This window comes from Nocardioides silvaticus, from assembly GCF_003160695.1.
Taxonomy (GTDB): Bacteria; Actinomycetota; Actinomycetes; order Propionibacteriales; family Nocardioidaceae; genus Nocardioides; species Nocardioides silvaticus.
The window spans coordinates 1-111,689 of the sequence record NZ_QGDD01000003.1 but is presented as its reverse complement, the minus strand read 5'-3'; the positions used below and the strand labels follow the sequence as shown (position 1 = coordinate 111,689).

Below are 111,689 nucleotides of genomic sequence, written 5' to 3'. Positions count from 1 at the left end.
GCAGCGCCAGCTCGCGGCACGGATCCCCGGCGCCGTCGTACGCGAGACGCCGGGAGGTCACGCCTCCCTGGTCTTCGACCTCGCCCACTGGAAGCCGGCCTTCCTCGAGCTCGTCGACGAGATCGTCGCTCGGAGCGGCCTGAACAAAAACTTCAACAACTCGTCCAATCTTTCCGGCTGAGTGCGCCGAACTCCCTTTCAAGGAACCCGCTCGACCCCCTGAAAGGAACGATCATGCGCACCTCCACCACCTCGCGTCGTCGTCGCACCGCCGGTCTCGTCGCGGCCGCGGTCGTCGGTCTCGCCTCCGTCGGGACGGCCGCCCCCGCGTCGGCGGACGCGGACCGGCAGGCGCCGAAGAACCGCAGCCTGGCGAAGGTCCTCGCGGCCGACGGCACCAAGTTCGACAAGAACGCGCGCGACTTCGACATCGTCGAGGCCGCCGTCCTCGCTGTGCTCGACGCGAAGCCGGAGAGCCCGGTCGGCCTGCTGACCCAGGGCGGACAGCGGCTGACCGCGTTCATCCCGACCGACGGCGCGTTCCGCGCGCTGGCCGCCGACCTCACCGGCAAGACGTTCAAGGGCGAGGGCCGGGTCTTCGGTGCGCTCGCGGAGGCCGCCGGCATCGACGTGATCGAGGCCGTGCTGCTCTACCACGTCGTCCCGGGCAAGACCCTCGGCTCCGGCAAGGTCGTGGCGGCCGCCAAGGAGAAGGCCGAGCTCGGCATGGCCTCCGGCGGCACCGTCACCGTCAAGCTCAACAAGGGCAAGGTCGTCCTCGTCGACGCCGACCCCGACGCCCGCAACCCGCGCGCGGTCGCGAAGCTGCTCGACATCAACAAGGGCAACAAGCAGATCGCCCACGGCATCGACCGCGTGCTGCGCCCGATCGACCTCTGAGTGGTCTCCGGTCGGCGGACGCGTCCTCCCCGTCGCGTCCGCCGGCCGGTCCGCCCCTCGTGGGGCATGATGCGCCGGTGGCGATCTTCGGGTGGACGGTGCTGGTGCTGGTGTTTTTCGACGAGCTGCTGGCCATGGCGGCCTTCGGCATCTGGGGCTGGCAGCACGACCCCCGCTGGCTGCTCGTCTGGCTGCTCCCGCTCGCCGGGATGCTCGTCTGGTACTTGTTCGCCTCCCCGAAGGCGCCTGCCGGCGGCACCGTCGTCCGCCCCGCCGCCAAGGTGGTCGTCTTCTCCCTCGCCACCCTCGCCCTCTGGGACGCCGGCCACGACACCTGGGCGATCGTCTTCCTCGTCTTCTCCGTCGCCGTCAACGCCCTCGCCCTCCTCCCCAGCATCCGCGTGCTGGTCGAGCAGGAGTAGGCCGACCCGCCGCAAACTCACGCCCGGGAGGCGCCGAGCCGTCGCAAACTCACGCCTGTCGGCAGCCGGACAGTGCGAGTTTGTGGCGGGTTGACGCTGAGTCGTGCGAGTTTGCGACGGATCGGCACCTGAGTCGTGCGAGTTTGCGACGGATCGGCACCTGAGTCGTGCGAGTTTGCGACGGGTCGGCGCTAGACGTTGCGGCGGTACTGGCCGCCGACCTCGAAGAAGGCTTCGGTGATCTGGCCGAGGGAGCAGACCCGCGCGGCGTCCATGAGTACGGCGAACACGTTGTCGCCGTTCGTGGCGGCGGCCTTGAGGCGGGCGATCACCTGCTCGGCCTCGGTGGCGTGGGCGGTGCGGAACGAGTCGACGCGCTCCAGCTGCGAGCGCTTCTCGTCCTCGGTGGCGCGGGCCAGCTCGACGTGGTCGGGGGTGCCGCCGTCGGAGTCGGGCATGCGGAACGTGTTGACGCCGATGATCGGCAGCGAGCCGTCGTGCTTGCGGTGCTCGTAGAGCATCGACTCGTCCTGGATCCGGCCACGCTGGTAGCCGGTCTCCATCGCGCCGAGGACGCCGCCGCGCTCGGAGATCCGGTCGAACTCGGCGAGCACGGCCTCCTCCACGAGGTCGGTGAGCTCGTCGACGATGTAGGAGCCCTGGAGCGGGTTCTCGTTGGTGGCCAGGCCCCACTCGCGGTTGATGATCATCTGGATCGCGAGCGCGCGTCGTACGGACTCGTCGGTGGGGGTGGTCACCGCCTCGTCGTAGGCGTTGGTGTGCAGCGAGTTGGCGTTGTCGTAGATCGCGCACAGCGCCTGCAGCGTGGTGCGGATGTCGTTGAACGCCATCTCCTGCGCGTGCAGGGACCGCCCGGACGTCTGGATGTGGTACTTCAGCTTCTGCGAGCGCTCGTTGGCGCCGTACCGCTCCTTCATCGCGACCGCCCAGATCCGGCGGGCGACGCGGCCGAGGACGGTGTACTCCGGGTCCATGCCGTTGGAGAAGAAGAAGGACAGGTTCGGCGCGAAGTCGTCGATGTCCATGCCGCGGGCGAGGTACGACTCGACGTAGGTGAACCCGTTGGCGAGCGTGAACGCGAGCTGGCTGATGGGGTTCGCCCCGGCCTCGGCGATGTGGTAGCCGGAGATGGAGACCGAGTAGAAGTTCCGGACCCCGTGCTCGATGAACCACTCCTGGATGTCGGCCATGCACCGCAGTGAGAACTCCGTGGAGAACAGGCAGGTGTTCTGGCCCTGGTCCTCCTTGAGGATGTCGGCCTGCACGGTGCCGCGGACGGTGCGCAGCGCCTCGGCCGGGTCCATGCCCTTCTCGCGGGCCTGGTCGATCACGGTGTTGAGGAAGAACGCCAGCACCGTCGGCGCGGGGCCGTTGATCGTCATCGACACCGACGTCGTCGGCGAGGTGAGGTCGAAGCCGTCGTAGAGCGCCTTCATGTCCTCGAGCGTCGCGACGCTGACGCCGGACGTGCCGATCTTGCCGTAGATGTCGGGTCGCTCCGCCGGGTCGCGACCGTAGAGGGTGACCGAGTCGAACGCGGTCGACAGCCGGGTCGCCGGCTGGTCCTCCGACAGCAGCTTGAACCGGCGGTTGGTGCGGAACGGGTCGCCCTCGCCGGCGAACATCCGGGCCGGGTCCTCGTTGTCGCGCTTGAACGGGAAGACGCCGGCGGTGAACGGGAACCGGCCGGGCAGGTTCTCGCGGCGCCAGAAGCGCACCAGCTCGCCGTCGTCCTCGTAACGGGGTACGGCGACACGCGGCACCATCGTGCCCGCGAGCGACTCGCGCCCGGGCTGCTTCTCGTACTCCGCGACGAGCGCCTCCCACCCGGCGAGCTGCTCGAGCACCTCGTCGGGCAGCGCGTCGCGCGCCTGGTCGAAGAGCTCGCTCAGCTCGGCGCGGGCCTCCTCACCCTTGACCTCGTCGACGACGAAGGACAGCCGCTGGGCGCGGCGGGCGGCCTGCACCAGCTCGTCGGTGCGGGCGTGGTAGTCGCGAACAGTGCCGGAGATGTCGGACAGGTAGCGCACCCGGTCGGCCGGAAGCACCTCCTGGATCCGGGTCGAGGTCTTGCCCTCGACGGGCGCGAGCGTCCCGTCCTCCACGGCCAGGCCGTGCTCGGTCAGCTGGTCGCGGAGGAACTGGTAGAGCGCGGTCACACCGTCGTCGGCGAAGGTCGCGGCCGAGGTGCCGAACACCGGCATGTCGTCGGGCCGCTGGCCGAACGCCTCGCGGTTGCGCACCAGCTGGCGGGCCACCTCGCGCTGCGCGTCGGCCGCGCCGCGGCGCTCGAACTTGTTGATCGCCACGGCGTCGGCGAAGTCGAGCATGTCGATCTTCTCGAGCTGCGAGGCGGCGCCGTACTCCGGCGTCATGACGTAGAGGCTGGTGTCGACGAACGGCACGACCGCCGCGTCGCCCTGGCCGATGCCGGGGGTCTCGACGACGACCAGGTCGAAGCCTGCGGCCTTGGCCGCGGCGATGACGTCGGCGAGGTGCTCGGGCAGCTCGTGCGCACCGCGGGTGGCGAGGCTGCGGAAGTAGACGCTGTCCCGGTCGAGGCCGGGGCCGTCGAGGTCGAGGCTGTTCATCCGGATCCGGTCGCCGAGCAGGGCACCGCCACCGCGGCGCCGGGTCGGGTCGACGGCCAGCACGGCGACCCGCACGTGGTCGCGCTGGTCCATCCGCAGCCGGCGCACCAGCTCGTCGGTGAGCGAGCTCTTGCCGCTGCCGCCGGTGCCGGTGATGCCGAGCACGGGCACCTGGCGCCGGGCCGCGGTCTCGCGGATCCGGGCCAGCGCGTCGCCGTCGACGGCGCCGGTCTCGATGCCGGTGATCATCCGGGCCAGCGCGGTGCGGTCGCCCGCCAGCACCCGGTCGGCGTCGGCGTGAGCGAGGCTCCACAGGTCGTGGTCGCAGTCGCTGACGACGGAGTTGATCATGCCGGGGAGGCCCATCCGCTGGCCGTCCTCGGGGGAGAAGATCGTGACGCCGGACCGTCGTAGCCGCTCGATCTCGTCGTGGACGATGACGCCACCACCGCCGCCGACGACCTTGACGTGGCCGGCGCCGCGCTCGCGCAGCTGCTCGACGAGGTACTCGAAGTACTCCACGTGGCCGCCCTGGTACGACGACACGGCGACCCCCTGGACGTCCTCCTCGATCGCGGCCTCGACGATCTCGGCGACCGACCGGTTGTGACCGAGGTGGATGACCTCGCACCCCTGGCTCTGGAAGATCCGCCGCATGATGTTGATGGCCGCGTCGTGGCCGTCGAACAGGCTCGAAGCCGTCACCAGGCGGATCGGGTGCTTCGGCTTGTGCAGGGGGGTGCGAACCATCGATCCACCTCAACTAGTTGGACGTCCTAGCAAAATAGTAGGACTTCCAAGTAGTTACCCCAAATCGAGGTCCCCCAGTGCGTCCACGAGGACGCCCGAGGTCCGCTCGACCATGGCCAGCACGGTCCCGAAGCCGTCGTCGCCGCCGTAGTAGGGGTCGGGCACGTCGGCTCCGGGCTCGGCGGGGTCGAACTCACCGTAGAGGCGGACCCGGTCGGGCTCGAGCTCCGCGCCGGCGAGCTCGCGCAGGTCGGCCAGGTTCGTGCTGTCCATCGCCAGCAGCACGTCGCACTCGGCGAACCAGGTGGCGCGGACCTGCTGCGCACGATGGGCCGACGGGTCGTACCCCTCGCTGCTCAGGAGCGCCGCCGCCCGACGGTCCATCGGGTTCCCGATGTGCCAGTCCCCGGTGCCGGAGCTGACCACCGTCACCCGGTCGTCCAGTCCCGCGGCGGCCACCCGGTCGGCGAGCACGACGTGGGCCATGGGGGAGCGGCAGATGTTGCCGAGGCAGACCAGGGCGATCCGGTAGGCGCCCGGGGTGCGGGGCGCCGGGAGGCTCGGCACGGTTAGTCGTCCTCGACCCCGACCAGGGCGTCGAGCACCCAGGTCGTGATGCTGATGATGATCGAGCCGCCGACCGCCGGCCAGAAGCCGTCGACGTGGAACCCGACGCCGATCGCGTCGGCGAGCCACGCGGTGAGCAGCAGCATCAGCGCGTTGATCACCAGCAGGAACAGGCCGAGCGTCAGCAGGATGAAGGGGATCGAGAGGATCGTCAGCACCGGCTTCACGAACGCGGTGACGATCGTCGCGATCAGCGCGACCCCGATCAGCGGGAGGAGCTTCTCCTCGAGCTCGGCCTGGCCGTTGGCCGGGCCCTCGAACCAGATCCCGTCCATGACCTGGGCCGCGAGCGCGAGGGCGACGCTGGTGATGAGCCAGCGGGCGAGGAACGCGAACATGCCGCCAGTGTGCCAGCGGTGTGATCGGCGTCAGGTCAGCGCCAGCGCCTCGACGATCTCGTCGGCCGCGTCGTCGATGTGGCGGCGCAGGAACTCGTAGGCCCCGTCGAGGTCGTCGTCCTCGAGCAGCCGCACCAGCGGCTCGTGGGACTCGGCCTGGTCGTGGGCGTTGCGGCGGACCCGGTCGACCTGCGCCAGCGCCAGCTTCAGCTCGTCCATCAGGCTCTCGGCCATCTGCACCAGGCGCGGGCTGCCGGCGAGCTCGACGAGGGAGACGTGGAACGCGAGGTGTCGCTCGTTGAGCTCCTCGTACGACGCCTGCCCGCTCCGGACCGCGGTCGTGTAGGCCTCGAGCGTCTGGCGTACCCGCTTGCGGGCGTCGTCGGTGGCGCCCGGCCAGGCACGCACGCCGGCGCCCTCGAGCACCCAGCGGGCCGCGCACACGTCGCGCACCGACTCCGCGCGCGGGGTCGCGACACTGACCCCGCGGTTGGGCTCGCGGGTGGCGAGACCCTCGGCTACCAGCGCCATCAAGGCTTCCCGCACCGTGGGGCGGGACACCCCGAGCGACTCGGCGAGCGCGAGCTCGCGCAACGGCGTACCGCTCTCCACCTCACCCTCGAAGACCGCCCGCCGCAGCTCCGCGGTCACCCGCTCCACGGTCGAGGCGTGCTCGACGCTGAGGGAGTCGAACTCGTGGTGAGCGGTCGGCATCTCCCTATTGTCGCGCACCGGTCGCATCCCTGTATGCTGTCTCATTGTCAGATTGTCTGACAATCTCGGGCAACGCGAAGGGAGTGGGAATGACGCTGGAGTGGGGCCGTCACTACGCGATGGTCGAGCCGTCGCAGTTCCGGGTGGACTACGCGATCAACCCGTTCATGGACCCTGCCGTCCAGCCCGATCCCCAGCTCGCCACGGCCCAGTGGCAGCACCTGGTCGAGACGCTCCGCTCGCTCGGCTCGACCGTCGACGTCGTCCCGGGCCGGGCCGACAGCCCCGACATGGTCTACGCGATGAACCTCGGTCTCGCGATCCTCCGCCCCGAGTGGGAGGGCGCCGGTCGCCGGTCGATGGTGATGTCGCACATGCGCTTCCCGCAGCGGCGCAACGAGACCCCGAGCGCGCAGCGCTGGTTCGAGACCCACGGGTTCGCGACGTCGTACGTCGGGCGCGAGGGCGTGGGTGCCCACTTCGAGGCCGGCGACGCGTTCCCGTTCGGGGGCGACCTGGTCGTCGGCGTCGGTCCGCGCACCGACGAGCTCGCGCTCAAGCACCTCGCCGCCGACCTCGGCGTCACCGTCCGCGGCGTGAAGATCACGCACCCCGGCATGTACCACCTCGACCTCGCGTTCTGCCCGCTCGACGAGCGCCGCGCGATCGTCTGCCCCGACGCGCTCGAGCCCACCTCCGCCGCGGCGCTGCTGGCACTCGTGCCCGAGCCGCTGGTCATCACCGAGGAGGAGGCGATCGGCACGCTGTGCGCCAACTCGGTGGTCGTCGGCCGCACCGTGGTGATGCCCGCCTGTCCGCCGCGCGTCCGCGAGCAGCTCGAGGCCTGGGGCTTCGAGGTCGTGCTCGTCGACGTCTCCGAGTTCCACCTCGGTGGCGGCTCGATCCGCTGCCTCACCAACCCGCTCGACATCACCCTCGGCCGCGAGCTCGAGGCGGTGCCCGGTGGTCGGGTGGTCGCGCCCCCGGCCGAGGAGGGCTTCGCCGCGTAGGGTCTCGATACGCCCTCGCCCTAGCGGCTCGGGCTACTCGACCACCGGGAGGTCTCATGGTTCAGCCGCTGCCGCACGTCCGCGAGATCCCTCCCTACGTGCCCGGCCGCCCGCCGGAGGCGCGACCGGGCCTGACGACCTACAAGCTCTCGTCGAACGAGAACCCCTACCCGCCGCTGCCGGGCGTGCTGGGCACGGCGACGCAGGCCGCGGAGGCGATGAACCGCTACCCCGACATGGGGTGCACGGCGTTGTACGACGCGCTCTCGACGAAGCTCGACGTGTCGACCGACCGGCTCGCCGCCGCCACCGGGTCGGTCGCGCTCATCTACCACCTGCTGGCCGCCTACTGCGGGCCCGGCGACGAGGTGGTGCACGCGTGGCGGTCGTTCGAGGCCTACCCGATCGCGATCACCGCGGCGGGCGCGACCGGCGTCCAGGTGCCGGTGACCGCCGACGGCCGCCACGACCTGGCGGCAATGGCCGCCGCCGTCACCGAGCGCACCCGCGTCGTCCTGCTCTGCACGCCCAACAACCCGACCGGTCCGGCGCTCTCGCACGCCGAGACCGCCGGCTTCGTCGCGGGCGTCCGGGACGACGTGCTGGTCGTCGTCGACGAGGCCTACCTCGAGTTCGTCCGGATGGCCGACCCGGTCGACGGCCTGGCGCTGCTGCGCGACCACCCCAACGTGGTGCTGCTGCGCACCTTCTCCAAGGCCTACGGCCTGGCCGGGCTCCGGGTCGGGTACGCCGTCGCGGCGGCCGACGTCGCGAGCGCGCTGCGGGCGGTGGCGCTGCCGTTCGGCGTCTCCTCGATCGCCCAGGCGGCGGCCGTCGCCTCGCTGGCCCACGAGGTGGAGCTGCTCGCCCGGGTCGACGCGCTGGTCGGCGAGCGGGACCGGCTCGTCGCGGGCATCACCGCGGCCGGGTGGACGGTGCCCGAGCCGCAGGGCAACTTCGTCTGGTTCGACCTCGGCGACGCCGCCGCCGACTTCGCCGCGAGGGCGGCCGATGCCGGGCTCGCCGTACGTCCGTTCGCGGGGGAGGGAGTGCGGGTCAGCGTGGGCGAGCCGGAGGCCACCGACCGGCTCGTCGAGATGCTCGAGAAGGAACCGCCCCCCGCCTGATCGACCGCGGTGCTCGAGATGGCTACGGTTTAGCCAACCCTGACCGATCCTCGAGGAGTCCCGGTGTCCGGAGAGACCCCCAGCCAGCCCGGCTGGTACCCCGACCAGAACGGCACGATGCGCTGGTTCGACGGCGCGTCCTGGACCGATCACGTCCAGCCCGGTGCCGGTGGGTCCGAGGCCACCGTGGTGCAGGCCGGTCCCGAGCCGACCGCGCGCTTCGAGCAGCAGCCGGCTTGGCAGGGCGGCCTCCCGCCGGCGAGCCCGCCGCCGCCCTCCGGTCCTCCGTCGGGACCGCCGCCTCCCGCCGGACCGCCCGCCGGACCGCCACCCGGTTCGCCGTACGGCGCCGTGCCCCAGCCCTCGTTCCCCGGCGGTCCTGGTGGCCCCGGCGGCCCCGGCTACGGGAGCCCCGGCTACCCGCCGCCCTCCTCCGGTGGCAACAGGAAGCTGCTCATCATCCTGGCGATCGTGGGCGCGATCGTCCTGGTCGCCGTGCTGGCGGTCGGCTCGTGGGCGATCTTCGTGCGCGACAGCGATGACGACGACAACGGCCGCGACAGCAGCGGCGAGAACGGCTCGTTGCCCGACGAGGGCCCCGAGGAGGTCGTCGAGGCCTACGTGCAGGCGATCAAGGACAATGACTGCCAGGCGGCCCTCGACCTGCTCAGCGAGAGCTTCATCGCCGAGGAGGACGCGAACTGCGACGACGAGACCGACTTCATGACCGACGAGGAGTTCGACTACGAGGTCGGCGAGACGACGATCGACGAGGACGCTGAGACGGCCACCGTCCAGTTCCGCGTGATCGCCGACGGCTTCGAGGAGGAGGTCCCGATCGGCCTGGTCGTCGAGGACGACGAGTGGAAGATCGATTCCTTCGAGGTCGCCGACACCACGACCGACGGCCCGACGGACGCGCCGTCGACGGACCTGCCGACGGACCTTCCGACCGACATCCCGACCGACCTGTCGGACTTCCCGTCGGACTTCACCGACTTCCCGACCGACTACTCCGACTACCTGTCGGACCTCCCCACGGACTTCCCGACGGACCCCTCGGAGCTGGAGTCCTACCTGTCCGACTACTTCTCCGAGTTCCTCACCTTCACCGGCTGAACGGAGAAGGCGGTCGGACGTGCCGGTCCTCCAGGAGTACGTCGCTGCGCTGACCCAGCCGATGCTGGGCGGCGGCGCGACCCGGTACGACGAGGTGGTCGGACCGGACGGGCTGCTGCGCCCGCCCTGGAAGCGGCTGGCCGCGGTCGTCGCCGGCATCGGCGCCGAGGAGCTGCAGCGGATCGACGACCAGATCGTCCGGTTCCTGTCCGACGACGGCGTCACCTACTCGCGGCCCGGCGAGCGGCCGACCGCGTGGCGGCTCGACCCCGTGCCGCTCGTCGTCGACGCGGTCTCCTGGCGCGAGGTCGAGGTCGGCCTCGCCCAGCGCGCCGAGCTCCTCAACGCCGTCCTCGTCGACCTGTACGGAGAACGCACGCTCCTCCGCGACGGGGTGGTCCCGGCCGCAGCGGTCCTGTCGCACCCCGGCTTCGTGCGGGTCATGGCCTACGGCTCGCGCGACGACCCGCGCCCGCTGGTGGTCAGCGCGACCGACCTCGGCCGCGACGCCGAGGGCACGTGGCGGGTGCTGGGCGACCGGGCCCAGGCGCCGTCCGGGCTGGGCTACGCGCTGGAGAACCGCAAGGTGCTCAGCCGGGTGCTGCCCGAGCTCTACCGCGAGGCCGACCTGCACCGGGTGTCGCCGTACCTCTGGGCGTTCCGGTCCGCGCTGCTCCAGTCCGCGCACGGCGAGCTGCCCGACCCACGGGTGGTCGTGCTGACGCCGGGCACCCACTCCGAGACCGCCTACGACCAGGCAGCGCTCGCCACCAACCTCGGCTTCCCACTGGTGCAGGGCAGCGACCTGACCGTGCGCGACGGCTGGGTGCTGCTCAAGTCGCTGGGCCGGCTCGAGCGGGTGGACGTGATCCTGCGCCGCGTCGACGCGGCCTGGTGCGACCCGCTGGAGCTGCGCGGTGACTCGCAGCTGGGCGTGGCCGGCCTGGCCGAGGCGGTACGACGCAACCGGGTCCGGGTCGTCAACGGGCTCGGGGCCGGCGTGCTCGAGAATCCGGCCCTGCTCGCCTACGCGCCGGCGATCTGCGAGCACCTGCTGGGGGAGTCGCTGCGGCTGCCGACCGTCCCCACCTGGTGGTGCGGCGACCCGGACGCCCTCGCCCACGTGCTCGACCACCTGGACGAGCTCTCGGTGCGCGCCCTCGACAGCGTGCCGTCGCCGGTCCTCGACACCCGTCCCGAGGTCCTCACCCGGCGGATCCTCGCCGCGCCCCATCTCTACGTGGCGCAGGAGCGGCTTCCTCTGTCGCAGGCCCCGACCTGGAGCGACGGCCGGACCGCCGGCCTCGCCACCCCGCGACCGGTGAGCGTGCGGGCGTTCACGGTGCGCTACGGCTCGTCGTACCGCACCCTGCTCGGCGGCCTCGGCAACGTGCTCGACGTCGCCGGTAGCAACCGGGTCGTGGCCAGCAAGGACGTCTGGGTGCTGAAGTCCGGCGCAGGTGAGCCGGACCAGGGGCTGGCCGAGGTGCTGCCGGTCAGCAGCGGCCGGTCGCTGCCGGCGACGGTGCCGCGGGTGCTGGAGGACATGTTCTGGGTCGGCCGGTACGCCGAGCGCGCCGAGGACCTGCTGCGGCTGGTGCTGGCCGCGCACGTGGTGGTCGAGGACTACCGCAGCCGGCCGCGCACCGGCGGCGGCCTCAGCCTGCAGATCGTGATGGGTCTGCTCGCCCGGATCGCCGGCCGCCATCCGCAGGCCGGCGACGGTGATCACGACTACGACGCCGAGTTCCGCTCGCTGCTGCTCGACGTGGACCGGACCGGGTCGGTGGCCCAGTCGGTGGAGGCGCTGCGGGATGCGCTCTCCGGGGTCCGCGACCAGTGGTCGGCCGACGTGTGGCGGATCTTCGGCGTGGTCGACCGTGCCCGCGCGACGATGGCCGAGGACCCCGGCAGCCACCAGGCCGCCGAGTCGGCGGGCCGGATGCTCACCGGGGTGCTGTCGCTGGCCGGCGTCACCGCCAACATGATCCGCGACCCGGGCTGGCACATGATCAGCGTCGGCCGCTACGTCGAGCGGGGCCAGCAGCTGCGGCACCTGCTCACGGCCCTCACCGAACGGCACGGACTCGACGTCGACCGCGAGGTGCTCGCTGCCGTGCTGGCTGCGGCCGAGAGCTCGGTGACCCACCGCCGCCGCTACCGCGACCACGTGCGCCCCGCCGGCGTCCTCGACCTCCTGCTGAAGGACCCGGACAACCCGCGGTCGCTGGCGTTCAGCCTCGCCCGTGCCGCCGAGCACCTCGCCGCCGTCCCGGCCTCGACCGGGTCGACCCGCCCGGAGCGGTTGCTCGCCGCGCTGGTCACCGAGCTCGAGGAGACCGACGTCGCCAGGCTGGTCGCCATCGGCGGCGTCGACCGCCCCCACCTCGTCACGTTCCTCGACTCCCTCGGCGCCCGGCTGGACCGGCTCGCCGAGGCGGTCGCCGACCTCCACTTCGCGACCGGACCGGCGCCGCGGCGGTTCGGGTCACTGCCGATCCTGGAGGAGGTGCCTTGAACACCCCACGACGTTCTTCGCCTCCCCCGCTCCGCTCCTCCGACGAACAACGCCGCGGCGACCCCAGATGAGGTACCGGATCGAGCACCGCACGACCTACACCTACGACGACGACGTCACCGACAGCCTCGGCATCGCCTACCTGGTGCCGCGCCGGCTGCCGTGGCAACAGGTCGGCCACTACCGCGTCGAGGTCACGCCCGCCCCGGCCGACACCGCGCGCGACGAGGACTACTACGGCAACGAGCTCACCTACTTCCAGGTGGTCGAGCCGCACCGGGAGCTGGTCGTCGTCGGCACCGGCGACGTCGAGGTCGCGACGCCGACCGTCGACCGCGGGCTGCTCGACCGGCCGTGGGACGGGCTGCTCCCGTTGGCCCGGCCGGACCTGCCGGGTGCCTGGCGCGCGACCGACCTCGCACTGCCGAGCGCGTCGGTGCCGTCCCACCCCGGCGCGACGGAGTACGCCGCGGAGTCCCTGCTCCCCGGCCGCCCCGTCGGCGAGGCGGTGGGCGAGCTGATGCACCGGATCCACGCCGACTTCGAGTACGACGGCACCGCGACCACCGTGACGTCGACGGTGCCCGAGATCCTGGCCAAGCGCGCGGGCGTCTGCCAGGACTTCGCCCACTTCACGCTGTCGTGCCTGCGCTCCCACGGCCTCGCCGCGCGCTACGTCAGCGGCTACCTCGCCACCGAGCCGGCACCCGGCAAGGAGCGGGTCGTCGGTGCGGACGCGTCGCACGCCTGGGCCGCGGTCTGGCTCGGCGACGACGACTGGCTGGCGCTCGACCCGACCAACGACCAGTGGCAGAACGACCGCTACGTGACCGTCGCCTGGGGCCGCGACTACGGCGACGTGCCGCCGGTCAAGGGCGTCATCTTCACCGAGGCCCGGCACTCCCGGCTCGAGGTGTCGGTCGACGTCGCTCCGGCCTGACGCGGGTTCCGCGTCCGTCCTCGGGGTAACGGTCGGTCGCAAGGAGGATTTCTGATGATTCGGTGGACAGATGCGACTCGGCTGAACAGGCTGGTGCCATGAGCCAGCCTCCGTACGGCGCACCCCCGCCCCAGCCCGGTCAGCCCCAGGGCTACCCGCAGCAGCCTGGCTACCCGGCGGCCCCGCCGCAGGGCTACCCGCCCCAGCCCGGAGCGGCCGCGCCTCCGCCGTACCTCCAGGGCGGGGCGCCGGCCGCGGCGCCGGTGGGTGCCCCGGTCGGCGCGCCCGGCGGCTACGGCTACGGACCCGCCCTCCCGCCCCCGCCGCCCAGCCAGAAGCGCACCATCGGCTTCCTCATGGGCCTGGTCACGGCGATCGTGCTGATCGGCTTCCTCGTCCTCGCGCTCGTCATCAGCAAGGTCAACTGACGCCGCGTGAGGTCCTTCCGCTGCCGGGTCTGCGACAGCGAGCTGTTCTTCGAGAACTCCGCATGCGTGACGTGCGGGTCCGCGTTGGGCTTCTCGCGTGAGGAGCGGGCGATCGTGCCCGTCGACGCCGAGGGGAGGTACGTCGACGCGAGCGGTCTGGTCTGGCACCGCTGTCGCAACCGGCTCCTCAACGGCTGCACCTGGCTGGCGCGCTTCGAGGGGGGCCAGTGCTCGGCCTGTGACCTGACCCGGACCCGTCCCAACGACGCCGACACCCAAGGGCTGGCGCAGCTGGCGCGGGCCGAGGCGGCGAAGCGCCACCTGGTCGTCGAGCTCGACGCGCGCGGCTTCTCCACCGAGGGCCTGGCCTTCGACATGCTCTCGAGCACGAGCCTGTGGAGCGAGGGCGTGGTGATCGGGCACGCCGACGGGGTGGTCACCATCGACGTCGCCGAGACCGACGACGCCCGGCGCGAGCGGATCCGCGCGGAGCTCGGCGAGCCCTACCGCACGATGCTCGGCCACCTGCGGCACGAGGTCGGCCACTTCGTGCAGTACCGGCTGGTGACCGGCGGCGACCTGCTCGAGCGCTACCGGGAGCTGTTCGGCGACGAGAGCGCCGACTACCAGGCGGAGATCGACCGGCACTACGCCGAGGGACCGCCGGAGGGGTGGGAGGCGTCGTACCTCTCGGCCTACGCGACCATGCACCCCTTCGAGGACTTCGCCGAGACCTTCGCCCACTACCTGCACATCTCGGACACCTGCGAGACCGCGGCGGAGCAGGGGCTGGTCACGGTGGCGCCGGCCGCGTTCGGGAGCTTCCGCGACCTGGTGCGCGGGGTGTGGATCCCGTTGGCGATCGCGCTCAACCAGATCAACCGCAGCATGGGCAAGGACGACGTCTACCCGTTCGTGATCCCGGAGCCGGTGCTCGACAAGCTCGACTTCGTCGCCCGCCTGGCGTTTGCGGGCTCCGGCGACATGCAATGATCACCGGCACTGCCGCTCGGTGACTCCACGGGGCGGATCCCCGACCTCCAGGAGCGTTCGCGATGTCCGACCCGAACCAGCCCTCGACCCCTCCGGGGTGGTACCCCGACGGCCAGGGCGGCCAGCGGTGGTGGGACGGCAACCAGTGGACCGAGCACACCCAGCAGGGCGGTTCTGACGCTCCGGCCGCGCCGTCGGCCCCGTCAGCCCCGGCCGGTCCGGGCGGCGACCTGCCGACCCAGATCGCGCCGAACCGCGCGGCCAACTACCCGCAGCAGCCGGGCCAGCCCGGCCAGCCCGGTCAGCCGCAGCAGCCCCAGCAGCCGTCGTACGGCGCCCCAAGCGGTCAGCCGGGTCAGCCGGGCCAGCCGGGTCAGCCGGGCTTCGGTCAGCCGCCGTACGGCGGCGGTCAGCCTCCGTTCGGCGGCAGCGGGCCGGGAGGCGGCAGCGGCTCGGGCGGCGGCAAGGGCAAGCTCTTCGCGATCATCGGCGGCGCCGTGGGTGCGCTGCTGCTCGTCGTGATCCTGGTCATCGTGCTGTTCAACGTCATCGGTGGCGGCAGCCCCGAGGACGTGGCGGGCGACTACCTCGACGCCACCGCCGACGGTGACCTCGAGGAGGCGTGCGAGCTGTCGTCGGAGGACTACCAGAAGGCCAAGCTCGACGAGCTCTCCGCCGACGGCTGCGGCGACGTCGAGGACGCGGTCGCGCAGCAGTTCGAGGACCAGGGCGTCCCCGGCTACGAGGACTACGACGACTTCCTCGACGACATCGACTACGAGTACGAGATCGGCGACGTCTCCGAGAAGGAGGAGACGGCGACGGTCGAGTACACCTACACCGTCACCTACACCGGCGACGACGAGGAGTTCGGCGACTTCTTCAACGAGGAGGACCAGGACGCCGAGCTGAAGCTGGTCAAGGAGGACGGCGACTGGAAGGTCGACGCCGACAGCGGCAGCTGACCCTCCCATGAGGCACGCGTTCGTCGCCTTCGCGGTGGTGCTGTCGACGCTGGTGGTGCCGATCGCCGTCACGGCGACCTGGCTCTCGCTGCGCGTCGACGACACCGACGCCTACGTCGACGCCGTCGCGCCGCTCGCCGACGAGCCGGAGCTGCGTGCGGCGCTGTCCCGCGAGCTCGCGCAGGCAGCCTCGGCATCGGTCGCGGAGCGGGTGCCGGGCGCGGGCGCCTTCGACGGCGTGATCCGCCGGATGACGCAGGACGTGGTCGCGAACGACGCGTTCCCGGAGTTCTGGCGGGAGGCGAATGCCAAGGCGCACCGCGAGTTCCTGGCGATCGTCCACGAGCGCGACGCCGACGTGGTGGCCGACGGCTGGGTGTACCTCGACATCGGCCCGCTCCTCGACGAGGTCCTGGCCGACCTGGTCGGGGTGCTGCCGGTGGCGGTCGAGCTGCCGTCCCGGCCGGTGCTGGTGCCGGTGGTGCCGGAGAGCGAGCTCGAGCGGGGCCGCGGCGCCTACCAGGTGCTGGACTTCCTGGCGGTGTGGGCACCGCTGCTGTGGCTGGCGCTGGTCGCGCTCGCCGTCCTGGTCGCGCCGGGGGTTCGGGGCCGGCTGCGCACCGCCGCGCTGTGCGCGTTCGGTGCGGCGCTGGGCGGCGCGATCGCCCTGCTGCTCGAGGCGCCGGTGACCGACCTGGTCGCCGACCGCGCCGAGCCGGAGAATCAGGACCTGGTGCGGCTCATCGTCGAGGTCGTGACCGCGAGCCTCGGTGACACCGCGCTCGTGGTGGTCGTCGCAGGCCTGGTGGTGGGGAGTGGTCTGCTGGTCGCCTCGTTGCTGCCGGGACTGCGCGGGCGGGCCGATCGTCGTACTGCTCATCCCTGAGGACGGTTCGTGGGCAAATGAGCCACGAAGGGGTGCCGCTGCCCCTTAGCCTTCACCCCGTGAGCAACCAGTACCCCGGCCCTCCGGGCCAGCCCGGCCAGCCCGGTCAGCCCGGCGGCGTCCCCCCGGTCCCCCCGACCCAGGTCGCCCCCGGCGCCGTGCCGCCGCAGCAACCCGGACCGCCGCAGGGCTACCCCCAGCAGCCCCAGGCCCCGTACGGCGCGCCGCCGCCGGGACCCGGAGGCGGCTACCCGCCGGCCGGTCCGCCGCCCTTCGGCGCGCCGCCGACCGGCGGCGGTGGCGGCAAGAAGACCGGCCTGATCCTCGCGATCGTCGGCATCGTCGTGCTGCTCATCGTCGGGGCCGTGGTGCTGTTCGTCGTCGTGCTCGGCGGCGACGACGATGACGACGAGCCGAAGAAGAAGGTCACCCAGACCATCACCGCGGACACCTCGTCGCCCACCGACGGCACGAGCACCGACGTCCCCACGGACGTCGTCACCGACCCCTCGACCGACATCTCGACCCCGACGACCACCGACACCGGCGACGCGCCGACCGAGGACCCGGAGATCACCGCGCGGGCCTACCTCGACTCGCTCGTCGAGGGCAACTGCCTCGCGGTCGAGGGCCTGTCGACCCCGGAGTGGTGGCAGGCGACCTTCGGCACCCAACGGGCGTGCGAGCGCGAGTCGCGCAACTCGGCCGAGATGTCGACCGCGGTGTACAACTCCTTCGAGGCGCCGGTCGACAACGGTGACGGCACGGTCACCCTGGTGGCCGACGTGACCGACTCGAGCGACAACACCGACTACACGGTGACCTGGATCCTGACGCCCGACGGCGACACCTGGCTGGTCAGCGCGTTCAACCTGGTCTGACGCCTGGGACAATCGCCCGCATGGGCGCAGGTCACGGGCACGGCCACGGGCACGCCGCCTCCCGGGCAGCGGACCGCAGGCGACTGCGGTGGGTGCTGCTCGTCACCGGCAGCGTGCTCGTGGTCGAGCTCGTCGGCGCCTGGCTCACCGGCTCCCTCGCGCTCCTGGCCGACGCGGGCCACATGGCCACGGACGCGGGAGCGGTCGTGCTCGCGCTGGGAGCGTCGTACGTCGCCGCGCGGCCCGGTGGCGCGCGCTCGACCTTCGGCTACCACCGGGTCGAGGTGGTCGCAGCGCTCGTCAACGCGGTGGTGCTGCTCGGCGTCTGCGGCTACCTGGCGTGGACCGGCATCGGCCGGCTGAGCGACCCGCCCGAGGTCGACGGCGTCGGCCTGGTCGGGTTCGCGGTCGTCGGCCTGCTCGCCAACGCGGTGGCGCTCACCGTGCTCGCCGGCGGTGACCGCGACTCGCTCAACCTGCGGGGCGCTCTCAACGAGGTGTTCGCCGACCTGCTCGGGTCGGTGCTGGCGGTCGCGGCCGGTGTCGCCATCCTGGTCGCGGACTGGCAGCAGGCCGACCCGGTCGCCTCCCTCCTGATCGCGGTCATGATCCTGCCGCGGGCGGTGCTCCTGATCCGCGACTCCGGCCGGGTGCTGCTCGAGATCGCGCCCGCCGACCTCGACCTCGACGACGTCGTGCACCACCTCGCCCACGCGCCCGGGGTGGTCGACGTGCACGACCTCCATGCCTGGACGATCACCAGCGGGATGACCAGCCTGTCGGCGCACGTGACCGTGCGCGACGACGTCCTCGACCAGCGGGGCGTCGGCGCCGTCCTCGACGCCCTCGACGAGTGCGTGGCCACCCACTTCGGCGTCCAGCACACGACCTTCCAGGTCGAGCCGGAGTCGCACCGCGAGCACGAGGACCTGGGCGAGATGCACTGACCGAGCAGCAGGCTCGCGAGTAGTTGGACACCCGATAGTCGGACTTCCGAATATCGGGCTTCCTAGCTGATTGGTCGGCGTCGAATCGAGAAGCTAGCGTGAGCGCCGCTACGATTGTGGCCCCGCTCACATGGCCGCACCACCCCCGTGGCCAGTGCTCGGGACAGACCGGCCACCGGACGGCGGAGACCCCGCGGTCCGGCGACACGAAGGAGTGCTGTGACTCATCAAGACACTGGCTTCGGGCCCGACCTCGTGGAGGTCTTCGGTCCCAAGCACGAAGACGGCGGTCCCGAGCTCATCCAGCTGCTGACGCCCGAGGGCGAGCGGGTCCACCACCCCGAGTTCGACATCGACTTCTCCGCCGAGGAGCTGCGCGGCCTCTACCGCGACATGGTGCTGGTCCGGCGGATCGACGTCGAGGCGACTGCCCTCCAGCGACACGGTGAGCTCGGCATCTGGGCGCAGCTGCTCGGCCAGGAGGCGGCGCAGATCGGCGCCGGCCGCGCCCTCCGCAAGCAGGACTTCGTGTTCCCGACCTACCGCGAGCACGGCGTGGCCTGGTGCCAGGGCCTCGACCCGCTGAAGCTGCTCGGCCTGTTCCGCGGCGTCGACCACGGCGACTGGGACCCGGCCGACTACAACTTCAACCTCTACACGATCGTGATCGGCGCGCAGACGCTGCACGCGACCGGCTACGCGATGGGCATGCAGCGCGACGGCGTGGTCGGCACCGGCGACCCCGAGCGCGACGCCGCCGTACTGGCGCACTTCGGTGACGGCGCCAGCTCGCAGGGCGACGTCAACGAGTCGTTCATCTTCGCCGCGTCCTACAACGCCCCGGTCGTGTTCTTCTGCCAGAACAACCAGTGGGCGATCTCCGAGCCGATCGAGCGGCAGAGCCGGATCCCGCTCTACCAGCGCGCGCTCGGCTTCGGCTTCCCCGGCGTCCGCGTCGACGGCAACGACGTGCTCGCGACGTACGCCGTCACCAAGGCCGCGCTCCAGCGGGCCCGCGACGGGCAGGGCCCTTCGCTGATCGAGGCGTTCACCTACCGAATGGGCGCCCACACCACGACCGACGACCCGACCCGCTACCGGCTCTCCGACGACGTCGAGCGCTGGAAGCTCAAGGACCCGATCGCGCGGCTCGCGGTCTACCTGCGCCGCAACGCGCTGGCCGACGAGGCCTTCTTCGCCGACCTCGAGGCCGAGGCCGACACGCTGGGCCACACCCTCCGCGAGGGCTGCAAGTCGATGCCCGACCCGAAGCCGCTCGACATCTTCGACCGGGTCTACAGCGAGATCCCACCGGAGCTGGCCGCGCAGCGGGACGGCTTCGCCGACTACCTGGCGACGTTCGAGGGGGCGCACTGATGGTCTCGACAGGCTCGACCAGCAACCAGGGCTCGACCACCCATCAGAAGGTGACGCTCGCCAAGGGCCTCAACATGGGGCTCCGCAAGGCGATGGAGGCCGACGACAAGGTCCTGCTGATGGGCGAGGACGTCGGCAAGCTCGGCGGTGTCTTCCGCATCACCGACGGCCTGCAGAAGGACTTCGGCGAGGACCGCGTGATCGACTCGCCGCTGGCGGAGTCCGGCATCGTCGGCACCGCGGTCGGCATGGCGATGCGCGGCTACCGGCCGGTGGTGGAGATCCAGTTCGACGGGTTCGTCTACCCGGCGTACGACCAGATCGTCTGCCAGGTCGCCAAGCTGCACTTCCGCAGCCAGGGTCGGATCAAGATGCCGATGGTCATCCGGATCCCGTTCGGGGGCGGCATCGGCGCGGTCGAGCACCACTCCGAGTCGCCCGAGGCGCAGTTCGCGCACACGCCCGGCCTCAAGGTCGTCGCGTGCTCCAACCCGGCCGACGGCTACTGGATGATCCAGCAGGCGATCGCCCACGACGACCCGGTGATCTTCCTCGAGCCGAAGCGGCAGTACCACGCCGACAAGGCCGAGCTCGACGAGAGCGCGGAGCCCGCACCGCTCTTCACCTCGAGGGTCGTGCGGTCCGGCAGCGATGCCACGCTGCTCGCCTACGGCCCGACCGTGAAGACCGCGATGAAGGCGGCCGAGGCGGCCGCCGGTGAGGGCACGTCGCTCGAGGTCATCGACCTGCGCACGCTCTCGCCGCTCGACATGGGTCCGGTCTACGACTCCGTACGACGCACCGGCCGCGCCGTCGTCGTGCACGAGGCCCACGTCAACCTCGGGATGGGCGCCGAGCTGGCTGCTCGCATCACCGAGGAGTGCTTCTACTCGCTGGAGGCACCGGTGCTCCGGGTGGGCGGTTTCGACACCCCCTACCCGGCGTCGCGGTTGGAGGAGGAGTGGCTCCCCGACCTCGACCGGGTGCTGGACGCCGTCGACCGCAGTCTGGAGATGTGACCCGTGCCCGAGTACCTGCTTCCCGACGTCGGTGAGGGCCTGACCGAGGCCGAGATCGTCACCTGGAAGGTGAAGGTCGGCGACGTGGTCGCGGTCAACGACGTGGTCGTCGAGATCGAGACCGCCAAGTCGCTGGTCGAGCTGCCCTCGCCGTACGCCGGCGCCGTCACCGCGATCCTCGTCGCCGAGGGCGAGACCGTTCCCGTCGGCACGCCGATCATCGCCATCGGGGTCTCGACAGGCTCGACCACCGGAGGGGAGGCTCCAGCCGGCTCCGGTGGCGCCGACGGACCGATGGACATCGACCTGTCCAACCCCGCCGCCAGCGGTGGCGGCGAGGGCGAGTCGCTGGTCGGCCGCACCAAGGCCGAGCGTGGCGCGACCCGCCGGGCCCGGCGTCCGCTCGCGGAGGCCGCCGGCGTCCGCACCGCGCTCGCCGACGTGCACGACGTCTTCAACCAGAACGCCACCGACCAGCACGCCAAGGTGGCGGGCCTGGTCTCGACCGTCGCCGAGGACGCGCAGGTGCAGGCCCGGGCCGCGGGCGAGCCGGTCCCGGACAACGGGTCCGCAGTCCCGGCCGACCCTGCCGCCCCCGCCGGCGCGACCGGGGACGTCCGGACTCTTGCCAAGCCGCCGGTGCGCAAGCTGGCGAAGGACCTGGGCATCGACCTGCGCTCGCTCACCCCGAGCGGGCCCGGTGGGGTGGTGACCCGCGCCGACGTCGAGTCGGCGGCCGGCTCCCCGGTGGCCGAACCCCCCGCCGCTGCGCCTGCACCGAGCCACGTGTCCGCGCGATCCGGCGAGCGGGAGACCCGCGAGCCGATCAAGGGTGTGCGCAAGATGATGGCCTCGGCGATGACGGAGTCGGCGTTCACCGCGCCCCACGTCACCGAGTGGGTCACCGTCGACGCGACCGCGACGATCGAGCTGGTCGCCCGGCTCAAGGAGCGCCGCGAGTTCAAGGGCGTCAAGGTCTCGCCGCTGCTGGTGTTCGCCCGCGCGGTGCTGCTCGCGATGCGTCGTACGCCGATGATCAACTCCTACTGGGACGAGGCGGCCGGCGAGGTCGTGGTCAAGAACTACGTCAACCTCGGCATCGCGGCCGCCACGCCGCGTGGCCTCGTCGTGCCCAACGTCAAGGACGCCGACGGCCTCGGGCTCGTCGACCTGGCGCGGGAGCTCGAGGCGCTCACCGCGACCGCCCGCGAGGGGAAGACGCAGCCGGCGGACATGGCCGGCGGCACCTTCGCCATCACGAACGTGGGTGTCTTCGGGGTCGACGCGGGCACGCCGATCATCAACCCCGGCGAGTCCGCGATCCTCTGCATGGGCGCCATCAAGCCCAAGCCGTGGGTGGTCGGCGACGAGATCGTGGTGCGGCAGGTGACGACGCTCGCGCTGTCGTTCGACCACCGGCACATCGACGGAGCCACCGGGTCGCAGTTCCTCGCGGACGTCGCCGGCATCGTCGAGGACCCGGCGACGGCTCTCCTCTTCTGAGACCACCACTCTGAGACCCGCTGCCCGCGGGGCTTTGTGGACGGGCAGTGGCTACGAGCCTGCCCGGAGCGGTAGGAACGAGGCGTGTCCACGCCGACGGCAGGTTTCCCCGAGCCGGGCCGGCGGATCGGCCCCTACGAGGTCGTCCGCCGGCTCGGCCAGGGCGGCATGGGCGTGGTCTACGAGGCCGTGGACACGGTGCTCGGCCGCAGGGTCGCTCTGAAGGTCATCACCCCGCACCTCGCGAGCGACCCGGCGTTCCGGGTGCGGTTCACCCAGGAGGCGCAGGCCCAGGCCTCGCTCGACTCACCGCACGTGGTGCAGGTGTTCGCGCACGGCGAGGCCGACCCTTCGGCAGGCTCAGGAGGGACCGGCGCGCTGTACATCGCCTCGCAGCTGATCCCCGACGGCGATCTCGGCGCGATGGTCAAGGCGTCCGGACCGCCGCCGCCCGGCGTTGCGCTCGACGTCATCGCGCAGGTGGCGGCCGGCCTCGCGGACGCGCACGCGGCCGGGCTGGTGCACCGCGACATCAAGCCGGCCAACGTGCTCCTCCGGATCCGGGGCGAGGAGGTCTCGGCGTACCTTGCGGACTTCGGCATCGCTCGCCGGACGGACATCGACCCCCAGCACAGCCAGACCCTGTCGACCCAGGGCTTCGTCGTCGGCACGCCGAGCTACATGGCGCCCGAGCTGCACACGGGCGGTCGGCACGGCACCGCCTCCGACGTCTACTCACTCGGATGCCTGCTCTGGGCGGCACTGGTCGGTAGTGCGCCGTACACGGGCACGACCGACTACCAGCTCGTCAACGCGCACGTCTCGTCCCCGGTCCCGCAGCTCGCTGCCGGTGGGGCCTTCGAGTCCGAGGTGAACCGGATCCTCCGCACCGCCATGGCCAAACAGCCCGGAGAGCGCTACCCGTCGGCCGCCGGCATGCGGGACGACCTCCGCCGCGTCCTGCGCAGCCACCCCGCACCCGCCTCGGTCCAGGTCGGCGGTGGCGCCGTCGGTGGCGCCGTCGGTGGCGCCGGCGGTGACCCGGGTCCGTCGTACGCGCCCTACACGCCGGCGCCTCATCTCTTCGCCGGCAGCGAGCCCGGCGGCCGCGGTACCGGCCTGCTCGTCGGCCTCGGCCTGGCCCTGGTCCTGCTCGTCGTCATCGGCGTGGTCGTCGCCGTCGCCGTCGTCAGCAGCGACGGCGACGACACCAGCGCCGACGCCTCCGCCCGCCCTGCGACCGAGAGCACCGACGGCTCGACCGACGTCCCCACCGGCGGGGACGACCGCACGTCCGACGAGCGCACGGCGGCCGACAGCATCGCCCGCGCCCTTCGCGCCGACGCCAACTTCGCCGGCCTCGACGCCGAGTGCACCGCCCGCCGTCTGGTGGAGGACAAGGGGGTCGACGAACTTCAGCAGCTCGGCGTCCTCAACGACGACCTCGAGTTCGTCGGCGACATCGACCCGGCCAGCAATCCGCAGGTCTTCGCCGACATCATCAGCATCAGCGTCACCTGCGTGTTCGAGTCGATCAGCATCCCGACCGGCTGACGCCCGAATGTCGACCAGCCCGCGCTTCGGTCGTCGAGGAGCCCGCGCTCGGCGCTACTCGACGACCGAGGGGTCGCCCACGGCGCTCGGTGCTACTCGACGACCGGGGCGCGCAGGGCGCGCGGCGCTACTCGACGGGCGATGACCCGTGCGCATGCCGATGGCCCCGCCAGTGGCGGGGTTCGGGGCGGGGCAGCTATCGCTCGGGCGGGCTGGTGCCGGTGAGCTGGTGGGTGCCGGTCGGATCGACGAGGTAGGTTCCGGAGTCGAGGGTCCAGTGGTAGGTCCCGGGGTGCAGCATCCGGTACGACGCTCGGTCGGCGGTCTTCATCCGGTGATGGCCTCGACACAACGGGGCGAGGTTGCACGGACAGGTCGATCCACCCTCACCATGCGGGTCGACGTGGTCGAGGTCGCAGGATGCTGCTGGTTTCGTGCAGTGGGGGAAGACGCAGTGGTGGTCGCGTTCGGTCACCTGGCGGCGGAGACGGTCGGGGATCTCGTAGGAGTCGACGGGCTGGCAGCCGGCCAGGTCGACGACCGGCCTGACGAGGACGGTGGTGCCCGGGAGGTTGAGCCAGGTCTTGATCTGCTCGGGGCTGATCGGGGTCTGGGTGTTCCCGAGGCGGCCGACGGCCTGGTCGTTCGCACTCAGGTGGAGGACGAGCTCGGTCTTGCGGCCGGGGACGGTCCTGGTGATCTCCCCGGTGTCGGGGTCGACGACGTGCAGGTCGAGCATCAGGTCCTCGCGGGCGATCTCACCGAGTGCCTTGGCGCGGCGGACGTCGAGAGAGTCCTCATCACCCATCTGGCCGAGGAACGTGGCCCGGCGGGAGAGGGCGTTCTCCAGGTCGATCGCATCGGCGATGTCGAGGGTCGCGGAGACGTTCGCGGTGCCGTCGACCCCGACGTGGTCGAGGCCGGTGTCGACGTGGCGGTGATCCAGAGCCTGCCGGCGCTTCTCTTCGGCGGTCTCGGGGGCGAACCGGACGAGGGCTTCTTCGATGAGTCGGTCGAGCTGGGTCCAGGTGCAGCCCTGTGCGCTGAGGGCGAGCTGGCGGTCCACGAACCCAGCAGCTTCCTGGCACAGGGACCGGGTGTGGTCGGCGATCCGGAGCGCTTTCCAGACCGGCACGGCACCCTCGAGCACTCGGGTCCAGGTCTTCGGGAGACGGTGGGCAAGCTCGACGACCTGGCCGACGTAGGAACGGCCCGAATCGATGGAGCGGCCGAGGAGCGCGGAGAGCTCCATGACCGCGAAGTCGCTGACCAGGGGTGCGCCGGGGCCGGCGACCGGGAGACCGGTGTCCAGGCCACGCTCGGTCAGCGTGGCGGCATCGGCCTCGTCGTCGACCACGTGCTCGAGCGCCCATTCGGCGATGTGGCGGATCTTGGCGATCTCACGGTCGCGGATGACCTGCTCGTCGCGACGGATCTCGGACAGCAGCTCCTGGGACCGCGTCAGCACGACCGGCGCCAGCGCCTCCTCGGCCTCTGCGCCCAGCGGGGCGGGGAGGTCGAAGAGCGGTGCGGTCCCGAGATCCATGACACCTATTCAACATGGGACCACCGACACTACGAAGTGCGCAGGACCCGCCTGTGGACAGGGATTCTCCACGGACTGTTTGTGGACGAATGGTGGTGCCAGGTCTCTGCCGCAACCACAGGGAGCACCTCAGGCCTCCCGTCACCGGCGCAGGGCTAGGGGGCACAGCCCCGCAACCAACGACGGCGCCCAGCCATGCAATTCGTCTGTAGCGCTACCACCCATGGCCCCAAGGCCGCAGGCAGCTTGCGGCGTCTCGATACGTCCTCGCCTAGCGGCTCGGACTACTCGACGACCGGTGGTGGCGAGGGCGTACCGAGACGCGTCTCGCCGGGTAGCGGTCGGCCGGCGGCGTCTCGATACGCGCCTCGCGCAGAGCGCTCGGGGCTACTCGACGACCAATGACCGCGGGGCGAGGGCTATGCGACGACCGACCCCTCACCCGTCGGCGAGGCGGATCAGGCCGGCGACGGTGGCGACGTACAACGCGCCGTCGGGGCCGAGGTAGATCGAGGCGTAGTGGTTGTTCCACTGGATGCCGGTGCCGGTGAGGCGGCTCCAGGCGACCTCGCCGGTGCGGATGTCGATGGCGGTCACGTACCAGGCGTCGATGAGGTCCTTGCGGGCCGGTTTCGTGTAGGCGTAGAGGAGGCCGTTGCCGAGGGAGGCCTTGGCGACGGAGGACGGGGCGATGACGTCGTCGTTGGTCCAGGCGACGTGGCAGCCGTCGGGGTCGATCATCACCCGCGCCAGACCGGGCGTCGTCGACCTGCCGAGCAGGGTCGCCTGCACCCCGCTGTAGCCGTAGTTGTTCTCGATGATCAGCGACTCCCCGGCAGCGACCAGGCTGTTCTCGGTGGTGCTGGCCCCCGCGGTGAGCACGGGGACCTGGCAGTGGAGGCGGTCGGGGACGCCGAGGCGGCGGTCGTAGACGATCACGTTGCTGCGCGGTTCGGCGTTGTCGGCGATCGCGATCCACCGGTCGCCGATGAGGGTCGGGGAGGTGCCGGAGCCCTGCGAGAGCATGCCCGGCTTGGTGGTGGTGCCGCGGTCGTAGGGGATCCGCCAGCTCACCTCGGGCGCACCGGCGGGCGTGGCGTCCATCCGGTACGTCGCATGGGTGGTTACGAGGTACATGCCTCCGGTCTCGTCGGCGGAGATCGAGTTGAAGATGCCCTCGCCGTCGGGCAGCTGCACGGTCTGTACGGCGCCGGTGGCGCGGTCGAGCGTGCCGACGACCCCCTGCTGGCTGAACCACCACAGCCGACCGGACCAGTCGACGCCGGTGGCGACGAGGCAGTCGCCGTCGGGGAGGTACGACGCCATCGACCAGTCGCGCAGCCGCTCCAGCCTGCCGGTCGCACCGACCTCGACCTCGGCGATGCCGAGGTCGGTGGTGGTCGCGAACGCGTGGTCGTTCGGGTCGAGGAAGAAGTAGGTGCCACCGCAGATGTCGGTCAGCGGGTTCGCGCCGGTGGTGACGTCACGCGCGGAGATGCGCTCCTCGTCGATCACGTTGAGGGTGACCGGGTCGATCACCATCATCGTGAAGCCCTCGAGACCGCCGCACAGACCGACGATCCGGTCCTGGGAGTCGAACGCGATGGTGGCGCACTCGCGGACGCCGTAGCTGCGCGAACGGACGGTCAGCTTGTGACCGACCGGCCCGCTGACGTCGTACGCGTCGGTGCTGTAGGCGTCGTTGTGCATGCTGCTCGTGCCGTTGGCCGACAGGAACGGGTGCTGCGGCACCGGCGGCGCGGCCAGCGGCTGCGGGGTCGCCTCGGAGCCGATGAACTTCGGCACCAGCAGGTCGGTCGGCAGCGAGGGGATCGGCAGCAGCGGGACGGCCGGGATCGGCGGGAGCGGCGGCAGCACGGCGTCCGCCTCGGCCGCGGGCGTCAGCGGGCCGACCAGGAGCGCGAAGGCCGCCACCACGCCGGCGACCCGCGCAGGGAGCATGCGCATCCGCGGAGTGTAGAACCTGTTCTACCGCTGCGTCACTGGTCAGATCGGGTCATTCGCGCGGCGGCGTCCGCTCGCCCAGCAGCCAGTCGTCGAAGAACGCCGTGAGCTCCTCGCCGGTCTCCCGCTCGATGAACGCCTCGTACTCCGCGCGGTCCGCGTTGCCGTTCTCCTGGTCGGCCGGCCAGTCCTCCAGCAGCGCGAAGAACACGTCGTCGCCGACCCGCTCGCGCAGCTCGTGCCACATCAGCGCCGGGCCGAAGTAGATGTTGCCGGAGCCGAAGTTGGTCGGGTCGTAGTCGGCCGGCGGGCCGGCGTACGCACGCTCCTCGTCCTCGAACTCCGCCCAGCTGTCCATCTTCTCCTCGACGGTGATGCCCTCGTCCTCGGCCTCCCACATGCCTTGGAGGTACATCGCCATGCCCTCGTTCATCCACACGTCGATCCAGTCGGAGGGGGTGACGGTGTCGCCGTACCAGTGGTGCGCGAGCTCGTGGACCACGACCTCCCGGGAGGTGGAGTACTCCGTCGCTCCCAACGTCACCATCGTCTGCGTCTCCATGCCGCTGCTGCCGTCGTAGACGAGGATCCCGAAGGTGTCGAAGGGGTAGGGGCCGAGGTATTGCTCGAGCCAGTCCATCGCCTCCGGGGCGTACTCGGTCTCGCCGATCGCGGCGGGGTCGTCGGTCGGTCCCCAGATCGTGATCGGCACGCCGGAGGAGGACTCCAGCTCGATGGGGGTGTAGTCGGCGAACGCCACCGTCACCAGGTACGACGCCGCCGGCTCGGCCAGGTGCCAGGTCGTGGTGCGCAGGCCGTCGGTCTCGGTGGTGTCGGTCAGCTCCCCGTTGGCGATGCCGGTCCACGGCGCGGGGACGGTCAGCGTGAAGTCGTAGTAGGCCTTGTCGGCGGGCTGGTCGTTGGTGGCGTACCACGTGAAGGCGCCGTAGGGCTCCTGGATCGTCCAGACCTCGTGCTCGTCGGTGATGTTCCAGCCGACACCCTCGGCGAAGTCGGACCGCTGGGTCGGCGCGTCGTAGGACTCGGGCGTGCCGCTGTAGGCCAGCTCGAGGACGTACTGCTGGTCGGCCGCGACCGCGTGGTCGACGAGCAGGTCCTTCTCGGTGCGCTCGTAGGTCGCGTCCTCGCCGTCGATCGTGAGCGAGTCGATCGCCAGCGCGTCGTCGAAGTCGAGCTGCACGCGCTCGGCGTCCGCGGTGGCCCGGAACGTCAGCCGCTCGGTGGCGACGAGGGTGTCGGCCTCCGGGGTCCAGGCCAGCGAGAGGTCGTAGTGGAGGGCGTCGACCAGCGGGTCGCCGAAGTCGGGGTAGACGGAGTCCTCCCGCGTCTCGCTGACCGCTCCGGACAGGTCGTCGGGCGCGTCCGGACCGTCCTCGTCCGGGGTCTCCGGGGTGGCCGAGCCGGCGGGCGTCGTACGACGATCGGCGTCGTCCTCGCTCTCGTCGGGGTCGGCGCCGCCGCAGGCCGCGAGCAGGAGCAGGACGAGGACAGCCGCCACCAGAGCGCGGACCGGACGAAACTTCACCAAGAAATCATGCCCGGAGGCCGTTTCCCGACACGCCATTCCACGTTATCTATTTTCGTAACAGGCCACTGGTCCAGACGTTACGATCCTCCTACCTTTCGCGGCCCTCAGAGGGAGCGGGCGCCGCACACTCTGTCTTGAAGGAGTACTCAGTCATGCGACGACTTGCCCTGCGGGGAGCCCTGCTGGCCATGGTCAGCACCGCGATCCTGCTTCCGGGCGGCCCCGCCCACGCCGCACCGGTGGTGCCGACCAAGGCCGCCGCTGCGGCACCGGTCGCGACCAAGTTCGGCCTGCACGCGATGGGTTACGGCACGGCGATCAAGGGCGGCCAGATCCCGCTCGCGTCCGGGGCCACCGGCTTCGCCCACATCACGTGCACGACGCTCGCCAACCTCGACCGCAACAACGGTGTCGCCCAGGTCGAGCTGCCCGGTCTCGGTGAGATCGACGCGCTGACCACCAAGGTCCAGACCGTCAAGAAGGGCAAGACCGTCTCGGCGATCTCCGAGCACAAGCTCGCGGGCATCACCCTCCTCGAGACCGCACTCGGCAGCCTCTCGCTCGGCGCCGTCACCTCGCGGGCCAAGGTCTGGCACAACGCCACGGGCTTCCACTCCGAGGTCGACACCAAGGTCGCCGGCCTGGTGCTGACGCTGCCCGGCCAGGAGCCGCTCGTCCTCGACATCCCCACCCTGGGCAAGCCGATCGAGATCCCGGGCATCCTCCGGATCACCCTCGGTGAGACCAAGGTGACCAAGAAGCCGGGCATGATCTTCGCCCGCGCCCAGGCCCTGCTCGTCGAGATCCTGGCGACCGACACCAAGGTCAAGATCGCGCTCTCGCGCGCTCGGATGACCAACGAGGTCGTCAACTCGATCATGAGCGGCTTCGCCGCCGGCCTTCGCGGCAAGGTGCTCGACCCGATCCTGACCATCGGCCGCACGCCGAGCAAGGACCTGCCCTGCGAGGGCACCGGAGGCGAGGAGAAGGGCCTGAGCACGGTCGGTCTCGACATCCCCGGCCTGCTGACGGTCGGCGCTTTGAACGCGAAGGTCTTCGGCGTGCAGGCAGGTCGCCGGCGCGCTCGTGCCTACGCCGAGGCCTCGATCGCCGAGATCAGCCTGCTCGGCGGTGCCGTCACCATCGAGGGCATCAAGGCTCGTGCCAACGTCTCGCGTCGACCCGGCAAGCTGGTGACGAACTCCAACGGCACCGAGACCTTGAAGATCGTCGTCAACGGCGAGGAGATCACGCTACCGCCGCTGGGCGAGATCCTGGACATCCCGGGTCTGCTGAGCATCGAGCAGGGTGTGACGAGCAAGGTCCGTGGCGGCCTCGAGGTGGTCGCGCTGCGGGTCAAGCTGCTCGACGGCACCGGCGCGGTCATCGACCTCGGCATCGCCCGCGCGCAGGTCAAGAAGGCGATCCGCTGACCTAGCGATCCAGCAACGCACGAAGGCCGCTCCCGGTGGGGGCGGCCTTCGTCGTGTCCGGGGGTCCGGGATTTATCTGGGTCGCTTGACCCACTAGCCGTCGCCTCGGAGGATGTGCGTCGTTGAGGGTGTGTCGGTGGTCACGCGACCGCCGACGGCGCTTATGCGGCTGAGCGGATGACAGGGGTCGGCGTTGGAACGCAAGCACTCGGTGCGAGTCGGACTGGCCATCGTCGGAGCGGCCGTGGTCGTGGCCACCGCGATCACGGTGCCGAACGGCGGCAGCGGCCGGGCGGTCGACCTGGCAGCGGCCTCGGAGCTCGACAAGGGCGCGCTCGGCGTCCCCCACACCGACCCGCCGGGCACGCCGCCGCACCGCCACGACGACCCGGCCACGAAGAACCTCGTCTCGCGCGCCGGCTTCGAGGAGGGCGCGGTCGACCCGACCACCGCGGCCGAACGGCGCGCTTCGGTGTCGTACGTCGCGCGGGAGCGGGCGCTGCCCGACCCCAGGCTGGTCCGGGTGCGCGCCTACCCGGAGCGCACCGCGGTGCCGCGGACCCGCTACGCGATGGCCGGAGGGTGCTACACGCTGCAGGCGCCGTCGGGTGAGTACGTCGTGCTCGACGGCTCCCGCGCCGCGCTGGCCGACGTCGCCGCCTCCCGGGCGGCGCGCCTCTACTTCAAGGCGACCCGCCTCGGCGGCTACCTGCTGCACACCAGCGGCGGCGTGCTGGCCGGGGGCCGCGGCTCGGTGACGGTCGCGGCGGAGCCCAGCAAGGACGCCGACTGGACGGTCCGGCGGGACGCGAGCAGCCGGTTCACGTTCCAGTCGCTCGGCGGCGACCGGTTCGCCCTGTCCGGTGCGACCGCGTTCGCGCTGCGGCACGCGACCGGCGGCTGCACGCCGTACCCGGAGGCGGGCGTCGACATCGTCGGCAATCCGCACGGTGGCGTGACGTCGTACCAGGAGGTGCGCGGCTACGTCGACGCGCACACCCACGGCATGGCTTTCGAGTTCCTCGGCGGCAAGGTGCACTGCGGTCGCCCGTGGCACGAGTACGGCGCGCCGTACGCGCTCGTCGACTGCCCGGACCACGAGCTGACCCAGGGCAAGGGCGCGATCCTGGAGTCGTTCCTGTCCGGCAGCTTCTCCCACGACCCCGTCGGCTGGCCCACGTTCAAGGACTGGCCGGCGCCGAACTCGCTGACGCACGAGGGCACCTACTACCGCTGGCTCGAACGGGCCTGGCGCGGTGGGCAGCGGCTGTTCGTGAACCTGCTCGTCGAGAACAACAAGCTGTGCCAGATCTATCCGTTGAAGCGGAACTCCTGCGACGACATGGACTCGATCCGCCTGCAGGCACGGGACATGTACGAGTTCCAGGACTACGTCGACGCCCAGTTCGGCGGGCCGGGCAAGGGCTTCTACCGGATCGTGCGCACGCCGTTCGAGGCGCGGAAGGTCATCAACGCCGGGAAGATGGCGGTGGTGATGGGCATCGAGACCAGCATCCCGTTCGGGTGCACGGTCAAGGTGGTGCTCGGCAAGGACGTGCCCGCCTGCACCACTGCCGAGATCGACGCGAACCTCGACGAGATGCACGAGCTCGGCGTCCGGCAGATGGAGCTGGTCAACAAGTTCGACAACGCGCTGGCCGGGGTCGCGGGCGACCCCGGTGAGGTCGGCCTGCTCGTCAACACCGCGAACTTCCTGGAGACCCTGTCCTTCTGGCAGATGGAGCACTGCGAGCCGGAGGACGGCCTCAGCCACGACAACAACCAGACGGTGCTGCCGACGTTGCCCGAGCAGGACGCGATCTTCGGCGCGATCCTCAAGCTGTTCGGCGGGAACCTGCCGGCGCTGCCGATCTATCCGGAGCCGGACCACTGCAACAAGCGTGGCCTGACCGACCTCGGCAAGCACCTGATCCGGGCGCTGGCGGAGCGGCAGATGATCTTCGACCCCGACCACATGAGCGTGAAGGCGCGGAAGGCCTCGATGGACCTCATCGAGAAGCTCGGCTACCCAGGCGTGATCTCGAGCCACTCGTGGTCGACGCCCGACACCTACCCCCGGATCTACGAGGCCGGCGGGTTCATCACGCCGTACGCCGGCGACTCGACCGGATTCGTGGACAAGTGGCGCAAGCACGTGGAGTGGGCGGACCCCCGCTACTACTGGGGGATCGGCTTCGGCGCCGACATCAACGGCCTCGGAGCCCAGGGCAACCCGCGCGGGGTCGACGTCCCCAACCCGGTGACCTACCCGTTCCGCGGCATCAACGGCGTAAAGATCAAGAGGCAGACGGCCGGCAAGCGGGTCTGGGACATCAACCGCGACGGGGTGGCGCAGTACGGCCTCTACCCCGACTGGGTGCAGGACCTCGGCAAGGTCGCCGACGCGCAGCGGCGCGGCCAGGGTCGGCAGATCCGTGACGACATGACGCGCGGCGCCGAGGCCTACCTGCAGATGTGGGAGCGGGCCGTCGGCATCGCGCCCGACTCGTGCCGTAACCCGCGCCTGCGCAAGTCGGTCGCCGCGGTGAACCGGCTCGTGGACCCCGGCATGACGACGGTCCAGGTGATGCGGAAGGTGGGCCAGCCGTTCCGGCGGCTCGGCGACAGCTACGGCATCTGCGCGCGGACGGAGGGCGACCCGCGGGTGATGGTGACGATCGAGCTCGACCCGGCCGGCAAGGTCGTGCGGGTGAGGTGATCCTCACGCAGAAGCCGAGGTTACCAGCGGGTAAGATCCAGCACCTGGGCGCCCAGCCCCGGTTCTGACCTCGGGCCTCGAAGTTCCGTAGTCTGAGCCCGATTCCCCGGACATTGGAGTGACGACGTTGGACGCGACGACCGTAACGCTGATCATCGGCCTGCTGCTCAACGCGATCATCCTGCCGCTGGCCGCGAAGCGGGTCCTGTTCCTCTACCGGCTGATCACGCACGGCCAGCCGGCACCCGACCGGATCCAGAACGTCACCAAGCGCACCGCGGCCGCCATCGGCACGCAGCTGCGTGAGGTGCTCGGCCAGCGGCGTCTGCTGAAGTGGTCGGTGCCCGGTGTCGCGCACGCGTTCGTCATGTACGCGTTCCTGATCCTCGCGAGCGTCTACCTCGAGGCCTACGGCGTCCTGCTGTCGAGGAACCCTGAGTGGGCGATCCCCCTCGTCGGGCACTGGGACGTCATCGGCTTCGGCCAGGACCTCATCGGCGTGCTGTGCCTGGTCGGCCTCGCGACCTTCGCCATCATCCGGCTGAAGAACGACCCCGAGAAGATCGGCCGCAAGTCGCGGTTCAAGGGCTCGCACCTCGGCGGCGCCTGGCTGACGCTTTTCATGATCTTCAACGTCATCTGGACGATGTTCCTGTTCCGCGGGGCGGCGTCGGCCGCGGGCAACTTCCCCTACGGCAAGGGCGCGTTCGCGTCGTACGGCCTGGGGACGGTGTTCGACGGGCTGAGCCACGACGCCCTCGAGGTGCTGGAGAGCGTCGGCCTGCTGCTCCACATCGGCGTCATGCTCGCGTTCCTGCTGCTGGTGCTGCACTCCAAGCACCTCCACATCTTCGTGGCGCCGCTGAACGTCATGTTCAAGCGGCCCGACGCCGCCGAGCCGGGCGGGCCGTCGGTCGCGCTGGGCGCGGTGAAGCCGATGATGAACGACGGCAAGCCGGTCACCCTCGACGACGTCGACGACCTCGACGAGGACGCCACCCTCGGCATCGGCTCCATCAACGACTTCTCCTGGAAGGGCGTGCTCGACTTCGCGTCCTGCACCGAGTGCGGTCGCTGCCAGTCGCAGTGCCCGGCCTGGAACACCGAGAAGCCGCTGTCTCCGAAGATGCTGATCATGAACCTGCGGGACCACGCGTTCTCCGCGGCGCCGTACAACCTGGCGCCCGAGGACAAGCGCGCCGGACTCCCGGAGAGCGTGGTCGCCGAGGCGGAGCGGCCGCTGGTCGGCGAGACCGAGGGCATCGCGTGGGAGCCCGATGGCGGCGCGATCATCGACACCGACGTGCTGTGGTCGTGCACCAACTGCGGTGCCTGCGTCAACCAGTGCCCGGTCGACATCGAGCACGTCGACCACATCACCGACATGCGCCGCTACCAGGTGCTCGTCGAGTCGAGCTTCCCCTCCGAGCTCAACGGCCTCTTCCGCGGCCTCGAGAACAACGGCAACCCGTGGAACATGTCGCCGCGCGGCCGGATGGACTGGGCGAAGGACCTGCCGTTCGAGGTCAAGGTCGTCGGCGAGACGATCGAGTCGCTCGACGAGGTCGACTGGCTGTTCTGGGTCGGCTGCGCCGGCGCCTACGAGGACCGCGCGAAGAAGACGACCCGTGCGGTCGCCGAGCTGCTCGACATCGCCGGCGTCTCGTTCGGCGTGCTCGGCAACGGCGAGACCTGCAGCGGTGACTCCGCACGCCGGGCCGGCAACGAGTTCGTGTTCCAGGGCCTGGCCCAGCAGAACATCGAGACGCTGACCGAGGCGAAGGCCAAGCAGGTCGTCTCGACGTGCCCGCACTGCATGAACACGCTCAAGAACGAGTACCGCCAGCTCGGGCTCGAGCTCGACGTCATCCACCACACCCAGCTGCTCAACCGCCTGGTGCGCGAGGGCAAGCTGACCCCGGTCGCCGAGGGTGAGGGCGCCCACCAGCGCAAGATCACCTACCACGACCCGTGCTTCCTGGGCCGCCACAACCAGGTCTACACCCCGCCGCGGGACCTGCTGCAGATCATGCCGGGCGCCGAGCTCAAGGAGATGGAGCGCAGCGGCGAGCGGTCGTTCTGCTGCGGCGCCGGTGGTGCGCGCATGTGGATGGAAGAGACCATCGGCGAGCGGATCAACGTCAACCGCACCAACGAGGCCGTCGAGACCGGCGCCGACCAGATCGCCGTCGGTTGCCCGTTCTGCCGCGTGATGCTGGCCGACGGTCTGACCGAGGCGCAGGACTCGGGCAAGGCCCGCGCCGAGGTCGAGGTCCTCGACGTCGCGCAGATGCTGCTCGCGTCGGTGAAGGGCGAGGTCGCGACCAAGCTCAAGCCGGGCGAGGGCGCCAAGCCGGGTGCCGCCGCGGCCAAGAAGGCCGAGGAGAAGGAGCTCGACGACCCCTCCGCCGTGGGCGCGGGCGCCAAGGCCTCCGAGCCGGGCACCTCGCTCTTCGAGGACGCCCCGATCGAGCAGACCGCCCAGGCCGAGAAGGGCAAGGAGGACTCCGGCGGCTCGCTCTTCGACAGCGCTCCCGCGGCTCCGGACAAGGCCGAGGAGAAGCCGGCCGAGAAGCCTGCCGAGAAGAAGGAGTCGGGCGGCTCGCTCTTCGACGCGGCCGACGACAAGCCGGCCGAGAAGGCGGAGGAGAAGCCTGCCGAGAAGCCGGCGGCGAAGCAGGAGTCCACCGGCTCGCTGTTCGACGCCGTCTCCGACGAGCCGGCGGCGAAGACCGAGCCCACGGACGCGCCCAAGGCCGAGGCGACCGAGGCCAAGACCGAGCCGGAGGCTAAGGCTGCTCCGGCCCCTGCCCAGGCCGACCTCAGCGGCTCGCTCTTCGACGTCGCCGACAGCGCGTCGGCTGAGGAGCCCAAGGCCGCCGCGCCCGCTCCCGCCGAGGACGAGGTCGAGGAGAAGGTCGAGGAGAAGGTCGAGGAGAAGGCGCCCGAGCCGGAGGCCAAGTCGGAGCCCACCCCGGCCCCTGCCCAGGCCGACCTCAGCGGGTCGCTCTTCGACGTCGTCGAGGCCAACCCGGCCCCCGACCACGAGAAGCCGATGTGGGACCCCTCCGCCGAGGAGGCGGCCAAGGACGACGCTCCGGCGAAGACCGAGGAGTCCGCTGCGGACGAGCCGGCCGCCGAGGACGAGCCCGCTGCCGAGGAGCCGGCGGAGGACGAGCCCGCTGCCGAGGAGGAGAAGCCCGCCGAGAAGCCGAAGCCCGCCCCCACCTCCTCCGGCGAGACCAACGAGCCGCGCACCGACGTGGACATCTCCGACTCGGGCTCGCTCTTCGACCTCTGAGCACCGACGCACCGGGGAAACTTCGTAGCGGTCTCGCGGAGATCGCGACGATTTTCCCCGGTGCGTCGCGACTACCGCGACCCGCCCGGCTGCACGAGCCCGTGGTCGAACGCGAACACCACGGCGGCGGAGCGGTCGCGCAGGTCGAGCTTGGCGAAGATGTGGCCGACGTGGGTCTTGATGGTGCCCTCGCCGAGGGTCAGCCGCTCGGCGATCTCGGTGTTGCTGAGGCCTTGACCGATGAGGGCGAGCACCTCCCGCTCGCGCGGGGTGAGCACGTCGGCCTCCGGGCCGGGGAGGGTGGGCGTCGGCCCTTCGCGGTACGCCGAGAGCACCCGGCCGGTGACGGCCGGGTCGAGCCAGGAGTCGCCGGCGGCAACGGCGCGGACGGCGCGCTGCAGGTCCTCGGCCGGCACCCCCTTCAGCAGGAAGCCGGCGGCGCCGGCGCGGAGCGCGCCCGCGAGGATCTCCTCGTCCTCGAACGTCGTGAGCACCAGCACCGGCGGTGCGTCCGGCAGGTCGCGCAGCAGGCGGGTCGCCTGGACGCCGTCGACGAGCGGCATCCGCACGTCCATGATCACGACGTCCGGCGCGAGCTGGGTGACCGCGTCGACGATGCCGGCGCCGGAGTCGAGCTCGCCGACGATCTCGAAGCCGAACCGGGAGCGGAGGATGCCGCGCAGCCCGGTGCGCACCAGCTCCTGGTCGTCGACCAGCAGCACCTTGACCGCGGGCGCGGCGTCGGTCGCCGTCATGCCGGGAGCACCGCCTCCACCAGCCAGCCGCGCGGGTCGGCGCCCGCCTTCAGCCGGCCGCCGACGCCCTCGGCGCGGTCCCGCATGCCGAGCAGGCCGTTGCCGACGGGGGCGGCCGGGTCGGCCGCCCCGCCATTGCGTACGACGACCGTGGCCGTCCCGCCCTCGACGGTCACCAGCACGGTGACCGGCTCGCCCGGCGCGTGGCGGGTCGCGTTGGTCAGTGCCTCCTGCACGATCCGGTAGGCGGCCAGGCCGCGGCTCGGGCCGAGCGAGGAGAGGTCGCCGACGACGGTGAGCCCGATGTCGGCACCCGCGCCGCGGAACGACTCGACGAGGCCGCTGATGTCGTGGGCGTCGGGCATCGGCACGACCTCCCCGGTCGCGTCGGTGCGCATCAGCCCCACGGTGGCACGGACCTCCTCGAGGCTGGCGCGCGCGAGCCGTTCCGCCTCCTCGAGGGCGTGCCGCGCCTCGTCGGGGTCCTCGTCGAGGGCCAGCCGCGCGCTGCTGATGTGGAGCAGCGACACCGTGAGCGCGTGGCCGATGACGTCGTGCACTTCGCCGGCGATCCGGCTGCGCTCCTCGGCGCGGCTGCGCTCGGCCAGCTGGTGCTGCGCCTTCTGCAGCTCGACGACGGTCGCCCGCAGCCGGCGGGCGAACGCGCAGGCGACGAGCGTGAACGCCGTACCGACGACCCAGGCGAACCAGCCGGGCTCCTCGGTCTGCTGCGCCCACTCACCGAGGAGGGCCGCGCCGAGCAGGGCGCCGCCCGTGAGGGCGACGGGCAGGGCGGAGGCCAACGCCACCCACCCTGCCGCGACGCAGAAGCCCATCCAGACCAGGTTCGCCGAGCCGCCGTGACCGAGCACCAGGAGGCCCGCGGCGACTGCGACCATCGCCGCGAGGAGCGGCCAGCCGATCAGGGGGCGCCAGGCGGCGAAGCCGGCGACCGCCGCGACCGCGGTGGCGACCGCGACGGCGAGCAGCACCGGCCGGTCGCCCATCACGACGCCGAGCACGGCGAACAGCGCGAGCATCGCCGGAGCGATGACCCGCGCTGGTCGATCCGTCATGGGCACGAGCCTAGGAGAGGGCGGTGCGCCGCGCAGCCAGGGCGGTGGCCACGACCGCGACCACCGAGATGGCGATGAGCGGTCCGGTGCCGTCGCCGATCCCCAGCCAGGGCTCGCGGATCGCGTCGGTCGCCAGCGCCAGCGGCAGCCGCTCGGCCACCTCGCGCAGCGGCTCCGACATGACCGCCGGCGGCGGGCCGCCGACGCCGAGCAGGAACGACGGGAAGAACAGCATCAGCCCGACCGACTGGGCCGCCCGGGCGGACGGCAGCACCGACCCGAGCAGCACGCCGATGCTGATGAACGCGACCGACCCGGCGACCACCCCGGCCACGACGCGGAGCGGGTCCTCGATGTCGGGGATGCCGTAGACCGGTGCCGCGATCGCGAGCAGCAGCGGCCCGGCGACCGCGATCGCGCCCAGCCCGATCGCAAGCTCCGCGAGGGCGAACGACCACCGCGGGAAGCCCGACGCCGCGAACCTGCGCAGCACCCCGCGCTCGCGGTAGGACGCCATGTGCACCGGCAGCATGATCAGGCCGGTCGAGCCGATGACGACGGTGAAGTACGACGCGACGTACCAGTGCGACGGGTTCACCGGGAACGCCTCGTCCGGCTCGGTGCCGAAGACGCCACCGATGATGAGCATCGAGATCACCGGGAACGCCAGCACGAAGGTGAACGTGATCGTGTCCCGGGTGAGCAGCCGCAGCTCGGTGCCGAGCAGGCGCCGGGTCGTCGAGGGGTGGCGCCCCGGCCGCGTGGCCGCGGCCCGGTCGCTGTCGGTGGTCGGCGGGACGAGGGTGTCGGTGGCGGTCATCAGGCCGCTCCCTTCTGGTCAGAGGCGTCGGAGCCGTCGGAGTCGAGGAGGGTGAGCAGGGCCGACTCGAGGTCGGGCACGTCGACGCGCAGGTCGGCCGGGACCGGCCGGCCGGTGCCGAGCAGCCAAGCGCCGACGTGGGCGATCGCGGCGCGGTCGCCCCGGACCGCCACCTGGCCGCGCTCGCGGGTGACGCCGGTGACGCCCGGCAGGCGGTTGAGCGACTGCAGCGCGTCCGCGGTCGTCGTGAGGTCGGTCTCGGTCAGCCCGAAGCGCACGGTCACCTCGCCGGCGTGTCGGGCGACCAGCTCGGCGGGCGTGCCCTGGTCCATCACCCGGCCGTCGCGCATCGCGACGACCCGCTCGCACAGGGCTTCCGCTTCGTCGAGCTCGTGGGTGACCAGCAGCACCGTCGTACCTGCGTCGCGCAGCTGCGCCACCGCCGACCAGACCTCGCGTCGGGCCGCCGGGTCGAGCCCCTGCGTCAGCTCGTCGAGGATCACCAGCCGGGGCTGGTTGAGCAGCGCCAGCACGAGGAACAGCCGTTGCCGCTCGCCACCGCTCAGCCCGGCGTACGGCGACCGCCGCTTGCCCGCGAGCCCGAACTGCTCGAGCAGCGCGCCGCCGTCGGAGGCGTGCGGTCCGGCGAACAGCGCGACCGCCTCGCCGACGCGCAGCCGGTCGGGGAGGCCGGAGCTCTGGAGCTGGCTGCCGATCTGCGGCCGGAGCCGGTCGGCGTCGTGGTGCGGGTCGAGACGGAGCACGCGGACCTCGCCGGCGTCCTGCCGGCGCAGGCCCTGGAGGATCTCGACGGTGGTGGTCTTCCCGGCGCCGTTCGCGCCGATCAGGCCGAGCACCTCGCCGGCGTGGACGTCGAGGTCGAGCCGGTCGACGACGGTGCGCCCGCCGTAGGCCTTGGTCAGTCCGCGGACCCGGACAACGGGCTCGGGGTGGGGAGGGAGGTCGTTGGGGTTCATGCGTCCCATCCCACCGTCGCGGCGCCTCTCCGCACATCGACCTGCAGTCAGAACCTCACCTCTGCCCGCGGGAAGAGTCGACCCGGCTCGAACTCGCACACAGAACCCCTCGACCCGGCTCGAACTCACATCAGGACCGCGCCGACCCGGCTCGAACTCACACGTGGCGTTGCGAGTTTGCGACGGGTCGGCGGGCCTTGCGCGCGAGTTTGCGACGGGTCGGCGAGCGGGATCCGGTCAATCCCCTTGATCGGATCCCCGCCGATCTATAGGAATGCGGGGTGCCCGACAACAGCGACGCGATTGCAGCCCTTGCCGAGGAGTACCAGCAGTTCCGCTACCGCCAGAGCCCGATGTGGGCGCACATGTCGGGGGAGTACGCCCACGCCGGCGCGTTCACCGACGTGAGCGCAGCGGGTGAGGCCGAGACCGTGCGTCAGGCCGGGGAGTTCGCGGCCCGGGCGCGGGCGATCAGCGAGGACGACCTCGGCGAGCAGGACCGGCTGTCGCGGGAGATGCTGATCTGGGACGCGACGTCGACGGCGGAGACGGCAGCGCTGGGCGACGCCGAGCTCGGCGCCGACCCGATCTTCGGGGCCCAAGCGTCGGTGGGGATGTACCTGCCGAAGCTCGGGATCCCCACGCCCGAGGTCGCGGAAGCGATGGTCGACAAGCTGCGCGGCATCGCGACGTACTTCACCGACCTCGCCGACCGTCACCGCGACGGCATCGCCGCCGGCCGGACCCCCGCGGCATTCGCCGCCGCGGACACCATCCAGCAGCTCGACGAGTGGCTGACCTCGCCGCTGGCCGAGGACCGGCTGCTCAACATCGCCCCGACGCCCGAGGGCGTCGACCGCGCAGCACTGCTCGCGCGCATGCAGGACGTGGTGGCCGACCACGTCCGACCCGCGGTAGCGACCTACCGGGCCGTGCTCTGCGACGAGGTGATGCCGGTGGCGCGGGAGGACGAGCAGGTGGGGCTCCTGCACGTGCCGGGCGGGGAGGAGGCCTACGCGACGCTGACCCGCTTCTACACGACCACCGACCTGACGCCGCAGGAGATCCACGAGATCGGGCTGGAGCAGGTGGCCGACCTCGAGCGGCAGTACGCCGAGCTCGGGCCGGCCGCCGTCGGCACGGACGACGTGCCGACGATCCTGGCTGCGCTGCGCGACGACCCGAAGCTCCACCACACCGACGGCGACGAGATCGTCGAGGCGTCGAAGAGGGCGATGGAGAAGGCGCGCGGGGTGATGGGCGACTGGTTCGGGCGACTGCCGCAGTCGGACTGCGAGGTCGAGCCGACGACGAGCGGCGCGATCGCCTACTACTTCCGACCCGCGCTGGACGGCAGTCGCGGCGGGGTCTTCTTCATGAACGTCTCCGAGCCCGAGGGCTGGGGGCGCTACGAGATCGAGTCGACGTCGTACCACGAAGGCATCCCGGGCCATCACCTCCAGATCGCCATCGCCCAGGAGCTGGAAGGACTGCCGGACTTCCGCAAGACGGCGTTCGTGACGGCCTACAGCGAGGGCTGGGGCCTCTACACCGAACGGCTGGCCGACGAGATGGGCCTCTACGGCTCACCGCTCGACCGGATGGGCATGCTCGCCGCCGACTCGATGCGCGCGTGCCGGCTGGTCGTCGACACCGGCATGCACGCCCTGGGCTGGAGCCGGCAGCAGGCGATCGACTACCTGCTCGCCAACAGCGAGAAGTCCGTGGGACACGCGACGGCCGAGATCGACAGGTACGCCGTCACGCCCGGTCAGGCGCTGTCCTACATGATCGGCCGGCTGGAGATCCTGCGGATCCGCGAGGCCGCCCAGCAGCGGCAGGGTGAGCGTTTCGACATCAAGGCGTTCCACGACGTCGTGCTGGGCTCCGGCGCGCTGCCGCTGTCCGTGCTCGCGGCCCACGTCGCGCGACGGCTGACCTGAGGTCAGTCCCCCGGCCACTCCCCGGTCACCCGCTGGAACGCCTTGGCGCCGCTGCGCTGGATGATCGCCTTGGTGAGGGAGAAGACGACGCCCTGGGCGGCGGCAGCGGCGAGCATCTGGCCCCAGGAGTACTCCGACTGGAGCGGGGACGGTGGGTCGTCGGTGTGGGTGGGCGTCGCGCGCTTCCAGACCTGCTTGAAGACCTGGCCGGCGATGATGCCGCCGCCGATGCTGCTGACGAGGCCGACCGGGACGTAGAGAATCCGCGCGGACTTGCTGGCGGGCTGCTCAGCCATGGCGCCTCCACAACCAGAGGCCGAGGCCGACCGCGAGGGCGGCCGCGATGCCGGCCGGGACGTACGACGGGACCGCCTGCACCTTCTCCTTGGCCCGGCTCTTCACGTCGAGCCGGTAGGTCAGCGCCTCGACCGTCTCGCCGACCGACTGCCGGAGCTCGCTGATCTCGGCCTCGAGCTCGGCCTTGGTCGCGGGCGGGGGTGCCGAGCCGTTCTGGCTCTGGGTGGGCGTGTGGTCAGTGGTCACGATGACGGGCCTCCTGGACCTCGGCGATGTCGTCCTTGACGCTCTGGATCGCGGTCTCCGGGATCGGCGGCGAGCCCTCCGACACGTTCTTCTTGCCGATGAGCGCGGCGACGCCGGCCGCCGCGAAGAGCAGCACCGCGACGATCAAGGCCGCGGCCCAGGCGTCGACGACGAGTGCGAGCGCGAGGACCCCGGCCGCGATGAGCGTGCCGAAGCCGAACCACGCCAGCACGCCGGCCGCGCCGAACAGGCCCGCGCCGACGCCGACGTGCTTCGCGCGCTCGGCGACCTCGACCTTGGCCAGCGCGATCTCGTCGCGGACCAGGCGGGAGCTGTCGGCCGTGAGCTGGGAGACCAGCTGCGCGGTCGACTCGGTCGGTTGGGCCATGGTGCACCTCCAGCAGTGGGTTGGAGGAGCGGTACCCACTCGACTCGGGGCAAACCTGCGACCCCGCGCAGCGCGCCGTACGCGCCGCGGCGTCAGATGTTGGTGGGGATGTGCATGACGGTGCCGCCGTCGACGACGAACTCCGAGCCCGTCGTGAACGACGACTCGTCGCTGGCGAGGAACACGACGAACGCCGCGACCTCCTCCGGCCTGCCCGGCCGGCCGAGCGGGATCGGGATCAGGTCCTCGGGCATCTGGTCGGTGGCGGGCGTGCTGATCCGGCCGGGGTGGATCGAGTTCACCCGGATGCCGTGCGGGGCGAGCTCCATCGCGACCGACTTGGTGAGGCCGGTGAGGCCCCACTTGGAGGCGACGTAGCCGTGGGCCCACGGCGTCCCGCGCAGCCCCTCGATCGAGGAGGTGTTGATGATCGAGCCGCCACCGGCGGCGATGAGCGCATCCGCAGCGGCGCGGATACCGAGGAAGGCGCCGGTCAGGTTGACGTCGAGCATCTGCTGCCACTGCTCGGTCTTGTAGCGCTGGAGCTGACCGCCGTTGAAGATGCCCGCGTTGTTGAAGAGGACGTCGAGCCTGCCGAACTCGGCCGTCGTGAACGCGACCGCGCTCGCCCAGTCCTCCTCGGAGGTGACGTCGAGGTGGACGTAGCGCGCGGCGTCGCCCAGCTCGTCGGCCAGTGCCTTGCCCTCCTCGTCGAGCAGGTCACCGATCACCACCTGGGCGCCCTCGGCGACCAGCATCCGCGCGCTGGCGCCACCGATGTTGCGGGCGCCGCCGCTGATGAGCACGACCTTTCCCTCTACACGTCCCATGGCGGGGAGGGTAGCCTGCTTTCGGCCGAAGTAGAACACGTTCCAGTTTCCTCCAGGAGGGGCGTCGCATGACGATCCGAGTCGCCCAGGTCGCCACCGGCAACGCCGGGATGCTGACCCTGCGTCAGCTGATCAGCGACGACCGCTTCGAGCTGGTCGCGGTCGGCACGTCCACCCCGGACAAGGTCGGCACGGACGCGGGCGAGCTGGCCGGGCTCGACGTACGCACCGGCGTGCAGGCGGTCGGCGACCTCGACGCCGTCATCGCCGCCGGGCCCGAGTGCGTCGTCTACTGCGCGATGGGCGACACCCGCCCGGTCGAGGCCACCAACGACGTCCGCAAGCTGCTCGAGGCCGGCATCGACGTCGTCGGCTCGGCGCCGGGCTCACTGCAGTTCCCGTGGGGGACGATGCCGGAGAAGGTGATCGACAAGGTCGAGGCGTCCGCCCAGGCCGGCGGTGCGTCGCTCTACATCACCGGTGTCGACCCCGGCTTCGCCAGCGACCTGGTCCCGCTCGCCCTGGCCAGCACCTGCCAGCGGGTGGAGCAGGTCAAGTGCTACGAGCTCGCCGACTACGCGACGTACGACGGCGCCGAGGTCATGTTCGACCTGATGGGCTTCGGGCACCCCGTGGACTCGACCCCGCTGCTGTTCCTGCCGGGCGTGCTCGCGATGGCGTGGGGCACGGCGATCCGGATGATGGCCGCCGGGCTGGGGATCGAGGTCGACGAGATCACGGAGTTCTGGGAGGCCGAGCCGGCGCCGGAGTCCTACGACATCGCGGCGGGCCGGATCGAGAAGGGCACCATCGCCGCCCTGCACTTCTCCATCAGCGGCCTGGTCGACGGCCACCCCGCCATCGTCGTCGAGCACGTCACCCGCACCCGCGACGACCTCCGCCCCGACTGGGCCCGCCCACCCTCCGGCGGCGGCGCCTACCGGGTCGAGATCACCGGCGAGCCCAACTACGTCGTCGACATCGTCCCCAGCAGCGAGCACGGCGACCACAACCACGCCGCGATCGTCGCCGCCTGCGGCCGGATCGTGAACGCCATCCCCGACGTCCTCGCCGCCCCGCCCGGCATCCGCACCACCCTCGACCTCCCCCTCCCGACCGGCCGCGGAACGTTCGTGCCCCCGGTCGTCGAGTAGGCCGAGCGCTCTGCGCGAGGCCGTATCGAGACGGACCCCCGTCACCCGGGATCGCGGAGGATCGCATCAACCTGCTTGATCGGATCCTCCGCGATGTGCTGCGGGTGGGCAGTGAGGGCACGGCCGGAGCTCGCCGCGCCAGCCGCGCAGCCGGAGCAGGGCAGCGATCCGGGCCGCCGTCTCGCACGGCCGCTCGAAGACCTGTCCGTAGCCGAGCCGGACGGTGTGGTCGCCCGCCAATGCGGCATCGAGGTCGCGCTCGAGGTCGCGATCGCGGGCCCGGGCCGAGCTGTGGAACAGCCGGCCGTCGAGCTCGACGATCTGACGCCAGCGTGGCCGCGACCCGCCGTAGACGACGTCACGGAACATGGGTCTCCCGGCTCGTCCGGTGGCCGCCACCTGGCGCAGGCCGCGGGGCAGTCCGTGCGGGCGCTCCACCCTCGCCAGGTACCGGTGCTCGAGGACCGAGCACGTCCCGTCGGCGACGTCGTCCAGCACGGCCTCCAGCCACGCGCGCCGACGGAGTCGTTTGAGCCGGTCCAGCCGACCGCGCAGGCGGGCGGCCGTCGTACGGCGCCCGCCGCACGCGTCGGCGAGCACGGCGATCGCGGCGAGCTCGTCGCCGGCCCGGTCGGCGAGGTCGATGACCGCGTCGTCGTACCGCAGGCGCGGTGGGTTGAGGTGCGCCTGGACGGCGTCGTGGTAGCGCCGTGAGCGGCGTAGTCGGATGCCGGGCGGAGGGGCGACCCGCCTGGTCTCGTCGACGACGACCTCGATCGGGCCGTCGTCCGACCAGCGGTAGCCCGGCCCTTCGTGGGCCCGAAGAGCAGAGCGGCCGTCCAGCGCTGCCGGCCAGCAGGCAAGGACGGCTGCCCACGCCCGCTGACGCCAGGTCAGCGGCCCAGTGTGGTTGACGTAGACGCCGGGATGCACCTGCACCCACGTCCGGCGCCGGACCAGCCGCGCGACGACGGTCGGTGTCAGTCCGGCCGCCAGCGCCTGGCTGCGCGTGATCACGCCGTCCTGGCGCTCCAACAGCTCCGCGATCTCGTCCATGGCAGCGGTCTGCCCGCCAGGCTCGTCCGCCGACACCCGGCCGCCCGCGGCCTGTGGACGACCGCCTGGAACCGATCGCGGAGGATCGCATCAACCTGCTTGACCGGATCCTCCGCGATCTCGACTGATCGGGAACCGAACCAGCAGGCTCGCCGGTCTCTAGGGTGACCCGGAGACCAGGAGCCCGCCTTCACCATGGACTTCACCACGTACGTCGCAGCGCGCCGTGCCCGCCTCGTGCGGACGGCCGTGCTGCTCGGCTGTCCACGGGCGGACGCGGAGGACCTCGTCCAGACCGCGCTGCTGAAGTGCTACCGCTCCTGGCGCCGGGTCGCCCGCGCCGACCACCCCGACGCCTACGTGCACCGGGTGCTGGTCACCACGCTCGCTGACGCCCGCGCCCGGCGCTGGCACGGCGAGCTGCCGACCGAGAACCTCCCGGAGAAGAGCGAGGAGAGCGATCCCACCGGCGGCATCGCCGTACGACGAGCGCTCGCCGGTCTGTCTCCCGAGCACCGCGAGGTGCTGGTGCTGCGGTTCTACGCCGACCTCTCCGAGCACGACGCCGCCGCCGCGCTCGGGGTGGCTCCCGGCACGGTCAAGTCGCGTACGTCCCGCGCCCTCGCGGCGCTCGCCCCGCTCGTGGAGGCCCCCGATGCCCACTGACCGCTCCGACCGCACCGACCACCCCACCGAGGACGACGCCCGTGCCCTCCTCGCGAGGGCCGCGGCCACGATCGACGTCGACGACTCGGCGCCGATGATGCTCACCGGTCTCCCGGAGCCCCGCCATCGACGCTGGCCGGTCCTCGCGGCCGCAGCTGCCGTGGTGCTCGCCATCGGCGGCGGGTTGCTGGTGGCGCAGCAGCTCGGGGGTGACGACACCGTCCCGGCGCCGACTGCGGAGTCGGACGGACCCAGCGACGTCGCGGGTCCGCCGACTGACGACGTGCTCCCGAGCCTGCTCGGCTACACGGAGGAGGAGGCGATCGAGCTGCTCCAGGATCGAGGCAACCCGATCTCGGTCCACGTCGCGCCCGATGGCTGCAACGCGGCCGGGATCGTGACGGGCACCCGGCCTGCCGGCGGGGCCCTGGCCCCGCCCGGTGAACCCGTGACCATCACGGTCGTCGGTGAGCAGCAGGTCGTCGACTGCGTGGGCGAACCGCCGTGGGACCGGATCTGGGGGGTGGTCCGGTCCGCGCAGGGGCTGGACGTGGCGCCCGCGGAGCTCGACGGCATCGAGGTCGGAAGCGACGTACGTGATGCCCTGGTCCAGATGCTCGCCGAGGAGCAGTCGGGGCGACCGCGGGTGATGGCCCGTTGGACCTACGACGACGCTCGTTGCGGAGGCCACGTGCCCGGGTTCGACCGACTCGAGATCTGGGTCGGAGATTCTGCCCAGGAGTGCCCTTCGACGTCGGTCTTCCTCCACTTCGGCGACGACGGCAGGCTCATCGCTGTCGAGACCGGGGAGATCACCGAGCGCCAGCTCGGCGCAGGACTCAACCGGCTTTCGTCGGCGACCCAGTTCATCGCCTGGGCGCGCGGAGACGGGCCGGCGCCGGACTTCGCGGACCGGGTCCGGGTGATGTTCCTCGGTGGCGGCGCTTTCGGGCACACCGGGTGGACGGACCGGCCGGAGGACCGGACGTCGTACGCGGGTTGCTCCGGCCTCGGCTTCCCCGACTGCGCTCTCGACCCGGTCGCGCTGCTCGTCCGCCACGTCGTGCCCGTCGCTCCCGCCGCGGGTCGCTCGCAGTGCGCCGATGGCGGCCAGGTGCCCCAGCGGTTCGCGGACGCTTCGGCTGACGTCGTCCGGCTCGAGAGCTCGAGCTCCGCCCACTGTCAGCAGTGGGCCGTCGAGCTCTGGATCGACGAGGAAGGTGAGATCTACGGCGTGAACCAGGCCGGCTCGCACTGACCCGTGCGAGCATCGCCCATGCGCAGGATCGTTGTCGGGGCACTCGTGCTGGTCGTCGTGACCGGGCTCGCCGTCGTCCTCGTCGTCCTCGACCCCTGGTCCGACGGCGGCCGGAAGGGCGATCCGGCCGGGGGGAGCGGGAAGGACCAGAATCCGGCGCAGGCGGAGCGACGCCAGGGCGTCTACCGGATCCGCGACGCCCGGCCGATGGTCGAGGGCGAGGACTTCCGCGTCCTGCACGAGATCCCCGGGCCGATCGGGCACAAGACCGAGACCGTGCTGCCCGACGGCGACCTGGTGCTGGTGCACCGCTACCGCTACAGCAAGTACGGCGATCGGCTGCCCGACCTCGTCCAGGTCTGGGACCCCGCGACCGACGAGCGCACCACCGTGCCGACGGTGTGGCGCGGCGGGATCCGGGACGCCACGGCGACGAGCGCGTCCGACCTCTGGCTGACGTTCGGACTTCCTCGCACCGGGCAGGGCAGCAAGCGCGGCCTCGCGCACTACGACCGCGACACCGGGGAGACCCGGCTGATCACCATCCCCCACCCCGCCGCTGCGAAGAGCCGTCGTCACCTCGAGTTCCCCCAGGTCGGCGGGGACGGGCGGATCTACTTCATCATCGGCAGCAGCTTCTGCTTCCGGACGCGCTGCTCGACGCCCGACGACAGAGAACTGTGGTCCTTCGACCCGGACCGGCCGGATGAGGTGCGCAGGGAGGCGGGCAACGTCGGGTACTTCGCGGCATCGAAGCGACTGCTGGCCTGGGTCGAGCCGACGGAGAACATCGAGGACGATGCCGTCGACCTGCACATCCGCCCGGCCGGGAGGGCCGCGCGCACCGTGGAACTGCGGGACTGCTCGGACTGGTACGCGGGCCACCCGGTCCAGGCCACCGACGACCTGGTCCTGCTGAGCGGCTGCGGACGCGTCTACGACGCCCGGTCCCGGCTGCTCACCGAGCTCTCCATCTACGGTCACGACCTCACGGGCATGACGGATCGCTGGATCGCCTGGGGCTGGACGATCTGGAACCCGCGGACCGGACGGCTGCTGCGCACCGCCGACGACCGCATCGTCTGGCACCAGCGGCCCGTGGCCATGAGCGCCGACATCGTCGTGCTCCCCTCGCTCGACGGCCCTCGCAACACCCGGAGCGGCACGTGGAGGGTCGTCCGGCTCCAGCAGTGACACCACCCGGACGTCATCTGACGTCATCAAGGTGTTGACATGACGTCACCATGACGTCATAGTGGTGCGCATGGACATCACTCCGTACGTCGACCACCTGCGGCGCGACCTGCTCGCCGCAGCGGAGAGCGCGGGGGAGGAGGCGCGGCAGACCGCCGAGCGCCTCGGCTACGCGCTCGACCCGTCCGCGCGTCTCGCAATGATGGAGGCGATCAGCCAGGCCGCGGCCGAGATCACTGCGGCGATGCCGGCGGGCAGCGTCGACGTACGACTCGACGGCCGCGACCTCGACTTCGTGGTCCAAGCCCCGGCAGCGCCGACCCCGCCGACGCCCCCGGCTCCGCCGACACCCCCCAGCCCGCCCGCCCCGGGGGACGAGGAGGGCCTGGCGCGGATCACCGTGCGGATGCCTGAGTCGATCAAGAACAAGGCAGACGAGGCCGCCGCGGCGGCCGGTCAGTCCCTCAACACCTGGCTGGTCAACCTGGTGCGGTCCGCCACCAGCGACACCGCCATCCACGTCGACGTCGACCTCTCCAACCTGCCCTTCGGTGGCGACTTCCCCTTCGGCGGGAAGCGCGGCAACCGCAAGGTCACCGGCTGGCTCTGACCCTCACCCGTCTGTCCGCATCTCTCGAGGAGCATCCCCATGCCCGAATACACCTTCGAAACCCCTGAACCCGTCCAGCTGTACGTCGAGAACGGCAGCGGCACCATCGACGTGTCCGCCGGCGACGTCACCCGCACCGAGGTGCGGGTGGAGGGCCGGAACGCCGGCCAGGTCGAGGTCTTCCACGACCGGGGCCAGGTCAGCGTGCTCGCCCCGAAGGCGCGCGGGATCTTCGGCGACCAGCAGATCGACATGGACATCGTGGTGCCCGCCGGCAGCGCGCTGGTGGTGCGGAGCGGCAGCGCCGACCTCCGGGTCACGGGCGAGGTGGCGGCGACCAAGATCAAGTCCGGTTCGGGCGAGGTCAGCCTGGAGCGGGTCACCGGCATCGCCTCGATCGACACCGGCTCCGGCGACATCACGCTCACCGAGGCCGGCGACCAGCTCAAGGTCCGGAGCGGGTCGGGTGACTTCGCCGCCGACCGCCTCGACGGGATGACCACCATCTCCACCGGTTCGGGCGACATCCGGGTCGAGTGCGCCGCCGCGCCGGTCGTGGTCAAGACCGGTTCCGGCGATCTCGACATCGCCCAGGCCGACGCCGACGTCAGCATGACGACCGGCTCCGGCGACACCGTCGTCCGCCGCTTCGCTCGCGGCAAGATCACGAGCAAGGGAGCCTCCGGTGACGTCCGGATCGGGGTGCCGCCCGGCACTCCGGTGTGGACCGACATCAGCTCGGTCTCCGGTCGGGTCCACTCCGGCCTGGAGGGCGTCGGTGAGCCCGAGCCGGGTGCCGACTACGTCGAGGTGCGCGCCACCACTGTCTCCGGCGACGTGCACCTGATGCCCGCCTGAGACGGCGGTCCCGAGCAGGCACCACTGTCGGTGGCGACTGCTTGAGTAGCCCTACTGAAACCACCAGTGCCGCGGAAGGAGGACAGCGATCATGATCGAGAAGACCAACGAGCTCCGTGCCCGCCAGGAGATCGCAGACCGCATCGCGCGCGCCAAGACCAACCGGCTCGCCGCGCGGACCAAGAGCACCCGCCGCGCCCGGCGCGCCGGACTCGAGTTCCTCTGACGCCCATCCTGCGAACGACCTGGCCACGAGCCCCCCGCTCGTGGTTGGGTCGTTCCCGGATCACCGTGTCCAGGTAACCCGGAGCATCGGCACGTCGTTGAACCGGGCGTCACCACGAGGGAGCTCCGATGAACAACGCCCTGCCCCGCCGACCCCGGCGCGTGCTGATCGCGATGGCCGCCGCCTCCGCCGTCGGCGCCACCGTGCTCGCCTCGCCGACAAGCGGCGCCAGCGCCGCCCCCGGCCGTACGACGACCGCGGCGCCGTCGCTCACGCAGACGGTGCCCGCGACCACCGCAGCCCCGGCCGCGCAACGGCCGAGCAAGTGGCGCCCGCGACCCCAGCAGTACCCCGGCACGGTGAAGAAGACCGACCTCAAGATCCGGATGGACGACGGCGTCGTGCTGCGCGGCGACCTGGTGCGGCCGGCCAACGCCCAGGGCGAGCCCGTCAGGAAGAAGCTCCCGGTGATCGTGATGATCACCGCCTACAACAAGGCCGTGATCGGCTCGGGCGCCGCCGGCCTCGGCGGGCCCGGTCCGACGTACCTCGTCAAGCGGGGCTACAACTACCTCTTCGTCGACGCCCGCGGCACCGGCAGCTCGGAGGGCACCTGGGAGGCGTTCAGCGCCAGGGAGAACAAGGACGCCGGCAAGATCGTCGCCTGGGCGCACCGCCAGCCGTGGAGCAACGGCAAGGTCGGCATGGCGGGCGCGTCCTACATGGGCATCAGCCAGCTGATGGCGGCCGGCCACAAGCCGCCGGGTCTCGAGGCGATCTTCCCGCAGGTGCCGGGCGCCGACGTCTACCGCGACATCGTCGCCTCCGGCGGACAGCTCGACGTCGGTTTCATGCCGCTGTGGCTCGGGCTGGTCAACGGCACGGCGCTGATCCCGCCGGCCTACCTCAGCAGCGACCCGGCGTCCGCGATCGGCGTGCTCCTGGAGCACCTCATCGGCAACGGCACGTTCACGATGACACTGGCGCTGCAGGCGTTGCTCGGGGGCAACCCCATGTACGACGGGCCGTTCTACCGCGAGCGGTCCGCGATCGAGTACATCGACAAGGTGAAGGTCCCGACGTTCCTCGTCGGTGGCGAGTACGACCTGTTCCAGCGCGGCACCCCGATGATCTTCGACGAGCTGAAGAGCAACGGCGCACCGGTGAAGATGATCCTCGGCCCGTGGGACCACCTCGAGGGCTCGTCGGGCCTGGAGGTCCACAAGGCTGGCTACGGCACCCTCGGCGAGCTGCAGCTGCGCTGGTTCGACCACTGGATCAAGGGCCGCAACGGCCACCTCGGCGAGATCGCGCCGGTCACCGCCTACGAGCAGGGGTCCGGCCGTTGGCTGCGCAGCCGCAGCTGGGTCGGCCGGCACCAGGACGCGCGCCAGCAGCTGCTGTCCGGCACCTCGATGCAGGGCGGCAGGATCGGCGGACTCGGACCGAAGCGCGGCAAGACCGGCAAGTCGGTCCTCCTGCCGCTGCCCGTGCAGGGGCTGTGCTCACGGTCGACGAACCAGTGGACCGCCGGCATCCTCAACCAGGTCTGGCCCGAGATGCCCTGCTTCAAGAACAACAACATCGACGACTACACGGGCCTGGCGTTCCAGACCCGCAAGCTGCAGAAGCCGTTCACCTTCCGCGGCCCGATCAACGCCCGCCTCTTCGTCTCCTCGATCGGCGGTGACGGGATGCTGTCGGTGACCGTCTCCGACGTCGCGCCCGACGGCACCGTCTCGCGGCTCACCGGCGGCTGGCAGGTCATCTCCCACCGCAAGCTGGTGAGGTCGAAGTCGCGCTACCTCGACGGCAAGCTGATCCAGCCGTTCCACCCGTTCACCAAGGCGACCCGCCAGAAGCTGAAGCCCGGCCAGGTCGCCCCCGTCGACGTCGAGATCTTCCCGACCACCGCGGTCGTCAACAAGGGCCACCGGCTCCGCTTCACGATCGCCGGCTTCGACGTACCCCACCTGCTGGCGCCGGTCCCCGACCTCCCCGGCCAGGCGCTGCCGATCACGGTCTACACCGGCCCGAAGCACCCATCCCGGATCACGTTCCCGGGCCGCTGAGGGGCGACGCAACGGGGCAATTCGTCGCGATCCACGCGAACTCGCGACAAATCTCCCCGTGGCGTCGAGCTCAGGAGCGCATCGCCACGCCCTCGCGCCAGTAGCCCATGAAGGCGACCTGCGCGCGGTCGATGCCGAGCTCGTTGACGAGGCGGCGGCGGAGGCCGGTGACGACCTTGGACTCGCCGGCGATCCAGGCGTAGAGACCGGCGTACGGCGCGTCGTCGATCGGCACGTGGGTGGCCTCGGCGACCTCCTCGCCGGAGGAGGAGTAGACCGGCGTCTCCCAGAGGTCGGTCTCGACCTCGTCGTCGCTCAGCTGCGGCGCGGGCTCTGCGGTGCCGGTCAGCCACGCGATGACGGCGGCGTGCAGGCTGGCGCCGCGCGGCGCGTCGCCGCGGGGGAGCCAGGTCACCTCGACGCCGTCGGGGGAGACCAGGTCGCGCTGGATGTCACCGGCGTCGGGCACCTCGAGGAAGGCGGCGCCGACGGCGTCGGCGGGGAGGTCGCGGAGGATGCCGCGGATAGCAGGTACGGCGGTCTCGTCGCCCACGAGCAGCAGACGGGTCGCGTCGCCGGGAGACCACTCGATCCCGCCGAACTCGTGACCGAGCCGCGGCGCCAGGATCACCAACCGGTCCCCCGGCTGCGCCCGGAGCGCCCAGTCGTTGCCCGGTCCGGAGTGCTCGCCCGGCTCGTGGACGACGATGTCCACCACCAGGCGGGTCTCGGCGCCCGAGCCGACCAGGTCCCGGATCGTGTAGGTGCGCATCGACCCGCGCTCCTCCTCCGGGATCTGCGTCCAGGTCTCCCACCAGGAGTCGTCCATCTCGGCGAACGAGGGCAGCGCTCCGGCCGCGTTGGGGAAGACGATCTTCATCCGCTGGTCGTGGAGCGGGCCGGACGTGCCGCACTCGGCCAGTCCCGCCCCGCTGAGCTCGATGCGCACGAACGACGGGGAGACCCGCTCCACGCTGGTCACCTCGACCTCGTCGAGGATCATGGGCAGGTTGGCGACGTACTCGTTCTTGGTGGCGGTCACCAGGCAATACTAAGGCAAGGCTTGCCTACGGGGCTCGACGAGAGTGGTCGGCCAGGCTCAGCCGATGAACTCCCCGTGGGCGTCGCTCGGCAAGAAGAAGTAGGAGTGGCCGGAGGGCCAGGTGTAGGCGAAGCCGTCGAAGTGCGCGTCGTACCCGCCGCCACGGATCACCGCCAGAGCCGCGCGCGGCTTGTCACAGCTGGCGAGTCCGCCGTACACGTACGACGTGCAGATCACCTTGCCGTTCACCGAGAAGACGACCTCTCGTCCCGGATCGCCCGGTGAGACATAGACCGAGAGTGGCTCGCCGGTCGCTGTGATCGTCAACCTCGCGCGGGGGAACAGGCGTAGGGACCCGAACGGTCCGAGGGACGCGCTGACCGGCTCCGCGGTCAGTGTCGTCGGCACCACCACTGGCTCGGCGTTGCTCGCGAACGCGGGACCACTCGCCACGCTGGTCGTTTCAGGCGAGGCGACGGCGGTCTGGACCGTGGCCAGTAGGAGCGCCGTGACAGCGGTGAGCAGGGCCAGCGATCGTCGAGCGCTCATGCCTCGACAAACGCCCCAGCGACGGCGCTGTTACGTGACCGGTCAGATCGAGGTGCGGTGGAAGTTCAGGTAGGACCGCGACGGCGTCGGGCCGCGTTGGCCCTGGTAACGCGAGCCGTACTTCTCCGAGCCGTACGGGTGCTCCGACGGCGAGGTCAGCTTGAAGAAGCAGAACTGGCCGATCTTCATGCCGGGGTAGAGCTTGATCGGCAGCGTCGCGACGTTCGCCAGCTCGAGCGTCACGTGGCCGGAGAACCCGGGGTCGACGAACCCGGCGGTCGCGTGGGTGAGCAGGCCGAGCCGGCCCAGCGACGACTTGCCCTCGACCCGCGCGGCGATGTCGTCGGGCAGCGAGACGACCTCGTACGTCGAGCCCAGGACGAACTCTCCCGGGTGCAGGATGAACGGGTTGTCGCCGTCGGGCTCGACCATCCGCGTCAGGTCCGACTGGTCGGCGGCGGGGTCGATGTGCGGGTACTTGTGGTTGTCGAAGACCCGGAAGAACCGGTCGAGCCGGACGTCGATCGACGACGGCTGCAGCATCGCCGGCTCCCACGGATCCATGGCGATCCGCCCGGCGTCGATCTCGGCAACGATGTCGCGGTCGCTCAGCAGCACTCGGGCACCCTACCGACCGCAGCCGTCGCGGGCGATGCACAATCGAGGCATGACCTATCTGCGCTACGTGGCGGTGGGGGACTCGTTCACCGAGGGCGTCGGCGACGTCGACCCCACCCGGCCCAACGGGTGCCGCGGCTGGGCCGACCGGGTCGCCGAGGTGCTGGCGACCGGATCTCCCGAGTTCGGCTATGCCAACCTCGCGATCCGCGGCCGCAAGCTCCCCGCGATCATCGAGGAGCAGGTCGGGCCCGCGATCGAGCTCGGTCCGGACCTGGTCACCATCCACGGCGGCGGCAACGACGTGTTGCGTCCCAAGGTCGACCTCGACGGGCTCGCGGCGTCGTACGACGAAGCGGTCGGCCGGCTCGCGGCCAGCGGCGCCCACGTCGTGATGTTCACGATCGCCGACCCCGGTCTGAACCCGGTCATCAAGATGATCCGCGGCCGCACCGCCATCTTCAACGAGTGGGTCCGCGAGATCGCCGACAAGCACGGCGCCACCGTCGTCGACATGTGGCGGATGCGCGGCTGGAAGGTCGCCGAGGTGATGGACGTCGACCGGCTCCACCTCAACCCCGTCGGCCACCAGGCGGTCGCCATCGCCGTCCTCGACGCCCTCGGCATCGAGCACGACCTCGAGGAGCTCGCCCCCGCCGTCGTCCCCGAGCTCCCGCGCCGCGCCCAGCGCCAGGCCGACCTCGAGTGGGCCCGCACCCACCTCGCCCCCTGGGTCGCCCGCCGGATCACCGGCCGCTCCTCGGGCGACGGGGTGGAGCCGAAGCGACCCGGCCTCAGCCCCATCGGGTAGCATTCCGGTCGCGTTCTCCGGCAAGGCAGAACGCACGCGGACGTAGCTCAGTTGGTAGAGCGTCAGCTTCCCAAGCTGAATGTCGCGAGTTCGAACCTCGTCGTCCGCTCCGTTGATTGCCCGAGCGTGTCGCGCCATCGCGCGGCTCGCCCACGCCCTCGCTTCGCTCGGCGCAGGCTCGCCGCACGATGCGGGCTTCGCCCGCGGCGCGCCACGCTGCCGGGCCGCGGTCGACGCGGCCGTGGGTTGGGCGCCGACGGCGTCTGCGGCCCTTCGGTGGTCGAGTAGCCCGAGCGCTCTGGCGCGAGGGCGTATCGAGACCCCCGCCGGCCGAACGCCCACCCCGCCCTAGCCTGGTCGCATGATCGCCGACCGGTGGGGCGTGACCGACGCGGAGGTCGCAGCGCACTACCCGTGCGACGACCTCGTCGAACGCCCGACGCTCGAGGCCTGGCGCGGAGTGACGATCGCTGCGCCGGCCGAGCACGTGTGGGCGTGGGTGAAGCAGATCCGGCTGGCGCCGTACTCCTACGACTGGATCGACAACCTCGGCCGGCCCTCGCCGCGAGACCTGCGGGACCTCCCCGACCCGACCCCCGGCGAGCCGTTCACCGCCTCCTGCGGACGCCCGCTCGGGATGGTCCTCGCCGTCGAGCACGCCGATCACCTGACCGCGCGCATCATGGGCGCGGTGCTGACCTACCGCCTGACCGACGTCGATCCCGACCGGACCAGGCTGGTCCTCAAGGTCGTCGGCACCTTCCCGCGTCCGCTCGCGGACGCGGTGTCCCTCGGCGACCTGGTCATGGCGCGCCGGCAGCTGCTCAACCTCAAGCGCCGTGCCGAGCGCTCGCACCCGCCTGCGTAGGGTCGACGCCGTGACTTTCGAAGGCTTCCCCGTCGCTGCGCTGGACTTCTACGACGACCTGGAGGTCGACAACACCAAGTCGTTCTGGGACGCGCACAAGGCGACGTACGACAACGACGTGAAGGCGCCGATGGTCGCGCTGACCGACGCACTGGCGCAGGAGTTCGGGGACGCCAAGATCTTCCGCCCGTACCGCGACGTCCGGTTCGCGAAGGACAAGACGCCGTACAAGACGCACCAGGGGGCGTTCGTCGGGGTGGCGCCCGCGACCGGCTACTACGTGGAGGTGTCGGCGGCGGGGGTGCGGGTCGGGGGCGGGACCTACCACGCGGAGAGCAAGGACCTGGCGCTGATCCGCGAGGGGATGGCCGAGGAGAAGGCCGGCAAGCGGCTGGAGCGGATCCTGCGCGACCTCGAGCGGGGCGGGTTCGAGATCGGCGGCGAGCAGCTGAAGACCGCGCCGCGCGGCTACGACAAGGAGCACCCGCGGATCGGGCTGCTGCGGCACAAGTCGCTGCTGGGCGGGAAGAAGTACGGCTTCGAGCCGTTCATCCACACGCCCGAGCTGCTCGACCGCGTCCGCCACGACTGGCGCAAGCTGCGGCCCCTGGTCGGCTGGATGGAGGACCAGCTGACCTGAGGCCGCAGCCGGCGGTGCTCAGTTCCCGCTGCTCCCGACGCTCGCGGTGCCGAAGCCGCAGTCGACGTCGCCGATGGAGTAGGCGACCTCGATGCCGGCCATGTTGTCGGCGATGTCGCCCGACGTGGTGATCTTCAGGACGGCGTCACTCTCGCGGATCACCGAGTCGGCCGGGATCGTGATGACGTAGTCGTCACTGCCCAGGTCGGTCTCGAACGGCATCTGCTCGAAGCCCCCGCACAGGTCGTCGGCCGGCGGCTCGCCGGCCTCGGCCAGGTCGGGCTCGACGCCGCCGTAGCGGGTCTCGACCTCGGCCTTGCCCTTGATCACCTCGCCGCCCTCGGGCTCGCCGCCGTCCGGGGGATCGGGCAGCTCGGCGGCGTCGTCGGGGACGATCTCGACGCCCCCGATGCCCTCGCTGTCGTAGTCGACCTCGGCCTCGATGCCGTGCTCGGCCAGCGCCCGCTCGAGGCCGTCGGCGTCGTCGAGCTCGCGGATGGTGATGACGACGTCGCCGTCGCCCTGCTCGTCGACCGCGTAGGCAGCGGGGGAGCCGAGGGTGGACAGGCCGAAGGCGGTGACGGCCGCGGCGGCGACGCCGCTGCCGGCGTACGCCCACTTCCTGCGAGTACGACGCGCCGGGGCCGGTGCGCCCTCGGCGGCGACCTGGCGCAGCTCGGTCAGGAGCGCGCGGTCGAAGCTGTCGAGATCGGTGTTGTCGTGCGTGTTCATGGTCGTGCCTCCTGCGCGAGGACAGCCGCAGCCGCGCCCTCGTCGCTGTGATCGGGGTCGGAGTGGGTGTCGAGGTGCTGCTGGAGCCGGGTGCGGCTGCGGTGGAGCCGGACCCGCGCGGTCCCCGGCTTCATCCCCAGCTGCTCCGCAGCCTCGTGGACAGGCATCCCGTCGATCGCCACCAGCTCCATCAGCATCCGGTCCCTGGCCGGCAGCTGCGCGAGCCCGGCGTAGAGCGCCCGGGTGTGGCGCTCGGCGGCGATCCGCTCCTCGATCCGGGCGGCGGAGTCCTCGTCGAGGAGCCGCCGGCCCTGGATCCGGCTCTCGGCACGGAGCCTGCGCGCCTGTCGTCGTACGACGTCGGCCGCCTGGTTGCGGGCGATGCCCAGCAACCAGGCGATCGGTCTGCCCTTGTCGGGGCGGTACGAGGGCGCGGCCGTCATCGCGGCGAGGAAGGTGTCGGCGGTGAGGTCGGCGACCAGGTGCGGGTCGTCGACGCGACGCGCGAAGTACGCCTTCACGGTCGCGAGGTGCTCGCGGTAGAAGACCTCGAGCAGGTCCGGGTCGCGGCCGATGAGGGGGACCTCGTGGTCCCTGATCTGATTCACGACCGTTCTTCGCCGATCACCGTCCGAGCGTTACACGCCGACGGTGACCGGGCGGCCGTCAAGCGGAGGTGGGAGAGGTGAAGCTCGCCATCGTCCGGTCCGGCTCCCAGAACGCCTTCATCGACTTCACCCGGCCGTCGTCGTCGACGACGTAGACCATGATCAGGTCGGTGACGGTGTAGCTCCCGTCCGGGAACGACGTCTTGATCCGCCCGATGTTGGCGCAGGTGTTGCTGCCGGGGTTGGCGAACGACTCGTAGATCTCGAACTCGAACGTCTCGATCGGCGCGATGGCCTTCTCCCAGAACGCGGAGATGCCGTCGTGCCCGCGATGGCCCTTGCCCTCGGGGTCGAACATCGAGGGCCCGACCGGGTCCTCGAGCACCGCGTCCTCGGCATAGACGGTCAGCCACTCCGCGAGGTCGCCCTTGGCGACGGCGGAGTAGGAGCGTTGCGACGCCGCGCGGGCGGGGTGCGGGTCGTCGAGCGCGGTCCACGTGATGGCGTCGGAGGTGATCACCCGGCGATGGTACGACGAAAACTGGAACACGTTCTAGTGCCAGGACCGCACGGACCGCACAACCGGCTCTCGCCCGCGGTTCGGGTCGCGTTCACCGACCGGTCAGGTCGGCGCCTCACCCTCGAGCCATGAGCAAGAAGCGCAAGGCCTACCTGCACGTGGGGATGCCCGGCACCGGCGACGTCGTCGAGGCCGCTTTGGTCCACCACCGCGAGGCGATCCTCGAGCTCGGCTTCGAGGTGCCGGCGCGATCCGCGGAGGAGACCTTCCTCGCCTCCCTGGAGATCCTGCGCGCCCACCGCGCCTGGGGCTACGAGCGTCCCGAGGTCGAGGGCCAGTGGGCGGCGCTGTGCCGCCGCGCCTGGAGGGGCAACCTGCCGGTCGTCGTCAGCCTGCCGATGATGGTCGGCGCGAACCGCCCCGAGATCGACCTGCTCCTCGACGGGCTGGTCGGGATGCAGGTCCACGTGGTGGTGACGGCCGGACCCTACGACCACCTCGACGACGTGGTCGACCGCTGGTTCGGTGCGGTGCGCAAGCCCGAGCGGCTGCACGTCGTACGCCTCGAGGACGCGACGCCCGAGCGGATCTGGAAGGCGTTCGGCCGCACCGTCGGTTTCGGTACGGCGTCGCTCGGCCTGGCCGACGTCCCCGACCCCGCCGGCGCCCTGCCGGTCACCTCGCTCGACGAGGCGCGACGCGAGATCGAGCGGCTCGCCCGCCGCAACCGCAGCCTCGAGCGGTGGCGCGACGAGAGCGAGCGTCGGCGCCGGAAGGCGAAGAAGCGGCTGCGGGTCGCCTGACGACCGGTTGCTCGGTCGGTCGTCGAGTAGGAGCGAGCGCAGCGAGCGACGTATCGAGACGCTGTGACCTGTCGGCGGTCGCGAGGTGGTCGTTCGGGTGCGGGCGTCTCGATACGCCCTCGCCTGGCGGCTCGGGCTACTCGACGACCGGTTGGCGTCTCGATACGCCCTCGCCTGGCGGCTCGGGCTACTCGACGACCGGTTGGCGTCTCGATACGCCCTCGCCTGGCGGCTCGGGCTACTTGACGACCGGTTGGCGTCCGATACGCCCTCGCCTGGCGGCTCGGGCTACTCGACGACCGGTTGGCTCGGTCGGTCGTCGAGTAGGAGCGAGCGCAGCGAGCGACGTATCGAGACGCAGGTCGCGCGACGACCGTCAGTGCGCCTTCCAGGCGTCCTCGTCGGCGGTGCGCTTGGTCACAGCCGCGGGGAGGTCGGCGTCGGCCAGCTGCTGGATCGAGACCTCCTCGAAGACCTCGCGCAGGGAGCTGCGGGCGGCGATCCAGACGTGCTGGAGCACCTCGGCGGAGTCGTTGTAGCTGACCGCCTCGGGACGCAGCCCGTAGACCGAGACGAGGGGACCGTCCACGGCGCGGATCACGTCGGCGACCGAGACCTCGGCGGCGGCGCGCCCCATCCGCCAGCCGCCTGACTGGCCACGCTGCGACATCACGACGCCCGCGCGGCGCAGGTCGGCGAGGATCGCCTGGAGGAAGCCGTGCGGGATGTCCTGCAGGCGGCCGAGCTCCTCGGCGCTGACGGCGCGACCGTCCTCGCGTCCCGCCATCTCGATCAGGGCGCGCAGCGCGTAGTCGGACTTGGCGGAAACTCGCATGTGTCCAGTGTTCCAGATTTGATGATCGATTCACTTCACATGCCGCCGTGCTTGCTTGGGGTTAGCGCCCCACGTATCATTAAGTTACCGGTGAGTAGCCTGAATGCCGCTGCCACCAACACCTGCTATCGAAGAAGAACGGTGGGATTGTGAGCCACTACAAGAGCAACCTGCGCGACATCGAGTTCAACCTGTTCGAGGTGCTCGGGCGGGACGAGATCCTGGGGTCGGGCCCGTTCGCGGAGTACGACGTCGACACCGTGCGCGAGATCCTCGCCGAGGTCGACCGGATCTCCCGCGAGGACCTCGCGTCGTCGTACGAGGACAGCGACCGCAACCCGCCCGTCTTCGACCCGAAGACCAACACGGCGTCGCTCCCCGAGTCCTTCAAGAAGAGCTACGAAGCCTGGATGGAGGCCGAGTTCTGGCGCCTCCAGATCCCGGAGAGCATCGGCGGCCAGCAGGCCCCGTCCTCGGTCAACTGGTCGATCGCGGAGATGGTGCTCGGCGCCAACGCGCCGATCTGGATGTACGCCTGCGGCCCCGCGTTCGCCGGCGTCATCGAGAAGAACGGCACCGACCGCGACAAGCGGATCGCCGAGATCATCGTCGAGAAGCAGTGGGGCGCCACCATGGTGCTGACCGAGCCGGACGCCGGCTCCGACGTCGGCGCCGGTCGCGCGAAGGCCACCGCCAACGACGACGGCTCCTGGAACATCGAGGGCGTCAAGCGCTTCATCACCAGCGCCGAGTCCGACCTGCAGGAGAACATCATCCACCTGGTGCTCGCCCGCCCGGTCGGCGTCGAGGGCCACGGCGGTCCCGGCACCAAGGGTCTGAGCATGTTCATCGTGCCGAAGTACCACTTCGACCACGAGACCGGTGAGCTCACCGGCGAGCGCAACGGCGCCTACGTCACCAACGTCGAGCACAAGATGGGCATCAAGGTGTCCAACACCTGCGAGGTCACCTTCGGCGACCCGCAGGTCGGCGGCGGCGAGCCGGCCAAGGGCTGGCTGGTCGGCGAGGTGCACAACGGCATCGCCCAGATGTTCCAGGTCATCGAGAACGCGCGGATGATGGTGGGCACCAAGGCCATCGCCACGCTGTCGACCGGCTACCTCAACGCGCTGGAGTACGCCAAGGAGCGCGTCCAGGGCGCCGACCTGACCCAGGCCTCCGACAAGACCGCGCCGCGGGTGACGATCACCCACCACCCCGACGTCCGTCGCTCGCTGATGGTGCAGAAGTCCTTCGCCGAGGCGATGCGCGCGCTCGTGCTCTACACCGCCACCTGGCAGGACAAGGTGATGATCGCCTCGGCCAACGGCGAGGAGGACAAGCTCGCCGAGGCCGTCAACGACCTGCTGCTCCCGATCGTGAAGGGCTACGGCTCCGAGCGCTCGTGGGTGCTGCTGGGCACCGAGTCGCTGCAGACGTTCGGCGGTTCGGGCTTCCTGCAGGAGTACCCGGTCGAGCAGTACGTCCGCGACGCCAAGATCGACACCCTCTACGAGGGCACCACGGCGATCCAGGGCCAGGACTTCTTCTTCCGGAAGATCGTCAAGGACCAGGGCAAGGCGCTCGGCCACCTCGCCGGCGAGATCCAGTCGTTCATCGACTCCGAGGCCGGCAACGGTCGCCTCAAGAACGAGCGGGCGCTGCTCGCCACCGCTCTCGAGGACGCCAACGCGCTGGTCGGCCACATGATCAACGACCTGATGTCGGCCGACGTCAGCAACGGCGGCGATCTGCGCAACATCTACAAGGTGGGCCTCAACACCACCCGCCTGCTGATGCTGCTCGGTGACGTCGTCTGCGGCTGGCTGCTGCTGCGCCAGGCCGAGGTCGCGCTGGAGAAGCTGGCCGGCGACCCGGGCTCGGACAAGGCCTTCTACGAGGGCAAGGTCGCGGCCGCGCAGTTCTTCGCCGCCACCAACCTGCCGCGCCTCACGGCCGAGCGGGCGATCGCCGAGGCCACCGACCTGACGGTGATGGACCTCGACGAGGCTGCATTCTGACCTGATCGAATCGTCGACCCGGCCCGAGCTTCGGGCCGGGTCGGCGCATTTTTCGCGCTAGCTTGCGACGGGTCGGCGGAGGTGGGCGCGGGCGGCCGCGTGGACCGACTCCGTCAGCCGGGCGAGGACGGGGGAGTCGAGGCGCCAGCGCTGCCAATAGAGCGGTACGTCGATGCGGTGGTCCTGCTCGCGCCCGGGGAGCCGCACCAGCCGGCCGGCCTCGAGGTCGGGCAGCAGCTGCGGCTCGGGGAGGGTGCACCAGCCGAGCCCGCGGCGGACCGCCTCGTGGAAGTCGGTGGACGTGGGCACCCGGTGCTCGACGCGGGGGGTGACGCCGCGGCGGGCGAGCAGCTGGTGCTGGAGCTCGTCCTTCTCGTTGAACACCACGACCGGCATCCGCTCCCAGTCGATCCCGCGCCCGCGGCGCCAGCGCTCGACGAGCTCGGGTGACGCGGCGGCGCCGTACCGCAGCACGCCGAGCGGCTCGACCGCGCACCCCTGTACCGGGGTGGGGTCGCTGGTCACCGCCGCCAGCACCTCGCCGCTGCGCAGCAGGTCGGCGGACCAGGCCTGGTCCTCGACCCGCAGCCGGAGTGCCACGTTGTCCCAACCGGCGACGACCGACAGCACGTCGCGGAACCAGGTCGCGAGCGAGTCGGCGTTGACCGCGACCGCCAGGCCAACCACGACGTCCGGGTGGTCCGCGTCGTCGACGGCGAGCCGCGCCTCGTCGTACAGCAGCCGGGTCTGTCGCCCCAGGCGGACGTACGCCGCTCCGGCCGCGGTCGGGCGGCACGGCGTGGTCCGGCTGACCAGCACCTGGCCGGCCATCGTCTCCAGGGCGCGGATCCGCTGGCTGACCGCGCTGGCGGTCACGTGCAGCGCCTTGGCGGCCGCCTCGAACGAGCCCTGATCGGCGATGGCGACGAGCGCCTCCAGCTGGGCGGGCTGCGGTGTCATGAAGCAACGCTAATGGATCCGAAGAATCATTCGCTGGCCTGAACGGCGGAACGGTCCTACGTTCGACGGCATGACCACCGCTGCCGCCGCCGGCCTGCTCACCGGCCTGTCCCTGATCGTCGCGATCGGGGCGCAGAACGCGTTCGTGCTGCGGCAGGGCCTCGCCCGCCAGTACGTCGGCCCGGTGGTCGCGGTCTGCGCCCTCGCCGACGCCCTCCTCATCACCGCCGGCGTCAGCGGCATCGGCGCGATCGTCGAGCACGCCGACTGGGTGCTCGACGTGGTGCGCTGGCTCGGGGTCGCGTTCCTGGTCACCTACGCGGCGATGTCGCTGTGGCGGGCGCGCAAGCCCGAGACCCTCGAGGCGGCGCGGGCCGGGGCACCCTCCCGCCGTTCGGCGGTCGGCCGCGCGCTCGCGCTGACTTTCCTCAACCCGCACGTCTACCTCGACACCGTGCTGCTGCTCGGCTCGATCGCCAACCAGCAGGGCGGCAGGGACCGCTGGTGGTTCGCCGCCGGTGCGGTCGTCGCGAGCATCGTGTGGTTCACCGGCCTCGGCTACGGCGCGGGCGCGTTCCAGCGGCTGCTCGCAACGCCGCGCGCGTGGCAGGTGCTCGACGTGCTCATCGGCCTGACGATGTTGGCAATCGCCCTGTCCCTGGCGCTCGGCTGACCTAGAGTCCGGCGCGTGCTCCCTGTCCGCGCCGCGTTGACCGTGCTGGCGGCGGTGGTGGCGCTCGCCGTGACCGGCCCTGCGTCGGCGTACCCCGACCCGATCCTCACCACCGACCGCACCGGCGACCCGAGCGTCGTCGAGACCCGCGACGGACGGGTGCTGGTCGCGACCGGCCCGCTCGTCCGCCGCGCGCGGTGGGACCCGGGCCGGGGCTGGCGGTGGATCCGGCCGGCGCTGTCCCGGCTCCCGCGCTGGGCGATCGACGACGGCGACATCTGGGCCGCCGATCTCGCGAAGATCGATGGCCGCTGGGTGCTCTACTACTCCGTCCGCGTCGCCGGCCTCGGTCGCGGCGGCCGGTGCATCGGCACCGCCACCAGCCCGACGGCGTACGGCGCCTTCCGGCCCGTCGACGAGCGCCCGCTGGTCTGCTACCGCCGGGCCCGGACGCCGCGGGCCCACGACACCGTGCCCGGCGCGGGCAACCTCCCGGCCCGCGGGGTGATCGACCCGTCCTACTTCCGCGACGAGGACGGCACGGCCTACCTCCTCTACAAGACCGACCGCATCCCCTCCTCGATCCGTCTGCTGCCACTCGGGCCGCGCGGGCTGGCGCCGGCCGCGGGCCGGACGAGTATCGAGCTGGTGCGCGCCGGCTGGGTGATGGAGAACCCCGTCGTGCTGCGCCGCGGCGGGTACTACCACCTGTTCACGTCGGAGGACATCTGGTCGAAGTGCAGCTATCGCACGGTCTGGCGGCGCTCGACCGACCTCGCGACCTGGCCGCTCCGGCCGCGCCGGGTGCTGCTCAACAGAACGACCACCGACGGGCTGTGCGGCCCGGGTGGCGGCGACGTGCTCGTCGCCGACGGCAAGCCGCTGCTCTACTTCCACGGCTGGGTGCGCAACGACAACGGCCGCCCGCCGGAGCCACCGTTCGTCGCCGGTGGGCGCGGACCGGACGCGCGGCGGGTGCTCTACGGAGCGCGGCTGCGCTTCACCGACGACGTGCCGAGGGTGGCCCGCTACCTCGGGAGATGAGTAGCCGTGCTCAGGCGCCCGGCCCGGCGAACGCCGACGCTGGAGCCATGAGCACCCGCACCGCCGTACTCCCCGTCCTGGCGCTCGTCGCCGCCACCTCTGCCGGCTGCGCGCTCTCGAGCCATGACGACGAGGCGTTCCAGCTGGGCGACGACCTCGCGGCGCTGCCCGGCGTGGCGGCGGCCGAGGTCGACTACGTCGAGCCGGAGCTGTTCGACTCCGCCGACGTCAACCTGCGCGTCAGGATGCGCGACAGCGCGACGACCGAGCAGGTGGTCGCGGTGTTCGCGACCGTCTACGAGGCGTTGACCGACGTCCATGCCGGCGAGGAGGGGAACCTCGTCGTACGCCGGGGCGACGATCGGCTGGAGTTGCGCACCTTCGAGTCCGAGGCCGACGTCTCTGACGTCGAGGCGGCCGCGGAGGTGGCGGCGGACGTCGCGGGGCAGCAGGGCCGCACGCTGATCGAGGTGATGACGCAGGAGGTCGAGGAGGCACCCCACGTCGAGACGTCGGTGTGGGTCTGGCTGGCCAAGGGCTCCGACCAGGCGAAGGTCGACCGGGTGCGGACGGAGGTCGAGGAGGCGTACGGCGACCTGCCCGTCACCGTGGACGCCCGGGTCCGGGTGCGCTGAGGCGTCGTTACGATCGCCCGCATGAGCGATGCCGAGCGCCTTGCCCGTTACGTCGACGCCTGGTGGCAGGCCGTGGGTGACTTCACCGCCCTCCTCGACTCCCTCCGCGACGACGCGTGGGACAAGCCGACCGACCTGCCCGGCTGGGACGTCAAGGCGATCGCCGCCCACACCGCCCACCTGGAGAGCCTGCTGGCCGGCGGGCCGGAGGAGACCGCCGACATCGGCGACCCGCCCCCGGCGCACGTGACCGGCCCGATGGGGCAGTTCACCGAGATCGGCGTCGTGACCAGGCGCGACCGCGACCCGGCGTCGATCGCCGCCGAGATCCGCGAGCACACGAAGACGCGGTACGCCGCGCTGCAGGCCGACCCGCCCACCGACGCTGCTGCGCCGGCACCCGGCCTGTTCGGGATGATCGGGTGGAACCTGCAGACGCTGCTCCGCAACCGCCCCCTCGACATCTGGATGCACGAGCAGGACATCCGCCGCGCGCTGGACCTGCCGGGCGGGATGGACACCGTGCCGGCGAAGCACACAGCCGACTACCTGAGCGAGGGGTTCGGCTACGTGGTCGGCAAGAAGGTCCGCCCGGCGCCCGGCACCACGGCGGTGCTCGAGGTCGAGGGCAGCCCGGTCGTCGCCGTCGAGGTCGACGAGAACGGTCGCGGCCAGCGGCTCCCCGAACCACCCGCCGGCCCGACCGTGCGGCTGACCATGGACCGCGAGAGCTTCATCGTGCTGGCCGGCGGCCGTCGCGACGCCGCGCCGGGCGCAGTGAAGATCGAGGGCGACCAGGAGCTCGGCGCGCAGGTCGTGGCGAACCTCGGGACCACCCCGTGACGCAGACCGCTAGCGCCTGGCGCGTCGACGACATTCCCGACCAGACCGGCCGGACGGTCGTCGTCACCGGACCCACGATCGGTGGGCTCGGGCACTACACCGCGCTCGAGCTGGCGCGGAAGGGCGCCCGCGTCGTGCTGGCCGGCCGGACGCCGGCCAAGGTCGACGCCACGGCCGCGGCGATCCGCAAGGAGGTGCTGGGGGCGGAGCTCGAGACGGTCCAGCTCGATCTCGCCAGCCTGGACTCGGTGCGCAAGGCCGCCGCAGCCGCCGCGCGGCTCGGGGCGATCGACGTGCTCGTCAACAACGCAGGGGTGATGGCGACGCCGTACTCCCGCACGAAGGACGGCCTCGAGCTGCAGATGGCCACCAACCACTTCGGCCCGTTCCTGTTGACCGGGCTGCTGCTGCCGCAGCTGGTGGCGAGCGGGCAGGGACGGGTGGTCACGGTGTCGTCGCTGATGCACACGACCGCGCCGAGGGCACCGCTCGGCGACCCGCGCACGAAGCAGGGGCGCTACTTCCGCTGGCCGGTCTACGGTCAGACCAAGCTGGCCAACCTGCTCTTCACCGCAGAGCTCGACCGGCGCTGCGCCGCCGCCGGCGTGCCCGTCACCGCGCTCGCCGCCCACCCCGGCTTCGCCGGCACCCACCTCGTCGCCAACGGCCAGACCGGCCGCGCCCGCGGTGGCATCGCCACCATCCTCGACGCCGCGGTGAAGGTGGTCTCGCAGTCCGCGCAGGCCGGCGCCTGGCCGACACTGATGGCCGCCACCGCCGACCTGCCGGGCAACACCTACGTCGGGCCGAGCGGCCCGGGGCAGTACGGCGGTGCGCCCCAGGTCGTCGGTCGCACCAAGCTGGCGCGCGACGAGCGGGCCGCCGCGAAGCTGTGGGAGATCAGCGAGGAGACCGTGGGGCTGCAGTACCCCTGATCCCGCCCCCCGACCAAAGTCGGTGGTGCCGTCGACCTGCGGCCGATGCAGCCTCTGCTCGGCGGTTCCTAGCGTTGAGGCATGGTCGTGCAGCGTTGGGATCTCGAGGACGACGCAGGTCGGGCGCACCGGGTCGAGGCCGCGGGATCCACCCGCCACCAGGTGCGGTGGTACGTCGACGACGAGCTCGTCGCCGAGCGCACCTCCCTCGACGCCAAGATCACCCTCCGGTCGACCGACCGCGACGACCTAGGCTCGGTCGTCGTCCGGCACAGCCAGCTGGGCGCGCCCCGGCGCGCGACGCTGTTCGGCCCTGGCGGCGACGACCCCGCCGCCCTCGCCGGCGTCGGCGGCACCGAGCTCCTCCCCGAGCCCGGCTCGCCCGCGGCGTCGTACGCCGACCGGGTGCTGGCCCACCCCACCCGCTACACGATCCTCCAGACCGCCGGCGGGGTCGCGACGATCGTCGTCCCGATCCTGCTGGCTGCCCTGCTCGCCAAGCTCGCCTTCGCCCTGCCGCTGCCCGACATCCCCTGGCCGAACCTGCCGAACGTCAACGGCCCCGACCTCCCCGGCCTCCCGCTCCCCGACCTCGACCTTCCGGACTGGTCGCTGCCCGGGTGGGTGCGCGAGGTGCTGGACCACGCGAAGTTCGTCTGGCCCGTCCTGCTCGCCTTCTTCCTCGCGCGGGCGGAGATCCGGCGGCGCCGGCAGCAGAAGGAATCCACCACCAGCGTCGGTCGTTGAGGTGCGCGGCCGCCCGCGGCCGAGCCTCGAAACCATTGTTCGCCCAACGCCCGCCCACGTGTCGGCCGTCGGGCTTACGGTGTGCCCGTGGACGACGATGACATCGACGTCGGCTTCAACTTCCGCGACGACCCCGACTACAGGGGAGACGCAGATCGAGACAGCCGCAAGCTGAAGCGCTGGCACCAGCGTCTGTGGAACAAGGCGCTGCCCGACGGTCGGGTTGTCGAGTGCGTGGTCGACCCAGCGACCGGAGGTCTGGTTCATGGCGGTGTGCCCGTGTCCAGCGACACCATAGCGACCACCCACTCCCGATATTCGGGAGCCAAGAGCCTCTGGGCGGAGTTCGCCGAAGAGGAGCAAGAGGCCTACGAGCGGTCGATCTACACCGTCAGCGCCTTCATCATCTTCCCGGTCCGGCCTCAGTCGCTGAACCAGCGAAGAGGTACGACGTGGGCAATCTCGGACAGGTTCGACCTCACCCTCGAGTGCATCCGACAGCACTACCTCGGTATGACCGGCAGCCCGCTCGCCGACGTGCTGGCTGTCGACGCTCACTACTTCCGGCTGTTCGGCGAGGGCCTGACTGGCTTCATCACCTATGTGGAGTTCTTCCACCTGCAGGACCTGGTCGCCGACGGCACCATCCGTTGGTTCGACGAGTTCGACGGCAACGCCTGGGACTTCACGTCGCCGCCCTTGCCTCAGTCCGAGGCTTCGTACCGGCGTTACCTCAGCAACGTCGCGGCCTTCGTGGCAGCGCGGGGGGAGCGCATCGACGCTTGGCGCAAGGCGGCCTAGTGGACTGGACGAGAGCAGGCCTCAGCGCTGATGGTTTCGACGGATTCGTGCGCTTCGCAGATCTCCCCGTGTCGGTCGTCCCGACGGGTCCCGGCGTCTACGTCGTGATGCGGGAACGGTCCGACGCTCCGGCCTTCCTGGCTGATAGCCCGGCCGGCTGGTTCAAGGGCAAGGACCCCTCAGTCGATCGTCAAGACCTCGCGCGGGCATGGGTCGACGGTGCGGAGGTGCTCTACATCGGGAAGGCAGCGGGAGGGCAGACGGGGCGTCGCGGCATCGCGAAGCGACTCGACGAGTTCCGACGGCACGGAGCTGGGCAGCCGGTCGGACACTGGGGCGGAAGGTATCTCTGGCAGCTCGCAGACAGTGCCGATCTCGTTGTCTGCTGGCAGGAGACTCCTAGCAGTGATCCCGAGGACATGGAGTCCGAGCTCATCACTCGCTTCGTCGCTGATTGGGGCGCGCGACCGTTCGCCAACCGCAAGGCCGGCCGAGCTCAACGATCCTGACGCCAGCTGCCCGCGATCCGGGGTTTGGGGCCGGATAGAAGCGTCAGCGTCCTGGGGCGCAGTCTCGGCAGGAGTACTGCACCTTCTCGTGCTTCCAGCAGGGTTCTGGTGTCCTCACCTGTCTTGCCCTGGATCGACTCGCGGTTGAGCCGCCACCGGCGGCGGGGCCAGATCTTGCGAGGCCGGCAACGCGTCCGTCATTCGTGAACGGCACGCCTTCGCTGGCGAGGACGGACCGCGCCCATGCGACCCACTTGCGACTGCGCTCATCCTCTTCATTGTCCAAGAGCGTTCCGTTGGCCTTGACCACTCGCCACCACGGGATGTCGTGATCCTGTGGTGGAGTCGTCATCCAAGCGTCGTTGTCGGGCCGATTGCCGAGCACGTTGCCAACCGCTCGGGCGTGGTTGCGGGTGAGCCCGACCCGCTCGGCGAGGTCGCCGTAGGTGATCACCGTGCCGGCGGGAATCGCGCGGACTGCTGCGAAAACGGTCTCGGGATCAATCCTCATGCGAGGGATCCTCCCAGTTGCCCCCGCTCACACGAGCCGATTGCCTGAAGCCGCGGGCCGTAGCTCCACGCCAGCGGCACCGGCGGCTCACAGTCCCCAGAACGACCCCGACAGCCCGACGCTGCGGAAGTACTCGGCCGCAGCACTCGGCTCCCGGCGCACGTAGCCGCGCTCGAGGCGACCGGCGTACCAACCCGACGCGAGGCGCCAGGTCCATCACGTAGCCGCGCGCGCGGCCCTCGACCGCCAACCAGGAGTCGACGCACGCCTCGGAGCAGAAGATCCGCTGGCGGGCGCAGGTGTGGACGACGTCGTCCCAGATCCGCGCGGCGGGCACCAGGAAGTGCGCGACCTGTGCACCCGCAGGTGGGCCGCTGTCGTCGACGCGCCACGCATGCGCCGTCGAGCAGGCCGGGCACGCGGTCGCGACCAGCATCGGGCCCTGGTCGGACAGCAGGTGCGGCAGCGCGAAGGAGTCCCAGGCGCAGCCACCCCACCACAGCCGGTCGCGGCCCATCACGGAGAACCCGAGCGGCACCGCCGTGAACGGGTGCGCCATGGCGATCTCGCCGTGCGCGTCGAGCGCGACGTGCCGCTGCGTGGCGAGCTCCGCCAAGCCGGACCGCACCTCGTCCTGGGTGACGTCGAGCTCGTCCGCCAGGCCGGCGACGCGAGGAGTCCGTCCGTCCCGAAAGGCTGCGTAGACGGCGAGCCGCAGGTCCTCGGTGTCCATGCCGCCTACCTCCCGGGTTGCTCGCGGATCATCAGGATCTCGGGATCGGGAACCGGTGTGAACCCGAACCGCTTGTAGAGCTCGTGCGCATCGCCTGTCGCGAGCATCACCCGCTTGAGGCTCATCGGCTGGAGCTCGGCCACCACCGCCTCGACCAGCCGCACCCCAAGCTGGTGCCCCCGATGGGCCCGATCGACGTACACGTCGCACAGCCAGGCGAACGTCGCCCCGTCCGTCACCACCCGCGCATACCCGACCTGCTCGCCGTCGCGGGTGAACGCCCCGAAGTTGAGCGACCCCCGTGCCGCCTTCTCGACCACCTCCCGGGAGCGACCGAGCGACCAGTAGGCGTCGGTGGACAGCCAGTGGTGCACCCGGTCGAGATCCATCCGCGTCAGGTCGGACGAGACCTCGTAGCTGTCGGCGGCCATGGGTCGATCCTCCCAGCCGCCCGGTCGTCGTGTAGGCCGAGCCGCCGCACGCCGCCGGTCGTCGAGTAGCGATGTTTCCAGCCGCCCGGTCGTCGAGTAGCTGTCGCTTTGGTCGTCGAGTAGCCCGAGCCGCTAGGCGAGGGCGTATCGAGACGCCGCACGCCAAACGCAACACCGTCACCACCATGAAGCACGCGCAGAAGCGGCCCCGGCCGATGAGTTCGCGTCCCGACTCCGGTCGTCACCCTTGGCATCTCGAGGAGGCACGATGAGAAGTGAAGCGATGGAGCAGCTGGACGTCCTGACCGGCACCTGGCGTACGACGATGAGCGACGCCTGGTTCCTGGAGCCGGCCGACCTCGAGGTGCCGGGCTCGGCCACCGTCGAGTGGCTCGGCGAGGCGTTCGTGGTCCTCCGCTGGCTGACGCCGGACGAGACCGGATCGACGACGAACGAGACCGTCCTCGTTCTCGGCCGCAGCGACGCGAACGACACCTACTCGGCGCTCTACCACGACGAGCGCGGCGTCTGCCGGGTGTTCGCGATGACCTTCGACGGCTCGCGATGGGAACTGAACCGCGAGGACCCCGACATGTTCCAGCGGTTCATCGCCGACCTGACGCCGGATCGGATCGCCGGTCGCTGGGAGGCGTCGGACGACCGCGGCGCGACATGGCGCAAGGACTTCGACCTCGTGTTCGAGCGGGAGTAGCAGCAGCGCAGTCATGAGCTCCGCTTCACCTCGTGGTGGTAGACCGGTGTGATGGGCCGCTTGTTGATCACGGAGAACATCACCGCCGATGGGCGGATCGAGATGCTCGACGAGTGGTTCGACCCGTCTCCCGGCGGAGGTATCGATGCCTGGCTGGAGGGGATGCAATGCGCGGGTGCATCCTCGAACGCGGTGATTCTCGGCCGGCAGACCTTCGAGGACTTCCGCGGCCACTGGCCGCACCACACCGACGAGCCGGCAGGCGCGTACGTGGACCAGGTGCAGAAGTACGTCGTCTCCTCGTCGATGACCGATCCGCAGTGGCTCAGCTCGACGATTCTCTCCGGCGACCCGGTCGACGAGGTTCGTCGGCTCAAGGACTCCGGCGGCGGCGACCTGACGCTGGCCGGGAGCATCACCTTGGCTCACGCCGTCCTCGCGGCCGGGCTCGTCGACGAGCTTCGCCTGCTCGTCTTCCCCTACGTCCAGGGCCGCGGAAAGTGCCTGGTCCCTGAGGGCCTCGCGATCCCTCGCCTCGAGCTGACCGAGGCGCGTGCCTTGCCTTCCGGCGTGGTGTTGCTCCGCTACGCCATTGCCAGCAGCTGAGCCGCTTGGCCGAGACATCGGGGTGATGCACGCTTAATCTCGGCGCAAAGACACCCCTACTCGTGGGCACCCGCGGGCCTGAGCACACTCAATGATGGTCGAGTCGTTCCCGACCGCTCTGGTGCGGTGTGACGAGACCGACGCTCTTGAGGCGCTGGGTCGAGCGGCTCAGCTCCTAGCTAGGAAGGGCCGAGCACAGCGACACCGCTAACCGCAGACCAGCAGGCGTGGGCGGGCCGAGCATCAACGCCTGATTCGCATGCGAGCCAAGCAAGGATGCATGTGACCGGATTTGCTACGCGTCCGGGGCGGCACACCTAGAATGACCCATCGGGCGTGGTCGGTACCGGCCTGAGGGGCGCTCGCAAAGAAGTGATGTGGAGTTCCCTTGCGAAGTCTCCTGGTTTGTGTAGCAGTTGGTGTGGCATCGGTTTTCGGCTCTTCCGCCGCGGCACCCGCGAACTCGGTGCCAGCCTCCGAGTCAGCGATGACGAGTTCATTGTCGATCACGACGTCGGCGTTGCCTGCCGGCCAGGTGGGCAAGCGATACGGGTTGACGTTGAGGACAGCTGGGGGAAGGTTTCCCTACAAGTGGGTCATCACCAGTGGGTCGCTCCCGGCGGGGTTGAAGCTCAGCACGAGCGGCCGCATCTCTGGGATACCAACGCTTTCAGGATCTTCGTCGGTGACCGTTCAGGTCACCGACGGGAAGGGCGCCACTGCATCGCGCGGTTACACGCTGGTCGTCAGCGGGAAGATCCTGTACCAACGCGGGGGCAGGCTCGACAAGCTTGTGGTGATGAATGCGGACGGGACCGGGCAAAAGCTTCTCACCCCCGCCACTGCCAGCGACGAGCATGCAGCGTGGTCGCCGGACGGGTCGAAGATCGCGTTCACGTCGAGCAAAGCGCTCGGCAACAAAGGGATCTTTGTCATGACCGCCAGCGGCCGCAAGCGGGTCAACCTCTCAAAGCCGGTAGATCAGTACGACCAGTTCCCGGCGTGGTCGCCGGACGGCTCGAAGATCGCGTTCGGACGCCAAGAGTTCGAGGGCGGAGTGGGTACCACCTACGCCATCTGGTCGATGAACGCTGACGGGTCCGGGCAGACCATGCTCGCCACCGCAGACAGCGGGGCAAGCACCGGCGTTTTCGCCGGCGGCCCCAGGTGGTCGCCGGACGGTTCGAAGATCGCCTTCACGCGGGGCGGTGAGGTCTTCGTGATGAACGCTGACGGGACCGGACTGACCAATCTCACCAACGCCAGTGGCCGGCAGGAGGGGCCGGTGTGGTCGCCCGACGGGTCGAAGATCGCGTTCACGAGCAGCCACGGAAGCTGGTTGAACGACGAGATCTACGTGATGAACGCTGACGGGTCCGGACAGACCAGGCTCACCAACGACAGCCTCCGCGACACCGACTATGTCTGGTCACCGGACGGGTCGAAGCTGTTGTTCACGAAGGGCAGTTTCGTTTGTTCGGGACCTGGCTGCCCGCCGAACGACATCGAGATCTACGTGATGAACGCTGACGGGTCCGGACAGACAAGGCTCACCGACAACGACTACTCAGACTCCCAACCGAACTGGTCGGCGGACGGTTCGAAGATCGTCTTCGTGAGCGGCCCCAACCTCACGTCGGAGATTTATGTCATGAACGCGGACGGGTCCGCAAAGACCGCTCTCACGAAGAACAAGAGCCAACGGAACAAGTACCCGGAGTGGTCGCCCTAACTCGACGGAGACTGGTGGAAGGGACGCGTCGCCCGGGGCAACGCACACCCGGCGGAGCGACGCGATAGCAAGGACCCGGTTGAGCTGACCCTTCGGCGGTCCGCAACATGGGTCACCTGGCCCGATCCCAGCGCATGGTGCAGGTGCACCATGCGCTGACAGCCCCGGCATCGGCAGGTTGGCGGCATGACTACCACCTCTCCCTCGCCAACAACCGCGACCACCGCCCCGCCGCTCTCCAGAGCAGTCCAAGTCGGGGTGGGGGCGTGCCTGATCCTGGCCGGCCTGACCAACGGCCTCGGGCAGTACGTCGGCGAGCTGCTGATGCCCGAGCTCGACGACTTCAGCGCCCAGATCCGCTGGGGCGCGGAGCACACGGCAATCCACGGCGCCGAGCAGGCGGCGCTGCTGGTGAGCATGCTCGTGCTGCCGCTCGGGTTCCTCGGGCTGGCCCAGCTCACCAGGTGGGGGGCGCCGCGGATGACGGCGGTCGGGGTGGTGCTGACGATGTGGGGGATGTGGGGCTTCCACAACGTCGTGGCGCTCGGGTACGGGGCGGGGACGGTCGGGCCGTCGGCGATCGGGGTGGACGAGGCGGTCGAGCTCAACGAGGGCTACCTCGACCATGTCGGTACGGCGGTGACGGCGCTGTTCCCGCACCTGCTCGGGTCCTTCTTCGGGCTGCTGCTCCTGGCCGGGGCGGGGCTGAAGGGGCGGTGCCTGCCGAAGGTGCCGCTGGTGCTGCTGATGGCGTTCCTCGTGTGGGACTTCCTGCTGCCGGCGTTCGGGCCGCTGGAGGCGCACCTGCTGCTGACGGTGTCGCTGGTCTGGCTCGGGATCCACGTGGTCCGGATGGCGCCGGAAGTCTGGCGGAAACCGATCGCCGACCAGAGCGCGGAGTGATACTGAGCCGGTGAGTCGCGCGCTGCCCTGGGTCGCCGGAACGGTCGGGCTCACGCTGCTGCTCCTGACGGTGACCATCAGCTCCGACCCGGGCCTGTGGAAGCAGGTCCTGGTCGCGCTCGTGCTCGGCGTGCCCGGCGGTCTGAGCGCGGCTCAGCACCCGCGGAACACAGTGGGCTGGCTGCTGCTGGCGGTCAGCCTGCTGTTCGCGCTGTCCGCGTTCACGTCGCAGTGGGTCGAGACGGGTCACGGCTCCGGTGCGGCGTGGGCGGTCTGGTTCACCGACCGGCCGTCGGCCGCCCTGGTCCCGCTGACGCTGCTGGCGCTGGTGCTGCTCCCGGACGGGCGGCTGCCGTCACCGGTGTGGCGGCCGCTGCTGGCGACGGTTCTCGGGATGCAAGGCCTGATGATCCTCGTCTGGTGCCTGCTCGACGGACCGGCGGCCAACCCGGACTCGGACTGGCAGGTCGACCCCGACAACCCGGTCGGCGTGCTCCCGCACTCCTGGGAGGAGCCGCTCGCCGTCGTCGACGACTGGGTCCTCCAGGTGCCCTTCGTGCTGGTGCTCGTCGCCCTCGCAGTCCGGCTCCGCCAGCCGGAAGCCCGCGAGCAGATGAGAATGCTGCTCCTGGCCACCGCCGCGTTCGTGCTGCTCGTCGTCCTCGGTCACGCGCTGTGGCCGGCGGCGGCGGACGTGCTCGACCTGCTGGGCGCCGTGCTCCTCGGCGTCGGGTTCGGGGCGACGCTGCTGCGCACGCCGCCACCAGAGACCGAGGACGGCTCCATCCTCGAGGACGGCACGCTCTCGACCAGGGAGCGCGAGGTGCTGGAGCTGGTCGCCGAGGGGCTGACCAACAAGGAGATCGCCGACCGGCTGTTCATCTCGCCGATCACGGCGCGCAACCACGTCAGCCGGATCCTCGGCAAGCTCGAGCTCGAGAACCGCACCCAGGCCGCGACCTGGCTCAACCGCCGGAAGGCGGATCAGCGGCTCCGCGGCCCGTAGGCGGCGTCGGACTTCTTGAACGCCGCCTCGCGGGCCGCCTTCGTGTTGCGGGCGGCGAGGAGGAAGGCCTGCTCGACGCGCTCGCGGGCGAAGGTGCGGCGCGAGGAGCGGTGGTAGCTGGCGTTGAAGAGGCGCTTGGCGGCGGCGAGGGCGTCGGGGGACTTCGTCGACAGGTCGGCGGCGAGGCGGACGGCGGCGGCGACGGGGTCGTTGTCGAGCTTGGTCACGAGGCCGAGCTCGGAGGCGCGGCTGCCGTCGAAGACCTCGGCCGTCATGGTGAGCAGCTTGGCCTGGTCGATGCCGACGACCTCGGTGAGGCTGACGATGCCGGACATGTCGGGGATCAGGCCCCACTTGCCCTCGAGCACCGACCAGCGCGAGTCGGGAGTGGCGATCCGGAAGTCGGCGGCCAGCGCGATCTGGAGGCCGCCGCCGAGGCAGTGGCCGTGGACGGCGGCGATGACCGGCACCGGCACCCGGCGCCACGCCCAGCACGCCTCCTGGAAGAGGTTGGTGCCGCGCCACGGCAGCGGCACGAACGCCTTCGCGACGCCGGCGGGGTTCTTCAGCACGTTCGCGAAGTCGAGGCCGGCGCAGAACGCGTCGCCCTCGCCGGCGATGACCACGGCGCGCAGGTCCTTGTCCTTGCGCAAGTCCCGGGCGGTGGTCACCAGGTCCTGGAGGATCGCCAGCGTCAGCGCGTTGAGCTTGTCGGGCCGGTCCAGCCGCACGTGGGCGATGCCGTTCTCGACGTGGCAGGTCACGTTGCTCATGACCCGGATACTACCCGCAGGTAACTTGCGGGGAAGGAATGTGTCAGTCGTCGTACGGGTCGTCGGTCAGCCAGAAGCAGACGCGGACGAGCCCGTCCTTCTGCCGTACGGCGGACGTGCCGACCGCCTTGCCGAGCGACTCCGCGACCTCGCGGCCGATCCGGCCGATGACCTCGACGCGAGCGATGTCGGTCTCGTCGAGGACCTCGTGGTACTGGCCGTACTGCTCGTACATCAGCGTGATCGCGCTACGGGTGCGGGCCTCCTCCTCGTCGACGGGCTCGGCGGGAGCCGGCTCGGAGAGGTCGGGGGCGAAGCCCAGGTCCATCTGGGGGACCGGCAGGGCGCGCACCCAAGTGGCGCCGAGGGTCTGGTCGACCTCCTGGCCGACGAGGCCCTCGAAGGCGTCGCCGTTGCGGCGCCACTTCAGGATGCGGGGAGGGGGGCTTGTCGCGTCGTCCGAGTAGTCGTTCGCGAAGAGCTGGTCCGACATGTGATGGCCCCTTATGAGGCGAGTGCCTCGGTGTAGCCGCGACGAACGGCGGGTGTTGCCGGGGACCGGGGTGCTAGACCAATCGTCGACTTGGACTATCGACGTTACGCGTTATCCACCAGAAAGCAACTCTCAGAGCCGGTGAACGGGTTCTCCTGCCACCCAGGTCGACACCACCGTCGTCGCACCGATCGTCCCCGGGTCCTGGAACGGGTCGAGGTCGAGGACGACGAGGTCGGCGTCGGCGCCAGGGGCGATGCGTCCTGCATTGTCGAGGTGGTTGATCCACGCGGAGCCGGAGGTGTACGCCGCGAACGCGGTCTCGATCTCCAGCGCCTGGTCAGGGAGGAACGGCTCGTTGCCGGCGCGGCCCGGTTCGCCGTGCGCCGTGCGGTGGACGGCGGTGTGCAGCGCCGCGAGCGGGTCGGGTGTGCTGACCGGCCAGTCGCTGCCGGCGACGAGGCGGGCGCCGGCGCGGCGGAGGTCGCCGAACGGGTACTGCCGGCCGCTGCGCTCCTCGCCGAGGAACGGCAGCGTCAGGTCGACCATCTGGTCGTCGAGGCACGCCCACAGCGCCTGGATGTTGGCGCTGACGCCGAGCCGGTCGAACCGGGGTACGTCGTCGGGGTGCACCAGCTGGAGGTGGGCGATGTGGTGTCGGTGCGCCGGGTCGGTGCCCTCGAAGGCGTCGAGCGTCTCGCGCACCCCGCGGTCGCCCAGGCCGTGCACGTGGATCTGGAACCCGTGGCCGTCGAGCGCGTGGAAGGCGCGGCGCAGGTCGGCGGGGTCGACGAAGGAGATGCCGGCGTTGTCGGTGGCGTGCCCGCAGCGGTCGAGGTAGGGCTCGACGAGCGCGGCGGTGCCGTTCTCGACCACGCCGTCCTGCATGAACTTCACCGCGGTCGCGGAGAACCGCCCGCCGCTCAGCTCGTCGCGCCGGCGCAGCAGGTCGTCGACCTGCTCGAGCCCGCGGGTGCGCTGCCACCACAGCGCGCCGACCACGCGGGCGGTCAGCACGCCGTCGCGGGCGGCAGCGGCGTACGTCGGGCCGATGTCCTCCATGCCCGAGTAGGCGCCGACGATCGCGTCCTGCCAGGCGGTGACGCCGAGTGAGTGGAGGTAGCGCTGGCCCTCCAGCAGGCCGGCGCTCAGCTCGCTCTGCGACGTGGCCGGGAGGTGCCGCGTGACCAGCCCCATCGCGCCCTCCTGGAGCATGCCGGTCGGCGCACCCGAGGTGTCCCGCTCGAGGAAGCCGTCGTCCGGGTCCGGGGTGCCGGCGTCGATCCCGGCGATCCGCATCGCGGCGCTGTTGACCCAGGCGCCGTGGTGGTCGGCGTTGGGGAGGAACACCGGCCGGTCCGGGAGGATCCGGTCGAGCGAGGCCGCCGTCGGCGTACCGCCCGGGAACGCCGCCATCGCCCAGCCGCCACCGCGGACCCACTCCTCGTCCGGGTGGTCGGCGGCGTACGACGCGATGCGCTCCAGGTACTCCGGCTCGGTCCGCAGCTCGCTCAGGTCGCACCGGATCCGCTCGAGCCCGCCCTGCACGGCGTGCACATGGGCGTCGACGAAGCCGGGGGCCAGGAGCCCCCCGGCCACGTCGACGACCCGTGCGCCGCTGGGCGGGTCGACGTCGCCGACCGCGGCGATCTTGTCGCCCTCGATGACCACGGTCGACGGCGGGCCGAGGTGGCGGTGTCCGTCGAAGACGTGGGCGTTGGTGAAGACGGTGAGCACGGGGTCCAGGGTGCCACCGGGGTGCCGGGGGCGGGCAGGTTACAGGCGTCTCGATACGTCCACGCCTAGCGGCTCGGGCTACTCGACGACCGAAGGGCGGGGCTTGGTCGTCGAGTAGGCGTCGCGAGGGACGAGCGACGACGTATCGAGACGCGGTGGGGCCGGTCGTCGAGTAGGCGTCGCGAGGGACGAGCGACGACGTATCGAGACGCGGTGAGGGTCTCGACAAGCTCGACCACCGGGGCGGTGGGACTTGGTCGTCGTATCGAGACGCGGTGGGGCTTGGTCGTCGAGTAGGCGTCGCGAGGGACGAGCGACGACGTATCGAGACGCGGTGAGGGTCTCGACAAGCTCGACCACCGGGGCGGTGGGACTTGGTCGTCGTATCGAGACGCGGTGAGGGTCTCGACAAGCTCGACCACCGGGGCGGTGGGACTTGGTTGTCGTATCGAGACGCGGTGAGGGTCTCGACGGGCTCGACCACCGGGGGACTACCGGTAGAGCTGGATGGTGTCGGTCTTGTCGACGAAGGTGAGGATGCCGGCGTCGACGCCCCAGATCTCGTCGACCGGCTGGTCGAGGGCGACGTCGTAGTCCATGCGCGGGCCGTCGACGACGATCCGGTCCTTCTTCACCGTGTAGGCCTCGTCGTTGCGCGGCACGGGGATGCCGGCCTCGTCGTCGGCGACGGGGCAGCGCTCGTCGTCGGCGGCGCCGTCGCTGATGAGCGAGCCGTCGGAGGTCGCGACGGTCCAGGACTTCTCGGAGTCGCAGATGAGGACCTGGTCGTAGCCGACCGGGGCGAGCAGGGCACCGCCGTAGGCCGACTCCTGCCACAGCACCGAGCCGTCGGCGTCGTAGGCGGTGATCGCGGTGCCCTCGTCGATCTCCCAGCTGGAGGAGACGACCACGACGTCACCGACGGCGACGGCGTGGGTGGGCGACCAGTCCTCGTCGAGCTGGACCGACCAGGCCAGGGAGGCGTCGTCGGAGACGAGCACCGGCGCGGCGACGTCGGTGTCAGGCTCGCCGCCCATGGCGGGCTGGCAGGCGGTGAACGCGGCGACGAGCGCGGCGAGGGGGAGGATCGGGGCGAGGGGCTGGAGGTTCATGGCCAGCACCGTCCCCGGCCGGTCCGCACCTCATGCGGGACCGGCCTCCGAATCGTTCTCGAGAACGATCAGGCCGCGGCGACGTACTCCTGCTCCTGCTTGGCCTTGCGCTCCAGCAGCTTCAGCATGACGCGGCGCTTGCGCTTGTCGGCCGTGGTGATCTTGTAGAGCGCGACCAGCTGCTGCGGCAGGTTCTTGGCGTTGGTGGTGGCCAGCCAGCCGTTGGGCAGCGAGAGCCGCACGACCTTGTGCCAGGCCGAGTAGACCTGGGGCACCAGCGGGCGGCTGCAGTAGGTGAGGTCGTACTCGTCGAAGAGCGCGCGCACCTTCGGCGCCACCTCGGCGTAGCGGTTGCTCGGCAGGTCCGGGAACAGGTGGTGCTCGATCTGGTGGCTGAGGTTGCCGGTCATGACGTGCATGGCCTTGGAGCCGGAGATGTTGGCAGAGCCCAGCATCTGGCGGAGGTACCACTCGCCGCGGGTCTCCTTGTCCGGGATCGCGGCCTTCTCGAACGTCTCGACGCCCTCGGGGAAGTGCCCGCACATGATGACCGAGTGCGACCAGAGGTTGCGGACGATGTTGGCGATGAAGTTCGCAGCAAGGGTCGAGACGAACGAGCCGGTCGGCACCGACAGCAGCGGGTGGACGACGTAGTCCTTGGTCGCCTGCTTGCGGATCTTCTGCAGCGTGGCGGACAGGCCCTTCTTGAAGGACTCGGGCCGGCGCTCCTTCGGCATCTGCAGGTGGCGGCCGAGGTCGAGGTCGTACGCCGCGATGCCGTACTCGAAGAAGCAGGCGTTGATGAAGTTCCACAGCGGCTGGCCCAGGTGGGCGGGCGCCCAGCGCTGGCCCTCGTCGACGCGCATGATGCCGTAGCCGAGGTCGTTGTCCTTGCCGAGGATGTTCGTGTAGGTGTGGTGGATCTGGTTGTGCGAGTGCTTCCAGGCCTCCGAAGGGGTCGCGTTGTCCCACTCCCAGACCGAGGAGTGGATCTTCGGGTCGCGCATCCAGTCCCACTGGCCGTGGAGGATGTTGTGGCCGATCTCCATGTTGTCGAGGATCTTGGAGATCGAGAGGCCGATCGTGCCGGCGACGAACGCCGGCGGGAACACGCTGCCGAGCAGGACGGCCCGGCTGCCGAGCTCGAGGTAGCGCTGGGTCTTGATCATCCGGCGGATGTAGGCCGCGTCGGACTCGCCGCGGGAGTCGATGACCTCCTGGCGGATGGCGTCGAGGCGCTTGCCGATCTCCTCGATGTCTTCCGGGCTGAGGTGGGCGATCGGGTTCTCGGCCTTCTTGGTGATGGCAGTCATGGGATCTCCTAGTGGTCGAGGTGGCAGTCGCCGGCGGCTGCGCTGATGCAGGTCTGGATCTTCACGCCGCCCGGGTCGGTCTCGCCGGGCACGGCGACGGTGGTCTCACCGGTGCGGAGGTCGCGCACAGCGCCCTCCTTCATCGGCAGAACGCAGCCCATGCAGATGCCCATCCGGCAGCCGCTGGGCATGAGGACGCCGGCCTCCTCGGCGGCGTCGAGGATCGGGGTGGCGCCGTCGGCCTCGACGACGGTGCCGTCGGCGAAGGCGACCGAGCCGCCCTCGCCCGCCTCGGTGAGCAGGGCCGGGCGGAAGCGCTCGGTGCTGAGGGCGAGCCCGCGCTCGTCGTACCACTGCTCGAGGGCGTCGAGGAGGCCGCTCGGGCCGCAGGCGTACGCCGTGCGGGCGCCGATGTCGGGCACGAGCGACTCGAGGCGGGCCAGGTCGAGCAGCCCGTCGCGGTCGTCGAAGTGCTCCACCAGGCGGATCCGGCCGGCGGCGGCGTGCGCGCGCAGCTCGTCCTTGAAGATCGAGTGGGGCTCGGCCTGGTTGACGTGGACGAGGGTGATGTCGGTGGTCGGCGCGACGGCCTTCGAGAACAGGTTGCGCAGCATGCCGATGACCGGCGTGATGCCCGAGCCGGCGGTCACCAGCAGCAGCTGCTGCGGGATCGGCATCGGGAGCACGAAGTCGCCGGCGGGCTGCTGGAGGTGCACCAGCTCCCCGGCGCGGACCTTGCGCACCAGGTGGTGGGAGACCACGCCGCCGGGGATCGCCTTGACGGTGATGCTGATGTGGCCGTCCGGGCGCGGGCCGTGGGTCAGCGAGTAGCAGCGCCAGAGGCGGACGCCGTCGACGTCGACGCCGACCTGGACGTACTGGCCCGGCTCGTGACCGTTCCAGTCCCGGCCCGGCTTGATGACGATGGTCGCGGCGTCGGAGGTTTCGGGCTCGACCGCGACGATCCGGCCGCGCAGCTCGGTGCCGGCGCGCAGCGGGTGGAACTGGTCGAGCACGTCGTCGATCGACAGCGGGGTGACGGCGGCGTCGGCCATCGCGCGCAGGCGGCGTCGCAGCCCGTCCCGGCGGCCGCGCTGCGCGCTGCGGACGAGGAAGGGGGTGGAGAGACTGCTGGAACTCACACCCCCACACTTCCTGATCAGAGCGGTAAGGTCATGACAGGTGACGGTGAATCCAAGCGCACTTTTTGTGCGCTGCGGACAAAAACGGGGTGAGGGCGTGGCGCGTCGCAGCTCGGTCAGCGACCTGGTGCTGCCGCCCGAGCTCGTCGTCGCGATGCGGGCCGCGCTGCCGACCGTCGCCGAGGACGTCGTGGCCGCCGTGATCGAGGAGGTGCCGAGCTACACCGACGCGTTCAGCGGCCCGATGGGGGAGACCATCCGGTCGGCCGTGCAGCTGGCGCTCGGCGGGTTCCTCTCGCAGGTCTCCGAGCGGCGGCGCGAGGGCGAGCCGAGGGTGGTGCCCGCGATCGAGGGCGCCTACCAGCTCGGGCGCGGCGAGGCGCGCAGCGGGCGCAGCTCCGAGGCGTTGCTCTCGGCCTACCGGATCGGCGCGGGCGTGGCCTGGCAGCGGCTGTCGGCGGTGGCGGTCGAGAACGGCGTCGACGCGGAGGTGATGGCGTCCTTCGCGCAGGCGGTCTGGGCCTACATCGACGAGGTCTCGGCCGCCAGCGTTTCCGGCCACGGCGACGAGTCGGCGACGGCCGGGCGGGTGAAGCAGCGGCTGCTCGACCGGATCTCCCGCCACCTGTTGACCGGTGCGCCGGAGAAGACCGTCGTCGCGGCCGCCGAGCGCGCGGACTGGGCGCCGCCGTCGACGCTGACCGCGGTGATCGTGCCGGAGTCGGAGGTCGGGTCGGTGCTCCAGCTGGTGCACACGGGCACCCTGCAGGCGACCGACCTGCCCGAGCTCGACGCGGCCGTGCTGCTGATGGTGCCGGACGCGCACGGACGCAGGCGGTCGGCGCTGCTCCGCGCGGTCGAGGGTCGGGAGTGCCTGGTGGGTCCGTCGCGTCCGTGGCTGCAGGTGCGGTCGTCGTACGACCGGGCGCTGCGGGCCCAGGAGCGCGGGCTGGAGGCCGACACCGAGGCGCACCTGCCCGAGCTGGTGCTGACCGCCGACCCCGAGGCCCTGGCGGACCTGCGGACGACGGTGCTCGCGCCGCTGTCCGGCTTGCGGCCGGCCAGCGCGGCGAAGCTCGCCGAGACGCTGCGCGCCTGGCTGTTGCACCAGGGTCGGCGCGACGACATCGCGGCCGCGCTGTTCGTGCACCCGCAGACGGTGCGCTACCGGATGGCGCAGCTGCGCGACCTCTTCGGCGACCAGCTCGAGGACCCGCAGAAGGTGCTGGCGCTGACGATCGCGCTGGGTGTCTCGCCGGAGCCGTCGGAATAGGTGCGCTCCGTACCGTGGAGTGATGCGTCGTACCTCTCCCCGCCGGACCTTGCGCGCCGTCGTCGCCGTGACGCTGGTTGCCGCGCTGACGGGCTGTGCCGGTGACGGGGACGGGTCGGGCGGGGCGGGCGACTCGGGCGGCTCGGGCGGCTCCGCGGAGTCGACCGGCTCGGACGCGTCCGGAGGGTCGAGCGACGCCGGACTGCAGGTGGGCGGGTCGTACGTCGCGCTCGGGGACTCCTACACCGCGGCGCCGCTGGTCGGGTCGTCCACCGACTTCACCGACGGCTGCTTTCGCTCGGCGGAGAACTACCCCGCGCTGGTCGCGGAGCGGCTGTCCCTCGAGCTGACCGACGTGAGCTGTGGTGGGGCGACGACCCGCGACCTGGCCCGGGGCCAAGCCACCATGACAGGAGAGACCGTGCCGCCCCAGCTGGACGCGGTGTCCGCGGACACGGACCTGGTGACCATCTCGCTCGGCGGCAACGACTTCGGCCTGTTCGCGGGCCTCGTCCAGGGGTGCGGCTGGACGGTCTCGCGGGAGCAGGCCGACGCGCCCTGCGCCGAGGTCGCCGGCGACGACCCGGCGGACGCGGAGCGCACCATGGACCGGATCCGGCAGCGGCTGGTGGCCGGCATCGACGCCGTGCTCGAGCGCGCACCCCAGGCACGGGTCGTCGTGGTCGGCTACCCCCAGATCGCGCCCGAGCGCGGCGGGTGCGCCTCGCTGCCCGTCGCGCGCGGGGACGCCGGGGTGGCCAGGACGGTCAACGAGCAGCTCACCGAACAGCTGCGCGCGGCGGCGACGGCCGCGGGGGTCGAGTACGTCGACGTCTTCGCCGCCACCGAGGGGCACGACCTCTGCAGCGACGACCCGTGGATCGCCGACGGGTCCGTCCGGCCGCCGGAGGCGGCGCCGTACCACCCGCTGGCGCCGGAGCAGGAGATGGTCGCCGACCTGCTGGTCGAGCTGCTCGCCGGCTGAGCCGGGTCCGCCGTCGTTGTCGTTCAAGCGCGGTGGGCGACCCGGCCGGCCACCACCGTGAGCGCGACGGGTGGGCGCTCGGCGGTCAGGGGGTCGTCGTCGAGGACGACCAGGTCTCCGGGGCCGCTTTCCCGGAGGGAGGCGCGGCCGTCGACCGAGGAGGCGAGCGCCTCACGGCGGGTCATCGCCTGCTCGGCGTGCCAGGCCGGGCGGTCGTCGCCGGTACGACGGACGGCGGCGTCGATCGCGAGCCAGGGGTCGAGCGGGGAGACCGGGGCGTCGGAGCCGAGCGTGACCGGCACGCCGGCGTCGAGCAGCCAGCGGAAGGCGAAGCAGCGCTCGGCGCGGTCCGGCCAGATCCGCTCGGTGAGGTCGCGGTCATCGACGAGGTGGTGCGGCTGGACGCTGGCGCGGAGGCCAGCTGCCTTCAGGCGAGCGACGTCGTCGTGGGTGATGAGCTGGACGTGCTCGAGCGAGCCGGTGGCGCCGGTGCGCTCGTAGGCGGTCAGAGCGACATCGACCGCGGCGTCGCCGATCGCGTGGGTCGCGCACTCGAGGCCGTTGGCGTGGGCGCGGGCGAGCAGGTCGGCGAGCTCGTCGGGATCGAGGTTGGGCGCTCCGGCGGGGTGGTCGGTGTGCGCGCCGGAGACATACGGGTGGTGACACCAGGCGGTGCCGGTGTTGAGGGATCCGTCGCTGATGACCTTGAGCGGACCCATGGTGAGCCGCGGCTCGCCCGGCAGGAGCAGGTCGCCGGAGCGCAGGCCGGCGGCGATGGCTGCGTCGAGCCGCTCGGCGTAGACGGCGGTGCGGACCCGGATCAGGTCGGCGCCCTTGCTCCAGCGGTCGCGCCACCGGTCGGGGTCGTCGCCGAACTCCAGGTCGACGACGCCGACGATGCCGAGGGCGGCGGCGCGCTGCTGGGCCGCCTTGTAGGCCGCGGTCTCGTCGTGGACGGCGGTGAGGTCGTCGAGCCGGTTGTAGACCGCGAACCACTCGTCCTCGCGCACCATGTCGTCACGGACGGGCAGTCCCAGGGCGGCCTGCCCGGCCGAGCTGACCCACGCGTGGTGCCCGTCGCCCGCGACCAGCACCACCGGGGTCCCACCCGCCAGCGCGTCGAGCTCGGCGACCGTCCCCTGCCGCGGCCACAACGTCGGCCGGTGCCCCCACCCGACGACCGGCTCGCCCGGGTGGGTGGTCAGCCGCTCCCGCACCAGCGCGAGGGCCTCCTCGACCGAGCCGACCGACCCCGTGTCGAGCCGCGCCGCGCTCGCCGACCACTGGCCGAGGTGGACGTGGGCGTCCCAGAGTCCTGGCATGACCCAGCGGCCGGCGGCGTCGTACTCCTCGACGTGGGCGGGCCGATCGATGGCCGGCTCGACCGCCGCGATCCGCCCGTCCTCGACCAGGATGTCGACCGGGTCGATCGGCACGTCCTCGTCGAGCGGCACCAGCCGGGCGTTGCGGATCACCAGGTCGGGCACGCCCGCACCCTATGCCGACCCGGCTCGAACTCACGCGCGATCACTGCCGACCCGTCGCAAACTCGCACACCAGAAGCGCCGACCCGTCGCAAACTCGCACGCGGACAGCGTCGAGCCGTCGCAAACTCGCGCTCGAACAGCGCCGACCCGGCGTGAACTCGCGCCGGGTCGATGGACCTCAGGAGCGAGTTTGAGCCGGGTCGGCGGGTTTTGAGCGTGAGTTTGAGCCGGGTCGGCGTGTTTTGAGCGTGAGTTTGAGCCGGGTCGCGTCAGGACTGGAGCGCGGCGATCGCGTCGGCGATGGCGAGGGTGCGCTCGGCCGACTCGACGTGGAGGTTCTCGACCATCCGGCCGTTGTAGGTCACGACGCCCGAGCCCTTGCCGTCCTCCCACGCCTGGATCAGCCCGCGGGCGTCCTCGACGGCCTGCTCGGAGGGGGCGAAGCCCTCGTTGGCGCCGTCGACCTGGCCGGGGTGGATGAGGGTCTTGCCGTCGAAGCCCATCTGGCGGCCCTGCTCGACCTCGGCGAGGAAGCCGTCGAGGTTCTTCACGTCGTTGTAGACGCCGTCGATGATCACGATGCCGGCGGCGCGGGCGGCGAGCAGGGCCAGGCCGAGACCGGTGATGACGGGCTGGCGGCCGGGGACGTGCTCGGCGTAAAGCTCCTTGACCAGGTCGTTGGTTCCCATGACGAAACCGGTGAGCCGGTCGGACGCGGTGGCGATCGCGTGCGCGTCGAGCATGGCGATCGGGGTCTCGACCATCGCCCAGAGCTTGGTGTGCTCGGGGGCGCCGGCGGCCTCGAGGGCGGCGACCAGCTGGCGGACCTCGGCGGCGGAGTTCACCTTCGGCACGAGTACGACGTCCGGGCCGGCCGCCGCTGCAGCCTTCAGGTCGTCGTCGTGCCACTCGGTGCCGATGCCGTTGACGCGGATGATGAGCTGGCGCCGGCCGTACTCTCCGGACCGCACCGCGGCGGCCGCGGCCTCACGGGCGGACGGCTTCGCGTCGGGTGCGACGGCGTCCTCGAGGTCGAAGATGATCGCGTCGGCCGGGATGGTCTTGGCCTTCTCCAACGCCCGCTCGTTGGAGCTCGGCATGTAGAGGACCGAGCGCAGCGGCTTGAAGTCGCTCATGCGTCCACCTCGCTGTCGGGGATGGCGTCGTAGGCGGCCTTGAGCTCGGGGTCGATCTCGGCGAGCTGCTCGGCGAGCGCCACCAGCACGAGGCACTGCTTGAGCGAGGCGTCGTCCTCCATCTTGCCGTCGATCATCACCGCGCCGGTGCCGTCACCCATGGCGGCGACGACCCGACGCGCGTGGGCGATGTCCTCGACGCTGGGGGAGAAGACCTTGTTGGCGATCGCGATCTGCTTGGGGTGCAGCGACCAGGTGCCGACACAGCCGAGCAGGAACGCGTTGCGGAACTGGTCCTCGCACGCCACCACGTCGGCGATGTCGCCGAACGGCCCGTAGTAGGGGTAGATCCCGTGCATCGCGCACGCGTCGACCATCTTGGCGATCGTGTAGTGCCAGAGGTCCTGCTGGAAGACCGCGCGCTGCGCGTCGACGCGGGTGTCGCCGTTGGCGTCGCGCGGCGGGTCCTCCCGCACGAGGTAGCCGGGGTGGCCGCCGCCGACGCGGGTGGTCTTCATCTTGCGGTCGGCCGCGAGGTCGGCCGGGCCGAGCGAGAGACCCTGCATGCGCGGCGACGCGCCGCAGATCTCCTCGACGTTGGCGACGCCGCGGGCGGTCTCGAGGATCGCGTGGATGAGGATCGGGCGGCTGATCCCGGCCTTGGCCTCGAGCTGTGCGAGCAGGCGGTCGACGTAGTGGATGTCCTCGGCGCCCTGCACCTTCGGCACCATGATCACGTCGAGCTTCTCGCCGATCGCCGGCACCAGCGTGGTCAGGTCGTCGAGCACCCAGGGGCTGTCGAGCGCGTTGATCCGCGTCCACAGCTGGGTGGGACCGAAGTCGGTGGACTGGGCGATCTTCACCAGCCCCTCGCGGGCGGCCACCTTGTTGTCCGCCTTCACGGCGTCCTCGAGGTTGCCGAGCAGCACGTCGACGGTGCCGACCATCCCGGGGATCTTCGCCGCCATCTTCTCGTTCGACGGGTCGAAGAAGTGGATGGCGCGGCTGGGCCGGGCGGGGATCTCGCGGAGCGGGGCGGGCGCGCCGACGGCGAGCGGGCGGAAGAAGTCCTTGGCACTCTGGTGGCTCACGTGGCGACAACTTACCGGCGGGTCACCAGGCAGCGGTATGACGCATCTCTCGCCGAGATGGGCCGTCGTCAGTCGACCCGCACGACGACGTATCCCTCGCGGGGATGGAGGGTCCCGTCCGGGTCGACGTCGGCGTAGTGGCTGCGGAGCGCCACGATCTCGCGCCGCAGCTCGTCGAACTGCTCAGCAGGAAGCGTGTCCCGCAGCCGGGCGACGATTGGGACGTCCAGCACGCCCTCGAACCACGCGTCCGCGCTCGGGTAGGGCTCGGAGAGCACCACCTCGGCCGCTACCTCGATCCGCCGGCAGGGGAACCACCGGGCCAGCGTCTGCTGATCGGCCCAGAGGTACTCGTCGACCGTGGTCGGCACCGGCGCCTCGGGCAGGAACCGGTTCACGACCTCCAGCGCACGGCCGTTGAACGAGTCGCGTGGATAGGCGGTGAGCAGCAGCCGGCCGCCGGGGCGCAGCACGCGTCGTACCTCGGCCGCCGCACGCTCGGGGCGGGCGGCGTAGACGATGCCGAAGCTCGACAGCGCGACGTCGACGGAGCCGTCGGCGAGCGGGAGCTGCTCCGCATCCGCCACCTGCCACCGCACCTCGAGGCCCTCCGCGGCACAGCGAGCCCGGCCGGCGTCGACCTGTCGTGGCGTGAGGTCGACGGCGGTGACGCGCGCGCCGAGCCGGGCCGCTGTGACGGCGACGTTGCCGGTGCCCGCGCCGATGTCGAGGACGTCGTCCCCCGCTCGGAGCCCAGCGGCCTCGGCCAGCCTGGCTGCCAGCGGCTGCTGCCGCTGCGCCAGCGCGTCGGAGTCGCCTGCGCTGTACGTCGCCCGCTGCTCCTCGCGCCAGGCCTCGGCTGCCGCGTCGTCGATCATGGGCAGACGCTACGGTCCCGCGCGGTCTTTCGTCGACGGGTTGGCGGCGGGTGTCCCCGCGGCGTCGTACCGTCACCTCCATGACCCCCGAGGAGGTCGACGAGTTCGCCCGCTCGCTGGCCGGCTGCAAGCGCAAGGGCACGGCGGCGCGGCCGGCGTGGTACGTCGACGACCGGCTGGTCGCGCGCCTGGTCGACCCGGGAGAGCTGGTGGTGCGCACCTCGTTCGCCGGACGCGAGCGGCTGGTCGCGGACCACCCTGAGACGTTCGGGGTGCCGCCGCGCTACGAGAGGCACATGAAGGTGCAGGCGCTGCTCAGCGGCGACGTCGCAGCCATCTGCGACGCGATCCGGGCGGCGTGGGAGCTGCAGCGGCGGTAGCGCGCCGGCGCGCGGCGCGGCGCTCCCGCCAGGCCGCGAGCGTAGCCTCGACGTCGCGCGGCATCGTGATCAGCGGCGGTCCGTCGACCGGGGTGTAGCGGGCGCGGATCACGCGGGCGTTGAAGTCCTCGACCCGCTTGCGGACCTCCTCCTCGGAGGCCAGCCCGTCGAGCAGGCCGTCGAGCTCGGCGTCGTCCTTGCGCAGCTGGAGCGCCGGCGGCAGCACGGTGATCCGCTCCCGCTTGACGAGCTGCTTGACCCACCAGTCGGGGTCGTGGTCGGCGCCGAGGCCCTCGATCGGCTTGCCCGCCCCGGGAAGGTTGTTGAAGTCGCCGCGCTCCATGGCCCGCCGGATCTGCACGTCGACCCAGGTCTGCTGCTGCTCGATCCGGGCCCGGGCGGCGGCACGCTCGGCCGCCCGTCCACCCACCTCGGCTCCGCGGTCGACGGGCTCCGGCTGCTGCTCCGGGGCGCTCATCACCGCCCACGGTAATAGGTGGCAGGAGGGCGGCTCTCAGGCCAGCAGGAAGTAGCGCAGGTAGACCCAGCCCCACGCCGCGAGCAGCGTGCCGGCGGTGACCACGACGCCGTACTTGGTGAACTGCCAGAAGCTGATCGGCTCTCCTGCCTTCGCCGCGATGCCGAGCACGACGACGTTGGCGCCGGCAGCGACCGCGGTCGCGTTGCCGCCGAGGTCGGCGCCGAACACGAACGCCCACCACAGCGGGCTCTCCGCGCCCTCGTGCGGGGTGGCGGCGACCAGGTCCTCGACGATCGGCACCATCGCGGTCGTGTAGGGGATGTTGTCGACGAAGGCACCCACGACCCCCGAGCCGAACAGCAGCACGGTGGAGGCGAGCAGCTCCTGCTCGCCCATCGCCTCGGCGGCCAGCTCGCCCAGGCGGCCGATGACGCCCACCTCGACCAGCGACCCGACGAGCACGAACAACGCCATGAAGAACGCGAGCGTGCCCCACTCGACCTCCTCGAGGAACTCCTCGGGGGTCGTGCCGGAGACGAGCACGGTCGCGCCGGCGCCCATCATCGCGACCATCGACGGGTCGACGTGCAGCACGGTGTGCAGGCTGAACGCCACCATGACCAGCGCGAGCACGACCAGGCAGCGGACCAGCATCCGCATGTTGGTGATCGCCTCGCGCGGGTGGATGTCGCCGATCCGGTTGTCGAGGTCGACCCGCGCCCCGAGGTCCTTGCGGAACAGCCACCGCGCCGCGACCACGAAGCCGACGAGCAGGATCACCGTCAGCGGCAGGGAGTGGACGAGGAAGTCGACGAAGCTCAGGTCGGCGCGGCTGCCGATGATGATGTTGGGCGGGTCGCCGATGAGGGTCGACATCCCGCCGATGTTGGAGGCGAGGATCAACGAGATGAGGTACGGCGCCGAGGGCAGCCCGAGCTGTCGGCACACCGAGAGCGTGACCGGTGCGACCAGCAGCACGCAGGTCACGTTGTCGAGGATCGGGGCCACCGCGGCCGAGACGAGGATCAGCAGCACCAGCAGCTTGTAGGGGTGGCCGCCGGAGGTGCGGGCCGCCCACAGCGCGAGGAACTCGAAGACGCCGGTCTGCTTGAGGACGCCGACGATGATCATCATCCCGAAGAGCAGGAAGATGACGTTCCAGTCGATGCCGGTCTCGTGGCTGTAGAACGCGGAGCCCGCGTCGACCAACCCGATCACCACCATCGCCGCGACCCCGCCGAGGGCGGCGGCGACGCGGTGGACCCGCTCGGTCGCGATCAGCGCATAGCTGACGATGAAGATCGAGATCGCCGCGGAGGCGAGGATCACGCGGACCGGGCCTCGTGCTCGACGACCTGGCCGAGACCGTCGTACCAGCCGGCCAGGCGCCCGTACCTGCTCACCGCCTTCAACCGGTCCTCGACGTCGGCGACCTGACCGCGGGCGGCGACCACGAGCACCTGGTCACCGGTGCGCAGGTCCGAGGTGGCGGTCGGCACCAGGACGTCCTTGCCGCGGGTGATCAGCGAGACCGCCGACCCCTGCGGCAGCCGCAGCTCGGCGACCTCCACGCCGGCGAGCTTGGAGTGCGGTTCGACCTCGAACCGCAGCAGCACGGCGTCGAGCCGGTCGAGCGTCGCGAAGCCGATCGAGACCTTGTGGACGAAGCTGCCCTTCTCGACCCAGCGCGGCTGCCGGCCGCGGCCGATCGCCAGCCCGATCGCGAACCCGATCGCTGCGGCCAGCATGCCGACCGAGGCCGCCACCTCCCACCACGCAGCCACAGGTCACTCCTCCGGGTCGCGTCGGGGCGACCGGTCGGGGGCGGACGGGGACTTGATGAGGTGCTCGACGGCCGCGACGTCGATGCGGAGCAGGTCGACGTCGAGCCGACCCAGGTCGCTGCGGAGCTTGGCTGCGACGCCGCCCAACGAACGCTCGAGCTCTCCGCCGAGCTCGGACAGCTGGTGCCGCCCGACCCAACGTTCGAGAGCCGGCTCCACCAGCGCGAGCGTGATCCGCTCGACCCCGGTGTTGTGCGTCGGCAGGGCCGGACGCACCTCGGCCTCGACCAGAAGGCGTACGTCCGCACCGTCGCTCGTCGACGCGCGGATCGTCAACGGGACGGTGTCGGGTTCGTCGGAGCGGCGTCGCATGCCACGAGTACAGCCGCCGCGGAGGCTCGGGAGTATGGGGTCCTCCACCCATTTGTCGGGGGTGGTGCGGTGGGCGACGCTGGATCCGTGCAGCTCACCAACTCCTCCCTGTACTGGAAGGTCTGCCTGATCAACGGCGCCGTCCTGCTGGCAGGAACGCTGGTCCTCGTCTTCTCGCCGGCTTCGGTGTCGCGGCGCGTGGTGGTGTCCGAGGCGGTCGTGCTGGTCGTCGGGCTCGGGCTGGTGCTGGTCCTCAACGCGGTGCTGCTGCGTTCCGCGCTCGGGCCGGTGGACCGGGTGATCCGGGCCATGGCCACCGCCCAGCTCGGCGGTCCCGCGCCGCGGCTCGAGGCGGCGGGCGACTCCGCGGGGGCGCGGCTGGTGCGCAGCTACGACGCGATGCTCGACCGGCTCGACGCCGAGCGCCGCAGCAGCAACGCCCGCGCGCTCGCGGCCCAGGAGGCCGAGCGGCACCGGGTCGCCCAGGAGCTGCACGACCAGGTCGGCCAGAGCCTGACCGTGGTGCTGCTCGGCCTGAAGAAGCTCGAGTCGCTGGTGCCGCCCGAGGCACGTGACGAGCTGAAGATGCTGCGCGAGAGCGCACGCGAGGGGCTGGACGACGTACGACGGGTGGCGCGTGAGCTGCGCCCGGGAGTCCTCGAGGACCTCGGCCTCCAGCCGGCGCTGGCCGCGCTCGCGACCGACGTCTCCGCGCGGGGCGGGCCGACCGTGCGTCGTACCTTCGGACCGGGACTGCCGGGCCTGTCCGCCGAGGCGGAGACCGTCGTCTACCGGGTCGCGCAGGAGGCGCTGACCAACGTCGTCCGCCACGCCGCCGCGAGCCGGGTCGACCTCTCGCTGCTCCAGGTCGGCGGTTGCGTCGTGCTCGAGGTCGTCGACGACGGACAGGGGTTCACGCCGCCGGTCGTGGCTGGTGCGGGGTTGGAGGGCATGCGGGACCGGGCGACGCTGGTGGGTGGCTCGGTCGAGGTGAGCTCGCAGCCCGGCAAGGGCACGACCGTGCGGCTCTCGGTGCCGACCGGGCCGGTGGTGTCGTGATCCGGATCCTGCTCGCCGACGACCACACCCTGGTCCGCCGCGGCGTCCGGCTGATCCTCGAGCAGCAGCCCGACCTCCGGGTCGTCGCCGAGGCGGCCGACGGCGCCGATGCTGTGGCCGCGCTGCGGGAGACCGAGGTCGACCTCGCCGTCCTCGACATCGTGATGCCGACGATGACCGGCCTCCAGGCCGCCCGCGAGATCGCGCGGCGCTCCGACGGTCCGAAGATCCTGATGCTGTCGATGCACGACAACGAGCAGTACTTCTTCGAGTCGCTCAAGCTCGGCGCCAGCGGCTACGTCCTCAAGTCCGTCGTCGACGAGGACCTGGTGGAGGCGTGCCGGGCGGCGATGCGCGGCGAGGCCTTCGTCTATCCCGGTGCAATGGGCGCGATCGTCCGCGACTACCTCGACCGCCGGGCGCGGGGCGAGCGGGTGCCCGAAACCGTGCTGACCCCGCGCGAGGAGGAGGTGCTCAAGCTGATCGCCGAGGGTCAGTCGTCGAAGGAGATCGCCAAGACCCTCTCGATCAGCATCAAGACCGTCGAGAAGCATCGGGCCAACATGCTCGCCCGGCTCGGCATGCGGGACCGGACCGAGCTGACGCGGTACGCGATCCGGGCGGGGCTGATCGAGCCTTGAGGCGGGTTCTGGCCGGGCGCGGAATACCCGGTCGGCCGGGTATTCCGCGGGTTGTCCGCCTCTGCAATGCCTGACAACCCGCAGGAGTGGCTGACAACCCCGACGACAGCTCGGGGTCAGAGCGAGATGTCGGCCCGCCGCTCGTCGTACCGGCTCGATCCGGGGCGCGAGAACTGCTCGACGTAGAGCCGGGCGTAGAGGCCGTCGGGGTGGGCGAGCAGCTCCTCGTGCGTGCCCTGCTCGACGACCCGGCCGTCGGCGAGGCCGAAGATGACGTCGGCCGACTGGATGGTGGAGAGCCGGTGGGCGATGGCGATGGTGGTGCGGGAGCGGGTGGCGCGCTCGAGCGCCTCCTGGACCAGCCGTTCGGTCTCGGTGTCGAGAGCGGAGGTCGCCTCGTCGAGGATGAGGATCTTCGGGTCCTTGAGCAGCACCCGCGCGATGGCGAGCCGCTGCTTCTCCCCGCCGGAGAGCCGGTAGCCGCGCTCGCCGGTGATCGTCTCGTAGCCCTCGGGGAAGCTCATGATCCGGTCGTGGATGTTGGCGCCGCGCGCCGCCTGCTCGATCTGCTCGGCGGTCGCGCCGGGGCAGGCGTAGGCGATGTTGTCGCGGATGGTGCCGTGGAAGAGGTAGGGCTCCTGGGTCACCATGCCCACCGCGTCGGCGAGCGAGGAGAGGGTGAGGTCGCGGACGTCGTGCCCGTCGATGAGTACGGCGCCCTCGGTGACGTCGTAGAACCGGGGGACCAGGTAGGTGGCGGTCGTCTTGCCCGACCCGCTCGGGCCCACGATCGCCGCCAGCCGGCCGGGCTCGACGACCATCGACACGTCCTCGAGCGCCCAGCCGCTGCCCTTCTCGACGTCCTCCCCGCCCTCGGCCTCGCCGATCCGCACCCCGCTGTCGCCGAACCGGTCGCGGCTCACCGTGCCCGACAGCGCCCGCGGCTCGGGGTAGCGGAAGTACACGCCCCGCAGCTCGACCCGCCCCTCGATCGTCCGTGGGTCGAGCGCGACCGCGCCGGGGCGCTCGGTGATGGCGGGCTCGAGGTCGAGGTACTCGAAGATCCGGCGGAACAGCGCCAGCGACGTCTGCACGTCGAGGCTGACCCGCATCAGCTGCAGCAGCGGCATCTGGAGCCGGCCCTGCAGCGTGGTGAACGCGACCAGGGTGCCGGCGGTGAGGGTGTCGGCGCTGATCACCGACGAGCCGGTGATGATCCAGCCCGCGACCAGGTAGATCAGCGCCGGGGTGATCGCGAAGAAGGTCTGCACGACGGCGAAGAAGGTGCGGCCGGTCATCGCCTGCTCGACCTGGAGCCGGGTCTGCCGGCGGTTGGCCTCGCGGTAGCGCTCCACCTCCTGCGTCGACCGGTTGAACACCTTGGCCAGCAGGATCCCCGAGACGCTGAGCGCCTCCTCGGTGATCGCCGTCATCTCCGAGAGCGACTCCTGGGTCCGCCGCGCGAGCCGCTGCCGGCGCCGCCCGACCCGCAGCTGCAGCCACACGAACAGCGGCATCAGGATCAGCGTGAGGATCGTCAGCTGCCACGACAGCAGCACCATCGAGATCAGCGCGGCGGTCACCGTCACCGAGTTCTGCACGATGGTCGTCGCGGTGTCGGTCAGCACCGTCCGCACGCCCGCGACGTCGTTGGCCAGCCGGCTCTGGATGGCGCCGGTCTTGGTGGCGGTGAAGAACGCCAGCTCCATCTTCTGCAGGTGCTCGAAGAGGTCGCCGCGGAGGTCGGCCATCGCCGAGTTCCCGACGGTGGAGGTCAGCCAGTTCTGCCCGATGCCGATGAGCGCGGTGACGATCGGGATCACGCACATCCCGGCCACCAGCCACCCCAGCAGCCCGAGGTCGGGCGGCCCGCCGTCGAGCGGGAACAGTGCGTGGTCGAACACCGCCCGCACCAGGAACGGCACCACCGACGTCAGCGCGGCCGAGGAGATGACCGCGACCAGCACCAGCATGATCTGCCGTCGGTAGGGCTTCAGCAGGTGCGCGACCCGCGCCAGCACCGGCTCGCGCGCGTCGACCTCCTCCTCGGACAGGTGGGTCACGACAGGGCTCGGGCGCATCAGTCCCAGCCTGCGCCGTAGCGCCCGCGGTGCGCCACCTCGTTCCAGGGCGTACGACGCCGCCGGGTCGGTGAGCCGGCCGCGCCGGTGCCGCGCGGGGCGGGGTGACCGATGGTGATCGCCCCGATCGGGTGGGGGTCGCCGGACTCGGGCAGGCCGAGCGCGCGTCGTACGTCCTGCTCCCGGTCCTTGACGATCCCGAAGAAGCAGGCACCCAGGCCCGCGTCGGTCGCCGTCTGGAGGATCAGCAGCGCGGCCATCGCGGTGTCGAGGTCCCAGAACGGCATCGGCCAGCGCGACTCGGCGCGGTCGGACCAGCCCTTGTCGGGCTCGGCGTAGCGGTCGAGGTAGGCCGCCTTGACGCTGCACGGCACGATCACGACCGGTGCCCGCATCATCCCCGCCAGCCAGCGGTCGGGCCCCGCAGCGCTGTCGACGTTGTCGGTCGACGCCGCCCAGAACCGTCGTACGTCCTCGGGCCGGTCCAGCACGACGAACGCCCAGCCCTGGGAGAAGCCGGCGCTGGGGGCCCGGGTGGCGTGCTCGAGGGCACGCTCCACGACGGCAGGGTCGACCGGCTCGTCGGTGTAGCTGCGGACCATCCGACGCCGCCTCACGACCTCACAGAACTCCACGCCGAATTGTCTCATTCGGCTGCGGGGGTCTCGATGAAGCCGGTCCGCCGCACTCGCGGGCTCGCGCGGCGGCGGCCACTCGACCTCCTCGCCCTGAGGTAGCCCGCTCGTCCCTCGCGGCCTACCTCGCTCGGAGATCTAAGGCACTTGCCCGATGTGCGGGCCTACCTCAGGCGACGAACCTCGGTGCTGTCGTCGAAAGAACCAGGAGCAAGGCAATGATCCCCTACCTCATCCAGTCCGAGATGGAGTACCGCAAGGACCGCACCCGCAAGGGCATCGCCGCGCAGCGCGGGAGCCGTTCCCGCTCGTCGTGGCTGCGGCGGATGGCCGCCGCCGAGAAGTCGGTCTGACCACCGGCCGCATGGCCGCCCCGTCCCGTGACGCAGACCGAAATGACCGCGCCGTTGTCGGCGCTGGGCAGCATGATGGAGCCCGTGGCAGCACACACCAGCCGCACCCTCGTGGGGCGGGACACCGAGCTCGACCAGCTCAGTGACCTCCTCGGCATCCGGGAGCGGCGGGACCGCCCGGGCGTGGTGCTGCTCAGCGGCGACGCGGGCGTGGGCAAGACCCGGCTGCTGATGGAGCTGCGCGACCGCGCCCGGGCCGAGGGCTGGCGCGTCGTCGCCGGCCACTGTCTGGACTTCGGCGAGAGCGCGCTGCCCTACCTCCCCTTCAGCGAGCTGCTCGGCCGGTTCGACACCGACCTGCCGGACGTCGTCGAGCAGGTCTCCTCCCAGCACCCCGCGATCGCCCGGCTACAGCCGGGTCGCCGGGTGCGCACCTCCGGCGAGGCGCCGGCCACCGACGGCGAGCGCGGCGGTGACCGCGGCGAGCTGTTCGAGGCCGTGCACGCGCTCTTCGACACCGCTGCCGCCGATGCGCCGCTGCTCCTCGTCATCGAGGACACCCACTGGGCCGACCAGTCCACCCGCGACCTGCTCGGCTTCCTCTTCACGCGCGCGTTCACGAACCCGGTCGCGCTCGTGGCGTCGTACCGCTCCGACGACCTGCACCGCCGCCACCCCCTCCGCCGGCAGGTCGCGGAGTGGTCGCGGCTGCAGACCGTCGACCGCCTCGCCCTCTCGCCGCTGCCCGACGACGCGGTGCGCGAGCTGATCGCGGAGCTGGCCCCCGAGCGGCTGGAGGAGCGCGAGCTCGCCGGCATCGTGAGCCGCGCCGAGGGCAACGCGTTCTTCGTGGAGGAGCTGGTGGCCTCCGGCGCCGGCGCCTGGGTGCCCGACGACCTCGCCGACCTGCTGCTCGTGCGGCTCGACCGGCTCTCCGACGAGGCGCGCCAGGTGGTGCGCATCGCCAGCGTCGCCGGCCGCAAGGTCGGCCACAGCCTGCTCGAGGCGGCCGCCGGGCTGCCCGCCGCGGACCTCGACGCCGGCATCCGGCAGGCCGTCGAGATGAACGTGCTCGTCGCCGGCAGCAAGACGTACTCCTTCCGCCATGCGCTCCTCGGCGAGGCCGTCTACGACGACCTGCTGCCGGGGGAGCGGGTGCGTCTGCACGGGCAGTACGTCGCGGCGCTGGCCGCCGGCGACGGGCGCGGGACCGCTGCGGAGATGGCGCGGCACGCCCGCCGGGCGATGGACTTCGACCGCGCCGTCACCGCCGGCATCGAGGCCGGCGACGAGGCGATCGCGGTCGGCGGACCGGAGGAGGCGGCTCGCCACTACGAGCACGCGCTGGAGCTGCTCGAGGACGCCGAGCGCGCCGAGCGGCTCGACATCGACGTCTCCAAGATCGTCGCGCGCGCCGCCGACGCCCACAGCGCGGCCGGCGACAGCCAGCGCGCCGCGAGCCTGCTGGCCGAGCACCTCGAGCGGCTCGGCCCCTCCGCGCCCGCCGCCGCGCGGGCCCGGCTGCTCAGCAACTACGCGATGGCGCTCTGCATCATCGAGACCACCCTCGACCCGGTCAGCATCTCGGCCGAGGCGGTCGCGCTGGCCCCGGAGGGTGAGAGCCCGCTCCGCGCGAAGGTGCTCGCCACCCACGCCCGGGTGCTGGCCGGCGAGCACCGCCTCGAGGAGGCCGAGAACGCCGCCACCGAGGCGCTCGGCCTCGCCGAGCGGCTCAAGATGCCGGTGCTCGCCTCCGACGTGGTGACGACCCTCAGCAGTCTGCGCTTCAAGCGGTTCGACGGCACCGACGGCGAAGCCGTGCGCGACGCGCTGCACGACGCCGTCGAGCGTGCGGCATCGGCAGGTGCGGTGTCGGCCGAGCTCCGTGCGCTCTTCCTCGTCGGCCGCTCCCACCAGGAGGCGGCCGAGTGGGAGCAGGCTGCGCACTGGTTCCGGAAGGCGGTCGACCGGGGGGTCGCGGTCGGGTTGCCGTGGGCGCCGTACTCCATCGAGGCGCGGTGGCAGCTCGGCTGGGTGCTCTACGCACGGGGGGAGTGGGACGAGGCGCTCGCCCTGCTGGCCATCGCCGACGACGAGACCGGGCCGCTCATCCCGCGGGCGATCATCGAGGCCACCCGGCTCGCGATCCTGTCCGCGCGCGGCAACGACGTGAGCGCCGGGCTGCGCAAGCTGCGCAAGGTGTGGGCCGACGAGGGCGGCGTGGCCGTCTTCTCCGCCGGCGTCGAGATCGAGGCGGCCGCACTGGCCGCCGACGCGGGCGCCGCGCTCGGTGCGTACGACGACGTGGTCGGCGTGCTCACCCGTATCTGGACCGAGTACTTCGCCGGCCGGGTCCGCCTCGCCGCCCAGACCCTCGGCGCGGTCTCCTGCGGCCTGGCCACCGCCAGCTCCTCCGAGCGGGGCGTGCTGCTCGAGCGCGCCGCGACCCTTCGCGCCGACGGGGAGCACGTCGTCGAGCGGTTCGCCGCGAGCGGCGCGGCCTGGGGCGTCGAGGGGCGGGCGTGGTCGCTGCGCCTCGCCGCCGAGCACCTGCGGGCACGCTGGCTCGGCGGGGTCGACGCGCCCGAGCGCGACGAGCTGATCGCCGCGTGGGCCGCCACCGTCGCCGCGTTCGAGGAGTTCGGCAGCGTGCCGGAGCTGGCGCGGGTCCGCACGACGTACGCCGGGATCCTGCGACTGCTCGGCGAGACGACCGCCGCCCGCGAGCAGGGGGACCTGGCACGCGAGGCCGCGCACCGGCTGGGCGCGACCACGCTGTTGGCGGAGCTGCGCTCTTCCGGGAGCGCGGCGCGGGCCGCGGAGAGCAACGAGCCGCAGCGGCTGACCGCACGCGAGCGGGAGATCCTCTCCCTCGTCGCCGAGGGTCGCAGCAACGGCGAGATCGGGCGGCAGCTGTTCATCAGCACCAAGACCGTCAGCGTCCACGTCTCCAACATCCTCGGCAAGCTCGGCGCCGCCGGACGCACCGAGGCAGCCGCGATCGCCCGCCGCGACGGGCTGCTGGGCTGAAGATCCGACCACGGTAGGAACCGCATCGGCTCGCGTCGGCGTACGGTCGTGACGTGACCGCAGAGCTCACCCACGACGCGACGGCCGACACCCGCGCCCTCACGATGACCCGCTTCCACGGGCGGTCGATCATCGGCAGCCCGAACCAGCCCAAGATCCCGCGCGGGGCGCTGCCGCCGGGCCCGCGGTGGCCGGCACTCGCGCAGACGGTGGCGCTGATGCGGTTCCGGCACCAGCTGCACCCCTACCTGCACCGGAAGTACGGCGAGGTGTTCACGCTCCGGCTGATCCCCGGCGGACGGCCGCTGGTGCTGTTCACCACGCCGGAGGCCACCAAGGAGATCTTCGCGGGCGATCCCGCGGTCTTCCACGCCGGCAAGGGCAACGCTGTGCTCGGGCCGATCATGGGCCAGCACTCGCTGCTGCTGCAGGACGGCGTGGAGCACCACCGGGCGCGCAAGCTGGTGATGCCGGCGTTCCTCGGGCACGCGCTGCGCGGCTACCGGTCGATGGTCGCCGAGGTCGCGGCCGCCGAGGTCGACGGCTGGGCCGACGGCGAGGAGTTCGCCTCGCTGGAGCGGATGAACCGGTTGACGCTCGAGGTGATCCTGCGCGTCGTCTTCGGCGTCACCGACGAGAAGCGGCTGGCCGCGCTGCGGCCGCGCGTCAACGCGACCGTCGACATCAACCCCGGCATCCTGCTCGGCTGGGCGTACCCGTGGCTCCAGAAGTTCGGCCCGTGGCGCCGCACCGTCGACAACCAGGTCGAGCTCGACCGGCTGATGTATGCGGAGATCCGCGAGCGTCGTACTGCCACCGACGTGGAGGACCGCAAGGACGTCCTCTCCCGGCTGATGGCCGCCGGCGACCCCGAGCAGCCCCATGACCGGCTCGACGACACCGAGCTGCGCGACCAGCTCGTCACCCTGCTGCTCGCCGGCCACGAGACCACGGCCAGTGCGCTGTCGTGGGCGCTCTACGAGCTCGGCCGCGCCCCCGAGCTGCTGCGTCGCAGCCAGGCCGCGGCCGACGCCGGCGACAGCGACGGGCTCGCCTGGTTGGAGGCGGTGCTCAAGGAGTCGATGCGGCTGCACCCGATCATCCCCATGGTCGTCCGCACCCTCATGGAGCCGACCAACGTCGCCGGTCTCGACCTTCCCGCCGGCACCACTGTCGGCCCGTCGATCCTGATGAGCCACCAGCAGGAGTCGAACTTCCCCGACCCCGACCGGTTCCGCCCCGAGCGTTTCCTCCCCGAGCTCTCCGGCACCGAGGCCCCGTCCCTCCACGTCTGGATCCCCTTCGGTGGCGGTGTCCGGCGCTGCATCGGCGCCGGCTTCTCCCTCATGGAGGGCGCCGAGGTCCTCCGCCAGGTCCTCACCCGCTACGACATCTCCGCCCCGGCCGACGACGTCCCCAAGGTTCGCAACATCACCTCCGTCCCTCGCAAGGGTGCGCGGATCCGGGTGACCCGCCGTTCGTAGGTCGCGGGACCCCCCAACGGTTGCGGAACGAGATCCGCCGTGGTCGCGTCGAAGTGGACATGAGGCTCATCTGCTCCGTCGTCGTCGCGCTCGCGGGTCTTGCTGTCGCAGGCTGCGGTCCGGCCATGGAGGGTGAGTCACCCCGCGCGGCGGGGGCGTGGCGTCAGCTGCCGGACCCGCCGCTCGCCCCGCGCGACCACGCCGTGGTCGTCGGTGTCGGGGAGCGGATGCTGGTGGTCGGCGGCTGGGAGTTCCTCTGCCCGCCGGATGCTGACTGTTCCGCGCCGGACTCCCCGCGGTTCGCCGACGGCGCCGTCTACGACCCCGCAGCCGACTCATGGACCGCCACCGCGCCCGCGCCGTTCGGCCTCGTCCGAGAGGAGTACGCGACGGCCTCGATCGGCGAGACGGCGTGGCTGCTGACAGGTTGCCAGGACGGCCGATCGGTGTGCGACGCCCACCCGAGGCTGCTGTCCTACGACCTGGACGCCGACCGGTGGACCGACCACGGTGCCGTTCCCGGGAAGAAGGCCTACCGGCATCTGGTCGCCGTGGGCCGCCACCTGCTCGCCTACTCCGGCAGCGACGAGCACGGCGAGCGGCCGGACGCGCACTTCGACCCGCGGACCTCGACCTGGTCGGAGCTCCCTGACGACCCGCTGCCCGGCACGTTCGACCGGTACGTCGTTCCTGTCGGGGACCAGCAGCTCGTGCTCGCAGCGTCTTCGGCTGCCGCGCTCGAACGCGGGCAGGATGCTGGGAAGCTCGTCGCCCGGTTCGACCTCGACGCCGGAAGGTGGACCCGACTTCCTGATGCGCCGGGCGAGGGCTACCAGCTGCTGCCCTCCGATCGCGGCCCGCTGCTCAACGGGCACTTCATCGGCGCGCCCGGCTGGCTCCTCGACCCGGACACCTGGACGTGGTCAGAGCTGCCGGAGGGCGCCGGCGAAGGACACGACCTGAACGGCGTGCTGGACGGCGACCGAGCCGTCTACGACATCCCGAACAGCGTGGGGCAGATGGCTTCGGGGAACAGGCTGCTGATCTACGACAGCCAGAAGCAGGGATTCCTGACGATCCCCGCGCTGCCGGAGCGTGAAGACGTCTACGACGACTCCAGCACCGCCCTGGGGCGAGACCTGTTCGTGTACGGCGGCCAGCGGTGGACCGTGGGCGCCCAGGGCAGTGCGAGCGACGGCGAGCTCGTCGGCGACGCCTGGTTGTGGACGGCGCCCGGCGATTGAAATGCGTTGCTCGCGGCCGGGAGGCGCGAGGCACGCTGGTGCTGTGATGTCGGAAGCGCAGCGAACGGGCTGGGACCGGTTGGTCGATGCCTTGGACTCGTGGACCGGAGCGACCGTTCCCGCTGAGGGTCGGATCCGCGTCCTGCTCCCCCAACCGACGGATGGTGAGGAGCGGGACGTGGTCATCGTGATGTCACCCGTCGACTGGGACGGCTGGGAAGGCGTCAACGGCAGCTTCGAGACGACCGTCGACGACGTCCAGCGTGCCGTCCGCGAGCACGGCGGGTCGCACCCCTTCCTGGTCTACGACCTCTACGAGCTGGTTCCGTCGCCGGCGGAAACGCTCCCGCCCGATCCGGATGAAGAACGCCTCGACCAGCTGATGCGCGAGAACGGCGGCCGCCCCATCGGCACCTGGGTCGCCTACGGCCAGGACGGGAAGATGTACCCGTTCCCCGAGCCGCCTCCACGCGACCGAGACCCCGACGACCAGTCCTGACCGGCGCACCTCGGTCGTCGAGTAGGAGCGAGCGCAGCGAGCGACGTGTCGAGACGTCGCAAGCGTCGTTCCTGCGGTGCGGCAGACGAGGTCCGGCGTCTCGATACGCCCCTCGCGCAGGGCGCTCGGGGCTACTCGGCGACCAGAGAGCGGGGGACGACGTCGACCGTGGCGGCGATGTCCTCGAAGAGGTCGCAGTAGGTGAGGTAGTCGGAGCGGTCGACGGTGCAGGTGAGGGTGACGCCGAGGCCGTCGACGACCCACGCCCACTGGTCGCAGAGCAGGTCGGCGGCGCCGAAGCGGTGGGCGAAGCGGCAGTAGGTGACGCGGTGGTCGCCGAGGTCGAACTCGTCGGCGTCCTCGAGGGCGAAGTCGGTGAGCTGGGCGCGGAGGTCGAGGAGGGCCTGGCCGCGCCAGATGCGGAGGTCGTGGTCGACGGGCGTGCAGCGCAGGACGATCTCGGGGCTCACGCCGCTCGCCGGGACGGAGCGCGGGCGGGCGGCGAGAATGATGCCGTGCCCGGGGTTGCGGCGGGTGTGCCAGGTGCGCGGGACGGTGACGGTGACGTCGTTGTCGGTGAACATCAGCGGGCTCCCTCGGTCGCGGACGGGACCGGCGGCGCGAGCCGGCCGGTGGTGAATTGGTCGCGGGCGCGCAGCCAGGCAGCGGTGGCGTCGGCGATCTCGTCGTGCGCGCGGGCTGCCCGGCGCTCGAGCCGGCCGTAGAGCTCGCCCAGGGGAGACGCCGGCGCCGGCACCCACTGGACGATGTCGCCGACCAGGCGGAAGCCGGCGGCGAGGGCGGCCTCCCGCACGTCGAGCAGCGTCGAGCGCGCGGCGACGAGGCGTGCGACGTACTCCTCCAGCGCTGCAGCCAGCCCCGCCGCGTCGTCGGCCAGTCCGGCGGTCGCGCGGCTGAGCCGGCCGCAGGCGAGCCGGTAGGTCTCCGCGGCCAGTCCGCCGAACGCCTCGGTCGGGATCCCGGACTGCCCGCCGAGCACGTCGGAGGCGGACCGTGCCCTCCGCGCCACCGACCGCAGCGTGCCGATCGCCTCCTGGCAGCCCGACGGGTCGACCGGCAGTGCGACGTCGAAGAACCAGCTCATGCCCTTACCGCCACCGCTTCCCGCACAGCATGAGGAGCGAGAGGCTGACCTGCCCGTCGACCTCCTCGGCCTCGCGGACGAACGCCTCGAGCGTCCGCGCGTTCGACCCGATGTGCGCGGCCACCCGGTGGGTCCGGTGGCGCAGCCGCTCGAGCGCCGCGGCGTCGTCGGTGCCGGTCGGGCCGAACGCGAGCAGCACGCCCGCGTCCCGCAGGTCGGCGGCCGCGCGCTCGGCGACGCGCGCCGCGGGGAGCAGCACCTCGGCATCGACCTCGAACGTCATGTCGGGCAGCCTGCGTCGTCAGCGCGTACGACGAAACCAGGCCTCCGTCGACCTGTGGATGACCGCGTGCGGCGTGGTCGCTAGCGCTGGCCGGGTCCGAGGTCGCCGGCCTCGTGCCCGTTGATCCGCCATCCGTCGTCGGTGCGGGTGAGCAGGTAGGTCTCCGGCTCGTCGGCGGCGGCGAGGGTGACGACGACCCGGGCCTCGGCCGGTCCGGCGGCCGTGCTCCTGAGGTCGGTCACCGCGAGCTGCTCGGCCGGGTCGCCCACGATCGCGAGCGTGTCGACGATGTTCTGCAGCAGCTCGGGACAGCTCGCGACCTGCTGCCCGTAGCCGCCCTCGTTCCACTCCTCGACGGAGGCGGCCGTGTAGTCGTCGGTCCACCAGCCGCACGCCGCGTCGAGCTCGCCGGCGGCGAGGTCGGCGTAGAACGCGGCCACCGCGTCCTCCGGGATCTCCGCTGCCGTGGCGGTGGTCTCCTCAGCAGCGGACGACGGTGAGGACGGCGATGACGGCGATGACGGCGAGGACCCGCTGCACCCGGCAACCGCGAGCGCCGCAGCTGCGACCGCGAGCGCAGCGGGAGTCCGAGCCATGCGCGGTGTCTACCAGAGAGGCCTACGCGAAGGCGGCCCGCACCTGCTCCTCGGTGAGGCCGTAGTCAGCGAGGTCGTAGCGGTGCGAGGGCCGCGCCTGGCCCGACCGGGACTCGGCGTCGATGCGCGCGACCTCGGCCCGCGCCTCCTCGCTCCAGGGGATGTCGAAGGCGGAGTAGATACCACCGACCGTGCCGACCGGGTCGGCCACGAACTCGCGGTAGTCGACGTCGACGAACTGCGCGGCGTCGTACTTCGGCCGGGCCTCGGTGAACGCCGCCCACGAGCGCTGCAGCATGTCGAGCTGGGTGCGGCCGATGGTCTCGCCGACGAACGTCGTCGACATCTCCGCGGTCGCCTCGGCGGACAGGGAGCACGCCGACGCGATCGACGTGACCGGGTCCCGCCGGGTGCAGACGATCAACGCATCGGGGTAGACCTTCATCAGCGAGTCCAGCGCCACGAGGTGGGAGGGATTCTTGAGGACCCACCGCTTGTCCTGGTCGTGGAGGCCGACCAGCTGGAGGTTCTGGCGGTGCCGGTCGTAGGCGTCGGTCCAGTCCTGCTGCGCGAGCCACGCGGAGTAGCGCGGGACGTTGGCCAGCGACTCGTAGGAGATCGACTTGCCGGTCTGGCGCAGCAGCCGCCAGCACTCCTCGGGCGAGGTCGCATCCATGTAGTGGATGCCCATGAACTCCGGGTTGCTGACGTGGTGCTGCTGGAACGCGCTCTGCATCGCGGTGAAGATCGGGTCGCTCTCCCAGGTGTCCCGCGGCGGCCGCGGCTGCGGGAACTCCGTCAGCCACAGCTCGAGGCCCTGGTGCGCCGGGTCGGCGCAGAGCAGCCGGTGTAGCGCGGTGGTGCCGGTGCGGGGCAGGCCGACGACGAAGATCGGCCGCTCGATCGGCACCTCGGCGTGCTGCGGGAACTCCGCGAACCGCGCCTCGGTCATCAGCCGCCCGACCAGCGCGCTCTTCACCTGCGAGCGGTGGAAGTAGTTGCCGACCGGCGTCAGCCCGGCCTCGGGGGAGGCCAGGTCGTCGACGAGGATCCGCAGGCCCTCCTCGTGGGCGGTGCCGCCGAAGTCGGTGAGCCCGGTCGTGCGGACGGCGGCCGCGGCGATGTCGTCGTACGACCCGACGTCCGGTCGTTGCCGTGGTCCCCCGGTGGTCGATCCGGTCGAGACCTCAGACATGGAACTCGCCGCAGTCCACGTTGAGCATCACCCCGGTGACCGCCGAGGCCAGGTCGCTGGCGAGGAACAGCGCCGCGTTGGCGACCTCCTCGGGCGAGGCAAGCCGCTTGAGGTCGGTGGGCGCGGCCTTCTCGTCGTACACCTCCTGGTGTGTGCGCCCCGACTCCTGCGCGATCCAGTCGAAGTAGGCCTTGTTGACGTCCTCGTAGATGTACGACGGCGCCACGCTGTTCACCCGGATCCCGCGCGGCCCGAGCTCGGTCGCGAGCGACGACGCGAGGTGCTCGAGCGTGCCCTTGGAGAGCTTGTAGCCGGAGTACTCCGGCTGGCTGCTGTAGATCACGCAGGAGTTGAGCATGACGATCGACCCGCCGCTCGCCTCCAGCGCGTCGGCGAAGAGCGACGACAGCCGCAGCGGCGCGAAGACGTTGGTCTCCTGCGCGGCCCGCAGCCCGTCGAGCTCGAGGGTCGAGATCGGCTCCATCGGCGGGATGCCGAAGGCGTTGTTGATGAGGCAGTCGACGCGTCCGAACTCCGCCAGCGCGGCGTCCACCAGCCGCTGCCGGGAGTCCTCGTCGGTGATGTCGGTCGGTACGACGAGCGCGCGCCGGCCGTGCTCGCGCACGACCGCGGCCATCTTCTCCAGCCGCTTCTCGGTGCGGCTGACGAGCACCAGGTCGGCGCCCATCTTCGCGGCCTGCTCGCCGAGCGAGCGACCGAGGCCGGGGCCGACGCCGGACAGGACGATGACCTTGTCTTCAAGCAGGGGGATCACGCGGGCAAGACTAGAACGTGTTTCAGTTTTCCGCCACCGAAGCACGGCAGGCGGGCGGCCGGTGCTCCCGGCCGCCCGCCCGACGGTCCTACTCTCCGTCCAGCTCGGTCCGCACCCAGTCCTCGAGCTCGCTGGTGCTGAATCGCGAGGCCATGGCGACGTAGTGGCGCTCGCCGGTGCTGCCGTCGGGGCCGGAGCGCACGATCATCATGCTCTTCCCGAGGTCCGAGGACGGAGCGGCCGCGACCCACACCTTCGAGCCGTCGGGCACGGTGAGCTCGGTCGCTCCCGCGGGAAGGGTGTCGCCGAGGACGAGCGCGAGCTGCCAGCCGGGGGCGAACGGGTCGTTGCCCGGGGCGTGCCTGTAGGCGATCGTCCGGCCGGCCAGCGTGATCTCGGCGTCGATGAGCGTGGTCTGGCCCGGTGACGCGGTCGCCTCGTCGCCGGTGTGGGTGGCGGCGTCCCGCGAGGCGGTCGGTTCGCTCCTGGTCGTGGTGCCGCCGCCGTCGCGGTCGGTGCCGATGACTGCGGTGGCACCGAGGGTAGCCACGGCTGCCACTGCGGCGACCGGCACGATGGTCGCGGCAGCGGACCGACGGGTCAGGGGCACCGGGCCGTCGTACTCGATCCCGGCGCTGCGCTCACGGAGGCGAGCCAGGTCTGCGATCACTTCGTCTTCGGTCAGCATGGGTTGTCTCCTCATATCGTCTGTTCCACTGGTTCGGCGCGGTGCTCGGAGGACGTCGGATCGAGGAGGGTCCGCAAGGCCGCCAGCCCCCGGTGGGTCCGCGACTTCACGGCTCCGGTGCCGCACCCCAGGGCCGCGGCGGTCTCCTCGATCGAGAATCCTTCGATGTAGCGCAGGACGACCGCGGAACGCTGCTCGGGGGAGAGCTGCTCGACGGCCGAGGCGAGCCGCTCGAGGCGGTGGTCGTCGGCATCCGCCGGCACCACCACCTCGACGTCGACGAACACCTCTGCCGGACGGCGCGCCAGGTTGCGCCATCGGTCGTGGACGAGGTTGACCACCACCCGTCGCGTGTAGGCCACCGGGTTCCCCCGCGCGATGCGCCACCGTCGCGCGGTCCGAACGAGGGCCACCTGGACGATGTCCTCGGCCGCGGCGTGATCGCCGCAGAGCAGGAACGCGGTGCGCGTCAGGCTGCCTGACGACGTACGCACGAATTTCTCGAACTCGTTCTGGTGAGGGCGACCGATCATCGGCGCTCTCGTGAGCGAGGTTCCATGGTCATCTGCACACCCTCAAGACTCCGGGTGGCGGCTGGAAGTTTCGCCGGATCCGATCGGATTCCGATATGGATCGGCACCTAGCGCCGCGGGACGTGCGCGAGCACCTCGTCGACCATGTCGCCGAAGTTGTTCACCTGGATCGACAGGTGCCCCTCGCCTGGCTCCAGGTGCGCGACGGCGCCGGGAATCCGCGCCGCGAGCCACTCGCCGTGGTGGAAGGGCACCATCAGGTCCGCGTCGCCCTGCCAGACGTAGGTCGGCACCGCGATCTCGTCCACCGCGAACCCCCAGTCCTTGGTGAAGGCGAGGTCGTCGTCGAGCCAGCCGTAGAGTTCCTGGACCCCGCCCTGCAGGCTCTCGAGCAGCTCGCTGCCGACCTCGCCGGTGAGCACCGCGCGGTCGACGTCGGGAAGCAGCGTGTCGAGAGCACGGATCACGTCGTCGACGCCGGTGTCGAGCAGCTCGGGGCGCTGCCGCTCGAGGTAGGCCAGCAGCGGCGCCTCGCCCTCGACTGCGAGCCCGAACTCCTCGACGTTGTCGGCGCCCATCCCGTCGAGGAAGTCGGGTTGGCCGACGTACGGCTTCACCGAGCAGACGGCGAGCACCGCGAGCACCCGGTCCGGCAGCAGCGCGCCGGTGGCCAGCGCGTGCGGTCCGCCCCCGGACTGGCCACCGGTCAGGAACCGCTCGGCGCCGAGGTGGTCGGCGATCGCCGCCATGTCGGCCGCGACGTCGGCGACCGCGCGGCCGGGGTTGCGGGTGGAGCCGGCTGCGCCGGCGCGGGAGTACGACGCGAACCGCACGCCGCGCTCGTGCAGGACCCGCTGCTGGCGCGGGCCCTGGTGCCCGCAACCGGGCGTGCCGTGGTGCCAGATGAACAGCGGCCCGTCGGTCGGGCCGCTCACCCGGACGTCGAGGACGCGGCCGTCCGGCAGGTCGAGGGCGATGCGCTCGGTCATCCACGGAGCGTACGTCGGCGGGGAATAGCCGAGGGCCACTGGTGTTGCAGCAACCCATGAGCATTCCTCGGATCACCCTGAACGACGGCACGTCCATCCCGCAGTTCGGCCTCGGCGTCTGGCAGGTGCCGGCCGCGGACACCGAGCGGGTCGTCTCCGACGCGCTCGAGATCGGCTACCGTCACATCGACACCGCGCAGATGTACGGCAACGAGGAGGGGGTCGGCGCCGCGATCGCCGCCTCCGGCCTGGCGCGCTCCGACGTCTACGTCACCACCAAGCTCAACAACAACCGCCACGAGAAGGCCGCGGCGAAGGAGTCGCTCCGCGTCAGCCTCGACAAGCTCGGTCTCGACCAGGTCGACCTGTTCCTCATCCACTGGCCGCTGCCCACGCAGTACGGCGGCGACTTCGTCTCCACGTGGGAGACGCTGCTCGAGCTCCGCGACTCCGGCCTGACGAAGTCCGTCGGAGTCTCGAACTTCCAGCCCGACCACCTCGACCTGGTCGTCGACAAGACCGGCATCGTGCCGGCCGTCAACCAGATCGAGGTGCACCCCTACTTCGCCAACGAGGCCGCCCGCGCGGCCACCGCCCGGCACGGCGCGCACGTCGAGGCGTGGAGCCCGCTGGGCCAGGGCGGCGGCGAGCTCGACGACCCCGCGGTCACGAAGATCGCCGAGCAGCACGGCAAGCTGCCCGCCCAGGTCCTGCTGCGCTGGGCCATCGACCGCGGCGACATCGTGTTCCCCAAGTCGGTCCGCAAGGAGCGGCTCGCGGAGAACTTCGACGTCTTCGACTTCGCCCTCACCGACGACGAGATCACGACGCTCGCCGCCCTCGACAAGGGCGAGACCGGACGCCAGGGCCCCAACCCCGACACCTTCGACTGGATCCCGTAGCGGCTGCGGGCGTCTCGATACGTCGCTCGCTGCGCTCGCTCCTACTCGACGACCGGTCCTTGGTCGTCGAGTAGGCCGAGCCGTCCGGTCGAGCCCTTCGGTCGTCGAGTAGGCCGAGCCGCTAGGCGAGGCCGTATCGAGACGCTGCGATTGTTCGTGCTCGCCGTGGGGCTGTCGGGTTGTGGGCGTCTCGATACGTCGCTCGCTGCGCTCGCTCCTACTCGACGACCGGCGGCTCGCTGCGCTCGCTCCTCCTCGACGACCGGCGCGCTTTGGTCGTCGAGTAGGCCGAGCCGTTAGGCGAGGCCGTATCGAGACGCCGCGACTGTTCGCGCTCGCCGTGGGGCTGTCGGGTTGTGGCGTCTCGATACGTCGCTCGCTGCGCTCGCTCCTACTCGACGACCGGGGGCTCGCTGCGCTCGCTCCTCCTCGACGACCGGCGCGCTTTGGTCGTCGAGTAGGCCGAGCCGTTAGGCGAGGCCGGATCGAGACGCCGCGACTGTTCGCGCTCGCCGTGGGGCTGTCGGGTTGTGGCGTCTCGATACGTCGCTCGCTGCGCTCGCTCCTACTCGACGACCGGGGGCTCGGCGCGCTCGCTCCTCCTCGACGACCGGCGCGCTTTGGTCGTCGAGTAGGCCGAGCCGCTAGGTGTGATGTCCAGGCACGTTGTTCGATCGGGTACGGCGAGCCGTAGATAGGTGAAGGCCTCCCCGATGTGGAGTGGAGCTGTCTAGGACCACACTCCAAGGGAGGCCTTCATGGC

General features: G+C 71.3%; 111 protein-coding genes and 1 tRNA gene (1 of these 112 running past the window's edge). 60 read left to right on the top strand and 52 right to left on the bottom strand.

Annotated features, from left to right (window positions below):
• The 3 genes from DJ010_RS08665 to DJ010_RS08655 all read left to right on the top strand — a co-directional run.
• On the top strand, nt 1–181 hold the end of the coding sequence (locus DJ010_RS08665) for an alpha/beta fold hydrolase (RefSeq protein WP_109693275.1). Its footprint begins 818 nt before the window's first position; the window shows 181 of its 999 coding nt (coding positions 819–999); the start codon falls outside the window, past its left edge; its stop codon occupies nt 179–181.
• Nucleotides 182–234: 53 nt separating this feature from the next.
• The gene (locus DJ010_RS08660; RefSeq protein WP_109693274.1) at nt 235–900 is read left to right on the top strand and encodes a fasciclin domain-containing protein; all 666 of its coding nucleotides are present in this window, start codon (nt 235–237) and stop codon (nt 898–900) included.
• Between the two features lie 77 nt (nt 901–977).
• Nucleotides 978–1,322, top strand: coding sequence for a YrdB family protein (locus DJ010_RS08655; protein WP_109693273.1), 345 nt, complete (start codon nt 978–980; stop codon nt 1,320–1,322).
• Nucleotides 1,323–1,513: 191 nt separating this feature from the next.
• Here the strand turns inward: DJ010_RS08655 and icmF are convergent, their stop codons facing one another.
• The 4 genes from icmF to DJ010_RS08635 are packed head-to-tail and all read right to left on the bottom strand — an operon-like array spanning nt 1,514 to nt 6,363.
• The gene (gene icmF / locus DJ010_RS08650) at nt 1,514–4,684 is read right to left on the bottom strand and encodes a fused isobutyryl-CoA mutase/GTPase IcmF (RefSeq protein WP_109693272.1); all 3,171 of its coding nucleotides are present in this window, start codon (nt 4,682–4,684) and stop codon (nt 1,514–1,516) included.
• Between the two features lie 54 nt (nt 4,685–4,738).
• Entirely contained in the window at nt 4,739–5,251 is a 513-nt protein-coding gene (locus DJ010_RS08645) for a low molecular weight protein-tyrosine-phosphatase (RefSeq protein ID WP_245927381.1), read from the bottom strand.
• Nucleotides 5,252–5,253: 2 nt separating this feature from the next.
• A complete protein-coding gene (locus tag DJ010_RS08640) occupies nt 5,254–5,649 on the bottom strand; it encodes a phage holin family protein (protein ID WP_109693271.1) in 396 nt (131 codons plus the stop codon).
• Nucleotides 5,650–5,679: 30 nt separating this feature from the next.
• Nucleotides 5,680–6,363 carry a GntR family transcriptional regulator gene (locus tag DJ010_RS08635; protein ID WP_109693270.1) on the bottom strand — a complete coding sequence of 228 codons (684 nt, stop codon included), beginning with the start codon at nt 6,361–6,363 and terminating at the stop codon, nt 5,680–5,682.
• An 89-nt stretch (nt 6,364–6,452) separates the two neighbouring features.
• Between DJ010_RS08635 and DJ010_RS08630 the strand changes: the two genes are divergently transcribed.
• From DJ010_RS08630 to DJ010_RS08560, 15 genes are all read left to right on the top strand, one after another.
• Complete coding sequence (locus tag DJ010_RS08630; RefSeq protein ID WP_245927380.1) at nt 6,453–7,373, top strand: dimethylarginine dimethylaminohydrolase family protein; 921 nt, start codon at nt 6,453–6,455, stop codon at nt 7,371–7,373.
• Between the two features lie 56 nt (nt 7,374–7,429).
• Nucleotides 7,430–8,500, top strand: a complete 1,071-nt coding sequence (gene hisC / locus DJ010_RS08625; RefSeq protein ID WP_109693268.1) for a histidinol-phosphate transaminase — start codon at nt 7,430–7,432, stop codon at nt 8,498–8,500.
• Nucleotides 8,501–8,563: 63 nt separating this feature from the next.
• Nucleotides 8,564–9,619 (top strand): DUF2510 domain-containing protein, encoded by a 1,056-nt coding sequence (locus DJ010_RS08620; protein WP_109693267.1) that lies wholly within the window; start codon nt 8,564–8,566, stop codon nt 9,617–9,619.
• A gap of 19 nt (nt 9,620–9,638) precedes the next feature.
• Entirely contained in the window at nt 9,639–12,137 is a 2,499-nt protein-coding gene (locus DJ010_RS08615) for a circularly permuted type 2 ATP-grasp protein (RefSeq protein ID WP_109693266.1), read from the top strand.
• A 67-nt stretch (nt 12,138–12,204) separates the two neighbouring features.
• A complete protein-coding gene (locus tag DJ010_RS08610) occupies nt 12,205–13,077 on the top strand; it encodes a transglutaminase family protein (protein ID WP_109693265.1) in 873 nt (290 codons plus the stop codon).
• A 98-nt stretch (nt 13,078–13,175) separates the two neighbouring features.
• Nucleotides 13,176–13,505, top strand: coding sequence for a hypothetical protein (locus DJ010_RS08605; protein ID WP_109693264.1), 330 nt, complete (start codon nt 13,176–13,178; stop codon nt 13,503–13,505).
• A 6-nt stretch (nt 13,506–13,511) separates the two neighbouring features.
• Nucleotides 13,512–14,498 (top strand): zinc-binding metallopeptidase family protein, encoded by a 987-nt coding sequence (locus DJ010_RS08600; RefSeq protein ID WP_109693263.1) that lies wholly within the window; start codon nt 13,512–13,514, stop codon nt 14,496–14,498.
• Between the two features lie 62 nt (nt 14,499–14,560).
• Entirely contained in the window at nt 14,561–15,463 is a 903-nt protein-coding gene (locus DJ010_RS08595; RefSeq protein WP_109693262.1) for a DUF2510 domain-containing protein, read from the top strand.
• 7 nt (nt 15,464–15,470) lie between these two features.
• Nucleotides 15,471–16,349, top strand: a complete 879-nt coding sequence (locus DJ010_RS08590; protein WP_109693261.1) for a hypothetical protein — start codon at nt 15,471–15,473, stop codon at nt 16,347–16,349.
• Nucleotides 16,350–16,408: 59 nt separating this feature from the next.
• Nucleotides 16,409–17,230: a hypothetical protein gene (locus tag DJ010_RS08585; RefSeq protein ID WP_109693260.1), complete on the top strand. Its 822-nt coding sequence runs from the start codon at nt 16,409–16,411 to the stop codon at nt 17,228–17,230.
• A 20-nt stretch (nt 17,231–17,250) separates the two neighbouring features.
• On the top strand, nt 17,251–18,177 hold the full coding sequence (locus tag DJ010_RS08580) for a cation diffusion facilitator family transporter (RefSeq protein ID WP_109693259.1): 927 nt from the start codon (nt 17,251–17,253) through the stop codon (nt 18,175–18,177).
• A gap of 219 nt (nt 18,178–18,396) precedes the next feature.
• Nucleotides 18,397–19,554 (top strand): pyruvate dehydrogenase (acetyl-transferring) E1 component subunit alpha, encoded by a 1,158-nt coding sequence (gene pdhA, locus DJ010_RS08575; protein WP_109693258.1) that lies wholly within the window; start codon nt 18,397–18,399, stop codon nt 19,552–19,554.
• Nucleotides 19,554–20,573: an alpha-ketoacid dehydrogenase subunit beta gene (locus tag DJ010_RS08570; RefSeq protein ID WP_109693257.1), complete on the top strand. Its 1,020-nt coding sequence runs from the start codon at nt 19,554–19,556 to the stop codon at nt 20,571–20,573. Before pdhA ends, DJ010_RS08570 begins: the two co-directional genes overlap by 1 nt.
• Before the next feature lie 3 nt (nt 20,574–20,576).
• Complete coding sequence (locus tag DJ010_RS08565; protein ID WP_109693256.1) at nt 20,577–22,076, top strand: dihydrolipoamide acetyltransferase family protein; 1,500 nt, start codon at nt 20,577–20,579, stop codon at nt 22,074–22,076.
• Nucleotides 22,077–22,160: 84 nt separating this feature from the next.
• Nucleotides 22,161–23,630, top strand: coding sequence for a serine/threonine protein kinase (locus DJ010_RS08560; protein WP_109693255.1), 1,470 nt, complete (start codon nt 22,161–22,163; stop codon nt 23,628–23,630).
• 196 nt (nt 23,631–23,826) lie between these two features.
• Here DJ010_RS08560 and DJ010_RS08555 read toward each other — a convergent pair whose 3' ends face one another.
• From DJ010_RS08555 to DJ010_RS08545, 3 genes are all read right to left on the bottom strand, one after another.
• Nucleotides 23,827–25,176, bottom strand: coding sequence for an HNH endonuclease signature motif containing protein (locus DJ010_RS08555; protein ID WP_109693254.1), 1,350 nt, complete (start codon nt 25,174–25,176; stop codon nt 23,827–23,829).
• Nucleotides 25,177–25,614: 438 nt separating this feature from the next.
• Complete coding sequence (locus DJ010_RS08550; protein ID WP_109693253.1) at nt 25,615–27,144, bottom strand: hypothetical protein; 1,530 nt, start codon at nt 27,142–27,144, stop codon at nt 25,615–25,617.
• A 49-nt stretch (nt 27,145–27,193) separates the two neighbouring features.
• The gene (locus tag DJ010_RS08545; RefSeq protein WP_158282976.1) at nt 27,194–28,687 is read right to left on the bottom strand and encodes a M1 family metallopeptidase; all 1,494 of its coding nucleotides are present in this window, start codon (nt 28,685–28,687) and stop codon (nt 27,194–27,196) included.
• Nucleotides 28,688–28,842: 155 nt separating this feature from the next.
• Here DJ010_RS08545 and DJ010_RS08540 point away from each other — a divergent pair, with 155 nt between their 5' ends.
• The 3 genes from DJ010_RS08540 (at nt 28,843) to DJ010_RS08530 (ending at nt 36,143) form a co-directional block, all read left to right on the top strand.
• Nucleotides 28,843–30,123 (top strand): choice-of-anchor P family protein, encoded by a 1,281-nt coding sequence (locus DJ010_RS08540; RefSeq protein ID WP_146207293.1) that lies wholly within the window; start codon nt 28,843–28,845, stop codon nt 30,121–30,123.
• 193 nt (nt 30,124–30,316) lie between these two features.
• A complete protein-coding gene (locus DJ010_RS08535) occupies nt 30,317–32,842 on the top strand; it encodes a peptidase (protein ID WP_109693250.1) in 2,526 nt (841 codons plus the stop codon).
• A gap of 127 nt (nt 32,843–32,969) precedes the next feature.
• Nucleotides 32,970–36,143: a (Fe-S)-binding protein gene (locus DJ010_RS08530; RefSeq protein ID WP_245927379.1), complete on the top strand. Its 3,174-nt coding sequence runs from the start codon at nt 32,970–32,972 to the stop codon at nt 36,141–36,143.
• A 71-nt stretch (nt 36,144–36,214) separates the two neighbouring features.
• Here DJ010_RS08530 and DJ010_RS08525 read toward each other — a convergent pair whose 3' ends face one another.
• From DJ010_RS08525 to DJ010_RS08510, 4 genes are read right to left on the bottom strand one after another with little or no spacing between them, the layout of a single operon-like run.
• Nucleotides 36,215–36,898 carry a response regulator transcription factor gene (locus DJ010_RS08525; RefSeq protein ID WP_109693249.1) on the bottom strand — a complete coding sequence of 228 codons (684 nt, stop codon included), beginning with the start codon at nt 36,896–36,898 and terminating at the stop codon, nt 36,215–36,217.
• Entirely contained in the window at nt 36,895–37,974 is a 1,080-nt protein-coding gene (locus DJ010_RS08520; protein WP_146207292.1) for a sensor histidine kinase, read from the bottom strand. The genes DJ010_RS08525 and DJ010_RS08520 overlap by 4 nt, the downstream gene beginning before the upstream one ends.
• 10 nt (nt 37,975–37,984) lie before the next feature.
• A complete protein-coding gene (locus DJ010_RS08515) occupies nt 37,985–38,794 on the bottom strand; it encodes an ABC transporter permease (protein WP_109693247.1) in 810 nt (269 codons plus the stop codon).
• Nucleotides 38,794–39,771: an ABC transporter ATP-binding protein gene (locus DJ010_RS08510; RefSeq protein WP_211318719.1), complete on the bottom strand. Its 978-nt coding sequence runs from the start codon at nt 39,769–39,771 to the stop codon at nt 38,794–38,796. The genes DJ010_RS08515 and DJ010_RS08510 overlap by 1 nt, the downstream gene beginning before the upstream one ends.
• A 281-nt stretch (nt 39,772–40,052) precedes the next feature.
• Here DJ010_RS08510 and DJ010_RS08505 point away from each other — a divergent pair, with 281 nt between their 5' ends.
• A complete protein-coding gene (locus DJ010_RS08505; RefSeq protein ID WP_109693245.1) occupies nt 40,053–41,714 on the top strand; it encodes a DUF885 domain-containing protein in 1,662 nt (553 codons plus the stop codon).
• A 2-nt stretch (nt 41,715–41,716) separates the two neighbouring features.
• On the opposite strand, the gene DJ010_RS08500 is transcribed toward DJ010_RS08505, so the two are convergent.
• The 4 genes from DJ010_RS08500 to DJ010_RS08485 form a co-directional block, all read right to left on the bottom strand.
• Nucleotides 41,717–42,010, bottom strand: a complete 294-nt coding sequence (locus tag DJ010_RS08500; protein WP_109693244.1) for a DUF4235 domain-containing protein — start codon at nt 42,008–42,010, stop codon at nt 41,717–41,719.
• Nucleotides 42,003–42,257: a DUF3618 domain-containing protein gene (locus DJ010_RS08495; protein ID WP_109693243.1), complete on the bottom strand. Its 255-nt coding sequence runs from the start codon at nt 42,255–42,257 to the stop codon at nt 42,003–42,005. The genes DJ010_RS08500 and DJ010_RS08495 overlap by 8 nt, the downstream gene beginning before the upstream one ends.
• Complete coding sequence (locus DJ010_RS08490; RefSeq protein WP_109693242.1) at nt 42,247–42,645, bottom strand: phage holin family protein; 399 nt, start codon at nt 42,643–42,645, stop codon at nt 42,247–42,249. Before DJ010_RS08490 ends, DJ010_RS08495 begins: the two co-directional genes overlap by 11 nt.
• Before the next feature lie 92 nt (nt 42,646–42,737).
• Nucleotides 42,738–43,475, bottom strand: coding sequence for a glucose 1-dehydrogenase (locus DJ010_RS08485; RefSeq protein WP_109693510.1), 738 nt, complete (start codon nt 43,473–43,475; stop codon nt 42,738–42,740).
• A gap of 68 nt (nt 43,476–43,543) precedes the next feature.
• Between DJ010_RS08485 and DJ010_RS08480 the strand changes: the two genes are divergently transcribed.
• A complete protein-coding gene (locus DJ010_RS08480; RefSeq protein WP_109693241.1) occupies nt 43,544–44,629 on the top strand; it encodes an NAD(P)H-dependent amine dehydrogenase family protein in 1,086 nt (361 codons plus the stop codon).
• A 66-nt stretch (nt 44,630–44,695) separates the two neighbouring features.
• Here the strand turns inward: DJ010_RS08480 and DJ010_RS08475 are convergent, their stop codons facing one another.
• Nucleotides 44,696–45,685 (bottom strand): type IV toxin-antitoxin system AbiEi family antitoxin domain-containing protein, encoded by a 990-nt coding sequence (locus tag DJ010_RS08475; RefSeq protein ID WP_109693240.1) that lies wholly within the window; start codon nt 45,683–45,685, stop codon nt 44,696–44,698.
• 195 nt (nt 45,686–45,880) lie between these two features.
• On the opposite strand from DJ010_RS08475, the gene DJ010_RS08470 reads away from it, so the two are divergent.
• From DJ010_RS08470 to DJ010_RS08445, 7 genes are all read left to right on the top strand, one after another.
• Entirely contained in the window at nt 45,881–46,351 is a 471-nt protein-coding gene (locus DJ010_RS08470) for a SigE family RNA polymerase sigma factor (RefSeq protein ID WP_109693239.1), read from the top strand.
• Entirely contained in the window at nt 46,341–47,609 is a 1,269-nt protein-coding gene (locus DJ010_RS08465) for a Stk1 family PASTA domain-containing Ser/Thr kinase (RefSeq protein ID WP_109693238.1), read from the top strand. The genes DJ010_RS08470 and DJ010_RS08465 overlap by 11 nt, the downstream gene beginning before the upstream one ends.
• A gap of 18 nt (nt 47,610–47,627) precedes the next feature.
• Nucleotides 47,628–48,803: a hypothetical protein gene (locus DJ010_RS08460; protein ID WP_146207291.1), complete on the top strand. Its 1,176-nt coding sequence runs from the start codon at nt 47,628–47,630 to the stop codon at nt 48,801–48,803.
• 70 nt (nt 48,804–48,873) lie between these two features.
• Complete coding sequence (locus tag DJ010_RS08455) at nt 48,874–49,413, top strand: toxin-antitoxin system HicB family antitoxin (protein WP_109693509.1); 540 nt, start codon at nt 48,874–48,876, stop codon at nt 49,411–49,413.
• Between the two features lie 39 nt (nt 49,414–49,452).
• A complete protein-coding gene (locus DJ010_RS08450) occupies nt 49,453–50,271 on the top strand; it encodes a DUF4097 family beta strand repeat-containing protein (protein ID WP_109693236.1) in 819 nt (272 codons plus the stop codon).
• Between the two features lie 91 nt (nt 50,272–50,362).
• Complete coding sequence (locus DJ010_RS22920) at nt 50,363–50,497, top strand: hypothetical protein (RefSeq protein WP_281271128.1); 135 nt, start codon at nt 50,363–50,365, stop codon at nt 50,495–50,497.
• Nucleotides 50,498–50,625: 128 nt separating this feature from the next.
• Complete coding sequence (locus DJ010_RS08445; RefSeq protein ID WP_109693235.1) at nt 50,626–52,569, top strand: CocE/NonD family hydrolase; 1,944 nt, start codon at nt 50,626–50,628, stop codon at nt 52,567–52,569.
• 70 nt (nt 52,570–52,639) lie between these two features.
• Here DJ010_RS08445 and DJ010_RS08440 read toward each other — a convergent pair whose 3' ends face one another.
• The 3 genes from DJ010_RS08440 to dcd are packed head-to-tail and all read right to left on the bottom strand — an operon-like array spanning nt 52,640 to nt 54,778.
• Nucleotides 52,640–53,611: a siderophore-interacting protein gene (locus tag DJ010_RS08440; protein WP_245927378.1), complete on the bottom strand. Its 972-nt coding sequence runs from the start codon at nt 53,609–53,611 to the stop codon at nt 52,640–52,642.
• A gap of 57 nt (nt 53,612–53,668) precedes the next feature.
• Nucleotides 53,669–54,160, bottom strand: a complete 492-nt coding sequence (locus DJ010_RS08435; protein WP_109693234.1) for a hypothetical protein — start codon at nt 54,158–54,160, stop codon at nt 53,669–53,671.
• Between the two features lie 42 nt (nt 54,161–54,202).
• Nucleotides 54,203–54,778, bottom strand: coding sequence for a dCTP deaminase (gene dcd / locus DJ010_RS08430; protein WP_109693233.1), 576 nt, complete (start codon nt 54,776–54,778; stop codon nt 54,203–54,205).
• Nucleotides 54,779–54,827: 49 nt separating this feature from the next.
• Between dcd and DJ010_RS08425 the strand changes: the two genes are divergently transcribed.
• From DJ010_RS08425 to DJ010_RS08410, 4 genes are all read left to right on the top strand, one after another.
• Nucleotides 54,828–55,589 (top strand): SGNH/GDSL hydrolase family protein, encoded by a 762-nt coding sequence (locus DJ010_RS08425; protein ID WP_109693232.1) that lies wholly within the window; start codon nt 54,828–54,830, stop codon nt 55,587–55,589.
• Between the two features lie 36 nt (nt 55,590–55,625).
• Nucleotides 55,626–55,698 (top strand) — tRNA-Gly (locus tag DJ010_RS08420).
• Between the two features lie 252 nt (nt 55,699–55,950).
• The gene (locus DJ010_RS08415; RefSeq protein WP_109693231.1) at nt 55,951–56,457 is read left to right on the top strand and encodes an SRPBCC family protein; all 507 of its coding nucleotides are present in this window, start codon (nt 55,951–55,953) and stop codon (nt 56,455–56,457) included.
• Between the two features lie 10 nt (nt 56,458–56,467).
• A complete protein-coding gene (locus tag DJ010_RS08410) occupies nt 56,468–57,097 on the top strand; it encodes a DUF2461 domain-containing protein (RefSeq protein WP_109693230.1) in 630 nt (209 codons plus the stop codon).
• An 18-nt stretch (nt 57,098–57,115) separates the two neighbouring features.
• Here the strand turns inward: DJ010_RS08410 and DJ010_RS08405 are convergent, their stop codons facing one another.
• From DJ010_RS08405 to DJ010_RS08395, 3 genes are read right to left on the bottom strand one after another with little or no spacing between them, the layout of a single operon-like run.
• Nucleotides 57,116–57,829, bottom strand: a complete 714-nt coding sequence (locus DJ010_RS08405) for a hypothetical protein (protein ID WP_109693229.1) — start codon at nt 57,827–57,829, stop codon at nt 57,116–57,118.
• Nucleotides 57,826–58,437: an RNA polymerase sigma factor gene (locus tag DJ010_RS08400; protein ID WP_109693228.1), complete on the bottom strand. Its 612-nt coding sequence runs from the start codon at nt 58,435–58,437 to the stop codon at nt 57,826–57,828. Before DJ010_RS08400 ends, DJ010_RS08405 begins: the two co-directional genes overlap by 4 nt.
• A 58-nt stretch (nt 58,438–58,495) precedes the next feature.
• A complete protein-coding gene (locus DJ010_RS08395) occupies nt 58,496–58,957 on the bottom strand; it encodes a nuclear transport factor 2 family protein (protein WP_109693227.1) in 462 nt (153 codons plus the stop codon).
• A gap of 128 nt (nt 58,958–59,085) precedes the next feature.
• Here DJ010_RS08395 and DJ010_RS08390 point away from each other — a divergent pair, with 128 nt between their 5' ends.
• Nucleotides 59,086–59,760: a hypothetical protein gene (locus DJ010_RS08390; RefSeq protein ID WP_109693226.1), complete on the top strand. Its 675-nt coding sequence runs from the start codon at nt 59,086–59,088 to the stop codon at nt 59,758–59,760.
• 376 nt (nt 59,761–60,136) lie between these two features.
• Here the strand turns inward: DJ010_RS08390 and DJ010_RS08385 are convergent, their stop codons facing one another.
• Nucleotides 60,137–60,595 carry an RrF2 family transcriptional regulator gene (locus tag DJ010_RS08385; RefSeq protein WP_109693225.1) on the bottom strand — a complete coding sequence of 153 codons (459 nt, stop codon included), beginning with the start codon at nt 60,593–60,595 and terminating at the stop codon, nt 60,137–60,139.
• Nucleotides 60,596–60,744: 149 nt separating this feature from the next.
• Here DJ010_RS08385 and DJ010_RS08380 point away from each other — a divergent pair, with 149 nt between their 5' ends.
• Nucleotides 60,745–62,616, top strand: a complete 1,872-nt coding sequence (locus tag DJ010_RS08380; RefSeq protein ID WP_109693224.1) for an acyl-CoA dehydrogenase — start codon at nt 60,745–60,747, stop codon at nt 62,614–62,616.
• 57 nt (nt 62,617–62,673) lie between these two features.
• On the opposite strand, the gene DJ010_RS08375 is transcribed toward DJ010_RS08380, so the two are convergent.
• Nucleotides 62,674–63,576: a LysR family transcriptional regulator ArgP gene (locus tag DJ010_RS08375; protein ID WP_109693223.1), complete on the bottom strand. Its 903-nt coding sequence runs from the start codon at nt 63,574–63,576 to the stop codon at nt 62,674–62,676.
• 70 nt (nt 63,577–63,646) lie between these two features.
• On the opposite strand from DJ010_RS08375, the gene DJ010_RS08370 reads away from it, so the two are divergent.
• The 8 genes from DJ010_RS08370 to DJ010_RS08335 all read left to right on the top strand — a co-directional run bounded on the left by DJ010_RS08370 (nt 63,647) and on the right by DJ010_RS08335 (nt 69,763).
• The gene (locus tag DJ010_RS08370) at nt 63,647–64,249 is read left to right on the top strand and encodes a LysE/ArgO family amino acid transporter (protein WP_109693222.1); all 603 of its coding nucleotides are present in this window, start codon (nt 63,647–63,649) and stop codon (nt 64,247–64,249) included.
• Nucleotides 64,250–64,264: 15 nt separating this feature from the next.
• A complete protein-coding gene (locus DJ010_RS08365) occupies nt 64,265–65,293 on the top strand; it encodes a family 43 glycosylhydrolase (RefSeq protein ID WP_109693221.1) in 1,029 nt (342 codons plus the stop codon).
• A gap of 47 nt (nt 65,294–65,340) precedes the next feature.
• Complete coding sequence (locus DJ010_RS08360) at nt 65,341–65,928, top strand: hypothetical protein (RefSeq protein ID WP_109693220.1); 588 nt, start codon at nt 65,341–65,343, stop codon at nt 65,926–65,928.
• Nucleotides 65,929–65,949: 21 nt separating this feature from the next.
• Nucleotides 65,950–66,771, top strand: a complete 822-nt coding sequence (locus tag DJ010_RS08355; RefSeq protein WP_109693219.1) for a maleylpyruvate isomerase family mycothiol-dependent enzyme — start codon at nt 65,950–65,952, stop codon at nt 66,769–66,771.
• A complete protein-coding gene (locus DJ010_RS08350; RefSeq protein WP_109693218.1) occupies nt 66,768–67,706 on the top strand; it encodes an oxidoreductase in 939 nt (312 codons plus the stop codon). Before DJ010_RS08355 ends, DJ010_RS08350 begins: the two co-directional genes overlap by 4 nt.
• Nucleotides 67,707–67,787: 81 nt before the next feature.
• Nucleotides 67,788–68,453 (top strand): hypothetical protein, encoded by a 666-nt coding sequence (locus DJ010_RS08345; RefSeq protein ID WP_109693217.1) that lies wholly within the window; start codon nt 67,788–67,790, stop codon nt 68,451–68,453.
• 87 nt (nt 68,454–68,540) lie between these two features.
• Complete coding sequence (locus tag DJ010_RS08340; protein WP_109693216.1) at nt 68,541–69,254, top strand: DUF6994 family protein; 714 nt, start codon at nt 68,541–68,543, stop codon at nt 69,252–69,254.
• A gap of 47 nt (nt 69,255–69,301) precedes the next feature.
• Nucleotides 69,302–69,763, top strand: coding sequence for a hypothetical protein (locus DJ010_RS08335; protein WP_245927377.1), 462 nt, complete (start codon nt 69,302–69,304; stop codon nt 69,761–69,763).
• Between the two features lie 43 nt (nt 69,764–69,806).
• Here the strand turns inward: DJ010_RS08335 and DJ010_RS08330 are convergent, their stop codons facing one another.
• The 3 genes from DJ010_RS08330 to DJ010_RS08320 are packed head-to-tail and all read right to left on the bottom strand — an operon-like array spanning nt 69,807 to nt 71,438.
• Nucleotides 69,807–70,274: an MGMT family protein gene (locus DJ010_RS08330; RefSeq protein ID WP_109693214.1), complete on the bottom strand. Its 468-nt coding sequence runs from the start codon at nt 70,272–70,274 to the stop codon at nt 69,807–69,809.
• Nucleotides 70,264–71,007 (bottom strand): organomercurial lyase, encoded by a 744-nt coding sequence (merB, locus tag DJ010_RS08325; RefSeq protein ID WP_211318717.1) that lies wholly within the window; start codon nt 71,005–71,007, stop codon nt 70,264–70,266. The genes DJ010_RS08330 and merB overlap by 11 nt, the downstream gene beginning before the upstream one ends.
• A 5-nt stretch (nt 71,008–71,012) precedes the next feature.
• On the bottom strand, nt 71,013–71,438 hold the full coding sequence (locus DJ010_RS08320) for a GNAT family N-acetyltransferase (protein ID WP_109693213.1): 426 nt from the start codon (nt 71,436–71,438) through the stop codon (nt 71,013–71,015).
• Nucleotides 71,439–71,706: 268 nt separating this feature from the next.
• Here DJ010_RS08320 and DJ010_RS08315 point away from each other — a divergent pair, with 268 nt between their 5' ends.
• From DJ010_RS08315 to DJ010_RS22915, 5 genes are all read left to right on the top strand, one after another.
• Nucleotides 71,707–72,150 carry a hypothetical protein gene (locus tag DJ010_RS08315; protein WP_146207290.1) on the top strand — a complete coding sequence of 148 codons (444 nt, stop codon included), beginning with the start codon at nt 71,707–71,709 and terminating at the stop codon, nt 72,148–72,150.
• A 51-nt stretch (nt 72,151–72,201) separates the two neighbouring features.
• Nucleotides 72,202–72,756, top strand: coding sequence for a dihydrofolate reductase family protein (locus DJ010_RS08310; protein ID WP_109693507.1), 555 nt, complete (start codon nt 72,202–72,204; stop codon nt 72,754–72,756).
• 499 nt (nt 72,757–73,255) lie between these two features.
• Nucleotides 73,256–74,488: a putative Ig domain-containing protein gene (locus tag DJ010_RS08305; RefSeq protein ID WP_158282975.1), complete on the top strand. Its 1,233-nt coding sequence runs from the start codon at nt 73,256–73,258 to the stop codon at nt 74,486–74,488.
• 258 nt (nt 74,489–74,746) lie between these two features.
• The gene (locus DJ010_RS08300; RefSeq protein WP_109693210.1) at nt 74,747–75,391 is read left to right on the top strand and encodes a hypothetical protein; all 645 of its coding nucleotides are present in this window, start codon (nt 74,747–74,749) and stop codon (nt 75,389–75,391) included.
• A gap of 10 nt (nt 75,392–75,401) precedes the next feature.
• Entirely contained in the window at nt 75,402–76,397 is a 996-nt protein-coding gene (locus DJ010_RS22915) for a helix-turn-helix transcriptional regulator (protein ID WP_281271127.1), read from the top strand.
• Here the strand turns inward: DJ010_RS22915 and DJ010_RS08290 are convergent.
• The 6 genes from DJ010_RS08290 to DJ010_RS08265 form a co-directional block, all read right to left on the bottom strand.
• Nucleotides 76,376–77,170, bottom strand: coding sequence for a crotonase/enoyl-CoA hydratase family protein (locus DJ010_RS08290; protein ID WP_109693209.1), 795 nt, complete (start codon nt 77,168–77,170; stop codon nt 76,376–76,378). The genes DJ010_RS22915 and DJ010_RS08290 overlap by 22 nt on opposite strands.
• A 43-nt stretch (nt 77,171–77,213) precedes the next feature.
• Nucleotides 77,214–77,663, bottom strand: a complete 450-nt coding sequence (locus tag DJ010_RS08285; protein WP_109693208.1) for a hypothetical protein — start codon at nt 77,661–77,663, stop codon at nt 77,214–77,216.
• A 132-nt stretch (nt 77,664–77,795) separates the two neighbouring features.
• A complete protein-coding gene (locus DJ010_RS08280) occupies nt 77,796–79,400 on the bottom strand; it encodes an amidohydrolase (protein WP_109693207.1) in 1,605 nt (534 codons plus the stop codon).
• Between the two features lie 491 nt (nt 79,401–79,891).
• Nucleotides 79,892–80,512 (bottom strand): hypothetical protein, encoded by a 621-nt coding sequence (locus tag DJ010_RS08275; protein WP_109693206.1) that lies wholly within the window; start codon nt 80,510–80,512, stop codon nt 79,892–79,894.
• Between the two features lie 68 nt (nt 80,513–80,580).
• Nucleotides 80,581–81,825 (bottom strand): fatty acid desaturase family protein, encoded by a 1,245-nt coding sequence (locus DJ010_RS08270; protein WP_109693205.1) that lies wholly within the window; start codon nt 81,823–81,825, stop codon nt 80,581–80,583.
• 8 nt (nt 81,826–81,833) lie between these two features.
• Nucleotides 81,834–82,967, bottom strand: a complete 1,134-nt coding sequence (locus DJ010_RS08265) for a ferredoxin reductase (RefSeq protein ID WP_245927374.1) — start codon at nt 82,965–82,967, stop codon at nt 81,834–81,836.
• A 97-nt stretch (nt 82,968–83,064) separates the two neighbouring features.
• On the opposite strand from DJ010_RS08265, the gene DJ010_RS08260 reads away from it, so the two are divergent.
• The gene (locus DJ010_RS08260; protein ID WP_245927373.1) at nt 83,065–84,240 is read left to right on the top strand and encodes a PucR family transcriptional regulator; all 1,176 of its coding nucleotides are present in this window, start codon (nt 83,065–83,067) and stop codon (nt 84,238–84,240) included.
• A 22-nt stretch (nt 84,241–84,262) separates the two neighbouring features.
• The gene (locus tag DJ010_RS08255) at nt 84,263–85,225 is read left to right on the top strand and encodes an SGNH/GDSL hydrolase family protein (RefSeq protein ID WP_109693204.1); all 963 of its coding nucleotides are present in this window, start codon (nt 84,263–84,265) and stop codon (nt 85,223–85,225) included.
• A 23-nt stretch (nt 85,226–85,248) separates the two neighbouring features.
• Here DJ010_RS08255 and DJ010_RS08250 read toward each other — a convergent pair whose 3' ends face one another.
• The 4 genes from DJ010_RS08250 to DJ010_RS08235 all read right to left on the bottom strand — a co-directional run bounded on the left by DJ010_RS08250 (nt 85,249) and on the right by DJ010_RS08235 (nt 89,817).
• A complete protein-coding gene (locus DJ010_RS08250; protein WP_109693203.1) occupies nt 85,249–86,712 on the bottom strand; it encodes an amidohydrolase in 1,464 nt (487 codons plus the stop codon).
• A 269-nt stretch (nt 86,713–86,981) separates the two neighbouring features.
• The gene (locus DJ010_RS08245; RefSeq protein ID WP_109693202.1) at nt 86,982–87,848 is read right to left on the bottom strand and encodes an HpcH/HpaI aldolase/citrate lyase family protein; all 867 of its coding nucleotides are present in this window, start codon (nt 87,846–87,848) and stop codon (nt 86,982–86,984) included.
• A complete protein-coding gene (locus DJ010_RS08240; protein WP_109693201.1) occupies nt 87,845–88,939 on the bottom strand; it encodes an HpcH/HpaI aldolase/citrate lyase family protein in 1,095 nt (364 codons plus the stop codon). Before DJ010_RS08240 ends, DJ010_RS08245 begins: the two co-directional genes overlap by 4 nt.
• A 68-nt stretch (nt 88,940–89,007) precedes the next feature.
• A complete protein-coding gene (locus DJ010_RS08235; protein ID WP_109693200.1) occupies nt 89,008–89,817 on the bottom strand; it encodes a class I SAM-dependent methyltransferase in 810 nt (269 codons plus the stop codon).
• Nucleotides 89,818–89,897: 80 nt separating this feature from the next.
• Between DJ010_RS08235 and DJ010_RS08230 the strand changes: the two genes are divergently transcribed.
• Nucleotides 89,898–90,197 carry a hypothetical protein gene (locus DJ010_RS08230; protein ID WP_109693199.1) on the top strand — a complete coding sequence of 100 codons (300 nt, stop codon included), beginning with the start codon at nt 89,898–89,900 and terminating at the stop codon, nt 90,195–90,197.
• Here DJ010_RS08230 and DJ010_RS08225 read toward each other — a convergent pair.
• Genes DJ010_RS08225 through DJ010_RS08210 form a run of 4 tightly spaced genes read right to left on the bottom strand, consistent with a single transcriptional unit; the run spans nt 90,133 to nt 92,834 of the window.
• Nucleotides 90,133–90,675: a DnaJ family domain-containing protein gene (locus DJ010_RS08225; protein WP_109693198.1), complete on the bottom strand. Its 543-nt coding sequence runs from the start codon at nt 90,673–90,675 to the stop codon at nt 90,133–90,135. The two genes, DJ010_RS08230 and DJ010_RS08225, sit on opposite strands and share 65 nt — an antisense overlap.
• A gap of 36 nt (nt 90,676–90,711) precedes the next feature.
• Nucleotides 90,712–92,007, bottom strand: a complete 1,296-nt coding sequence (locus DJ010_RS08220; RefSeq protein ID WP_342769480.1) for an ArsB/NhaD family transporter — start codon at nt 92,005–92,007, stop codon at nt 90,712–90,714.
• A complete protein-coding gene (locus DJ010_RS08215; protein WP_109693197.1) occupies nt 92,004–92,462 on the bottom strand; it encodes a TrkA C-terminal domain-containing protein in 459 nt (152 codons plus the stop codon). Before DJ010_RS08215 ends, DJ010_RS08220 begins: the two co-directional genes overlap by 4 nt.
• Before the next feature lie 3 nt (nt 92,463–92,465).
• The gene (locus tag DJ010_RS08210) at nt 92,466–92,834 is read right to left on the bottom strand and encodes a hypothetical protein (RefSeq protein WP_109693196.1); all 369 of its coding nucleotides are present in this window, start codon (nt 92,832–92,834) and stop codon (nt 92,466–92,468) included.
• Nucleotides 92,835–92,921: 87 nt separating this feature from the next.
• Here DJ010_RS08210 and DJ010_RS08205 point away from each other — a divergent pair, with 87 nt between their 5' ends.
• Both DJ010_RS08205 and DJ010_RS08200 read left to right on the top strand, forming a co-directional pair.
• Nucleotides 92,922–93,893: a sensor histidine kinase gene (locus tag DJ010_RS08205; protein WP_109693195.1), complete on the top strand. Its 972-nt coding sequence runs from the start codon at nt 92,922–92,924 to the stop codon at nt 93,891–93,893.
• Entirely contained in the window at nt 93,890–94,534 is a 645-nt protein-coding gene (locus tag DJ010_RS08200) for a response regulator (RefSeq protein WP_211318714.1), read from the top strand. The genes DJ010_RS08205 and DJ010_RS08200 overlap by 4 nt, the downstream gene beginning before the upstream one ends.
• Before the next feature lie 116 nt (nt 94,535–94,650).
• Here the strand turns inward: DJ010_RS08200 and DJ010_RS08195 are convergent, their stop codons facing one another.
• Together DJ010_RS08195 and DJ010_RS08190 are read right to left on the bottom strand one after the other, a co-directional pair.
• Nucleotides 94,651–96,615 carry an ABC transporter ATP-binding protein gene (locus tag DJ010_RS08195; RefSeq protein ID WP_109693194.1) on the bottom strand — a complete coding sequence of 655 codons (1,965 nt, stop codon included), beginning with the start codon at nt 96,613–96,615 and terminating at the stop codon, nt 94,651–94,653.
• The gene (locus DJ010_RS08190) at nt 96,615–97,265 is read right to left on the bottom strand and encodes a nitroreductase family protein (protein ID WP_342769479.1); all 651 of its coding nucleotides are present in this window, start codon (nt 97,263–97,265) and stop codon (nt 96,615–96,617) included. Before DJ010_RS08190 ends, DJ010_RS08195 begins: the two co-directional genes overlap by 1 nt.
• Before the next feature lie 203 nt (nt 97,266–97,468).
• Between DJ010_RS08190 and DJ010_RS22910 the strand changes: the two genes are divergently transcribed.
• The 5 genes from DJ010_RS22910 to DJ010_RS08170 all read left to right on the top strand — a co-directional run bounded on the left by DJ010_RS22910 (nt 97,469) and on the right by DJ010_RS08170 (nt 103,860).
• Nucleotides 97,469–97,603: a hypothetical protein gene (locus DJ010_RS22910; protein WP_281271126.1), complete on the top strand. Its 135-nt coding sequence runs from the start codon at nt 97,469–97,471 to the stop codon at nt 97,601–97,603.
• Between the two features lie 84 nt (nt 97,604–97,687).
• A complete protein-coding gene (locus DJ010_RS08185) occupies nt 97,688–100,633 on the top strand; it encodes a helix-turn-helix transcriptional regulator (RefSeq protein ID WP_158282974.1) in 2,946 nt (981 codons plus the stop codon).
• A gap of 53 nt (nt 100,634–100,686) precedes the next feature.
• A complete protein-coding gene (locus DJ010_RS08180; RefSeq protein ID WP_245927369.1) occupies nt 100,687–102,117 on the top strand; it encodes a cytochrome P450 in 1,431 nt (476 codons plus the stop codon).
• Between the two features lie 59 nt (nt 102,118–102,176).
• The gene (locus DJ010_RS08175) at nt 102,177–103,361 is read left to right on the top strand and encodes a Kelch repeat-containing protein (RefSeq protein WP_146207289.1); all 1,185 of its coding nucleotides are present in this window, start codon (nt 102,177–102,179) and stop codon (nt 103,359–103,361) included.
• A gap of 178 nt (nt 103,362–103,539) precedes the next feature.
• Entirely contained in the window at nt 103,540–103,860 is a 321-nt protein-coding gene (locus tag DJ010_RS08170) for a hypothetical protein (protein WP_109693190.1), read from the top strand.
• 131 nt (nt 103,861–103,991) lie between these two features.
• On the opposite strand, the gene DJ010_RS22035 is transcribed toward DJ010_RS08170, so the two are convergent.
• The 9 genes from DJ010_RS22035 to DJ010_RS08120 all read right to left on the bottom strand — a co-directional run bounded on the left by DJ010_RS22035 (nt 103,992) and on the right by DJ010_RS08120 (nt 110,024).
• Nucleotides 103,992–104,444, bottom strand: a complete 453-nt coding sequence (locus DJ010_RS22035) for a hypothetical protein (protein WP_158282973.1) — start codon at nt 104,442–104,444, stop codon at nt 103,992–103,994.
• On the bottom strand, nt 104,444–104,965 hold the full coding sequence (locus tag DJ010_RS08160; protein ID WP_109693189.1) for a hypothetical protein: 522 nt from the start codon (nt 104,963–104,965) through the stop codon (nt 104,444–104,446). The genes DJ010_RS22035 and DJ010_RS08160 overlap by 1 nt, the downstream gene beginning before the upstream one ends.
• A gap of 4 nt (nt 104,966–104,969) precedes the next feature.
• A complete protein-coding gene (locus tag DJ010_RS08155; RefSeq protein WP_109693188.1) occupies nt 104,970–105,248 on the bottom strand; it encodes a hypothetical protein in 279 nt (92 codons plus the stop codon).
• A gap of 80 nt (nt 105,249–105,328) precedes the next feature.
• Nucleotides 105,329–105,844, bottom strand: a complete 516-nt coding sequence (locus DJ010_RS21775; protein WP_146207288.1) for a hypothetical protein — start codon at nt 105,842–105,844, stop codon at nt 105,329–105,331.
• 22 nt (nt 105,845–105,866) lie between these two features.
• Nucleotides 105,867–107,039 (bottom strand): sulfotransferase family protein, encoded by a 1,173-nt coding sequence (locus DJ010_RS08140; protein ID WP_109693185.1) that lies wholly within the window; start codon nt 107,037–107,039, stop codon nt 105,867–105,869.
• Nucleotides 107,032–107,814, bottom strand: coding sequence for an SDR family oxidoreductase (locus tag DJ010_RS08135; RefSeq protein WP_109693184.1), 783 nt, complete (start codon nt 107,812–107,814; stop codon nt 107,032–107,034). Before DJ010_RS08135 ends, DJ010_RS08140 begins: the two co-directional genes overlap by 8 nt.
• Nucleotides 107,815–107,902: 88 nt before the next feature.
• On the bottom strand, nt 107,903–108,502 hold the full coding sequence (locus tag DJ010_RS08130) for a hypothetical protein (RefSeq protein WP_109693183.1): 600 nt from the start codon (nt 108,500–108,502) through the stop codon (nt 107,903–107,905).
• An 11-nt stretch (nt 108,503–108,513) separates the two neighbouring features.
• Entirely contained in the window at nt 108,514–109,035 is a 522-nt protein-coding gene (locus tag DJ010_RS08125; protein ID WP_109693182.1) for a SigE family RNA polymerase sigma factor, read from the bottom strand.
• Between the two features lie 107 nt (nt 109,036–109,142).
• Nucleotides 109,143–110,024 carry an alpha/beta fold hydrolase gene (locus DJ010_RS08120; RefSeq protein ID WP_146207287.1) on the bottom strand — a complete coding sequence of 294 codons (882 nt, stop codon included), beginning with the start codon at nt 110,022–110,024 and terminating at the stop codon, nt 109,143–109,145.
• Between the two features lie 56 nt (nt 110,025–110,080).
• Between DJ010_RS08120 and DJ010_RS08115 the strand changes: the two genes are divergently transcribed.
• Nucleotides 110,081–110,926 carry an aldo/keto reductase gene (locus tag DJ010_RS08115; RefSeq protein ID WP_109693180.1) on the top strand — a complete coding sequence of 282 codons (846 nt, stop codon included), beginning with the start codon at nt 110,081–110,083 and terminating at the stop codon, nt 110,924–110,926.
• The last annotated feature ends 763 nt before the right edge of the window (nt 110,927–111,689 follow it).

Excerpts from the sequence above, each read along its gene's own strand:
- DJ010_RS08115 (WP_109693180.1), top strand. The coding sequence starts at position 110,081 with ATGAGCATTCCTCGGATCACCCTGAACGACGGCACGTCCATCCCGCAG.
- DJ010_RS08640 (WP_109693271.1), bottom strand. The coding sequence starts at position 5,649 with ATGTTCGCGTTCCTCGCCCGCTGGCTCATCACCAGCGTCGCCCTCGCG.
- DJ010_RS08375 (WP_109693223.1), bottom strand. The coding sequence starts at position 63,576 with ATGACACCGCAGCCCGCCCAGCTGGAGGCGCTCGTCGCCATCGCCGAT.
- DJ010_RS08285 (WP_109693208.1), bottom strand. The coding sequence starts at position 77,663 with ATGTCGGACCAGCTCTTCGCGAACGACTACTCGGACGACGCGACAAGC.
- DJ010_RS08360 (WP_109693220.1), top strand. The coding sequence starts at position 65,341 with ATGAGCACCCGCACCGCCGTACTCCCCGTCCTGGCGCTCGTCGCCGCC.
- DJ010_RS08460 (WP_146207291.1), top strand. The coding sequence starts at position 47,628 with ATGCGCAGGATCGTTGTCGGGGCACTCGTGCTGGTCGTCGTGACCGGG.
- DJ010_RS08445 (WP_109693235.1), top strand. The coding sequence starts at position 50,626 with ATGAACAACGCCCTGCCCCGCCGACCCCGGCGCGTGCTGATCGCGATG.
- DJ010_RS22920 (WP_281271128.1), top strand. The coding sequence starts at position 50,363 with ATGATCGAGAAGACCAACGAGCTCCGTGCCCGCCAGGAGATCGCAGAC.
- DJ010_RS08525 (WP_109693249.1), bottom strand. The coding sequence starts at position 36,898 with ATGACGGCGACCGACGCCGCGCCCGCGGTCAAGGTGCTGCTGGTCGAC.
- icmF (WP_109693272.1), bottom strand. The coding sequence starts at position 4,684 with ATGGTTCGCACCCCCCTGCACAAGCCGAAGCACCCGATCCGCCTGGTG.
- DJ010_RS08125 (WP_109693182.1), bottom strand. The coding sequence starts at position 109,035 with ATGATCGGTCGCCCTCACCAGAACGAGTTCGAGAAATTCGTGCGTACG.
- DJ010_RS08540 (WP_146207293.1), top strand. The coding sequence starts at position 28,843 with ATGCGACGACTTGCCCTGCGGGGAGCCCTGCTGGCCATGGTCAGCACC.
- DJ010_RS08370 (WP_109693222.1), top strand. The coding sequence starts at position 63,647 with ATGACCACCGCTGCCGCCGCCGGCCTGCTCACCGGCCTGTCCCTGATC.
- DJ010_RS08580 (WP_109693259.1), top strand. The coding sequence starts at position 17,251 with ATGGGCGCAGGTCACGGGCACGGCCACGGGCACGCCGCCTCCCGGGCA.
- DJ010_RS08235 (WP_109693200.1), bottom strand. The coding sequence starts at position 89,817 with ATGATCGACGACGCGGCAGCCGAGGCCTGGCGCGAGGAGCAGCGGGCG.
- DJ010_RS08230 (WP_109693199.1), top strand. The coding sequence starts at position 89,898 with ATGACCCCCGAGGAGGTCGACGAGTTCGCCCGCTCGCTGGCCGGCTGC.
- DJ010_RS08490 (WP_109693242.1), bottom strand. The coding sequence starts at position 42,645 with ATGGCCCAACCGACCGAGTCGACCGCGCAGCTGGTCTCCCAGCTCACG.
- DJ010_RS08190 (WP_342769479.1), bottom strand. The coding sequence starts at position 97,265 with ATGAGACAATTCGGCGTGGAGTTCTGTGAGGTCGTGAGGCGGCGTCGG.
- DJ010_RS08480 (WP_109693241.1), top strand. The coding sequence starts at position 43,544 with ATGACGATCCGAGTCGCCCAGGTCGCCACCGGCAACGCCGGGATGCTG.
- DJ010_RS08320 (WP_109693213.1), bottom strand. The coding sequence starts at position 71,438 with ATGGCCGCCGACAGCTACGAGGTCTCGTCCGACCTGACGCGGATGGAT.
- DJ010_RS08425 (WP_109693232.1), top strand. The coding sequence starts at position 54,828 with ATGACCTATCTGCGCTACGTGGCGGTGGGGGACTCGTTCACCGAGGGC.
- hisC (WP_109693268.1), top strand. The coding sequence starts at position 7,430 with ATGGTTCAGCCGCTGCCGCACGTCCGCGAGATCCCTCCCTACGTGCCC.
- DJ010_RS08630 (WP_245927380.1), top strand. The coding sequence starts at position 6,453 with ATGACGCTGGAGTGGGGCCGTCACTACGCGATGGTCGAGCCGTCGCAG.
- DJ010_RS08315 (WP_146207290.1), top strand. The coding sequence starts at position 71,707 with ATGAGAAGTGAAGCGATGGAGCAGCTGGACGTCCTGACCGGCACCTGG.
- DJ010_RS08355 (WP_109693219.1), top strand. The coding sequence starts at position 65,950 with ATGAGCGATGCCGAGCGCCTTGCCCGTTACGTCGACGCCTGGTGGCAG.
- DJ010_RS08450 (WP_109693236.1), top strand. The coding sequence starts at position 49,453 with ATGCCCGAATACACCTTCGAAACCCCTGAACCCGTCCAGCTGTACGTC.
- DJ010_RS08470 (WP_109693239.1), top strand. The coding sequence starts at position 45,881 with ATGGACTTCACCACGTACGTCGCAGCGCGCCGTGCCCGCCTCGTGCGG.
- DJ010_RS08610 (WP_109693265.1), top strand. The coding sequence starts at position 12,205 with ATGAGGTACCGGATCGAGCACCGCACGACCTACACCTACGACGACGAC.
- DJ010_RS08255 (WP_109693204.1), top strand. The coding sequence starts at position 84,263 with ATGCGTCGTACCTCTCCCCGCCGGACCTTGCGCGCCGTCGTCGCCGTG.
- DJ010_RS08595 (WP_109693262.1), top strand. The coding sequence starts at position 14,561 with ATGTCCGACCCGAACCAGCCCTCGACCCCTCCGGGGTGGTACCCCGAC.
- DJ010_RS21775 (WP_146207288.1), bottom strand. The coding sequence starts at position 105,844 with ATGGCTCGGACTCCCGCTGCGCTCGCGGTCGCAGCTGCGGCGCTCGCG.
- DJ010_RS08390 (WP_109693226.1), top strand. The coding sequence starts at position 59,086 with ATGAGCAAGAAGCGCAAGGCCTACCTGCACGTGGGGATGCCCGGCACC.
- DJ010_RS08330 (WP_109693214.1), bottom strand. The coding sequence starts at position 70,274 with ATGAGGATTGATCCCGAGACCGTTTTCGCAGCAGTCCGCGCGATTCCC.
- DJ010_RS08455 (WP_109693509.1), top strand. The coding sequence starts at position 48,874 with ATGGACATCACTCCGTACGTCGACCACCTGCGGCGCGACCTGCTCGCC.
- DJ010_RS08500 (WP_109693244.1), bottom strand. The coding sequence starts at position 42,010 with ATGGCTGAGCAGCCCGCCAGCAAGTCCGCGCGGATTCTCTACGTCCCG.
- DJ010_RS08210 (WP_109693196.1), bottom strand. The coding sequence starts at position 92,834 with ATGCGACGCCGCTCCGACGAACCCGACACCGTCCCGTTGACGATCCGC.
- DJ010_RS08130 (WP_109693183.1), bottom strand. The coding sequence starts at position 108,502 with ATGCTGACCGAAGACGAAGTGATCGCAGACCTGGCTCGCCTCCGTGAG.
- DJ010_RS08605 (WP_109693264.1), top strand. The coding sequence starts at position 13,176 with ATGAGCCAGCCTCCGTACGGCGCACCCCCGCCCCAGCCCGGTCAGCCC.
- DJ010_RS08550 (WP_109693253.1), bottom strand. The coding sequence starts at position 27,144 with ATGCGCATGCTCCCTGCGCGGGTCGCCGGCGTGGTGGCGGCCTTCGCG.
- DJ010_RS08515 (WP_109693247.1), bottom strand. The coding sequence starts at position 38,794 with ATGACCGCCACCGACACCCTCGTCCCGCCGACCACCGACAGCGACCGG.
- DJ010_RS08435 (WP_109693234.1), bottom strand. The coding sequence starts at position 54,160 with ATGAGCGCTCGACGATCGCTGGCCCTGCTCACCGCTGTCACGGCGCTC.
- DJ010_RS08345 (WP_109693217.1), top strand. The coding sequence starts at position 67,788 with ATGGTCGTGCAGCGTTGGGATCTCGAGGACGACGCAGGTCGGGCGCAC.
- DJ010_RS08660 (WP_109693274.1), top strand. The coding sequence starts at position 235 with ATGCGCACCTCCACCACCTCGCGTCGTCGTCGCACCGCCGGTCTCGTC.
- DJ010_RS08590 (WP_109693261.1), top strand. The coding sequence starts at position 15,471 with ATGAGGCACGCGTTCGTCGCCTTCGCGGTGGTGCTGTCGACGCTGGTG.
- DJ010_RS08555 (WP_109693254.1), bottom strand. The coding sequence starts at position 25,176 with ATGGATCTCGGGACCGCACCGCTCTTCGACCTCCCCGCCCCGCTGGGC.
- DJ010_RS08160 (WP_109693189.1), bottom strand. The coding sequence starts at position 104,965 with ATGAGCTGGTTCTTCGACGTCGCACTGCCGGTCGACCCGTCGGGCTGC.
- DJ010_RS08520 (WP_146207292.1), bottom strand. The coding sequence starts at position 37,974 with ATGACGGATCGACCAGCGCGGGTCATCGCTCCGGCGATGCTCGCGCTG.
- DJ010_RS22910 (WP_281271126.1), top strand. The coding sequence starts at position 97,469 with ATGATCCCCTACCTCATCCAGTCCGAGATGGAGTACCGCAAGGACCGC.
- DJ010_RS08635 (WP_109693270.1), bottom strand. The coding sequence starts at position 6,363 with ATGCCGACCGCTCACCACGAGTTCGACTCCCTCAGCGTCGAGCACGCC.
- DJ010_RS08510 (WP_211318719.1), bottom strand. The coding sequence starts at position 39,771 with ATGAACCCCAACGACCTCCCTCCCCACCCCGAGCCCGTTGTCCGGGTC.
- DJ010_RS08245 (WP_109693202.1), bottom strand. The coding sequence starts at position 87,848 with ATGAGCGACTTCAAGCCGCTGCGCTCGGTCCTCTACATGCCGAGCTCC.
- DJ010_RS08465 (WP_109693238.1), top strand. The coding sequence starts at position 46,341 with ATGCCCACTGACCGCTCCGACCGCACCGACCACCCCACCGAGGACGAC.
- DJ010_RS22035 (WP_158282973.1), bottom strand. The coding sequence starts at position 104,444 with ATGTTCACCGACAACGACGTCACCGTCACCGTCCCGCGCACCTGGCAC.
- DJ010_RS08225 (WP_109693198.1), bottom strand. The coding sequence starts at position 90,675 with ATGAGCGCCCCGGAGCAGCAGCCGGAGCCCGTCGACCGCGGAGCCGAG.
- DJ010_RS08415 (WP_109693231.1), top strand. The coding sequence starts at position 55,951 with ATGATCGCCGACCGGTGGGGCGTGACCGACGCGGAGGTCGCAGCGCAC.
- DJ010_RS08310 (WP_109693507.1), top strand. The coding sequence starts at position 72,202 with ATGGGCCGCTTGTTGATCACGGAGAACATCACCGCCGATGGGCGGATC.
- merB (WP_211318717.1), bottom strand. The coding sequence starts at position 71,007 with ATGGACACCGAGGACCTGCGGCTCGCCGTCTACGCAGCCTTTCGGGAC.
- DJ010_RS08120 (WP_146207287.1), bottom strand. The coding sequence starts at position 110,024 with ATGACCGAGCGCATCGCCCTCGACCTGCCGGACGGCCGCGTCCTCGAC.
- DJ010_RS08175 (WP_146207289.1), top strand. The coding sequence starts at position 102,177 with ATGAGGCTCATCTGCTCCGTCGTCGTCGCGCTCGCGGGTCTTGCTGTC.
- DJ010_RS08385 (WP_109693225.1), bottom strand. The coding sequence starts at position 60,595 with ATGCGAGTTTCCGCCAAGTCCGACTACGCGCTGCGCGCCCTGATCGAG.
- DJ010_RS08270 (WP_109693205.1), bottom strand. The coding sequence starts at position 81,825 with ATGACTGCCATCACCAAGAAGGCCGAGAACCCGATCGCCCACCTCAGC.
- DJ010_RS08570 (WP_109693257.1), top strand. The coding sequence starts at position 19,554 with ATGGTCTCGACAGGCTCGACCAGCAACCAGGGCTCGACCACCCATCAG.
- DJ010_RS08275 (WP_109693206.1), bottom strand. The coding sequence starts at position 80,512 with ATGAACCTCCAGCCCCTCGCCCCGATCCTCCCCCTCGCCGCGCTCGTC.
- DJ010_RS08155 (WP_109693188.1), bottom strand. The coding sequence starts at position 105,248 with ATGACGTTCGAGGTCGATGCCGAGGTGCTGCTCCCCGCGGCGCGCGTC.
- DJ010_RS08485 (WP_109693510.1), bottom strand. The coding sequence starts at position 43,475 with ATGGGACGTGTAGAGGGAAAGGTCGTGCTCATCAGCGGCGGCGCCCGC.
- DJ010_RS08140 (WP_109693185.1), bottom strand. The coding sequence starts at position 107,039 with ATGTCTGAGGTCTCGACCGGATCGACCACCGGGGGACCACGGCAACGA.
- DJ010_RS08475 (WP_109693240.1), bottom strand. The coding sequence starts at position 45,685 with ATGGACGAGATCGCGGAGCTGTTGGAGCGCCAGGACGGCGTGATCACG.
- DJ010_RS08405 (WP_109693229.1), bottom strand. The coding sequence starts at position 57,829 with ATGAACACGCACGACAACACCGATCTCGACAGCTTCGACCGCGCGCTC.
- DJ010_RS08195 (WP_109693194.1), bottom strand. The coding sequence starts at position 96,615 with ATGCGCCCGAGCCCTGTCGTGACCCACCTGTCCGAGGAGGAGGTCGAC.
- DJ010_RS08290 (WP_109693209.1), bottom strand. The coding sequence starts at position 77,170 with ATGAGCAACGTGACCTGCCACGTCGAGAACGGCATCGCCCACGTGCGG.